Below are 115,343 nucleotides of genomic sequence, written 5' to 3'. Positions count from 1 at the left end.
TCCTGACATCGGCCTCGGCGTTTTGCCGCCCGATCTGCCGCCGGAACTGACCAACCCGAACGAGGACATCACCCTCGGCATAGACCCCATCCCCGATCCGGCACCGGACCCGGTCCTTGCGGTACCGCCGGCCCCACCCCTTGCCGAACTGCCGCCAGAGCCTGCCGAACAGGCGACCGGCATGCCCGAAGACGTGCCGGATTCGGGATTCGACACCGACGTTGGCACCCCTCCGCCACCGCCTGTTCTCGACCCGCCCCCCTCAGAGGACGAAACCGGTTCCGATGCATCGGACGATGATGACGACGAAGATTCGGACGAGGAGGAGGATAGCCTCGCCGTGGCACCATCGGCCGACGAGGATGATGAAGACGACGAAGACGAGGAGGACGACGACGAGGAGGACGACGACGAGGAGGACGACGACGAGGATGGCAGCGGTGACGGTCTGCCGGTCCAGCCCCTCGACGACCTGAACGATACCCTCGACAATGTGGTCGGCGGGGCCGGGCAACTTGTCGCCGGCGATACGTCCTATGACGACGAGGACGACGACGAGTCGGACGATGACGATGACGGTATCAGCGCGGCACCGTCCGGCGACGATGATGAAGACGACGAAGACGAGGAGGATGACGACGAGGATGGCGGCGGCGACGGCCTGCCGGTCCAGATCCTCGACGACCTGAACGATACCCTCGACAATGTGGTCGGCGGGGCCGGGCAACTCGTCGCCGGCGATACGTCCGATGACGACGAGGACGACGAGTCGGACGATGACGGTATCAGCGCGGCACCGTCCGGCGACGATGATGAAGACGACGAAGACGAAGATGACGAGGACGAGGAGGACGACGACGAGGATGGCGGCGGCGACGGCCTGCCGGTCCAGCCCCTCGACGATCTGAACGATACCCTCGACAACGTGATCGACGGAACCGGGCAACTTGTCGCCGGCGATACGTCCGATGACGACGAGGACGACGACGAGTCGGACGATGACAGCATCAGCGCGGCACCGTCCGACGACGATGATGAAGACGACGAAGACGAGGAGGATGACGACGAGGATGGCGGCGGCCACGGCCTGCCGGTCCAGCCCCTCGACGATCTGAACGATACCCTCGACAATGTGGTCGGCGGGGCCGGGCAACTCGTCGCCGGCGATACGTCCGAGGAAGATGAGGACGACGACGAGTCGGACGATGACAGCATCAGCGCGGCACCGTCCGACGACGATGATGAAGACGACGAAGACGAGGATGGCGGCGGCGACGGCCTACCGGTTCAGACACTCGACGACCTGAACGATGACATCGACAACGTGATCGACGGAACCGGTCAACTTGTCGCCGGCGATACGTCCGATGACGACGAGGACGACGACGAGGCGGACGATGACGGTATCAGCGCGGCACCGTCCGACGACGATGATGAAGACGACGATGATGAAGACGACGATGATGAAGACGACGATGGCGGCGGCGACGGCCTACCGGTTCAGACGCTCGACGACCTGAACGATGACCTCGACAACGTGATCGACGGAACCGGGCAACTTGTCGCCGGCGATACGTCTGAAAACGATGACGACGAGGACGAGGACGAGGACGAGGACGAAACCGAGAACGAAACCGCGGACGATCAGGAAATCTTCAATCTCGCCGCACCACAGCAGGTGCTTGACGGCCCGGGCGACGAAGACCCGCTGGACGGTAATGACGACGGGCCCCTGTTCGGCGACGACGATCTGCCGCAGGACAGTGCGGCCAACAGCCCGCTGACCGTCGAAAACGGTCTGAACTTTGGGGACGACACGGCCGACACAGATGACGATGACGATCCGATCGGTGATGAGGATGACGATGGGTTTGACGACGATGACGTCGGGCTCGGCGACGATAATGATGATGACGATGACGATGAGGACGGTGACGAGCCATCGATCATGGAGCAGTTGAATCTGGGCCAAACGGTGGACGACACCCAGAATCTGCTCGACAACTTCCTGCATCCGGAAGAGTCCGACGACGACGACGCGTCGGACAACGACGACGATGAGACCGAGGATGGGGACAACGACGATGATGCGTCGGCCGATGACAATGCCGCCCTGCTCGGCGGTGTTTTCAACGGGATTTTCGGCGGCAATGACGACCCGCCGGATGACGGAAACGGCGTCTATTAGGGCGGGCGGGATCGTTTCGAGGCAGCGAGTCTCATAATTGTCGCTTGCCGCGACCCACGGCGTCCGGTAACCGCAACGCATCATGCAAGTCACCGTCACCCTCGTCGCGGATCGCGACACAAATTCGCTGTCATCGGACCATATCGACGCCGCGCGCGACGCGGCGGCACGGGCCGGCGGCGTTCCGTCCAGGGAAATCCGGACATTGGCACCCGGCTGGGCTGCCGAGTTCCCCGTCGACGGGACCGACGCAGCGGCGATCGCACAGGCGCTGGACGACACCGCGGCGCTGAACGGCATCGACCGCGCGGCGCAGCCTTCCGCGGGTCGGCGCAAGAAGGTTCTGGTGGCCGATATGGATTCCACCATGATCCAGATCGAAACGCTTGATACGCTGGCCGCGGAACTCGGCATCGGCGACAGGGTCGCGGAGATCACCGCCCGCTCCATGGCCGGGGAGTTGGATTTCGTCGAAAGCCTGCGCGCCCGCGTCGCGCTGCTGAAGGGCTATCCCGCGCGAGAAGCGATGGCGATCGTGATGGACAAGGTCGTTCACACGCCGGGCGCCGAACGGGCCGTCAAAACCATGGCCGCCCATGGCGCGCATTGCGCCCTGGTGTCCGGCGGGTTCACCTTCACCACCTCCGTCGTTCATGCGGAACTGGGCTTCCAGGACCACGCCGCCAACACGCTGGACATCGCACCGGACGGCAGCTTCACCGGATTGCTGACCGGCCGTATTGTCGGCCGCCCGACCAAGCTGGAAATCCTGACCGAACTCTGCGGCAAGCAAGGGGTCGGGCTGGATGGCGGTGCGGCCATCGGCGACGGTGCCAACGATCTCGACATGCTGATGGCCGCCGGTCTGGGGATCGGATTTCACCCGAAACCCATCGTCCGATCACAGGCCCGCTTCCGGATCGAACACACCGACATGACCGCCCTCGCCTTCTATCAAGGCTACGGCCAGGAAGACTTCGCCATCTAGTGGCACAAGGCCACTCAGGATTGGCCAATCGGTTCGGATCGATTTCTAGTTTCGTCCCGTGGGTTACCGACCGAACATTTCGACGTCGGCCAAATTTCCATACGCGACGGACGATAAGGATCTCAACCAAGGCATCCGTGCGTCTAACGACACGGCCGTCTTTCGTGTTGACGACCAGCGTCAACGCCAGGTCCTACAAACGGCCCGATCCTGCCCCTATGTGGACCGAGTCCCCGCACCAAAATACGTCCGACTCTATGAGACGGGTTGGAGCACTAATGCGGGGCAGGCAATCCTTATCGGTTGTCTAAACGAGAGGATGCCTCGGTTTCACTCATTACCTTTCCAACGTTCTCAGTGGCCTTAGGGAGTTGTACTAGAGCCATCCTGATGGCTTCAAACGTTGGAACATCGTGAGAATTGAATCCGCCATATAGTACGTCTGCATGTGCTTCGAAAACCTTCTCACCATCAAACAAATCAAATGCATCGCATGAAACGCTCACACCAAAACCTCCTTTATTTGTCATGTATTGCTTTGGCGCAGTATAATAACACTCGATAAGAATATCTGAGTATTTAGTTTTAGATTTCTTTTTACCGATTGATGCGAACAATGGAGACACAACATACCCTCTGCTCACAAGAGCCTCCATCATCATTTTCGTCCGGAAATTCCTAGAAAAAAATATTCCTCCTGGTTCTGGTTGAATTTCACTTAAATAAGCCACCTTGTATTTGAAATTCGATATTTCGGTGAGAACCTTACTGTCAATATTCTCAACTCTCGGGCCGCCACATGACGCTAGAACCAATGACAAAAAAATGATCAAAGCTGGGATGGTACTAAAAAAGCTGCGGTTTTTCTGGGATCGCATATTTTTATTTCCACTGATAGATGGCCGTGAAATCATCTGACACTCAATTCATACAATACATCAAGCTTATTTTCTCTCCCTAAGATAGAAAAATGGAGCCTGCATTTAGGGTGCTTCCCCAAGGTTGTGCGGCAGGATTCGGAGATTCATCATCGCGACGGTCGCTGAACAAACCGACGCCCTTAGTGGATCATTGTGAAGACTATCGTAGACCTAAGTCGATTGCAGCGACTTACGCCCAAGGGAAATCCCAATGTCTAGTAGGCTTGCCCCTGCAATGGCCTCATGGCTACCAAAAGTTCGAAGACTCTCCTACAAGCGGATATTGAAGGGGCTGATGGGGCGATCTAAGGAACCATGCATGCTGCATCCTCCAAAAGTTTTCACCCAGTCATACCTTCACGGAACAAAGGCCGATCTGCGGCCGGGCGATCTGATCGCGGTCGGGCACCGGTCGAATTTCAGGGAAGCCGCGCTGTCATGGGTGTATTTCACGTCGACAATGGATACGGCGATCTGGGGGGCCGAACTGGCACGCGGCGACAGCCCCGGACGCATCTATGTGGTCGAAGCATTGGGTGAGGTCGAGGACGACCCCAATGTGACGGATAAGAAGTTTTCCGGAAATCCGACACGATCCTATCGCTCGCGCGAGCCCCTGCGGGTCGTCGCGGAAGTCGTGGGCTGGCATGGACATACCGACGAACAAGTCCAGCAAATGAAGGATGGTTTGGCCCGGCTTGCCGCGGAAGGCCGGGATCACATCATAGACTGAGGGCGTACCCGCCGCCCCCTCTTCACACGAAATCGGGGCCGTGGATCCAGGCGACGAGGGACAGGCGGGTGCCGGTGACGACCGGGGCGACGCGGTGGATGGTATGGGCGGCGAAGGCGATCAGGGTGCCCTGATCGCGGGGCGCCTGGAACGGGTGGCCGTCGGCGTTCAATTCCAGCTCTCCGCCCAGATAGTCGGCCGGCTCGGACAATTGCACCGACAGGGTCAGCTTGCGCCGGCCGGCAACGGCGCCCCGGCCGCGGTCGATATGCCAGTCATAGTAATGGCCCGGCCCATAGCCGGCGAGTTGCAGCCGCTCCTCGAACCCGTCCAGCACGTAGCGGAAGGTGTCGCGGTTGGCGTCACCCACCAGGCGGGCCAGACGTTGGGATACCCAGCCGAAGGCCCTGCCTTCCTCCGTCTCTCCGTCCGGCAGCCAGACCAGTCCGGACTGGCGCACTTGCGTGTCGAAGCGCCCGGCGACCAGTCCGCCTTTCCGGGCGTTCAGGGCGGCATAGGCCGACCGCAGCGCGGCGCATTCTTCCGGCGAGAACGCGTCCCGGACAATGACCCAATGACGAGGCGGCTTACCGCGCCCCGGCCCGGGCGGAAGCGGAGAAACCGTCGATATCTGGGACATTCGGAACGCAGCCTTTGCGCGACAGGAAGGAGCGGCGGCTCTATAGGCTGAATTCGGCGGTTTGAGGAGAGGGAAAATGCGGGGTGCGGCAACGCTCACAAATGCCGCATGCCCACGTGCTCAAAAGCTCGCCATTCCCGGCTCACAATTCCCAGGCATCGTCCTCCGGTTCGGGTTTCGGTTTCGCCTGGCTGTCATGCAGGGCGCGGCCCTGGCGCAGGGCGAGGTCCAGCTTGGCGCGGACCTGGCCGATCGTGATCGGCTTCAGGACATAGCCCGTCACGCCCAGTTCGCGGGCTTTGCCGACCAGGGCCGGATTGGCATGGGCGGTGACGAAGACGAAGGGGATCGCGCGGTTCAGGGCGACGCCGTCCCGCCGCACTTTGCGCAGCAGGTCGAGCCCGCTCATGTCCGGCATTTCCATATCGGCCAGGACCACGTCGAAAGGGTATGTCTCCAACAGGCGCAGCGCCTCAGCCCCGCCGGACGCCTCCCGTACGCCTGTCAGCCCTTCGCTTTTCAACATTTCGCGCAGCAGCAGCCGGGTCGGCTGGTTATCGTCCACGATCAACAGGCGGCAGGACATGTAAGGGTCCGATTTGGCCATGACGTCTCGATCATCCCATTCAACTGTCGCACCGGGCAGGCAGCGGCGCGACCGGCGCGTCCATGCCCGAAAACGCCCGCGCCCAACCGCCCATTCCGAGGATAGAGTTATCGATGCCGTTCCCTGCCCTGTCAAAGGCCCAGAGCGCCACGGCCGACTGGACCTGTTCCGCTTCATCCGGCCAGCAATCACAGCCGTTCGCCGCACCGCGCCGGTCAACGCGCTCGGCCATCCGCGTGTCGATCGGCGGCAGCCTTCAAGTATTAGAAGACGGCGGGGTCGGCATCGATCCGCTTGAGATGCTCCAGTGAGATTTCCATGTCACCTCTATTGGGGGTGTCCCAAAACTTCTTGAGGATATGCAGGAAAACCGGGCCTTCGGAGAACGTGTCGGGCGTCTGTTTCGACAACAGGCCCGCCATGTGTTGCAGTGCTTGCTCCTTGCGTCTGATCACTTCCAGATTGGTACGGTGTTCCGCCAAAAGCTGCTCTGCTTCCAACACTTTCGCTTCAAGTTTCGGATTGCCGCCCTCCCTTGCAATCTGATCCCGCGTTTCCGCAATTACGCCCGGTCCTATGCGCAGTATTTCATTCAGACGCTCTTCATATCGCCGGTATCCATCCGCAAGCGCCTCGACTTCTCTCCTGCATTGGGCCAGCAGCACATTCTGAAACCCTGCGGCATAGGCGGAAATAGCCGGTTCGTAACCGTTCACACCGCTGTTCTGCTCTCTATTCAAAAATATAAATCGATCCTGCCTGTTCAGAACGATTTCCAAACTTGGGTTTCCGCCATCCTCGTAATGAAAAATCATCGTATCCAGTTTGTACAAGCCCTCCTTCGCCAATTCGTTGTGACGCGCAACGATGTAATCTTCCAACGCGGCCAATAGCTTCCTGTTGCGGGTGTTCAGGAAGATTACTTCGGTATCGACAAACTCGGACGTCCCTTTGGCCCTGATCTCCGCGTATACCGCTTCCCGGCTTTTACTCCCCATGCTGACCCGTACTTCGGCGCTCGCCGGAACGGCCAAACCCGACATCAAGCACAAGACAACACACACCGCGCTCGCTTTAGGAAACATCCGAACCCCTTGCCATTGAACACCCGCCCCGATTGATGCGCGCCCTTGCGACACCCCAATGCAGAATGCCGACAAGTCGACGCACCAGTCAAAGCGCTCAAGGCTGGACCCCTGCGTTAGAGACGTTCGGAGGCACGCGCCCTGCGTTGGGCGACGGTCTATCGCAACCGAATATTCCCGCTTGACCTCAAGTCAACTTGAATTGGCAGGGTCGGGGTCACCGCTGTTTCCGGCGGGCCGATCGCGCCGGTCGAAGGGCCGGCGGTGGCGTTCCGGACCCAACATTTCACGGAGACCATAATGGACAGCCTGGACATCTCTACGGACATGGAGACTCGCATGGGACGGCGCCGCGCCGTCGCGTTCGCCCTTCTCGCCATCGTTCAATCGACCCTGATCTTCACCATCGCCTTGATCATGATCCCCCTGCCGATCATCGCGGAGGGCTTCGCGTTGACGGAGGCGGAGGTCCTTCTGTTGCAAGTCTCCTACGGCTTGCCCTTCAGCGGATTGCTGCTGTTCGGCGGCCGCTTGACCGACCGGTACGGCACGCGGCGCATGTTCGTCCTCGGCCTCGTCCTGTTCGGGGCGGCGTCACTCGGGGCGGCGCTGACGCCGGGCTATGCCGCGCTGACTATCCTGCGCGCCGTGCAGGGGGTTGGCGGGGCGATGGTCGCACCGGCCGCACTGGGTCTGGTGCGCGGCCTGCACCCCGATCCGGCGGGGTTCGGGCGGGCCATGGCGGTCTGGGGCGGCGTGTCCGTGCTGGGTGCCGTTTTGGGCTTCATCACGTCCGGCATGGTCGCGGAATTCGTGAACTGGCGCTGGATGTTCGCCGTGCCAATCGCCGTCTCGCTGCTCGGCCTCGCGGGCTGCGCCGGATTGCTGCCGGCCACCGGGAGAGCTGTCGCCGGCCCGGAAGCGACCCGGCCCGGCCTCGACCTGCCAGGCGCGCTGCTGGCCACATCCGGGATCGCGCTGGCGAGCTTCGGCCTGATCGCCAGCAACGATGCGGGCTGGGGCTCGATCCTGACCGTCGGACCGCTGGCCGCCGGGGCGGTCCTGCTGCTCGCCTTCGTGCTGGCGGAGCGGCGGCGGCGCGATCCGCTTCTGCCGCCGGACTTCCTGTGCAATCCCCTTCGCCTCGCCGGGCTAGGCGGGGTTCTCCTCGCCGCCGCAATCTCGGTACTGATCGAATACGCGCTCCTGGTCTATCTGCAGCAGACGCGCGGCTGGACCCCGTTCGAAACCGCCGCGTCCTTCCTGCCTTTCGCGGTCGCGTTGATCGGAACCAATTCAATCGCCGCCGCCATCGTCGGCCGGATCGGCGCCGAGAGAACCATGGCGGCCGGGTTCCTGACCGCCGCGCTGGGCCTCGCAGCCCTGGCCTTCCTGGAGCCTGGGACGGATTACCCGACCGTCCTGCTGCCCGCGCAGATCCTGGTCGCCGTCGGCATCGCACTGGTCTTCGCCGGGGCGGCGGTCCTGTCCATGGCGCATGTCCCGCCGTGGCAGATGGGTCTGGCAGGCGGCGTCATGAATACGGCGATGGAACTGGGCCCGACGGTCGGCTTCTCGCTTCTGATGGCCGTGGCGGCAACTGCCGCCGACAGCGTCGCGGGTTATGCCAGAGCCTTCGGCACCGCGGCGGCGACCTACACCCTATTCGCCCTCATCGCACTGGCAATCGCAGGTCGTCGTGGACGCGCGCCGGAGTGACCTGCCACCCGGCGCAGCGGGCGCCCCCTCCCGTCGCCTGCGGCAGTGGGAACCTCCACGGACAGCGCGTCGAGCCGGCTCCAGGAAGGTTCCTGCTTTCGCAGGAACACGGAGCGATGCTGCGTCCCGGGCAAGCGCAAACCTCCGCGCCCTCCGCGTTCAGGATAGCCCCCTCAGAACGACCGGGGCAGGCCCAGGACGTGTTCGGCGATGTAGCTGAGGATGAGATTGGTCGAAATCGGGGCGACCTGATAGAGGCGGGTTTCGCGGAATTTGCGCTCGACATCGTATTCGCAGGCGAAGCCGAAGCCGCCGTGGAACTGGATGCAGGCATTGGCGGCCTCCCAGGATGCCTTGGCGGCCAGGTATTTCGCCATGTTCGCCTCCGCCCCGCAGGGCTGTCCGGCATCGTAGAGGCGACAGGCCTGGAAGCGCATCAGATCGGCGGCGCGGACCTCGATATAGGCCTCGGCGATGGGGAACTGGACGCCCTGGTTCTGGCCGATCGGGCGGCCGAAGACCTGACGTTCCCCGACATAATCGCAGACCTTGTCGGTGAACCAGTAGCCGTCGCCAATGCATTCCGCGGCGATCAGGGTGCGTTCGGCATTCAGGCCGGTCAGGATGTATTTGAACCCCTGCCCCTCCTCGCCGATCAGGCTGTCCTCCGGCAGCTCCAGATTGTCGAAGAACAGCTCGTTGGTCTCGTGGTTCACCATGTTGGGGATCGGGCGCACATCCATGCCGCCCTTCATCGCCTCGGCAATGTCGACCAGGAAGATCGACAGGCCCTCGGATTTCTTCTTCACCTCGGCCAGCGGCGTCGTGCGGGCCAACAGGATCATCAGGTCCGAATGCTGCACCCGGCTGATCCAGACCTTCTGGCCGTTGATGACCCAGTGGTCGCCCTTGCGCACCGCATTGGTCTTGATCTTGGTCGTGTCCGTGCCGGTCGTCGGCTCCGTCACGCCCATGGATTGCAGGCGCAATTCGCCCGCCGCAATCTTCGGCAGAAAGGCCTGGCGCTGCGCCTCCGACCCGTGCCGGACCAGCGTGTTCATATTGTACATCTGGCCGTGGCAAGCCCCGGAATTGCCGCCCGCGCGGTTGATCTCCTCCATGATGACCGACGCCTCGGTCAGCCCCAGCCCGGACCCGCCATACTCCTCCGGAATCAGCGCCGCCATCCAACCGCCCTCGGTCAGCGCCTGCACGAATTCCTCCGGATAGCCCCGCTCCGCATCGATCTTGCGGTGATACTCCGCCGGAAACTCGGCACACAACGCGCGCACGGCGTCGCGGATATCCTGATATTCGTCCTGATCGGGGGTCATGGGTGGGGGGTCCTGTACGGTTGGTGAGGCACTCTACAGAAGTCTAATTGACGTACTTAATCAAACAAGGATAGCGGCAAGAATGGATAAAAATAATATACTGTGTTTTTACACATAACACAGAAACTAATTCAAAATAATTAACAGACAATCCAGGACAATCACTAGATAAGCTCACAAACGTTATATATAATACTGCGAGAATCGACAAAATCCAAAAAATTCTTCCGTGATGAAATTCTATTATTCAAAATTCTTTATCGCCGAGATACTATCTTGGATAGCATTTAGAATACCATAACTTTGTGGCACATGAATATGGCATTCAAACGTGAAAACCTTAACCTGATTGGGCCGCTCAACATCAGGAGAACCATGCCACGAGAGCTCATGCAGGCCGTTCACAAGCACTCTTCTGGCGTTGGACAAGTCGTTTGGGCGTGGAATTACTGTCATGGCGCGTTTTGCAGACTGTTTGCGGCTGTCGCTACTCCTGAGAACCTTATGGTTGGGCTCGCTGTTTGGCACACAGCACCAAGCGACAAACAGCAAAGGCAAATGTTGCTTGCGGCCGCAGGTGCGAGATTTTCCAGTAAGACAAATGAATTGAAGGCAATTAGGTGGTCCATTTCTGCCGCTGATAAATTATCCAATTATCGAAACGATCTAACGCACATGGGGACAGGTTTTAGAAATCCATTTCAGAAACCCGAAATTGTTTTGGACTACTCAAGTAACAAGCCCGCGCGTATCGAAAGGATGGAAAACGTGGAAATCGACAAACTGGTCCAACAGTGTTCCGGTGATCTAATCGCATTGGCGGGCTACGTTTCAATCGTAAACGCAGCGATTTCCTTTCCACAGATGCATAGGTTACCGAGAAGACCAAGGCTACTTCTAGTTCCCGGTGTATCGGCGAAGAAGAAACGCCGTTCTTAAGGTGACCGAAGTTTCCCATCTCTTAATTTTGAATTAGGGCGTACCCAAATGCTATCCCCTACCCCTCCCCCGCAATCTCCCCCGACCGCTTGCGGCTCTCGGATAGAGCGTCGGACCAGGGAGTGAAGGCGTCGGCGGTGTCGAGGATGTTGAGGCCGGCCTTGGTGATACCGCCTTCGGTCATCAGGTCGTCCAGCGGGGCGCGGGGGCGGCGGTCGGTCTGGGTGAGGATGGAGGCGGCGGCGGCCTGGGCCATGCGGGCGGTGAGCGCGCGGGCGGTTTCGGCGGGCAGGCCGTTGTCCTGTGCCCAGCCGGCGACCGTGTCGTAGAGCACATGCAGATGGCCGTAATAGGCGCCGAAGATGCTGGCCGTTTCGAACTGCTCGTCGCCGTCCACGGCATGGGCGGAGCCGAGCGCGGCGAAGACTGCCTCGGCCATTTCGTCGGGCGGGCAATAGGCGGTCGGGCTCTGGCGGATGCGGCTGGCGGCGATGGGCATGGAGCGGAGCGCCGTGGCGGGCGCGACCGCCGCGCGGATCGCCGGCAGCGTGATCCCGGCCGCGATGGAGACCGCCCGCTGACCTGCGCGCCAGGGCAGGCCGGTGGCGGTGTCGACGATCTGTTCGGGCTTGGTCGCCAGGAAGACGAAATCGGACCGCGTCACCAGATCTGCGTTGTCCCGGGCGATCTCATAGCCGTGCTTTTCCGCCAGACGGGCGGCGCGGGCGGCGCTGCGCGGCGACAGCAGAACGGTGAAGTCGGATCCCTCCCCGATGGCCCCTGCCAGCCCCTCCGCCAGACATTCGCCCAGATAGCCGACGCCGAGTATGCCGATTGTCGTCATGGTGCCGTCTTCTCCTTCAGTTCCTTCGCCTCGATCAGCGCCGCCAGGGGCGCGTAGAAATCCTCGACCGAGCGGCAGACGATCGCGCCCTCCGCCCCCAGTTCCGCGCCGACATCGACGGGCAGGCTGGTATTCGATGTGTCGGGCACCTGGTTCAGCTTGCCGCCGATGAAGACCGGCACGTCCAGCCCGCGTGCCGCCAGTTCGGCTTTCAGCGCCTTCAGGAAGCTGAGCGCGACACCGTTATAGGTGCTGAGGAAGATCGCATCGGCCCCGCGCGCGACCTCCGCCAGGCGGTCGGGGTCGGTGCTGACCTGCCCGTCCAGGGCAGTGACGCCGAGTTGTGCCAGCATATCGTCCAGCAGGCGCTTGCCGTATTCATGCACGTCGGTCGTCGCGGTGACGATGCGCAGATCCGACGCGGCGATGGCGCTGCGCTGGGCGTCGGGCAGGCGGGTCAGCGCCTGGGCCGCGCGTTCCGATATCTCGTCCAGGACCGGGGACGGCTCGACCGGGCGGCGGCCGTTCGGCGCGCCCGCCTCTTCCCGGCCCGGCCCGTAGAGTTCCTCCAGCCGCTTGGCGCCGATGCGGCGCAGGGACAGGAACATCTCGAACGGGTCGGCGATGTCGATCCCGGCTTCCGTCAGACCGGCCAGGACCGAGGCCTTGAACCGCCGCGCCCCGTCGACCAGCCGGTCGGCCAGCCCGTCCACCGCGTCCGTTCCGGTGAACTGTTCCACGCCCTCGGTCCGGCGGACGCTCTCGCCGCAGAAGATCTGGGCGGCGACAACTTCATCAATGTCTGGGATGCGGATTGCCTCCGTCACCGGGACCGGGTTCACGGCATGGCCCGACGGCATCAGGCGCTGGGCCTGGATATCGACACCCAGATAGGCGCCGAGCGCGGCATAGCTCGCCGCCTCGTTCTCGCCATAGGAGGTCGTGTTGCCATAGACCATGGTGCCGGGCGATTTCGAGACCCGGGCCAGCGCGCGCTGAAAGGCGAAACGGCCAAGCGGGCGCGAGAAGGTGTGGCCATAGCAATGGCTGACCCGCCCGCCGATCAGCTCGTCGACGATATAGGCCTCCAGCAGCACAGCGCCTAGCGCCGAGGCGAGATCGGTGAAACGGGCCGCGAAACCGTCATCCAGATTGGAATGGATCAGGACCGGGACCGGCTGTGCCGCGGCCAGGGCGATGGCGGCGACGGTTGCGCGGGTGGTCGCCACATCGTCGCGCCAGCCCGGCAATTCGAAGGTGAAATACTGGCCCAGATTGCCGATGGCCGTCGATCCGGCGCGCAGGGCCGCGGCGGTGTTTTCCAGCGCGGCCGGCATGCCGATGACGAAATCCCCGAAATGCGCGGCGACCGGGGCGGCATTGGCGAGGCGCGCGAAATCCTCCTCCCCCTGAAGGATCAGCCCGGTGCCCTTCGGCCGGCCGTCGCGCTGCGCCCTTGGATAGCCCATGGACCAGTCCAGGCAGATGCCGTAGCGGTCGGTGCGGTACCCGGCCTCGGCCACGCGGGCATGGATTTCGGCAGCGGCCTCGATACTGCGGTCCAGGCTGCGGAAGCCGATCTGGGCATGCTGCATGATCCGCCCGGCCTCGGCCGCGCGCTGCTTGAAGGCGGTTTCGCTCTCGACACCCTGCGCGGTCAGGAAGGCGGAGGGGCCGACCGTCACCTCTTGCGCCAGGGCCCGCCCCTCGGCCAGCACCTCGGCCCCGGACGGCAGGGTCTCCTCCGGCAGGATCGCCGCGCGGCTCAGCGCATCCGTCATGCGCTTAGTGACCAATGGTAAAGTTGTTGTTCGCTCGGTCCTGGCCGCTGATCAGATAAAGCGGGCGGATGCCATAGCCTTGGGCCGGGTGTTTCTTGCCCGTCTCCGCCCCCAGCGCGTGGTCGTAGAAGCAGGTCGCGGGCATCAGGCGGATGATGAAGGCTGGGCGCGGATGGTCGGTGCGGTTCGGCTTCGACCCGTGGATCATGTAGACGTCGTGGAAGGACACCTGCCCCGCCCGGATGATCAGCGATTCCGCCGTCGCCTCGTCATAATGCTCGGTATCGCAGACGAGGTTGATCGTCTTGTCGCCGCCCTCGACCCAGGAATGGCTATAGAGTTCATGCTTCTTGTGGGAGCCGGGGATGAAGCGCATCGGCCCGTTTTCCGGCGTCACATCCTCCAGCGGGATCCAGACGGTCAGTGTCTCCAGCGGGCGGATCGGGTAATATTCCCCATCCTGGTGCCAGGGCGTCTCCTTGCCCTTGCGCGCCGGTTTGCCGAACAGGGTCGTCCCCCACAGGATGATGTCGTCGCCGATCAGTTCTTGTGCCGTCTCGACGATCTTCGGATGGGTCGCGAATTCCAACCATTTTTCGGATCCCTTGATGCCCATTGACCCGCCATTGGTCTGATGCGGGGCCAGGATGATGTCGGATTCGACATGGCTGTTCCGGGCCAGCAGGTCGGCATATTCGCGGCGCATCTCCGCGATCAGATCCGCCGGCAATTCCCAGCGCGGGACGATCCAGCCCTTTTCCCGGTACTGCGCCCGCTCCGCCTCCGACAGATGGGGCGATGCGGCTGGTTTGGGGTGCGCGGTCATGCCTGGCTCCTAAATTGTCGACAATTCTGTCGGCAACGTTGACGGCATGGCATAGGCCTGTCAAGGATGGTGGGGAAATCGACCTGTTTCCGAGGACAAGACCCATGGCGGGAGAGAAGGCGAATGCGGTCGAACTGGCCTATGAGCAGATCCGCGACCGGGTCATCAGTTTCCGGACGAAGCCGGGCGAGCGCCTGAACGAAAGCGAACTGGCCGCCGCCCTGGCAATGAGCCGCGCGCCGATCCGCGAGGCGCTGAACCGCCTGATCGCCGACGGGTTGGTCCATTTCGAGGCCAAGCGCGGCTTCTTCTGCCGCCGCCTGAGCATCAGCGAGATGATCGATCTCTATGCCGTGCGCCGCGACCTGGAACTGGGCGCGCTGACGGCGACGCTGGAAACGGCGTCCCAGGACGCGCTGAACGATTTCGCCGCCGCCTGGCGCGCCCTGCTTGCCGCAGAGCGCCCCTCGGATCTCGACCTTCTGGTCACCCAGGACGAGGATTTCCACCTCGCGCTGGCCGCTCTGGCCGGCAATCCGGCCCGACTGGATTTCCTGCGCAACATCAACGCCCGTATCCGCTTCGTCCGCCGCCTCAACCTGGAAACCGATCAGCGGCGCGGCAGCACGCTCGACGAACACGCCCGCCTGCTGGACCACATCGCCACCCGCGACACCGCGGCCGCCCGCGCCCTTCTGGAAAAACACCTCGACCGCTCCGCCGACGAGGTCCGGCTCCAGGTCCAGACCGCGATTGCGCGAATTTACGCGGAGGATGTGGCTTAAGTTCTCAAGTCTGGATCAACTGCTTAGACCGACCAGCGGACTTTGACAGCTAACGATATCTTTACGGTTTCCCTGCACAATGACGGTGTCAACCATGCGGGAAACTTGTTCTCAATGCCTCGAGATTCAGCGGCGCCCTTTACGATATCCGGCACGGACGACCCGGCCGGATTCCATGTCGGGAACATTCGAGACTTGCGGCCGATTTGGGGCCAAAAGGTCACGCGCCTGTTCGATTACTGGAAGGATATTCGAAGCGGCAGTGGGTTTCCGTCCCGCCTGGATATCGACCCGGTTGCGATCGCGCCTACTCTGGCCAACGTCTTTCTGGGCGACATCGACCCGAATGGCCCCGAATTCGTCTATCGGCTCGCGGGCGAAGAGATCGTCACCGTTTTCAATAATTATAACGGGCGCCACGGATTCGTGGGCGTAAAACTGGGCGAGAGCCTGCCCCCGGAGAAGGCCGCGCTGATCCGGAACCGCTGGCGGCCCTTGGCGGAGAGCGGGCAAATCATCTACATGCGCGGCCTAGTCTATCTGACGCTCGACCGCTATGCGATCGGAGAACGTCTGGTCTTGCCGCTGTCCACCGGCGGAAAGGGCGTCGACGGATTCTTGGGCCTTACGGTTTGCGCCTGGCAAAGCCTTGAAAAGCTTGGGCATTCGGAAGGGCTGGACATCTACTATATCGATCCGGCGACAGTGTGATCCGCCCGACTCCCCTATGGACCGTCCCCGTCCCGTCCTTTATCTTTAGCAAATAATTCCTTTGGGACGCTGTCAGTCTATGATTTTACGAAACCAAGTAGAATGGGCGCTTCATTGCTGCTCGATCCTTGCGGGACTTCCGGAAGGGCGGTTCATTTCTACGAAAATTTTGGCAGAATTTCATGGGGTGCCGAAGGAATACTTGTCCAAGGCTCTGCAGAGCCTGTCCCAGGCAGGGCTGGTAGAGACGACCCTGGGGCCGCGCGGCGGGTACCGGCTGGCACGGCCGGCGGGGGAGATTACCTTTCTGGACATCGTCGAGGCAGTGGAGGGAAAGGAACCGACCTTCCGCTGTTCGGAGATCCGGGGCAACAATCCCTGTCTGCCCAAGGGCTATTGCAGCCCGGACAAATGCGCCATCGCGCGGATCATGTGGCAGGCGGATCAGGCCTGGCGCCAATCCCTGCGCGAAACCAGCCTTGCCGATCTGTTCGACCTGCTGGGGCGGGAGCTGGACCCCGAAATCTTCAAGGCCACGGCCGCATGGCTGATGGCGCGGACGGGCGGCGGGGATTGAAGACGGGGATTGAAGACGGGGCCGCACCGGCCGTATCCCCCAACGCATCCCCCAAATGCGTCCCTCATCGGAGGCCTGCCAGGAAGAAGTACCTGGAACAGGGCGGGTTATGCGGCGGGACCGGACCGCGCGGCCACCCCTTACTGACCCAACGGGGTGGTCAGGCGGGTCTCGTCCGTGTCGACGATGAAAACCGCCAGCAATTTGGCCGGTTCGGTGTCGCTGGCATTCTCGCTGACACGGTGGATGTCACCGGGCAGTTCGGTGAAATTCTCCCCGGCCCGGTAGGTGCGGACCGGGCCGTCATTGACCGCGCTGCGCACCGCCCCTTCCAGCACGGTGACATAGATGAAGGCGGAGGCGGCATGGGTGTGCCCGGCCGACTTGCCGCCCGGTTCGTATTCGACCAGCACGCCGCGCACCGTCTTGCCCGGCACATTGGGCAGGGCATGTTCATAGACCGGGGTCACCTTGGCCGGCTTATCCCCGGCCCATGCCGCCCCCAGCGGTCCCGCCATCAGGACCCCGACCAGCAAGGTCAGGGCCAGCATTCCGGCCAGAGCCATTCGGATCATCGTCTCTTCCTTTCGCACAGGACCGGAGGTCAGCTCAGGCCCGCCTTGTCGAGGCCCAGGAATTTGTCGGCGCTGCCCGGCACCCGCTTGAAGGCGATCGACAGGCGGTTCCAGGAATTGATCGTCAGGATCGCGAAGGTCAGGTCCGACACTTCCCTTTCGGAGAAATGCGCGCGCACCCGCTCGTAGGCCGCATCGGGAATGCCGCCCTGCGGCAGCCGGGTCACCACCTCCGTCCAGGCCAGGGCGGCGCGTTCCCGCTCGTTGAACAGCGGCGATTCCCACCAGATCGCGACGTGATGCAGGCGCAGTTCCCGCTCGCCGTCGATCTTGCCTTCCTTCACATGCATGTCGACGCAGAAGGCGCAGCCGTTGATCTGCGACGCGCGGATGTCGACCAGATGCCGAAGCTTCGGGTCCAGGTCGGTCGCCCGCGACATGTCGCTGAATTCCATCATCTGCTCAAACATCTCAGGGGAATTGACCATGTAGTTCAGTCTCTCGGTCACGTTCGTCATCCTCTATTGCGGATATTCAGTATCTATAAGGATAATAAATATCCTTAATATGGTGTTTGTAAAGCCCCTTCGAATTGGCCCCCCGTTCCAGGACGGCGGGCGCCTTGCCAAGCAGGTTCGAATGTTCCTAGGCTTTCGCTTTCAGGAACGGCCGGGCGGCCGTGTCAGGGAGGAGCGGGGATGAACGGCGTCCCGAAACTGGACCGGATCGACATCAACATTCTCGCCACGCTGCAATCCCAGGGGAACATCACAAATATCAAGCTGGCGGAGGCGGTTGGCCTGTCGCCCAGCCCCTGCCTGCAGCGGCTCAAACGGCTGGAGAAGGCGGGTTATATCGAGCGCTATCACGCGGTCCTGAATCTGAAGAAGCTGGCCGATCACGTCGTGATCTTCACCGAGATCACCCTGGCCGATCACCGCAGCCAGGATTTCCAGAAATTCGAGGCGGCGATCCGCAAGCACGACAATGTCATGGAGGCGCATCTGCTGAGCGGCGGATACGATTACCTTCTGAAATTCGTCGCCCGCAACCTGACCCAGTATCAGGAGATCATGGAGGATCTGCTGGACCGGAATCTGGGGATCGACAAATATTTCAGCTATGTCGTCATCAAGCCGGTGATGACCCGCAACGCGGTGCCGCTCCACGATCTGGTGAACCGGCCTGAGCCCTGATCCCGCGAGACCTTAGGCCGCGACGGAAGCCGCCGCCTGGCGCTGCTGCAGGCTGATCCGCCACATTTCGCGATAGTGCTTGCGGTCGTCGAAGCCGGTCGCAGCATGCATCGTGCAACGGTTGTCCCAGGTGACGATATCGCCCGGCCGCCAGGACCATTTGACGGTGAACTCCGGCCCAGTGACAAAGGGCAGCAGATTGCGATAGAGCGCCATACTGGCATCCTCCACCCCTTCCAGGTCCCACAGATCCATCTGTTCCTGGGTGATCGGCGCACCCTTGGGTACCAGCGCGCTGGTCGAACTGTTCAGGGCGTAGAGCGCGGGAATGCCGGTTTCCGGGTGGGTCAGCACGACGGGCAGACGATAGGTCGGGTTGGCCGCGCGCTGTTCCGGCGTCAGCACCGGGTATCCGGGGGTATAGAGGCTGATCTTCTTGTCATGATGCGCCTGGGAGCAGACCGCCTCCAGCCCCGCCAGCTTTTCGCGGGTTTCGGCATCCATCCGCGCATAGGCCGTGCGGGTGTCGGCAAACAGGGTCTCGCCCCCGCTGGGCGGGGCGTGGCGGCAATGCATGACCGAGCCGATGGACGGGGTCTCGCTGGTGAAATCGGTATGCCAGACCGGCCGGTGGGTCTTGGTGTCGTAGCGCATGTCGGCGTCGCTGCGCAGTTGCGGCACGTCCGATTGCTGGGCGGTCGCGCGGTTCTGGGCGTCGCGGGCATTGCCGATCCTGAGGATGGGCGTGCCCTCGACCATCATCCGCTCGCGCCCGACGGAGGTCTTGCGCTCGACCGCGCCAAAGGTCTCGGCCCAATCCAGCAAGGCGTCGGGCTGGATATCCGCCAGAGCGTCGCCGCGAACGACCAGCAGCCCGCCATGGGCACCCCACAGACGGTAGGCTTCGTCCCGGAACTGGGAATCCTTCAGATCGGCCGGGCTTACCCCGTCGATCAATGCACCGAAATCCCCGTTCAACGTCTGCGCTTGCGCCGGCATGGCCGATTTCCCTGTCTTGGCGGACCCGGCTCTTGCCGGACGTCCCACGGCGGCAAAGGGCGCGCCGTTTCCATAGGGAATCTTCCAAGGAACCGTCCGCAGCGTCCATGCGATTTTCCCGCCGTTTCGACATTAAATGCCGTAGTCCAGCCACTTTACGGCATTTAATGCTGAGAACCAAAATGGCTACGGCGATCCGGGCCCGGTCCAATCGTCCAATTCAGAGGTCCTTCAGCCCGGATTCGCAAAGTCGGAAATTGCCGATCCATAAGCAAAACGGGATAATCGAGGAAATCGATAACCGAAACGGTATTTCATGAATTTCCGCTATCTAACCCAGTTCCTGGCCGTTGTCGATTGCCGGGGCTTCACGGCGGCCGCAGAGAAGCTGCATGTCGCGCAGCCCGCGATCAGCCGGTCGATCCGCCTGCTGGAGGAAGAGTTGGGCATCACCCTTCTGGACCGCCAGAAAGGGAATGTGCGCCTGACCGCCGAGGGCGAACGCTTTGCGCGCCATGCCCGCGCAATCCTGGCGCAGACCCGCGCGGCGCAGGACGAGATCGCGGCGCTGAAGGACATCCGCAGCGGCCATGTCACCCTGGGCGCCCCGCCCATGGTCGCGGCGCATCTGTTGCCCGACCTGATCGGCGGGTTCCTGCGCACCCATCCTGGCCTGTCGCTCACGGTGACGCAGGACGGGTCGGAAGCGATCCGCGACGCGGTGACGGAGGGCCGGTTGGAGCTTGGGCTGGTCGCCGATTGGCGCTCCTTCGAAGGTCTGACAACGACGCGTCTGGGCACCTATCCGGTCGTTGCCTGCGTCGCGCAGGGTTCCCCATTGGCGGGAAAATCCGCGATCACCTGGCGGGAATTCCTGCAGCAGCCGTTGATCCTGTTCCCGCGCGGATTCTATCAACGCAGCCAAGTGGATGAGGCCGCGCGGCGGTTGGGCGTTATCCCCACTGTCGCGGCGGAGGCGGAGGCCCTGCCGCTGATCGCGAAACTGGTGCGCGACGGGCATGGGGCCGCGACCATGCTGGCCGATGCGGCACACAGCTTCGACGGCGTCCACGCACTCGCCCTACCCGCCGACGCGACCGTGCCGCTGGGCCTGTGCCGCCGCAGCGGCGGCGCGTTGAGCCATGCGGCAACGGCGCTGCACGATTATCTGACGGCCGCCTTCACCGGCGGTTAGTGTCGATCGTTTCAGCAATTCGGCTGACCGGTGACAGACCCGCCCTGTCACATCTACCCGTTGAGACGGGCCGGCACTCGCCACAGCCTTAACCACCTCGCGCGCCCTGCTCCAGGGGCCTACTACGTGATTTGAGACGACAAGCTTAGACGCGCACTCGGCAGCGTTACCCCAAAGGCAATAGATGAATGCCTTTATGGCGATGTTCCTCGTTGATAATGTTTCGATGCGGGTCGTGAACGAGGTTCGGAATGCCGTACAGATATCAGTTCGTTGATGGGAACTCGCTGCTTGTCGCACATTTCGCCGAAACCATTGCGGTTGGGGATCTCGAAGCGCTGACGGGGCTTCTTAAAGTGGATCCTCGATTTGTCCCCGAGATGGATCGGCTGCTTGTCTTCGATCAACACACCGACATGTCGGACTTGAGCCCGGTAGCACTTGCGTCGATCAAGTCGGCCATTCTTCGGCTGGAAGGGTCCGGCAGACCCGATGGCAACCGTGCCCTCAAATTCCGGTCCGCCTATGTCGTGGCAGCCGAAATGCAGGAGATCATCGCTAGGCTTTATGCGGCTACCTGGCAGGCCGATCAGTTGCATCGGCCGCAGATCCAAACTTTCTCCACGGTGACAGATGCCTTGGCATGGCTAGGTCGCGGGGACCTCAAGTTAGACTTGTCAGCCGGATCCTGTCCTTGAACTCAATGCGGCTCCGGACCAGACAGTTTACGAATTGCGCGCCCGAAGTGCATTCGGTTGCCGATTCAAACCTTCCAAACAGGGTGCCATGCGCTCTACCATAGGGGCTCCAATTCGTCAGAAGCTTTGATCGAAGCTTGGGGGAGACGAAACGATGAAAACAGGCACGGCTTGCCGCCTGCCCTCTGCATGCAGGTCGTTGCTGGCTGCCTTCGTGTCTGCATTCGTTTGGCTTCCCGGCCATGCCATCGCTGAATCCGCCAAGTGGGGCCCCTTTCCGATCTACGAATGGGAGACAGCCGACTTTGACGGGCCGCGAAAGGAAAGCACCTATACGCCGCTCGATAGCGCATCAGAGACTTGGGAGATATGCGTACTGATCCCCCATTTGAAGGATGCCTATTGGCTGGCCGTGAACTTCGGACTGGTGCAGGAGGCGGAGCGGCTAGGTGTGTCTTTGTCGATCCACTCTGCCGGCGGGTATGACCACCTGGATCGACAGATCGCGCAGGCGCAGGATTGCGTATCCCGCGACCCGGACGCGATGATCGTCAGCGCCGTCGAGGAATCCGGCCTGAACGGTGTTCTGGAAAATGCCGCCCGCAAAGGTATCCCCGTCGTCGACCTGATCAATGGAGTCACGTTCCAAGGCCTATCCGCACGATCCGCCGGGGATTACTACGACGGTGCCTTCCTGGCGGCCCGCTATCTGGTCGAACGGCATGCCAGTGAAGATCGCGACATCCTGGTGGCATGGTTTCCCGGACCCAAGCTTGCAGCCTGGGCACAGCGGGGCAACCAAGGTTTTGCGGCGGGAATCGAAGGCTCGAATGTGATGATCGTCGCTACGGAATATGGCGATACCGGCAGACAGGTTCAGGGAGACCTGATCGAACAGGTATTGGACCGCTATGGCAGTGTCGATTACATCGTCGGCACCACGGTCTCTGCGGAAGCGGCCGCCAGTATTCTTCGACAAAAGAACCTCGCGGATGTGACCGACATCCTCGCTTACTATTTCGGCCCAGGCGTGTACCGGGGTATTCGGCGGGGCACGATCCTGGCCGCTCCCAGCGACCAACAGGCAATACAAGGGCGTATCGCCGTCGATCAGGCCGTTCGTCTGTTGCAGGGCGCACCGCTACAGCGTTTCGTCGGCCCGAAAGTCCGAATGCTCGACCGGGACTCGCTACAGGATTTCGACCTGTCCTCCACCATGGCTCCGATCGGCTTCAGGCCGACTTTCGATGTGAACTGAAGGGGCTAGGTTATGGAATCAGGAAGCCTGACCGATAAAGCCGCCTCGAAGACATCCATTGCCCGTGCGCCATGGCACGAAAATGCGTGGGCACGGACCCTAATTATCGCCCTGGCGTATTTCGGAACGGGTTATATCGGCCAAGGATTGACCATACCGGGGCAAAACGCGTCCTTCCTTTGGGCGCCGGCCGGAATCGCCTTTGGAACGGCGTGCTGGTTTGGCATACGGGCTATACCGGGGATCACCCTTGGCGCCCTAATTCTCTATCTCTCGACAACGGCGCTATCTCCCAAGTTGCAGGGATTTGCCGAAACGGCGCTGGTGGTTGGGGGGCTGATCCTCGGGGCCACGATCCAGCCACTGGTAGGCGCCTATCTGGTTCGAAGGTTCGGGCAGCGGGATCCGGGACTGAACAGGCGGCACGTTGTGGCGGCTCTGCTGCTCGTACCCCCGTTCATCTGTGTCATCGGCAGTACGCTCGGCAACGCGACCCTATATGCCGCCGACTTTTTATCCGCAGATGAATTGCCCAGCGCCTGGAAGGTCTGGTGGCTCGGCGACCTTCTCGGGATCGCGGTCTTTACGCCGCTCGTCTTTGCGATTCAATCGAAGGCCCGGACGACCGCATTTGGCCTTGTGGCCGTTATCCTGCTGGGCATCGGTGGTTCCTATGCAACGGCGGTACAGATCCGGGATGACACGAAACAGAGTTGGGATGACAGCTTCTCGCGAGAGGCCGGGCGCCTGACCTCAACTTTCCTGCATTGGCTGGAACTGTCGCAAGGTCCGATAAACGCATTGGGCCTGGTCGCCGGCAGATCGGTCGAGATGCGCAAGGAAGAATTCTTCCGGGCGGTCGATGACCTCGAACAGATGCAGCAGGACTTCCTGCCATATTCGATTGCGGTGGCCATGCCGTCTGTTGACGGTGACAGGGCAGCGCTTATCGCCAGCCTGGATCGCGGCAACGCGCAATGGCCAATCCAATTCTCCACGGATGAAGCGACATTTGCGACCGGCGCCAATTTCGCCGGCGGTGATAAGGTTGACCAGGCCGCAGTATTGAGGGCCGCCTTATCGGACCCCGGGCGGTCGGTCATTGCCACGTTCCAGGCCGGACAGGATGGGGCCGGTTACAGCCTGTTCGCACATGCCGCCGCGCGTGGCGACAGTTTCGTCGTGATTCTGGGAATGATCAGCATCGATCGCATGATCGACGGACTGTTCGCGGTTCAGGTGCCCGAAGGGATCGCACTCGACCTGCGCATTCGGGGGGCGGCAACCGACCCTTCCGCCCCCGCGGCAAGCATCTCTTACGGGGCGACCGACCCGCACAAACCGACCCTGCGTACGAACACGGTTCGATCCGAGCTCGGCGGCGCGTCCCTAGAGTTTCATTGGAAGGCATCCACGCGTTACCTGGCCGGGCCGGGATCGGATCTGGCGGATGGGATCGTGATGGCCGGCGTGGTCGCTACGGCGGCGGTGTGCATATTCCTCGCCTACCTGCTCGGGCAGAATGCAAAAATCCGTCGCATGTCCAAGGTCTTCATGGAGGCCACAGACCCGATCATCATTCAGGATCTGTACGGACGGATCATCGACTTCAACCGTGAGGCCGAACAGGCCTATGGTTTGAGCCGGTCCGACATGCTCGGCCGGTCATTCACGACAATTGTCCCCGACGCATGGCGGGAGGAGGCCGAACGCATACGGCAACGATGCCTGTCCGGAGAAGAAGTGCGCAATGTGGAGGGCCTTCACGTCAATGAGGAAGGCCAGCCCGTCGATGTGCTGGTGACCATGTTCCGACTGACCGACGAGACCGGCCGGCCGGTGGCGATCGCCAGTTCCGCCAAGGACATCTCGTCGTTGAAGCAGACGCAGGCCGAACTGACGGCCGCCCGCGACGAACTGGAGGAACGGGTCGCCCATCGCACGCGGGAACTGGCGGAAACCGAGGCCCAATTGCGCCTGACCTTGGACAATATGCCGGGCGCCATCCTCCTGGCGGATTCGGATTTGCGGATCGTGCTGGCGAATGCGCGATATGGGGTGTTCTACGGTCATGACAGCGACAACCTTACCCCTGGCGCCTCGATCGAAGCCTTGCTTCGGGACGAATCCGCCCGCGGCCTGATCCCGCCACAGGACGGACGGGACCAAGAGGAAGAAATCCAGGAACGACTTGCATCCTACCGGGCCCAGGAGACGTCGGTATTCGAAAACCGATCCGTCGACGGCCGCATCATGCAGGTGACAAGGACGCCGGCGCCGGGCGGCTATACGGTGTCCGTTTTCATCGACATCACCGAGCGCCGCTTGGTTCAGGAGCGCACCCAAGCCCTATTGGAATCCGCCCCGGACGCGATGCTGGCCGTGGATCGTCTGGGACGTATCGTCCTGGCCAACAGACAAGTCCAAACCGTCTTTGGCCACAGCCCGGCGGACTTGATCGGTCAGGAAATCGAGATCCTCGTGCCGGAATCGGTCCGCGACGGTCACCGTGGATTCGTAAAGCACTTTGTCCAATCGGCGTCGGTACGTCAGATGGGGGGCGACCGCGACCTGTTCGGGCTTCGGGCGGATGGCAGCGTCTTCCCGATAGAAGTCGCACTGAGCCCCGTATCGGTCGAGGGTGAGGACACCGTCATCGTCGCCGCCATTCGCGACGTGACGGATCGTGTCGAGGCGCAGAACAGGCTTAAACTTCAAATGAAGGAACTGGCCGAGGCGCGGGAGCGTGCCGAGGCATTGCGCGAGGAGGCCTCGATCCAGAAGAGCATTCTGGACAGCGCGGTCGCCAATATGGATCAGGCGATCACCATGTTCGATGCGGACTTGCGCCTGTCGCTGTTCAACGAACGGCTGTTCGAGGTCATGGATGTCCCGCGGGCGTTAGGGAAAATCGGAACCCATATCTCAGAATTCTACCGTCATAATGCGGAACGGGGCGATTACGGGGATGTCGATATCGAGCGTGCTGTGGCGGAGCGAGTCGCCCAGGCCGCGGAGTTCGAGGCTCATGCCGCGCAGCGTGTGATGCCGGATGGCCGAACGGTGGAGATCAAGGGCAATCCGGTTGCGGCAGGCGGATTTGTCACGACATACACCGACATCACGCCCATTCTGGAAGCACAGCGAGATTCAAAGCTTCTCAAGGAAGCGATGGATACCTTCACCGACATGGTCATTCTCTACGATCGTGACGAGAGGGTCATCTTCACGAACGATCGCTATCACGAAATCTATCCGCTGAGCCCGTCCAAGGACGATATCAAGAACCACACCATGGAATCCTTGCTGCGGGTTTCGTTGGAGGCGGGGCAAATTCAGGCCCCCCTCGCTCTCTCAGATCCGGAAGCCTGGATTGCCAAAACTCTGGCAGACCGCCGGCGCGAGGAAGGCGGTTTCGGAGAGACCCAACACGCCAACGGCCGTACCTACTTCTTCCGCTACGGACGGACCACCGAGGGCGGTTTGATCCTGATGCAGAGCGACATCACCGAGCGCAAACGGATCGAAGAACAGCTTCGCACCACCATCGATAACATCCCGGCCGGCATCATCATGTGCGATGGCGAGATGAATATTCGCCTCTACAATGATCTGTTCGGCGAATTGCTGGACCTTCCTAAGGATTTGGTCGATGCGGGTCGTTCCGTAACCGGTATCTGGCGATATCAGCATCAGCGCGGCGACTACGGCGACGTCGATCTCGAAAAGCAGATCGGGAAGATGTGCGAGATCTTCGAGTCGCGCGATGTGTTCGAGTACGAACGCGATATCGCTAATGGAACGACATTGGAGATGCGCTTCTCCCCAATGTCCGACGGCGGTGGTGTCTGGATTGCGTCCGACGTCACGAAAAGAAAGGAGATTCTGCAGGCCCTGCAGGACAGCGAACAGCAACTGAACCGCATCCTCGAAGCGAGCCCGATCGCGGTCGCCGTCTCGACCGACGATAACAGCGACGATAATGGCCTGATCGAGTTCACCAACGCCCGCTTCCGATCCATGTTGGCATTCGATGGTGAGCAGCATGGGATCGCCAGAACCGCCGACTTCTTTTCGGATGAGGCACAACGGTTGGAATACGAGCGCCTGCTGGAAGCCGGTGAGGCCGTCTACGACCGCGAGACCTTGTGGACGCGCAGCGACGGCCGGGATGTCTGGACCCTGACGTCGGTCAGCCCGATCCATTTCAACGACCGCAAATCGGCGCTCGTTTGGCTCTATGACATTACCGAACGCAAGGCGATGGAAGGCGATCTGCTGATCGCCAAGGAACAGGCGGAGGCGGCCACCAAAGCCAAGGATTCCTTCCTGGCCACGATGAGCCACGAGATTCGCACGCCGATGAACGGCGTCGTCGGCATGGTGGATCTGTTGAGCCAGACGCAGTTGGACGGGGATCAGCGCCAAATGGCGTCGACCATCCGGGATTCCGCCTTCGCGCTTCTTACCATTATCAACGACATTCTCGACTTTTCGAAGATCGAAGCCGGCAAGCTGGAGATGGAGAATATCCCTGTCTCGATCAGCAATATCGTCGACGGCGTTGCGGAAACCATGGGGCCGAATGTCAGCAAGAAGAACGTTCGCTTCCATTCCTATACCGACCCGGCCATTCCGCCGCGGATTCTGGGCGATCAGGTGCGCTTGCGGCAGATCCTGTTCAATCTGCTGGGGAACGCCATCAAATTCACCGAGGACGGGGCGGTCACCATGCGCGCCGACCTGGTATCCAGGGATGGTGACAGGGCCACCGTGCGCTATTCGGTACAGGACCAGGGGATCGGCATGACCGATGCCCAGGTGCGGGAACTGTTCAAACCGTTCCAGCAGGCCGAGGCGTCGACGACCCGCCGTTTCGGCGGCACGGGCCTTGGCCTGTCCATCGTCCACCGCCTTGTCACCATGATGAAAGGCCAGGTCACCGTCGAAAGCCGACCCGGTGCGGGCAGCCGTTTCGATGTCACGCTGACCCACCAGATCGTCGCGGACGGTGCCCAGGAAATCATTCGCGACCTGGACGGCATTCGCGTGTTGAGTCTGACCGGGCAAGACGAAGTCCAGCAGCTGATTGTGAAGGACTATCTGGAGAACCATGGCGCCGAGGTCGATCTGATTTTCGATCCGCAGGTATTGGCCGATACCGCCCGCAAGGCGGCCCAGGCCGGCCGGCCTTATGACGTCGTGACTCTCGGCTTCGATATCGCCGATGACAGCAAGTTTGAGCTTCGTCAGACATTCCGGGATGACGACGAACTGAAGGCCATGCGGTTCGTTGTCGGGCGCCCGACCTACGGCATCGGCGCGTCCATCGAACTGCCGGATACGACCATCGTACCGGCGACCCCGCTGACGCAGCGCAATCTGGTGAACGCGGTTGCGGTCGCGGTCGGACGCGCGAGCCCGAACATCCGCTATGGGTCCGAAGCGCCGATCCTGGCTTCGCGTGATGTTCCGTCCGTGGAAGCGGCCGAGGCGAACCGGGAGCTCATTCTGGTCGTCGAGGACAACAAGACCAATCAGGACGTCATCCGGCGTCAGCTGCATCGCCTTGGGTATCAATGCGAAATCGCGGAGGACGGCAAACTGGGCCTCGCCGCCATCGAGACCGGACGCTACTCCCTCGTGCTCTCGGATGTGCACATGCCGAATATGGACGGGTTTGAAATGACAGCCCGTGTCCGCAAATCCGAGACCGATGACGGCACACGCCTGCCGATCGTCGCGATCACCGCGAACGCATTGCAGGGCGAGGCGGACCGCTGCCTGGCGAACGGCATGGACGATTACCTGTCGAAGCCGCTTGAAATGAAGAAGCTGCAGGAGATGCTGCGCCGCTGGCTGCCCCATGTGACGGCGCCAACGGATGCGGTGGCCCCATCGGACGAGGCCCCGGCCCCGCCGGAATCCAAGGAGGATGGCGGCGGCGATCCGGTCGACCTGACCGCGCTGGCGGACATGTTCGGCGACGATATGGAAACGATAACGGAAATCCTTAAGGACTTTGTCGAACCGGCATGGGACATTGTCGGGGAGATCGAGGCCGCAATCCAGGCGGGAGACGCGGCGGGTGTCGGTGCCGCCGGGCACAAGCTTAAATCCTCCTCACGGGCCGTGGGGGCCAACGACTTGGCGGATTTGTGCTTCGCGCTGGAGAAGGCGGGCAAGAGTGGTGACATGGAAACCATCGAAACCGAGGCACCGAAGCTTCGGCCGATGATGATGGCGGTCGCGTCCTTTATAGACGCGGTCTAGGTGAAATCTGAGGGTGGAGATAGATGGATCAGCTGAGAGCCCTGATCGTCGACGACGACAAATTCATGATCAACCTGACGACGCGGATGCTGAACAAGATCGGCATAACGACCGTTTCATCGGCACTGGGTGGGCAGTCTGGATTGGATGCGCTGGCGGATGCGGCGCCGAACGTCATTCTGCTGGATCTGAACATGCCCGGCATGGACGGGTTGGAGTTTCTGCGCCACCTGTCCGAGCGAGAGGTTGCCGCATCGGTCATTCTCGTCAGCGGCGAAGACAAGCGGGTCCTGCAGACCGCCTATCAGCTGGCGCAGGCGCATCAGTTGACGGTCCTCGGGGCGTTGCAGAAGCCGGTCAAACCGGACCCACTCCAGGCCCTGCTGGAAAAGGTGAATGCGGAGCAGGAACGCCGCAAGCGGGGCCCGATCCCCCTGGTTCCGGTCGAGGAACTGGAAGCGGGAATTCATTCCGGCTCGGTCGAGGCCCATTTTCAGCCCAAGGTCAGCGTCACGGACAAGAAGCTGGTTGGGGTTGAAACCCTTGTGCGCTGGCGCGGCGCGGACGGAAAGCTGGTCCCGCCGGTGGCGTTCATCTCCGTCGCCGAGAATAACGGCCTGATCGATGCCCTTACCGAGAAGGTCTTTCTGAAGGCCGTGTCCTGCGCCAGCGACTGGATGCTGCAGGGGTTGGATATCAAGGTCGCGGTGAATTTCTCGGTCGAATCCCTGACCCGCTTCGACCTGGTTCAATTCGTGATCGAGGCGTCGGAAGACGCCGGAGTCGACCTGAGCCGCATTGTGTTCGAGGTCACGGAATCCCGCATCATGGAAGACATCGCCGCGCCCTTGGAGGTGCTGACCCGGTTGCGCATGAAAGGGATCGGCCTGTCGATCGACGACTTCGGAACAGGGGCCTCCTCCATGCAGCAGCTCAAGCGCGCGCCCTTCACCGAACTGAAGATCGACCGCGCCTTCGTCGCGGGGGCGAACCATGACGAAGAAGCCCGCGCGATGCTGGAATCCAGTGTCGATCTCGCACGGCGACTCGGGCTCAGCACGGTCGCGGAAGGGGTCGAGACCCAGGCCGAATGGGATATCGTCGCGGAACTCGGCGTCGATGTCGTTCAGGGTTATTTCATCGCCCGCCCCATGCCCGCCGACGAATTGCTGGATTGGGCACGCGCACGGGGCGACCTGCCGCCCGGAGAGTAAGGGACGGTGTTCGACATTGTCGGAAAACTCCTGGGCCGCAAGAAGCCGGAACCGGTAAAGCCGGATCCCGCGATGGCGGCCTTTGCGCGTTCGAAACGGGTGAAGCAGGAACGGCTGGAAGATTTGAAGCCGAAGATTGCGTTGATCCTGAACCGGGAACCGCTCGACGTCATTGGTCGGGTGGTGCTGTTCGAAATCGTGCCGCCCTTGGAGGAGGGCCTGGAATCCGGACGGATCGATGCGGTTTCCCTGGCCGCCAAGGATATCCTGATCCGGCAATGCGGCAGCGCCGGATTCGTCCGCCGGGTCGGCTGGACGGACTTCTTCATGCGGTTCGGAACCCTGTTCGCGCAAGACGGCCGATTGACCTGCGAAGTGGCCTTGCAAGATCTGAGGGCCGCGCTGGACTCTTTGGGATGTGAGGACTGGTCCCTCCATCTCTCTGCGGCCTTGCCCGGCAGCGGCAAATCCGCCCGGTTCGTGCTGCTGCAGGATATGGAGGCGTTGCGCTCGGTTCTGGCCCCGCTCCTGGCCAGAGCGACATCCGACGGGGGACCAAAACACCGGGACGATGATGCGGGGACCGAGGGCGAAACGGCCTTGCCGGCTGCCTGGCGGGAAATCGCGGCGTTCGGAGAATGGCAGGACGGGCAGACGCTGACGGACTCCCAACCGCCGGCCGTCGAGAAGGCGCCCCCTGCGACCGTCCCGCGGACCCGGCCCAAATCACCGCCCCCGGTCACTGCCGCCGACAAGGTGGCGGCGGTGGAAACGGCGATCCGTCACGACCTCAAGCGTGTGGAAGCGGGCTTCGACGGGATCTGGGATCTGTCCCATAAGACGCTGTCCGGTGTTTTGGCCGTTCCGATGAAGCGCGAGCCTGAAAGCAGGGCTTCATCGGGTTTCGATTTGTTCGGGCGCGGCATCCCGCCGGAAATCCTGGCCGACCTGGACCTGAAACTGTTGGCAGAAGTCGAAGCCGCCGCTAACGCTCTGCCGACGGAACAGGCCTGCCGGATTCTCGTTCCGATCCATTATGGGGTGCTCGCGGCTCCGCATTTCAGGGACCCGGTGGTCCAAAGTTTTCGGGCCCTCGGCGAACGGCTGACCGGCCGGGTTTCGCTGATCGCGGCAATTGTTTCTCTGCCGCGCGATTTCTCCGCCCGCCGGCTGGCCGATCTGGCGGGCATGTTGAAATCCGGTTCCAGTAAGCCCTGGCTTCTGTTTGACTCGCCGTCTGTTCGCCTGACGGAATTGCCGCGAAACCTGTTCGCCGGGATCGGGTTTGACAGCGATCTGCTTCGGAATGAAGTCTTGGATCCATCGGCATTTGTTGAATTCGCAGAAGCGGTCAGGGCCCATGCGGCGCTGCCCTGGGCTCGTACGACGCTGGACAAGGCTTTGTTGCAGTCGCTGCCGGCATTCGGCATCGAAACCCTGTCCGTGCCGCAGGCGACCGGCCTGGAGGCCTGCCTTCAAAGGGGCCGAGAGGGCATGCGCGCCTTGCCGGTCCGTGATTCTTGAACCGCTCGCCCGGCCGGTTTCGTGACGAAAGGAGATTTTCGATGGAAGACCTGAAGCATCTGAAGGTCCTGGTTCTGGATGACGAACCGTTCATGAACCGCCTGATCGCCCAGACGCTGGGAACCATCGGCATCACCTCGATCCTGCAGGCAAAGGGGGTCGACGAGGCAATTGCCCTTCTGAAGGGCGAACAATCCCCGCCGGACGTTCTGTTCGTCGATCTTGAGATGCCCGGGAAGACCGGGTTCGATTTCATAAAGATGCTTCATGCCGGCACCGCCGGCGCCCCGGCCGATACCCCCGTCATCATCCTGACCGGTCGATCGGACAGCGACGGTGTCCTTCAGGCGAAGGAACTCGGCGTCACCAGCTATATGCTGAAGCCGATCTCCCGGACGACATTGGAAAATCGAATTCTCACGGCGGTTGGTCGAAAGAAGTAGCGGGCAACCAGCCGACGCTTAATCTGCCGATCCAATCGGCCCAACCTCAAACCGCCGCGCGTTTCCTCTCGACGGACTCCAGGAATCTCGGCAGGTCGATGCGGTGTCTTTCGTGGCGGCCTGCGCCGATCGTGCCGGCGGCGTCCCAGGCGGTGACGCGGAAGGCCAAATGGCGGCCGGATACGGCCTCCAAAATCACCTCCGCCGTCACCTCCATGCCGACCGGCGTCGCAGCGCAATGGCTGATATCGACATGGGTCCCGACCGTGCGCTCCCCGTCCGAAAGCAGCGGCGTCAGCGCCTCGATACAGGCCCGCTCGATCAGGCCGACCAGGAAGGCGGTGGCAAAGACCGGCGGCATGGCGGCAAAAGACTCGGCGGCCGGGAAAACCGCCGGTACCGTCAGCGCCTCCTCCACCGTCAGGGTCAGGCGATGGGTCAGTCCCGGTTGCACTTCGCAGGTCATTCCGGTCTCCTTTCGGCGCGACGATAGGAAACCGAAACTCATACCGGAAATACATTCTTTCCTAATATCGATACCGTTTTCGCTATAGTTCCCCTAGTGACGCGTCGGCGAGGATGTCCCCGGTCTCCTCCTCGACCGCCGCCGCAAGGACAACATAGCGCATGGGACCGCCCGCGCTGACGGCGTCGAAGGGCCAGCAGGTGACCAGTGCGATCAGGCGCCCGTCTTCCGAACGCGGCACCTGGATGCGGTCCTTATGCATCACGGCGGTTTCCTGAATGCGATAGCGGCGCGGGGCGGAACCGGCGGTCTGCCATTCGATCTCGTCGCCGATCGCCACATCCCGCAGCAGCGTGAAATGCGTGTCGCGGTGACCGAAGAAGGCCGGCAGGGGCGCGTGGGGGATTTGAGTTGGGCCGAAGGCCATCGCGCTGCCGCTGCCGCCGGAAAGGGCAATCCGATCCTGCCCCGTGGCGGGGAAGCGCAGCTTCGCCACCGGCACCATATCCGCCCAAGGCCAGGGGTGGAGATCGTCCCCCTGCGCCCCGTCCTGCGCCTTGGCCCAGGAATGTTCGATCAGAACCGGGGCCAGCCAGGCCTTGGCAAGGACGACGGCGGACTGACCGACCTGCCACATCCCCATCGCCGCCAGAACGCCCGCCAGGAAAATCGCGCATCGTATCCGCATCATCACACCATCCTCCGGTTTCGCCCGCCGCTCAGCCGGCGGGACAGCAGCAACAGGAACAGGGACCCGGCGATCAGGGCGACGCCGATCCGGATATCCGCTTCCCAGCCGGTCGCGCCGGCCGGTCCGGCCAGGCTGCCCATCGCCATGCCGTCAGGAAGATTGTTGGGGACCACACCTTCGCGCAGGGCCTCGCCCTCCGGCCGGCGCGGCGTGGCGTCGACAGCAACGAAACTGGTGTAACGAGTGGCCAGCCGGTGCGGGATCGCGACGTCCAGAACCGCCAGACGGCCCGTCTCCGCGTCCAGATCCCCGGCGCGCATCGTGTCCTGGATCGCCTCAACCTTGCTTTCGGCCCAAAGTTTGGCGACCCCAGCGGCCGGACGCAGGTCGGATCGGTCCAATTGGATCTGCCACGGCCCGTCCGACGTATCCCCCGCGACGGTCAAGGTGCCGTCCCATTCGGTCAACGCGACCGGGATCATCAGGGATTTCGCGCCATACAGGTCGGGCAGCCGGGTCGGATAGACTTCCGCCGTCCCCGCACCCGTCGCCAGGGTCAGATCGACCACGACCGGCTGTTCGATGCCGCGATAGAAGTCGGCCATCCGTTCCGCCGCATCGTCGTCATTCGGGATGGAGACCGTCTGTCCGCGTCCCAGTTCGGCCGCCTTGCGCATGAACCAGTCGTTGGGCGCACTGCCCAGACCGACGGTGAACAGGCGCGCCTTGCCCAGATTGGCCTCGATCATGCGGAACAGGGCGTCTTCATTCCCGACTTGCCCATCGGTAAGGAAGACGACCTGGCGCAGATAACCCGGTTCGGCCCGGTCGTTCATGGCGGCGCGCAGCGGGCCTGCCATCTCGGTCCCGCCATCGGCGGCCAGCGCGGCCACGAAGCGCAGCGCGTCGTCGACGGCCGTAAGGTTCGCCGGGCGGGTGCTGCCGAACAGGCGGCTGTAGTCGTTGTCGAATTCGATGATGTCGAACCGGTCGTCCGGCCGCAGGCCCAGGACCGCCTCGACCAGCGCCGACTTCGCCGCGCGCATCGATTCTCCATCCATCGATCCCGATGTGTCGATCAGGAAGGTGATGTCGCGCGGCCGGTCCAGCTTCTCGGAAATCCGGGCATCGGGCGGGCTGATCATGGCGAGCAGATAGTCCGTCCCGTCTCTGTTTTCGTGAAACAGCGCCGCGCCGGGCATTTCCGCCCGCTCCGTCGCCCAGCGCAGAACGATGTCGCGATCCGCCGGTTCCTCACCGAGACGCAGGCCGATCCGGTACTTCTGCTCGTCGCGCGACACGACCAGATCATGGGTCGGGCTTTCCAGGGACGCTATCTCCGCGCCGGCGTCCAACGCGACCTCCAGGGCCGTCCGGTTGGATTGCCGCGACAGATCGATCGGGAAGCCCAGCCGCGCGGCATCTTCCAATTGCTTGGCAATGGTCGCGCGCAGGGCGGGATGATCGATCGAAGACAGCTCCATATCCGGCAGATAGCGCGGCGCGGAGACCAGCGGCATGCGGAACTCGAACGCATCGCCCTCGCGATTCACCTTGGCCTGAAACTCCAGATCGACCGCGATCACCTCACCCGGCCCGATATTGGCGAGCGAGATCGTGAACAGGTTGGGCCGTTCCTCCATCAGCAGCGCCGCCGTCTGTCCGGCCTCGCGCGCCTGGTCATAGGTTCGCTGCGCCTGTTCGCGTTCCTGGATGACACCTTCGACGACACGATCGTCCACCCGAATGCGCAGCCGGTCCACCGCCGCGTCGCTGGGCAGCGGGAATTTATAGCGGCCTTCGACCCAGCTCGAACTGTCATTGCGGAACAGTTGCGTCACCGATCCGCGCGCCACGACCCCGGCAATGTCCAACCGGATGGTCTGGGCCAGGCGCGGCGCGGCGCGATAGGGACGCTGCGCCGCCTCGCCCAGGGCAGGATCCGCGGCCGCAGGGCTGCCGGCCGCCGGTCCCGCCATCGGCCGCAGAAACAACCCGTCGTCCTGAATCGCCGTGTCGGCGCGAACCGGCGCCGCCAGCGCCAGATAGACGGCCGCCAGCACGACCGCGAAGCACAAGACCGACACCGCCCGGACTAGGATCCGGTCCCGCATCGCCAGGCGATACGCCTGTGTCGGATAGCTGAAAGTCTGAACCTGCATCTGACCGTTCCTCCGTAGCTTGAGGTCATGGTGCAGGCTGCGCCCGGATCGGGGCGCGGACGGGGGCGGGCCAAGGCGCAGGCGCGGTCCTTTTGCGGCGGGATTATGGCGAAGACGGTTTGGCGACCATTCTAAAAAACACGCCATTTTTCGCCGTCTATGGCGTTGCAGCATGGCGAAGACGGGCGTAGGTTTGCCCCGTTCGCGCATCCAAATCCCTAGAAATCAGGAGCCTTGAAGACAATGGCCTTTCTTGCGGACCGTCTGAAACGGATCAAGCCCTCCCCCACCGTCGCCGTCACCGCGAAGGCGAACGAGTTGAAAGCGGCCGGCCGGGACGTCATCGGCCTGGGCGCGGGCGAACCCGATTTCGACACGCCGGAACATATCAAAAAGGCGGCCTATGACGCGATCGCGTCGGGCAAGACCAAATACGGCCCGCCCCCGGGCATTCCGCAGCTGCGCGAGGCCATCGCCCGCAAGCTGAAGCGCGACAACGGTCTGGACTATGACATCAGCCAGATCACCGTCGGCGCCGGCGGCAAGCAGACCATTTTCAACGCCATGATGGCGACCGTGAACCCGGGCGACGAAGTCCTGATCCCGGCGCCGTTCTGGGTCAGCTACACCGATATCGCCGCGCTGATGGAAGGCAATCCGATCCTGATCGACTGCCCGGAGGAAACCGGCTTCAAGCTGACGCCGGACATGCTGCGCAAAGCGATCACGCCGAAGACCAAATGGCTGATGCTGAACAGCCCGTCCAACCCGACCGGCGCCGCCTATACCGCCGCCGAGCTGAAGGCGCTGGCCGCCGTGCTGCTGGAGCCGGGCTGCGACCACGTCCATGTCATGACCGACGACATGTACGAATTCATCACCTATGACGATTTCAAATTCGCCACGATCGCGCAGGTCGAACCGAAACTGTACGACCGCACGCTGACCCTGAACGGCCTGTCCAAGGCCTATTGCATGACGGGCTGGCGTCTGGGCTATGCGGCCGGGAACAAGGATCTGATCAAGGCGATCAACATGCTGAACTCGCAGTCGACGACGTCGCCCGCGACCTTCGTGCAATGGGCGGCGATCGCGGCGCTGGATGGGGATCATTCCTTCATCGAGAAGCACAATGCCGTGTTCAAGGAGCGCCGCGACCTGGTTGTCGGCATGCTGAATCAGGCCGACGGCATCACCTGCGCCACGCCGGAAGGCGCGTTCTATGTCTATCCGTCCTGCGCGGGCGTGATCGGGCGCAAGACGCCGTCGGGCAAGGTGCTGGAAACGGACGAGGACTTCATCGCCTATCTGCTGGAAGACAAGGGCGTCGCGGCGGTGCATGGCGCGGCCTTCGGCCTGTCGCCCTATTTCCGGATCTCCTACGCCACGTCGACGGAAGCCCTGGAAGAAGCCTGTACGCGGATCCAGGCGGCCTGCGGCAATCTGAGCTGATAGGCATTCCATGCCCCTCGACGACCCGCGCATCCGCTTCACCACCGCGCTGGTCGAGGAATTGCGCGGCCGGGCGCGGGAGGACATTGCGCTCCTCCCGTTCCTGGCCCCGCTGATTCAGGGCATGCGGGACGGGTTCGACGACACCCCGGCCGACGCCCCCAACCCACCGCCGCCGACCTTTGCCGAGACGCTGCCGCAGGTCGCAGTGTCCGCGCCGCTGGCGGAATGCCTGCCCGATATGGCCCGCCTGACCAGTTGGAAGACGGTCCTCAGCGAACATCCCGATGTCGACCCGGCCCTGCAGAAAGGCATGTACGCGGCCCATGTCTATGGCGCGCTGGGCATCATGGGCTGCGAGCGCCTGCGCGGCGGGTTCTTCACCTTGGCGCCCAACATCCACTATCCGCTGCACACCCATGTCGCGGCGGAGCTGTATTTCTGCCTGTCCGGCGCATTGACCCTGCACCACGGCGTCGATGGCGACCCGTTCGAACTGACAGCCGGGGGTTATTCGATCACGCCGCGCGAACGTGCCCATTCGCTGACCACGGGCGATGCGCCGGTCCTGCTGTATTTCGCCTGGGTCGGCGATTTCACCGCACCGATCTTCTGGTGGGAGAAGGACGAAGCAGGATCCTGGTACCGGGCGCAATGGCTGCGCGGTGCGACCGGGATTTGGGAACGCGGCACGCGCGAACCCGTCGCCGAAGACCTGATCGCCGCCCAAACCTTGAACCGGGACTAGCGCGCCATGACGCCTTCGACCGATCCAGCCTCCACCGGCGCCGCCCTGGCCGAAGCCCGCCGCAGCGGCAAGAAACTGGCCGCCAAGGCCGGTCCCGCGCCTTCCACACAGGACCGGGCCTATCAGGTGCAGGACGAGATGATCGCGGCCTTGGGCCTACCGGTCGCCGGATGGAAGGTCGGCGCAACCAACCGCGAAGTTCAGGCGATGCTGAAGGTCGACGAGCCCTTCTACGGCCCGCTGTTCGATCGCTGGATCTATCCCGCGCCGAACCGGATTCCGACGCCGGACGGGTCGATGAACATTGTCGAGGTCGAATTCGCCTTCCGCATGGCCGCCGATCTGCCGCCGCGCGGTCAGGCCTATGACGCGGCCGAAATCGCCGATGCCGTTGCTGCCGTGTTTCCAGCAATCGAGATCGTCGACCGGCGTATGACCGGCGGCTTCGACGTCAACGCCAACTGGCTGATCGCCGATGGCGGCGCGAACCATGCTTTCACCTTCGGGCGTGGCCGCGCCGATTGGCGGGATTTCGATCTCGCCGCGACCCAGGTCCGTATTTCCATGGACGGTAAGGAAATGGGCACCGGCAGCGGCGCCGCCGCCCTGGGCGGGCCGCTGAACGTCCTGCACTGGCTGGCCAATGCCTTGAACAGCCGCGGCAAGGGACTGCGCGCCGGCGACTGGGTCTCCACCGGCGTCGTGGCGACGGTCTTCGAAGGCCGCCTGGGCGCCCAGATCGTCGGAGAATTCGACGGCATCGGCCGGATCGAAGCTGTTCTGGCCTGACCCCGAAATCCCTTGTGAGTTTGCACTGAAGCAGCATCACCGTGCTGCGAGGTATCGTCATGCCTCTCCGGGAAATTTTCATTCGAATGTTCATTTGAAACGAAACCGTCACGGGATCGTTGCGCGGATGAAACCGGGCGCGTGTACATCCGACCCATCGACTGGCCGAACCGCAGGGTGGCGCCATCGGGTTTCACGCGATCGGGGATGGGGATGTTCGACGCCATTACGGAGCGGCAGGCGCAAATCGCCGAACGGGTGCGTCAGCGCGGATTCCAGACCGTCACGGAACTGGCGGATCATTTCGACGTCACCACCCAGACCATCCGGCGCGACATCAATGAGTTGAGCGAGTTCGGCATCCTGAAGCGCCGCCATGGCGGGGCCGAAATCCCGGTCCCGCTGGACAATCTGGGCTTCGGTGAACGCCGCATCCTGAACCAGTCCGCCAAGGAAAGCATCGGCCGGACGGTCGCGCGCTATATCCCCAACGGGGCCAGCCTGGCCGTCAGCATCGGCACGACCCCGGAAATCGCGGTTCGCCATCTGAAGCGGCATCGCGATCTCAAGGTCTTCACGAACAGTCTGATGGCCGCGATGGGCGCCTGCGCCGCACCGGGGGCCGAGATTCATGTGCCCGGCGGACCGGTCCGCACCGGCGCCCGCGATGTGGTCGGCCGCGAGGTCGAGGAATTCTTCGACCGCTACAAGGTCGATATCGGGCTCTATGGCGTCGGGGGCGTCGACGCGGACGGCCAGTTGCTGGATTTTCATGAGGAGGAAATCCGGGTCCGCGAGGCCATCCGCCGCAATTCCCGAACGGTCTTCCTGGTTCTGGACGCCAGCAAGTTCGGCCGCCCGGCCCATGTGCGCGGCGGCAGGCTGACCGATGCCGATGTCATCTTCTGCGACCGCGCGCCGCCTGCGCCGATCCGCGCCAAGATCGCCGCCGCCGGCGGGCAGTTGATCCTGTGCGAAGAGGAGACGCTGGTATGACCGGCGTCGAGATCGAAGCCCGCGCGCTGCGCAAATCCTGGGGTGACACCCAGGCGGTGGACGGGATTTCCTTCACGGCCGAAGCTGGAAAATTCACCGTGCTTTTGGGCCCGTCCGGCTGCGGCAAATCCACGACGCTGCGCCTGATCGCCGGTCTGGAACAGGCGACGGACGGGTCGATCCGGATCGACGGCCAGGATGTGACCCAGCGCCCGCCCAACGAACGCCAGATCGCGATGGTGTTCCAGTCCTATGCCCTGTTCCCGCATCTGAATGTCGCGGAGAACATCCTGTTCGGATTGAAAGTCCGCCGTGTCCCGGCGGCACGGCGCAAGGAACGACTGGACCGGGTCGCCGCGCTGCTGGGGTTGAGCGACCTTCTGGAACGCCGCCCGGCGCAATTGTCCGGCGGGCAGCAACAGCGTGTCGCCCTGGGCCGCGCTGTCATCGCCGAAAAGCCGATCTGCCTGATGGACGAGCCGTTGTCCAATCTAGACGCCAAGTTGCGCCACGAGATGCGCGTCGAACTGCGCGCGCTGCAGCGCAAGCTGGGCCTGACCATGGTCTATGTCACCCATGATCAGGCCGAGGCGATCAGCATGGCCGACCGGATCATCGTGATGAATGGCGGCCGCATCGAACAGGTCGGGACCCCGGGCGAGATCTACGATCAGCCCGCGACGGCCTTCACCGCCCGCTTTATCGGCACCCCGCCGATGAACCTGATCGCCCTGTCCCGTGCAGGGCAGTCGCTGCGTGTGCCGGGCGCCGATCCGGTCCTGGCCGAAGCGCGGGGCGCGCTGCCGGACAATTTGCTGTTGGGAATCCGCCCAGAGGATCTGCACCTGTCCGACCGGGGCGTTCCGGTCCAGGTCGAGGCCATCGAATATCTGGGCGCAGACAATCTGGTCGATTGCCGATTGGGTTCCCAGCGCCTGACCGCCCGCCTACAGCACCGGCAGGAGGTCGCCGAAGGGCGGACGATCCGGCTGCGCTGGAGCACGGAGGCGGTGCATCTGTTCGACGGGTTGAGCGGCACGCGACTGGACGAGGCGTCCTGGCGTGCGGTCGAACCCGCGACGGAAAGCATCAACAGAATGAACGCGGCCGTGGTCGACGGTCCGTCATAGAGCGAGGCCGCCCGGGACACGTTGCGACACCGATCCCGGACGGCCCCATAGATCCTCGAGTAACCGAAGACGAAGGGAGCATAAAGCCATGTCCTTGGTACGGAAAGTCGGAGCAACCCTGGGCGCCGCCGCGCTCAGCAGTTTCCTCGCCGGCGGCGCATCCGCCGTCGATCTGCAGTTCTTCTTCCCGGTCGCCGTTGGCGGCAAGGCCGCGGAAACCATCGAAGAGCTGACCAACGAATACGCCGCCGCGAATCCGGGCGTGAACATCGACGCCGTCTATGCCGGCAGCTATCAGGATACGGTCACCAAGACCCTGACGGCCGTCCGCGGCGGCACGCCGCCGCAACTGGCCGTGATCCTGTCGGTCGACATGTTCACCCTGATCGAGGAAGACGCCATCGTCTCCTTTGACGAGGTCAGCAAGGGCGATACGGAATGGCTGAAGGCCTTCTATCCGTCCTTCATGGAAAACAGCCAGACCGGCGGCAAGACCTACGGCATCCCCTTCCAGCGCTCGACCCCGGTCCTGTACTGGAACAAGGAAGCTTTCGCCGAGGCCGGGCTGGACCCGAACACGCCGCCGGCCAATTGGGAAGAAATGGTCGAATTCGGCAAGAAACTGACCAAGAAGGACGCCAACGGCAACGTCACCCAGTGGGGCGTCCGCATCCCGTCCTCCGGCTTCCCCTACTGGCTGTTCCAAGGTTTCACGACCCAGAATGACGTGATCCTGGCCAACAGCGACGGCAACATGACCAATTTCGACGACCCGAAAGTCGTCGAAGCCCTGGACTTCATGATCGACCTGTCCAAGGAACATGGCGTCATGCAGCCGGGCATCATCGAATGGGGCGCCACGCCGAAAGCCTTCTTCGAAGGCCAGACCGCGATGATGTGGACCACGACGGGCAACCTGACCAATGTCCGCGACAACGCGCCGTTCGACTTCGGCGTCGCCATGCTGCCGGCCAACGAACGCCGCGGCGCGCCCACCGGCGGCGGCAATTTCTACATCTTCAAGGACTCCACCGACGAGCAGAAGGCCGCTTCGCTGGATTTCATCAAATGGATCTCGGCCCCGGAACAGGCCGCCCGCTGGACCATCGCGACCGGCTATGTCGCGCCGCGTCCGGACGCCTGGGAAACCGATCTGATGAAGAAATACGTCGCCGACTTCCCGGCCGCACTGGTCGCCCGTGACCAGTTGGAACATGCGGTCGCGGAACTGTCGACCTATCAGAACCAGCGGATCACGACGATCTTCAACGATGCGCTGGAAGCCGCCATTACCGGCAAATCGACGCCGGAAGAGGCGCTGAAAGAGGCTCAGATGCAGGCTGACCGGATCCTGAAGGCCTATCGCTGAGTTGTTCGGAAGGCATCGGCGGTGCGGGGTCCAAGCCCCCGGCCGCCGGTGTTTCCGGGTTGGAGAATTAGATGTCTGTTACCCGAAACCTCCCGTACTCCTGCGAAAGCAGGAGTCTTCGATCGACCGGCACCGCGCCGGACACCGCGAAGGTTCCTGCTTCCGTAGGAGCATGCATGTCCGCCACCCCGGCGAAAGCCGGGGTCCAGGGCCATAAGGCACCGACCGTGCCTGTCCCCCTGGATTCCCGCCTGCGCGGGAATGACGGGGATTGGAGTAGCCCGGCCCGCCACCAAAATCCGTGTTCCTGCGAAAGCAGGAGTCTTCGATCGACCGGCACCGCGCCGGACACCGCGAAGGCTCCTGCTTCCGTAGGAGCATGCATGTCCGCCACCCCGGAGAAAGCCGGGGTCCAGGGCCATAAGGCACCGACCGTGCCAGCCCCCCTGGATTCCCGCCTGCGCGGGAATGACGGGAGAGGAAGCAACCCATGTTAGCCCGGCGGGAATGGATTCACGGCTGGCTGTTGCTGACTCCGGCGCTGATTCTGCTGTTCGCTTTCACGCACTATCCGGCCGTCACCACGGTTTGGGACAGTTTCTTCTCGACCCCGCGTGGGCAGCGGCCGGCGACATTCGTCGGTCTGGACAATTACGAGTTCCTGCTGGCGGATTCGACCTTCTGGCAGGTTCTGTCCAATAACCTTTGGTATGCGCTGGTCACCATCCCGGTCTCCATCGCGTTGGCGTTGATCATGGCGCTCTGGGTCGACGGCAAGCTCCGCGGTCGCGGCTTCGTGCGCATGGCCTATTTCGCGCCGACTGTCCTACCCTTGATCGCGGTCGCCAATATCTGGCTGTTCTTCTACACGCCCGGCTTCGGCCTGATCGATCAGGTGCGCGGGGTGTTCGGCCTGCCGGAGGTCAACTGGCTGGGCAACCCCGATCTGGTTCTAGGGTCAGTCATCGTCGTCGCGATCTGGAAGGAAGCCGGTTTCTTCATGATCTTCTATCTGGCGGCGCTTCAGGCGATCCCGCCCAGCCTGCGCGAGGCCGCGTCGATCGAAGGCGCCGGACGCTGGACCTATTTCCGGCGCGTCACCTTCCCCTTGCTGATGCCGACCACGCTGTTCGTCTCGGTCAACGCGGTGATCAACTCTTTCCGGCTGGTCGACCATATCTTCGTCATGACCGAAGGCGGCCCGGACAATGCCAGTTCGCTGCTGCTGTTCTACATCTACGAGACCGCCTTTCAATTCTGGGACACGGCCTATGCCGCGACCTTGACCGTGGTCCTGCTGATCCTCTTGTCCGTTCTGGCCATCGGCCAGTTCTTTCTGGTCGACAGGCGGGTGCATTACCGATGACAACGCGTTTCGATTTCGACCGAGCCTTGAACACCGTCGGCGCCTGGACCTTGGCCCTGGTCTGGTTCCTGCCCTTGATCTATGCGGTTTGGACCGCGTTCCATCCCGGCGCCTATGCGACCCGCTTCGACCTGATGGCGCCACTGACGGTCGAGAATTTCGTGAATGCGTGGAATGCCGCGCCCTTCGCGCGGTATTTCCTGAATACCGTAATGCTGGTCACCTTCATCCTGATCGGCCAGTTCGTGTTGTGTACGCTGGCCGCCTATGCCTTCGCGCGCTACGAATTTCCGGGGAAATCGATCCTGTTCACGCTGGTGCTGCTGCAGCTTCTGGTGATGCCCGATATCCTGATCGTCGAAAACTACGTCACCATGCGGCGGCTCGATCTGGTCGATACGATCGCGGCGATCGGCCTGCCCTATGTCGCGTCAGGTTTCGGGATCTTCCTGCTGCGCCAGACCTTCAAGACCGTGCCGAAGGAACTGGAAGAGGCCGCGCGGGTCGAAGGCGCCGGGCCGCTGACCGTGCTGTGGAAGGTTTATGTCCCGCTGGCGAAGCCGACCTATCTGGCCTATGGCCTGGTATCGGTCAGCCACCATTGGAACAATTTCCTGTGGCCGCTGATCGTCACGAATTCGGTGGAAACGCGGCCTGTCACGGTCGGCCTGTCGGTCTTTTCAGCCGTCGATCAGGGGATCGACTGGTCGATCATCACGGCGGCGACACTGATGACGTCCGGGCCGTTGCTAATCGCCTTCCTGCTGTTCCAGCGCCAATTCGTGCAAAGCTTCATGCGCGCCGGGATCAAATAGTCACGGTGCGGCGAACAGCATGAACAACAGCAACCGGTCGATCCCTGTCTTCGTCCGCACCGGATAGAGGAAACGCAGATAGCGCACCCAGACCAGATCCGAGATATCGACATTGCCAGTGCTGGCGCGCGGCACGCGACCGGTCAAGGTGGCACCATACTCCTGCAGAATGGCATCTCGATTCTTGCCATGCAGGACTTCCCGCAGGCTGGTCTTGCGCAGGCTTCGCTTGGCGATGGTTTCGAGATTCTGACCGACGAAACGATAGATGTAATCGTCCTCACCCGCGTCGGTCTTGAATTGGTCTAGCGTTGCGATGGAAGGCATCAGGGCCGCGAAAGGCGCGATATCGAACTTGTCCCAAACCACGACGCCGTCGTCGGACATGCCGGTCACGATTTCATGAACCGGTTGGAACTCCGCCAGATCCAACGCGTTATTGAACGGAAGGGACCGGGGCGGGTTGGCACTCATCGCGTCGGCCGGCACCGCTTCCCGGCCGGACGCCAATTCTACAAGCGCTGTGAAATCCACGGAATACATGCAAACGATTATAATTCGAAACTTGGGGCGGCAAAGCGGAATTCAACCCTTTCGGTACTGGCGCCCCCCACCGAAGCCGCCTAGTCTCACCCAACATGCAAAATAGGGGAAACGATATGAGCATCCTGCGCGTTCTTCTTGCCATCTTCCTGCCGCCGATCTCCGTCCTGATGACGGACGGATTGGGCCTTCATTTCATCCTCAACATCATTCTGTGCCTGTTCGGCTGGCTGCCCGGCAGCATTCACGCGGTCTGGCGCCTGGTTCAGGAGCGATGAGCCGACTGGCCGGTCTCGAAACGCCGCGCCTGATCCTCGACAGGTCGCGCCTGGAAGCCAACATCGCGCGCATGGCCGCGGCGGTGGGTGCGCTGGGCGTCGCCCTGCGCCCGCACCTCAAGACCGCGAAATCCGCGGCGGTGGGCGAATTGGCGACGGCGGGTCGGACGCGCGGCATCACGGTGTCCACGCTGCAGGAGGCCGAGTATTTCGCGGACCACGGCTTCACCGACATCACCTATGCCGTGGGGATCGCGCCCGGCAAGTTGGACCGGGCAGCGGCGCTGATCGGCCGGGGCGTCGACCTTAAGGTCATCGCCGATACGGTGGACGCAGCCCGGGCCGTCGCCGACCACGGCGCCGCTTTCAAGCTTCTGATCGAGGTCGATTGCGGCGACCGGCGCGGCGGTGTCGCCCCGGACGGCGACACCCTGCTGGCCATGGCGGAAGCACTCGCCACGTCGAAGACGGCACGGCTCGACGGCGTCCTGACGCATGCCGGGCATTCCTATGGGGTCGCCGATCCCGACGAGATCCGACGCATCGCGGAGGAGGAACGCGTGGCGGTGGTGAAAGCCGCCGACCGTCTGCGCGCCGCCGGCCACGAAATCCGGACAGTCAGCGCCGGGTCGACACCGACCGCACTGTTCAGCCGCGACGCCACCGGGCTGACCGAATACCGCGCCGGGGTCTTCGTCTTCTTCGACCTGGACCAGCAATCGCGCGGTATTTGCCAGCGAGAGGAACTGGCGTTGAGCGTGCTGGCTACTGTCATCGGCCACAATCGCGAGGCCGGGAAGGTTCTGATCGACGCCGGTGGACTTGCCCTGTCAAAGGACCGGGGTGCCAACGCCTTCCGCCCCGAAGTCGGATACGGCGAGGTTTGCGACGCGGCTGGATCCCCGATCCCCGGCGTCTTTGTGACCTCCGTCAGTCAGGAACACGGCCATGTCGTGCTGCCGGACCCGGCCCTGTTCGATCGACTGCCGGTCGGCAGTCTGGTCCGCGTCCTGCCCAATCACGCCTGCATGACGGCGGCGGCCTATCCCGAATACACCGTGCTGGAAGACGGCGCCCCGGACGCGGTCTGGAGCCGCTGCAACGGCTGGTAAAACGCCCGCCCCTCCGCCGACATGGGCCGTTTGTGCGAGAACGCGTCGCTTATCCGGCACTCGTTTGGTGATTTCCGTGGAAAATGCCGGGTTCGTCCGGAGCAATCCGGCAGATTCGGGCTCACCGAACGGAAATCATGGGGATGGAACGGCGCATCGACATTCTGATTGCGGACAAGAACCCGCTGGTCCGGCGCGGGCTGAGCGGCCTGTGCGACGATGACGGGCGGTTCCTCTGCCGGGGCTGCTTCGATTCCGGCGAAGCGTTTCTGGACGCGTTGCTGAACGGCCCGGTGGAACTGGGCGTGATCGGCTGGCTGCTGCCCGACATGCGCGCCGACGAAGTTCTGAAAGCCGTGCGGGGTTCCGGCGCGCGCAAAAAGATCGTCGTCTATACCGGCTCCCCCCATCCCGGCATTCCGAAACGGGTCATGGCTCTGGGCGGCTTCGGCTTCTGTTCCAAAAGCGAGCCGCCGGAATTCCTGCTGGATACGTTGATCGATGTCTCCCACGGCCGGATCAGCTTCCCCTATATCGACGTCCGCGCGCTTTACAGCGACCCATTCGCCGACCTGACCCAGCGGGAACGCGAGTTGCTGAAGTCGCTGTCCCAGGGCTGGACCAATCTTCAGATCGCCCGGCGGTTCGGCATCTCCGGCAACACCGTGAAATTCCATCTGAAGAACCTCTATGAGAAGCTGGACGTCAGCAACCGCGCCATGGCCGTCGCCCTGTTCGTCGAGCGCCGCCGGGATTTCGACTGACACGCCGAATTTCGGCCCGGCCTATGTTTACCCCCCGTGCCTGTCCCCCTGGATTCCCGCCTTCGCGGGAATGACGGATATGGGCATCGTCTACTATGTCGTCATTCCCGCGAAGGCGGGAATCCAGAGCCACATGCGGGATCGCGGGTAGGGAGCACCCTACCCATCCGGCACCCTGCCGCCCCGCCCATAAGAGATCATCCGGCTATCCATCGGAATGTTCCGGCAAAACCGCTTTTGCCCGATCTTAGCTCTCAGAAGCGGATGGGAAGATCCGATACGGTTTCGCTGGACGCCAGATCGTACGGGTCGCCGGGGCCCCATCCGCTTCATTCCTTTCCGAAAGGACGAAGCCGATGCCCGATACCGTCGTCGAATTCGACAGGGACCATCCCAATCCGTTCCGCCTGTATCTGACCCAGCGTCGGACCGCTCGGCCCGAACCGGCCGATCCTTTCGCCTTCCATGACGCCATCCGGACCGTTGAGGCCGAATGCTACGGCCCGACATCGGACAAGTCCTGACCCTTTACCGCTCCGTTATCCGAGGAACAGCACCATGACCGAACCGAAACACCTCTTCATTCCCGGCCCGACAAACATTCCCGACCGGGTGCGGCGCGCCATGAATCTGGCGATGGAGGACATTCGGGCACCGGACTTCCCGGAGTTGACGAAACCGCTGTTTCGGGACCTGAAGACGCTGTTCAAGTCGGAAACGGGTGAGATCTTCCTGTTTCCGTCTTCGGGCACGGGCGCCTGGGAAGCGGCACTGACCAACACCTTATCACCCGGCGACCGCGTCATCGTCGCCAGCTTCGGCCAGTTCTCCATGCTTTGGGCCAAGATGTGCCGCGACCTGGGTTTCGAGACCGAGGAATGGGAGACGCAATGGGGCGAGGCCTTCCCGCTGGAGCGCCTGGAAGAACGCCTGGCCCAACCGGACGCGGCCGGAATCAAGGCCGTTCTGGTCTGTCAGAACGAAACCGCGACCGGCGTCGCGTCCGACGTCGCGGGTGTCCGCCGCATCCTGGATGCCGCCGGCCACCCGGCCCTGCTGATGGTCGACGGGATCAGTTCCATCGCCTGTATCGAATTCCGCATGGACGACTGGGGCGTCGACCTGGCCATCGCGGGGTCTCAGAAAGGCCTGATGCTGCCGACCGGCCTGTCCGTCGTCTGCGCCAGCCGGAAAGCCCTCGCCGCCAGTGAAACGGCGAAATGCCGCCGCAGTTATTTCGACTTCGCCTGGCATGCCGGTGCGAACAAGGACGGATACTTCCCCTACACGCCCGCAACGCAGCTGCTGCGCGGCCTGCGGGTGTCGCTGGACATCCTGGCAGAGGAAGGCATCGAGAATGTCTGGGCCCGGCATAACCGTCTGGCCGAAGGCGTCCGCCGCGCAGTCCGCGCCTGGGGGCTGGATATCTGCGCCGCCCGGCCGGAAATCGCATCGGACACGGTGACGGCGGTCGTCGTTCCGGAAGGGATCGACAGTGCCGATGTCGTCCGCACCGCCTATCACAAATACAACACCTCCTTCGGTGTCGGCTTGTCCAAGGTGGCCGGCCGGGTCTTCCGGATCGGCCATCTGGGCGCGCTGGACGAGGTGAAAATCCTGTCCGGCATCGCGGCCGCGGAAATCGCCCTGCGCGATTGCGGCGTTGGCCTGCAGGCCGGGTCCGGCGTCGGCGCGGCCATTGACTATTACCGCGAAACCGCACCCGCCGCCCTGGCCGCCGCCGCCGAATAGGCCAGCCCTGAAGGGAGACGCGTCATGGATATCCACGAGTATCAGGCCAAGGAATTGCTGTCCGAGTTCGGTGTGCCGGTGCCGCGCGGCGGCCTGGCCTACAGCCCGGAACAGGCGACCTACCGCGCGCGGGAAATCGGCGGCGAGAAATGGGTCGTGAAGGCGCAGATCCATTCCGGGGCGCGCGGCAAGGCGGGCGGCATCCGGGTTTGCGGCACCGACCGGGAAATCTGGGACGCGGCGGACGACCTGCTGGGCCGCAAACTGGTGACGCACCAGACCGGCCCGCGCGGCAAGATTGTCTATCGCCTCTATGTCGAGGAAGCGACCGCCTTCGAACAGGAAATCTATCTGGGTCTCGTCCTGGACCGGAAGTCCGAGCGCGTCATGGTCGTCGCGTCGGCCGCCGGCGGGATGGAGATCGAGGAAATATCCGCCAGTGAGCCCGATTCCATCCTGCGGGTCAGCGTCGACCCGGCGGTCGGCCTGCGCGATTTCCAGGCCCGCGAGATTGCCTTCGGCCTGGGGCTGGAACCGTCCCAAGTGGGTCAGATGACCCAGATCCTGATCGGCTGCTTCCGGGCGTTCAGCGATCTGGACGCGACCATGGTGGAGATCAACCCGCTGGTCGTCGGCCTGGACGGGCATCTGGTCGCGCTGGACGCCAAGATGACCTTCGACGACAACGCGCTGTTCCGCCTGCCGCGCATTTCCGAACTGCGCGACAAGTCGCAAGAGGACGCCCGCGAGACCTATGCCGCCGACCGGGGTCTCAGTTATGTCGGGCTGGACGGGCATATCGGCTGCATCATCAACGGTGCGGGCCTGGCCATGGCCACCATGGACATGATCCAGATCGAAGGCGGAGAGCCTGCGAACTTCCTGGATATCGGCGGCGGCGCGTCGCCGGAACGGGTGGTGAAAGCCTTCAAGGCCGTGCTGGCCGACGACAAGGTCGAGGCGCTGCTGGTCAACATTTTCGCGGGGATCAACCGCTGCGACTGGGTTGCCGAGGGCGTGGTCCAGGCCGTGCGGGAACTGGACCTCACCATCCCGCTGGTCGTCCGCCTGTCGGGCACGCATGTCGAGGAAGGCCGCCGCATCCTGGCCGAAAGCGGCCTGCAGATCCTGGTTGCCGACACATTGGCCGATGCCGCGCGCAAGGCGGTCGGTGCCTGGCGCGGCCTCAGCGCCGCCGCCTGAGGAGAGAGATCATGGCCATCCTGCTGACCGAAACCACCAAGGTCCTGGTTCAGGGCTTCACCGGACGCATCGGCACTTTCCACGCCCAGGAAATGATCGATTACGGCACCCAGGTCGTCGGCGGCGTGACCCCCGGCAAGGGCGGCGAAACCCATCTGGAGCGCCCCGTCTTCAACACCGTGCGCGGCGCGGTCGAGGAAACCGGCGCCGAGGCGTCCATCGTTTTCGTGCCGCCGCCCTTCGCGGCGGATTCCATCATGGAAGCGGCTGATGCGGGCATCCGCTATTGCGTCTGCATCACCGACGGCATCCCGGCCCAGGACATGATGCGGGTGAAGCGCTACATGCGTCGGTACCGGGCCGAAAACCGGATGATCCTGGCCGGTCCGAACTGCGCCGGGACGATCTCGCCCGGCAAGGCGATGATGGGGATCATGCCCGGCCACATCTATCAGCCGGGCCGCGTCGGCATTGTCGGCCGCTCCGGCACGCTGGGCTATGAGGCCGCCAGCCAGATGAAGGAGCTGGGCATCGGCGTCTCGACCTCCGTCGGGATCGGCGGCGACCCGATCAACGGCTCCTCCTTCAAGGACATCCTGGAACTGTTCGAGGCCGACCCCGACACCGACGCCGTGATGATGATCGGCGAGATCGGTGGCCCCCAGGAAGCCGAGGCCGCCGCCTTCGTGCGCGATCATATGACGAAGCCCGTCGTCGCGTATGTCGCCGGCCTGTCGGCCCCGAAAGGCCGCCGCATGGGCCATGCCGGCGCGATCATTTCCGCCTTCGGCGAAAGCGCCCAGGAAAAGGTCGAAATCCTGAAGGAGGCCGGCGTCACCGTCGCGCCGAACCCGGCCGCCCTGGGCCAAACCATCGCAGAAGTCCTCAGCACCTGCCGCACCGCCGCGTAGTTCAGACGTCCCTCCCTCTACCGGCAATGCAGGTGATGCCCTGCCCCCTTCCCACCGGAAGGGGGCTTTTTTTCGGCGCGCGGGTTTCCAATCCATCTGCCACAGCAACAGTCTCCCTCTCCCTCGAGGGAGAGGGCCGGGGTGAGGGGGAAGTCGTGCCGCAATCCACCATCGCAGCCCCTCACCCGACCCTTCGGGCCACCCTCTCCCCAGGGGAGAGGGGAACACGGCACGTCCGATGGGGCCTAGGGCCGCCGGTTACGATGCGGGATCGATCGGCCCCGGATGCGTTCGCGATAGAAGGAGTACATCCCGGTCCCGACGATGATCGCGCTGCCGACCAGCATCCATTCATCGGGATACTCGCCGAACAGGAAGATGCCCAGAAGGATCGCCCAGATCAGGATCGTGTAGCGGAAGGGCGCCACGAAGCTGATTTCGCCCACCCGCATGGTCATGACGCTGAACAGATAGCCGAAGACCAGGAACCCGGCGGCGGCGGCCACCGGCCAGACAGTCGCGACCTCGATCGGGCGCCATTCGGTCGTCAGGCACATCACCCCACCGATCGTGGTGATCGCGATGGACGTCGTCATGGCGACGAAGATCGACGGTACATGCGCCTTAAGACGCCGGGTCGACAGATCGCGCAACACCACGAAGGCAACGGACAGGATGGCCAACATGGAATAGCTGTTGAACCCTTCCGATCCGGGCCGGATGATCACCAGAACGCCGATGAAACCGATGGCGATGGCGGTCCAGCGCCGCCAGCCGACGGGCTCGTGCAGGAAGACCGCGGCCCCCAGGGTCACCGCCAGCGGCAGCGCCTGCAGGATGGCCGTCACATTGGCCAGTTGCATATTGAACAACGCGGTCAGGAAGCACAGCGTCGCCCCGATCTCGCCGATCATGCGCAGGATCAGGACCTTCCAGTCGTCGCGCTGGAACCGGGCGAAGATCTGGCCGCGCCAGGCGGCGATACAGGCGATGATCGCGGTCGCGATGACGCCCCGGATGAACAGCGCCTGGAACAGCGACACATCCGTCGAAGCGAGTTTCATCAACGCGTCGTTCGAGACGAAAGCGGCCATGCTGGCCGCCATGAGGGCGGCACCGCGAATGTTGTCGGATAGAACCATGCCCCCTTATCGGGCATCCGGACCGGATTTGACAGCGCGAAGTTGCCGGCGAAAGGCCTTCGCGGAAACTTCATAAATGGCCCTGTCGATCTTTGGATGCCGGACACTACATTAGAGCCATTCCGCGCGCTAACGGATCAAACTGGAATCTGGTGCCATGAAACGACAGGCGACGAAACTGTCCGTCAATCTGAACAAGGTCGCGTTGCTGCGCAATCAGCGGCATGTCGGCTATCCCGACCCGGTCGATGCCGGACGGACGATCCTGAAGGCCGGTGCGCATGGTCTGACGGTCCATCCGCGCCCCGACGAACGCCATATCCGGCGCAGCGACGTGTTCAACCTGGCCGAGATGATCCGCGAAGAAGGCTGGGCCAAGCAAGGTGTCGAGTTCAACATCGAGGGGAACCCTTTCGACGACTATCTGGCCATCGTCGACCGCGTGCGCCCGGAACAGGCGACGCTGGTGCCGGATTCGCCCGACGCCGCGACGTCGGACAATGGCTGGGACGTCTTCGCCGAGGAAGCGCGCCTGCGCCAGGTGATCGCGACCCTGAAGGGGATCGGCTGCCGGGTGTCCTTGTTCATGAACGCGACCGACGACCCCGAACCCGCGATGCACAAGGCCGCCAGTCTGGGCGCCGACCGGGTGGAGCTTTATACCGGCCCCTATGCCGATGCTTATGACACGGAAGATCGGGACGCCGAACTGCGCCGCTATGTCCGGACCGCCGAGGCGGCCGTGAAGGCGGGCCTGCTGATCAATGCCGGTCACGACCTGACGACCCGCAATCTGCCCGCCCTGGTCCACGCCCTGCCCCGCCTGGACGAGGTCTCCATCGGCCACGCCTTCACGGCGGACGCCCTGTGGATGGGCTTCGACGCGACGGTAAAGTCCTATTTGGAAGCCCTGCGCTTCGCACCGGCCAAAAGCGCAGCCGCCTGACCCCGCCGCCTCCCTGACATTGGCGGCGAGGGTCCGCCCGTTTCCGTCGTTCCCGCGAAGGCGGGAATCCAGAGCCGTCGGCACGCCCGCTGCCCCTCCCCTTGGATCCCCGCCTGCGCGGGGATGACGAGGTACAAACCACCCACCTCCGTGCTCCTGCGAAAGCAGGAGCCTTCGAAGTTAGTCTTCGGTGCCGAACCCAAGGAGGTTCCTGCTTTCGCAGGAACTCGGGCTTTAACCCTCCGGGCCACACCTCTCCCGTCATTCCCGCGGAGGCGGGAATCCAGGGCCGTCGGCACGCCCGCTGCCCCTCCCTCTGGATCCCCGCCTGCGCGGGGATGACGATGTACGTACCCCGACCATCGTGCACCTACGCACATCAGCCTTGAACAGCCCTCTCAATCGCCGCCGATGGCCTGGAGCGCGCCGATGCGCGGGCGGTAGAAGGCGGTGCGGCGGAGGCGGACGGGGTCGATGACGGAGAAGAAGACCGGCTGATATTCGTAATAGACCTCCGTCACGACCAGGGTCTCGTTGTCGCGCAACGGGATGTCCGGCGGCAGCGTCGGGACCCCGCCTTCTATGCCGATCCCCGATGCCTGCAACAGGCTGCCCGCGCCGGTCCGTTGCCAGAAGATGGTCGGGTTGCCGCCGGAATCATTGCCCGCGGCGGTCACGAAGACGCGCGACTTCGCGGCCATGGCGAACGGTTCCATGATCAGCGGCGCGGCGTTGAAGATATCGTCCATCGTCGCCTGATCGATCTCCTCGTCGCGTGTGGTCAAATCCGAGATCGCGACCGCCGTATGCTGCAGTTTCTGGTTCAGCATCAGGAAGATACCGGTCTCGACGATGCCGGTCAGCAGGATCATAAGGATCGGGATCGAGAAGGCGATCTCGATCAGGGCAGAGCCGCGCCGGTCGCGCAGGAATTGGGCGAGCCGTTCCATCAATAGGGCTCGTTTCGCACGGCGACGGCGGCGGTCAATTGCACGGCCTGCGTCGCCCAATCCATGAAGCCGGTCAGGCTTGGCGCGGTATAGCGCACGCGGTAGAGCACGATATCGCCTGACCCGCCGAGACCGGCCGTCCCCATATCGGCGTCCCAGCTGCCGTTCCCGTTGACGTCGGAATAGGTCTCGCCCTCGTCGAAACTGCCATTGCCATTGGCGTCGGCAAAGGGCTCCGGCTTGCCGATATCGGCGAATTGATCGAAGACCAGCGTGTCGATGACCAGATGCTCCGGCGGGATCCGGCCGAATGTCTGGTCTTCGATAATGCCGCGCACCTGCTCCAGCCGCGTCACGCCGGAAGCCGTCGAGCCGGTGATGCCGAAGCGCGAGGCATGCAGCACCGCGTTCTCCAGCGCGACGCTGAGAAAGATCAGATTGGCGATCTCGATCACCCCGATGACGAAGGACAGCAGCACCGGGAATCCCAGCGCCAGTTCGACGGAGGTCGTGCCCTCCCGGGATCTGAGGAAGGCCCGCATCATTGCGACAGCCTCAAATTGCTGAGTTGGCGGCCGATCGTGTCGAAAACCGTCTGCAACTCGTCATTGGACGGCGCATGAAAATAGAAGCCGGTATTGGACGCGCAGGTCCGGTACAGCGACTGGGTCGACGCATTGGGGGTCGACCCGAAGGTGATCGCGAAGATCTTGATGCCGGTCTGCTTGATCGTCGTGCACAATGCCGCGAACCGGTTGTCGATTTCCGCCCGCGCCTGATCCAGCGTCGCATAGCCGAAGACATTCAGCCGGTCATAGGCGGTGTAATCCGACCCCTGCGGCCCGCCGCCATTATGATCGTAGAACTGGTTCTGGCCGTCGGTCAGCACGACGATGACCTTGTCCATGAAGGGCTCGTCATAGGACAGCGGCAGTTCCGAGGGCGTCGCCCCGCCCCACAGCCCCTGCCAGCGCGGCGACAGGGTCCGCCAGCCCCAGACCAGCCCCAGATTGGACGTCGTGCCGCCCCGATGCCAGGGCAGCATCTCGTCGATCGCCGCGATCACCGGACCTTTGGCAGCGGTCAGGGGCGTGATCGCCGGGCCGCAGCCAAGATTGGGGCCCGTCCCGTCATTCTCGGCGCCGTTCGCCTCGTCGATATCGTAGCTGCCGCCGGACTGGATCCAGTCATTATCGCTGGCATCGGCGTAGAAATAGATCGAAAACGGATCGTCGACGGGCGGATCGTCGGTCCGGTCCCCGGTCCCGTCCCGCGCCTCGACGCAGCCTTTCCAGACCGTCGGTCCGAAATCGCCGTCATCGATCGCATCCTGCCCGTCACTGTCCAGCCAGGCGGAGCGTCCGGCCCCGACATTCACCGCCGCGGTATAGGGTATCAGCGAGACCCACAGATTCGGGTTCACCTCCTCGTCGCCATAGATGTTGTTGACCAGGGAACGGGCGGCGTCCTTCATCGCGGTGATCTTGCCGCCGGAACGCATGGAGCCGGTATTGTCCATCACCAGCGCCAGTTCCATGCCGCGCGTCTCGCGCGTGACCTCGGTCGACGCCGACACGGTGATCGCCTCGAACCCGAAGACCGACATGAAGGTCGATTCCACCTGCGCCGTCGCCGTCAGGGTCAGGACCCGGTCGTCGTCGGAAATCACGATGTTCATATCGGTGTTGCGCAGAATGCCGCCGCCCGCCGCGACATTGGCGTTGAAGAAATCGTGGCCGTCCGCGTCCATGTCTTCGACATCCAGCGCGTGGCCCGCCGCCAAACCGCCCGCGTCGACGGCGCGCTGCAATACGTCCTTGGCATAGATCAGGCGCGCGCCGTCCAGGGCCACACCGGCGAACCCGACCAGCGACAACATCATGCCCGCCGCCAGCGGCAAGGTGCCGCCGGACGTCGAATGCCAGAATGCGGCAGCCCTCCCCGAAAGCCCCGCCAAACGTCGAGAATCGCCCATTCCTTCCGCTCCTCCAGGAGCCGGAATGAAATCATGCGCATTCAGGAATGGGAATTAAAACTGCTTTAAAATCAACAATATGGGTATATTTATACGAATTTCTTCAGGCAAATGCGCCACGCATTTATGCTTCATTCGACGCAAGCGCCGCCTTTGTGAAGCGCCTGGACAGGAACAACGCAAAGATAAAGGCGCCGGCTAGAATCACGAATCCCATCAGGAAGGGCGAATCCGGCCCGAATTCGCTGAACGCCGCGGCGCCCCAAGCGGGACCGGCGACCCGGGCCAGGGATTGGGCGCTTTGCGCGTTCCCCATCGTCCCGCCCTTCATCTGGTCCGGCGCGACCTGGCTCAACAGGCTCTGCATCGCCGGATTGTGCAGGCTGATGCCCACCGCCAACAGCCCCATCGGGATCAGGATCATCCAGACATCGGACACGGCGACCACGGCCGCCATGGTCAGCATCAGCAGCCCGACCGCGATCAGGATGACCCGCCCCTCGCCCAGAACCGGGACAATCCGGCGCACGATCCCGCCCTGTACGATGACGGTCACCAGACCGGCATAGGCCAGATAGAAGCCGACCTCCCGCGCGCCCAGGCCGAATTTGACCGCCGCCCAGATCGCGAAGACTCCTTCCATCGCGGTGAAGACCAGATGGACCGTGAAATGCAGTACCAGCAGTTTGGAGATATCAGCGTTGCGCAACACATCGGTGGCGAACCGTACCGTCCGGTCCTCGGAATGGCGTTCCGGCTCACGCACGAAAAACAGGGTGATCAGCGCACAAACCACAGTGCAGACCGCCGCCGCATAGGCCGGTAGCGCATAGGCCGGATTGTCGCCGCCGACGGCCCAGGCCCCCAGAGCCGGACCGATCGTGAAGCCGATGCCGAAAGACGCGCCCAGCATGCCCATCCCCTTCGCCCGGTCCGCCGGCGCGGTGACATCGGCGACATAGGCCATCGAGGCGGCGAACCATCCGGCCATCAATCCGGCGAAGATCCGGCTGGCATAGAGTTCGGTCAGGCTGTCGACATTGGCGAGCCACAGATAGGACAGCGCGGTCGTCAGCGCAGAGGCCAGCAGAACCGGTTTGCGTCCCAACCGGTCGGACAGCCAGCCCCAGACCGGCGCGCCGAGCACAGCCGCCGCCGAGAAGGCGGAAAAGATCAGCGGCGCCACCCCCGTCTCCCCGCCATGGGAGGTGACGTGAAAGGGCAGCCCCGGCACGACCATCCCCATGCCGACGATGTTGAAGATCGTGGCCAGGATGACCGGCAGGATCGGGCGGATGGCGGACATGGTCAGAAGGCGACCTTAGGCTGGTTGGCTCGACATCGGTTTAACCGAGCGCACTGGCCGGGGAAAGGAAATACCCCGTCGGGCGGCATGGAAGGTCACCGGCGGCCGAACAGTTTCTCGATATCGGCCAGCTTCAATTCGACATAGGTCGGGCGGCCGTGATTGCATTGGCCGGAATGGGGCGTCGCCTCCATCTGGCGCAACAGGGCGTTCATTTCGTCGGTGTTCAGACGGCGGCCGGCCCGCACCGACCCATGACAGGCCATGGTGCCGCAAACCTCCTCCAGCTTCTCCTGCAGCGAGAAGGTGTTACCCAGCGCCTCCAACTCGTCCGCCAGATCGCGGATCAGGGCGCGCGCATCGACCTCGCCCAGCAGCGCCGGCGTCTCGCGGACTGCGACCGCGCCGGGCCCGAAAGCCTCGACCACAAGGCCCAGCTTTTCCAGATCGGCGGCGCGTTCCACCAGCCGCTCGGCATCCCGCTCGTCCAGTTCGACGATTTCCGGGATCAGCAATCCCTGACGCGGGACGCCACCCTTTTCCATCTCGCGCTTCATCGTTTCATAGACCAGGCGCTCATGGGCGGCATGCTGATCGACGATGACGATGCCGTCCTCGGTCTGGGCCACGATATAGGTCGCGTGCAGCTGCGCCCGCGCCGCGCCCAGCGGATACTCGGTCAGGGGCCGCTCCGCCCGCGTGACTTCCCCGGTTTCCGGATCGACATGATCGCCCGATGCTGGGCCAGGATCGTAGCTGGGCCGGGCCGCCGGGGCGAAACCGTCCGGCCGCTGCCATTCATAGGACCGTTCCGCCAATCCCGGCGCGGGCGGCGGCGGGGGACGGTAGGCATAGCCGCCGGAGAAGCTGGCTTGGCGCGTATCGGGCAGTTGCGACGGCCGGAACGCGCCCAGCGCGGCGGACGAGACGGTGGTAGACGCGCGGTGTCCGGCCTCGGCCAATGCGTGCTTGAGGGCGCTGACGATCAGGCCGCGCACGATCCCCGGCTCGCGGAAGCGGACCTCGCTTTTCGCAGGGTGGACGTTGACGTCGACGGCCCGCGCCTCGCATTCCAGAAACAGCGCCAGCAACGGATGGCGATCGCGCGCCAGGAAATCCTGATAGGCGCCGCGCACCGCGCCGATCAACTGCTTGTCGCGGACCGGGCGACCGTTGACGAACAGGAACTGCATCATCGCATTGCCGCGATTCAAGGTCGGCACGCCGGCATAGCCGGTCAGGCGGAACCCTTCGCGTTCGGCGTCGATGGCCAACGCGTTTTCCTGAAACTCGCGGCCCATGATCCCGCCCAGCCGCTTCAGGCGCAGGTCCAGCAATTCGCCTTGGGCGGCGCTGAGGCGCAGTTTCTCGCGCCCGTCATCGGTCAGGGAGAAGCCGACATTGGGATGCGCCATGGCCAGCCGGTTCAGGACGTCGGCCACCGCGCCGCTTTCCGCCCGGGCGCTGCGCAGGAATTTCAGCCGCGCCGGGGTGCTGTAGAACAGGTCTCTGACCTCAACCGTCGTGCCCGGCCCGCCGGGCGCCGGTTTCGGTTCGAAGACCCGGCCGCCCTCGATCTCGATGCGCCAAGCCTCCTCCGCGCCCTGCGGTCGGCTGGTGATCGCCATGCGGCTGACCGATCCGATCGACGGCAGCGCCTCGCCCCGGAAGCCCAGCGTGGTAATATGAAACAGATCCTCGTCCGGCAGTTTCGACGTGGCGTGCCGTTCGACCGCGATCTTCAGCTCGTCCGGCGTCATGCCGCGTCCGTCGTCGACGATGGAGATCAGCGCCCGGCCGCCATCGCGGATGGTGACGTCGATCCGCGTCGCGCCGGCATCCAGCGCGTTCTCGACCAGCTCCTTGACCGCCGAGGCGGGACGTTCGACGACCTCACCGGCCGCGATTTGGTTGACCAGGGTCTCCGGAAGGCGGCGGATAACGGGCTGGGCGATGGCGTTCACGACGCGTCTCCGCGCTCCGCCAGGTAACGGCGGATCAGGACCTTGCCGTCCTCGACCGCGGGCTGGTCGAAGGGGTCGACCCCCATCAGATCCGCCGCCAGGACGGTTTCCAGCATGAAATGCATCATCAGCGCGCCCATCGCGCCCTCGTCGATCCGCGCCAGTTCGATGCGGCGTACAGGCCGACCGCGCCGCGCCAGCGTCTCAGCCGTCGCCCGGCGCGATGCGTCCATCAGATCGCCCATCGACCGTCCGACCAGATAGGACAGGCGCGGATCCTCTGCCAAAGCAGGGTCGATCGCGGCGCCGCTCATATCGTTCGGGCCGCCCATTACGGTGAACATCTTGTCGGCCGGCCCGTCGAGCCAAAGCTGAAGCTGGCTGTGCTGGTCGACCGGGCCGGTGGCATAGACCGGCGTCGTGCCCAACCCGTTCTTGCCCAGGCTTTCCGCCCAGAGCTGACGGTACCAGCGCGCCAGGGAGCCGAGGCGGTCGGAATAGGCCAGCATCACCGTCGCCGCGATGGACCGTTCCATCTGCAGACCGACACTGACCGCGGCCCCGACTGCCGCGGGACAGGCCGCCGGATTGTCCTTGGCGGCGAAGGCCTGATCCAGGACGCGCTGCGCCCCTTCGCGGGTTTCAACGGCATCCAGCCCGGCGATCATCGTCGGCAGCATGCCGACCACGCTCAGCACCGAATAACGGCCGCCGACTTTCGGATCGTGGTCCAGGACCGGTATGCGGTAGCGGGCGCCCAGGCGCCGCAACGGGTTGTCCCCCGGCTCGGTAATCAGGGTGACGTGGCGGCGCAGATCCTCCGCGTCCAACTGCTCCATCACGACGGGCAGCAGCGACAGGAACTGCATCATCGTTTCCGTCGTGCCGCCGGATTTCGAAATCACGACGATGCCGGTTTTGCGGTAATCGAGGCGACGGATCAGGCGGTCCCAGACGAACGGGTCCACATTGGTGATGATGTGCAATTGCGGCGCACGGCGCAGGCGGTCTGCCTCACGGTCGGCCATTTCGTACAGCGCCCGCGACCCAAGCGAACTGCCGCCCGTCCCCAGGATCAGAACATCGTCGAACCGGCGCTGATAATGCTCGGCATAGGGTTCCAGCGCTTCCAGATCCGCGCGGGCCGACGGCAGGCGCAGGAACGGTATCTGGCCGCTGGCATGGGCGTCCTGCAGCCGTTCGATCGCCGGCGAAAGGCGACGCAACAGCGTTTCCAGCGTCGAGATCGTCAGCCCGCCCGCGCCAATGCGGTCGGCGCGGCAATCGTCGACGGTTTGGCGATAGCCCAGATGGGCGCACAGGTCAGGATCGGTATCCATATCGGGGAGCATAGCTGATTCCGGCATAGCCCTGTTCATAACGAAGCGCTGTGGTACAGTCCATCCCGTCGCCATGTTGCAATCCAACCCTTTGAGAAGCTTGATGGCTTGCCGCCTCCTCGCCCTGCTGGTCCTGACCCTGGCCGTGCTGGTTTTGCCGGTCGAGTCGCCGCGCGCGCAGAATTCGGAGACCCCGTTCAGCGTCCTTGCCGCCGATTGGAACGGCGATATGGATGTCATCGAGGAGTTATTGAAGGATTCCGACCTGTCCCCGGAGGCGGGCGAGGCGGTCAAGAAAACCCTGACCAAGGTGATCAACGAGGCGACCCAGGCACGCGACCGTGCCGGAGCGACGGTCAGCGAGTTGAACGCGCGCCTGGATGCCCTGGGCCCACCGCCGGAGGGGGAAAACGCCGCTCCCGAGCCGGACCCGGTGGCGACGGAACGGTCGCGGCTCAATCAATCATTGTCGGATGCAAAGTCCCAGTTTTCCCTGGCGGAACTGGCAATCACCCGGGCGACGAACCTGGTCGCCCGCGTCGGGCAGGAGCAACGGACCCGCCTGGCGGCGCATCTGCTCGAACAGGGGCCTCTGCCCTATCTGCCCAGCACCCTGGCGCCGCTGCCCGATACGGTGGGCAGCTTTGTCGCCAATATCGCCCTGACGGCCGTCGGTTGGTGGCAAGGCCTGGCCGACGAGGAGCGCAGCGGCGGCTTCCTGGGTGCAGCGGCGTTCTTTCTGATCGGCCTGGCCGCAGCCTGGTGGCTGCGCCGCTTCGTACTGCGCCGCTTCGGCCCCTATCCGGTCGAAGAACAGCCCCCTTATAGCCGGCGTCTGCTGGCGGCGGTCGCGGACGGGGTCGCGCGGGGAATTTTGCCCGCGGCCATCCTGGGCGTCATCATCTTGCGCACCCAGACCGAAGGATCGCCGTTCTTCAGCGATTTCGGGACGATCCTGGGGCTGGCCGCGCAATGCCTGATGATTTTCGTGCTGGTGACCGCCCTGCCCCATTCGGTCTTCTCGCCCGAGGATCCGAACTGGCGGCTGACCGGGTTGGAACCCGAAAAGGGTCAGCAGATCCTCAATCTCATCCGCCCGCTGGCGCTGTTGTATTGTGTCGACGAATTCGTCCTGCGCGCCGGGGACGCGGTCCCGCAATTGTCCGACGTGCTGTCGCCCGAGTTTCAATCGGTATGGACTTTCGGGCTCAGCCTCGCCCAAGGGCTGCTTGCGCTGGCACTGCTGCGTCCGTCGCTGTGGAAGACGAATGACGAGATCGCACGGGACAACAGCGACGCCCCAGAGGAAGACGATGAAGAGGAGGCCATCAAGACTGCCCGGCGACCGTTCTGGAAGGCGCTGCACGCGCTTCTGGTCCTGGTCACGCTGGTCGGCACCCTGGCCCCGGCCTTGGGGTACACCCATCTGGGCAACTATCTTCTGAACAACCTGCTGGGATCCGCGATCCTGGTGTCGATCCTCTATATCCTGCGCGGCCTGTTCCGCGAGGCGATCGGATTCGTGACCGGCAGCCCCCTGGTCCGCGACCGGCTGGCGGTCCGTCACAAGACCCGCAGTCGCCTGAAATTCGCGACGCGCTTCCTGCTGGACATCGCGATCTTCGTACTGGGCGTCAGTATCATAGCGCCGAATTGGGGCGTGTCGGAAACCGACCTGCTGCATGGTTTGCGCGTCGCGTTGAGCGGCCTTCAAATCGGCAATGTCACGATCTCCCTGACGGACATCCTGCTGGCGGTCTTCGTCTTCATCGTCGCCCTGGCGCTGATCCGCGCCCTGAAGCGCAGCCTGGCCGAAAAAATCCTGCCGGAAACGGAGATCGAAGAAAGCCTGCGCCATTCGATCACCGCCGGGATCGGCTATGTCGGCTTCGTCGTCGCCGCCGCCTTGGCCGTCGCGGTGGCTGGCGTCGACCTGACCAATATCGCGCTGATCGCCGGCGCGCTGTCCGTCGGGATCGGCTTCGGCCTTCAGAATATCGTGAACAATTTCGTCTCCGGCCTGATCCTGCTGATCGAACGGCCGATCAAGGTCGGCGACTGGGTGGTGGTTGGGTCGAACGAAGGCTTCGTGAAACAGATCAACATGCGCGCGACCGAGATCGAAACATGGCAGAAGGCAAGCGTCATCGTGCCCAACGCCGATCTACTGTCCCAAGCGCTGAAGAACTGGACCCACAAGGACAAGATCGGCCGGGTCGATGTCCCTATCGGCGTCGCGCTGGACAGCGATGTCGACCGTGTGTCCGAATTGCTGCTGGAAATCGCCAAAGCCCATCCGCGGTGCCGCCGCTATCCTGAGCCTGTCGCCCTGGTCATGAGGATCGACGACAGCCGGATCGAGATGGAAGTACGGCTGTTCACCAGCGACATCCTCTGGGTGGTCTGGATTGCCAGCGACATCCGCAAGGAAATCCTGCGCCGCTTCCCGAAGGAAGGAATCGTCATCCCCTACGCCCAGCGCGTTGTGCATTTGTTGGAAAACGGCGACCCCAACCGACAGCGTCCGGCGGAGACCGAACCGGCCGCCGAGCCGGACAACGAAGACCCGCGCTAGAGGGTCAACACGGCTTCCAGCCGGTCTTCCACATCCAACGCATGGCGGCCGTGGGATTCGTAGAAATCCTCGTAAATCAGATGATCGCGGTGGATGGTGAGCCCGCCCAGCAGATGCGTGACCGCGCCGCCTTCCCCCAGGGGCAGGGTCAGTCGCTGATACAGAATGCCGCTTACACCGTCGACCTTATAGGTGACGCGGGAGTACCAAGGGGCCGCAGACTGAACGACGCGGCCATAGGACCGCACCGCGTTCTTCAAATCGTGCGCTTCCAGCACCTGTTCCAACCGCTTGCCGGTGACGTCGTGCTTGAAGACTTCTACCATCCGCGTCCCGGCCAGTCGGAAGCGGTATCCGCCATCGGCTTCGACGATGACGATGTAGAGATAGGGCAACAGCGTCTTTGGGATTTCCAGCGGGTCGATATCGGCCCGCCGGGGCATCGCGGCACCCGCGTTCCGGGCCGCGTTCCAATAGTCGAAGAGATCGCGCATTTCCGCGCCGCTCAGACTGTTCCTGAACGCCGAAATATCCAGAGCGTCGGGATCCCGGACGCGTCTGCTGAAAAAGCGACTCACGGCTAATCGGACCCTTTATCCGTAGCGGGTCCCGGTTTGCGCAGCAGAAATTCGCGACCGACCTTGACCCGGCGCTGTCCGTCATACTCGACGATGTCGGCGGTCGCGTAGGTCTCGGACCAGCGGTCGGGCAGATAGCTTCCTGTCCCGATGACGTTGATCGGCGCATCGGCCAGCGCCATGACCTTGCATTTTTCAGGTCCGAAACCGGACGATGCGACGATCTTCACATTCAGGAACCCGGCGCGGTCCAGCGCTTCGCGCATATGCCATACGGCCGCGGCGGATACGCCCGGCCCGATCAAGTGGCGCAACTCGTTCTCGTTGCGGTATCCGCGAATGGAGCGCGGGGCATTACGATCCAGGACCGCATAGGATTCCGCGGGGTCCAGCCCTTCGCAGAACCGCCCGCCCAAAGTGTCCAGCCGCACCCCCAGCTCGCCGGCGCGGGCAAGTTCCGGGAACCGTTCGCAGACCGCCAGCGCATCGGTGACTTCCTGGCCGAAATAGTCGACCAGGACGATCAACAATTTGTCGGGATGCGCCTCGTGGAACATTTCCGCCGCACGGACCGTCGACCCGGCATAGCCGATCAACGCATGCGGCATAGTCCCCATGCCGGCGCTGCGCCCGAAGAAATGGGCCGTGGCGTCGGTCGCATTGCCGATGAAACCGATCGCACCAGATTTCCGCTTGGCCCGGTCCGATCCGACGGAAGCCGCATAGGCCATGATTTCCGACATCTCGGTCCCGGCGCAGTGACGGGCATCCATCGCCAGGAAAGATGCGCGCGGCAGTTCCTGACACATGGTGAAGGCATTGTAGGCGGCGACGCAGGGCGGCCCGATCTTCTGCAACAGCAGCGTTTCCAAATCGCACAATGTCCGGAACGAGCCGGTGACATACATGATCGGCTCACCGGCGCCGACCCAGCGGCCTTCCTCGTAATGCAGATCGATATCGACCGTACCGCCGCGCGCCTCGACCGTTTTGCGCAGCCATTCGATTGCCAGCCGCGGCGCGGACACGACAGGCCGGCGCATGAAGATGGCGTAGGTGACTTTGGAGTCGCCGAATTTCTCGACGATCTCGCGGGTGCGGTTGAAATACGCATCCGTCCAGCTCTGAACGAAGGCGTCTACTTCTGTACGCTCCGGCATGATGCCCCTGCCCCCACGACAAGGATTGAGACGTCGGAAACCCGCCGCGGGACGCTGACGCCCCGCGGCGGTCCGGATTTACTCGGCGGCTTCCGAGGGACGCATCCGCCCGGCAGCGCGGCCGGCCTTCAGTTCCTCGGCAATCAGGAAGGCGAGTTCCAGCGCCTGCGCCCCGTTGAGGCGCGGATCGCAATGGGTGTGATACCGCGCCGACAGGTCGGAATCGGAAATCGCCTGCGCGCCGCCCAGGCATTCCGTAACGTCCTGGCCGGTCATCTCGAAATGCACGCCGCCGGCATGGGTACCCTCTGCCTCATGCGCATCGAAGAACTGACGCACCTCGCTGAGGATCCGGTCGAACGGACGGGTCTTGTAACCGCTTTCCGACTTGATGACGTTGCCGTGCATCGGGTCGCAGGACCAGACAACCTTGCGGCCTTCCTGCTTCACCCGGCGCAGCAGCGCGGGCAGATGATCCTGCACCTTGTCGCTGCCCATCCGGGCGATCAGGGTCAGGCGGCCGGCCTCGTTTTTCGGATTCAGGATGTCGATCAGACGGATCAGCTCGTCCGGGTCCGTCGACGGGCCGCATTTCATGCCGATCGGGTTTTCGACACCGCGGCAGTATTCGATATGCGCGCCGTCCGGCTGCCGCGTGCGATCGCCGATCCAGATCATATGGGCCGAACAATCGTACCAGCCGCCGGTAATGCTGTCGCGGCGGGTCAGCGCCTGCTCGTACCACAGCAACAGGCCTTCATGGCTGGTGTAGAAATCGGTTTCGGCGATCTGCGGCACGCGCTCCGACGTCAGGCCACAGGCAGCCATGAAGCTGAGCGTCTCGTCCAGCCGGTCGGCCAGCGCCTGATAGCGCTCACCCTGGGCGCTGTCGGCAACGAAGTCCAGATTCCACTGATGCACCTGGTGCAGGTCGGCGAAACCGCCCTGCGCGAAGGCGCGCAGCAGGTTCAGCGTCGACGCGGCCTGATGATAGGCCCGCATCATGCGCGTCGGGTCCGGCACCCGGTCGGCATCGGTGAAGTCGATGCCGTTGACGATGTCGCCCCGGTAGCTGGGCAGTTCCTTGTCGCCCTGCTTCTCCGTCGCGGCGGAACGCGGTTTGGCGAACTGACCGGCCATACGACCGACCTTCACCACCGGACAGGCCGCCCCGAAGGTCAGGACCACAGCCATCTGCAGCAGGACCTTGAACGTGTCGCGAATGTTGTTCGCAGAGAATTCCGCGAAACTTTCGGCGCAATCGCCGCCCTGGAGCAGAAATGCACGGCCTTCCGCCACTTCGCCCAGCGAGGCTTTCAGCTTGCGCGCCTCTCCGGCAAAGACCAGCGGCGGGTTCGCGGCCAGTTCGGCCTCCACTGCCTGCAGTTTCGCCGCGTCGGGATAATCCGGCACCTGCAGGATCGGCTTTGTGCGCCAGCTCTCCGGGCTCCAGGTTCCGTGTGCCATTTTCTCTAACTCCAAAAGTTCGCTTACCGCCGGATTTCCGGCCCCGCGCCGCAACAAAACGCCGCGAGCGCCTGTTTTACGCGCTCACAGCAGGCATTTCCACCGGTTATTCGGGAAACAGAGGGATTCACAGTACCGTCGCACTTCCGCCGATTCGGGATAAGATCACGGATTGGGATTTGCGGAGACGCGACCGGATGAAACGCAGCCACCGAATTGCCATCGGCGCCGGAATCGCGGCGTTGTCGGCCTATGCCATCTGGGAGGCTCTGCAACCCGGACCGCCGCAGCCGGGCGATCAACGCTGGTGCCAGGCGATCCGCGACAAGCCGCTGTCCGACTGGACCGCAGATGACGCACGCGGCTTCGCGGAACAAACCTGCATGCGCTGGGATCTCAAGCCTCCCGGCGAAACGAACTGAGAAAGGGCGCCGAACATGAAAAGCAAACTGGTATTGGGCTCCGTCTTCCTCGCCGCCCTGTTACTGGCAGGTTGTGAGCCTGAAATCGGCAGCGAGGAATGGTGCGCCTCCATGAAGGAGCGCAATGCGGAGGATATCACGGCGAAGGAAGCCGCCGACTTCACCAAGCATTGCGTGTTCTGACGCCGCTTACTCCGCCGCCTGCGCCTGCGGTACCGGTTCGCGCATGGTGACGAATTCTTCCGCGCTGGTCGGGTGAATGCCGACCGTCGCATCGAAATCGGCCTTGGTCGCCCCGGCCTTCATCGCCACGCCGAAGCCTTGCGTGATCTCGCCCGCCTCCGGACCGACCATGTGCAGGCCGACGACCCGGTCGCTGGCGCGGTCGACGATCAGCTTCATCAGGCTGCGTTCGTCGCTGCCGGACATCGTGTGCTTCATCGGCCGGAATTCGGAACGGTAGATGTCGACCTCGCCATATTCCTTGCGGGCCTGATCCTCGGTCAGCCCCACCGTCCCGATAGGCGGCTGGCTGAACACGGCGGTCGGGATGTCGCGATAGCTCATCTTGCGCCCGCCCTTGCCATAGGTGTTATGGGCAAAGACCATGCCCTCACCGATCGCAACGGGGGTCAGCGCCACCCGGTCGATGACGTCGCCCAGCGCATAGATCGACGGGACCGACGTCTGGTAATCGTCATTGACGACGATCGCACCGGACTTGGTCAGCTTCACCCCGGCCTCTTCCAGACCGAGATTCCGGGTCTTCGGCGACCGGCCGGTGGCATAGAGGATCGTATCCGCCTCCATCACCGAACCGTCCTCCAGCGTGGCGGCCAGTGACCCGTCGGCCTTCTTCTCAACCGAGGCGATGTTCTTTTCGAACTGAAGGTCGATGCCCTTCTTGCGTACCTCGCCGGCGACGAAATGGCGGATATCCTCATCGAAACCGCGCAGGAACAACGAACCGCGGTAAAGCTGCGTCACCGACGCGCCCAGACCGTTGAAGATGCCCGCCAGTTCGACCGCGATATAGCCGCCGCCGACCACGATCACCCGCTTCGGCAGGTCGTCCAGATAGAAGAATTCGTTGGACGTGATGACATGTTCCTTGCCGGGGATATCCGGGACCGACGGCCAGCCGCCGACGGCAACCAGAATGCGTTCCGCGGTGATCCGGCGGCCGTTCACCTCGACCTCATGCGGGCCGGTCACGGTCGCGCGGCCATTGAACAGCTCCACACCGGCATTCTGCAGCAACGTGCCGTAGATGCCGTTCAGGCGCGCGATTTCTTTGTTCTTGGCGTCGATCAGCTTGGCCCAGTTATGGGCGCGCGGGCCGACCGTCCAGCCGAAGCCGGCGGCCTCGTCGAAATCTTCGTGATAATGCGAGGCGTAGACCATCAGCTTCTTGGGCACGCAGCCGACATTGACGCAGGTGCCGCCGAGATGGAGGTCCTCAGCAATCGCAACCTTGGCGCCCAGCGAGGACGACATGCGGCTGGCGCGGACCCCGCCGGACCCGGCACCGATGACAAACAGGTCGTACTCGTATTCGCTCATGTCGCAACGCGCTCCTATATGTTACTCAAGTCTTGGCCGTTGGATGGGAACATGGGGTAACGAGGACGCTGGCACAATAGGTGCGGTGCAACATCGCAGGTGCGCGCCGGCACCGGGGCACAGCGCAATTCGGTTGATCAAGTAAAGGAACCCATGGCACGTCGTTATAACAAAATGCGCGTCTGCACCAATTTGAGGGCCGGCGATATCCTGCCGTCCTGCGGCGCGCGAGGGTCCAAGGAACTGGCCAAGGCCCTGCGCACGGAATTGGAAAAGCGCGGCAATTTCATCGAAATGGAAACGGTCCATTGCCTCGGGCGCTGTCATATCGGCCCGACGGTCAAACTTCTGCCGGGCGGTCCGTTCCTTCAAGGAGCGCAGCCGGATCAAGCAGCCCGGATGATGGATCTGCTGGAAGCCGAAGATTATGACGCGGCGATCGCGGCCTTTCCCGATGAGCCGCCGCCCTGAGATGCGCCCGATGCTACGCACCGCCGCGACCGTCTTGCTTCTGATCCTCGCCCTGCCGGCGGACCCGGCCGCCGCGCAGAACCGGGCGCAGGAATTCTTGCGCCGGATTCCAGAGGCGGTCGAGCCGGAACCACACGGCAAAATCCGGACCAAGACCGATGGATCGCGGATCAATCTGCCCATCGACCCGGCCGAACTGGATAGAAACCTGTCCGACACGCTGTCGGAAGCCTGTTCCCGCCTGCGCTTCAATCAGCGTCGGCAGGGCAAATACTATGTGATCGTGGAGCGTCCGAACGCGCCGCCGGTCCGTTACGGCTATGCCCAGGGCAGCGGCCTTAACTTGTACGACCCGGAGCGGCTGAGCGGGCCGGAACAGCTCTATCTGTTCTGGCTGGACGGTACGTCCGAATGCCGGGTTTACGTTACGACGACGCCCTAGGCACAAAACGGGGCAATTATGGCCTGGCGCGCGTCGGCGCGATTTAATTGAACCGGTTTGCATCGCGGCATAACATCGCTGCTATGACTCCGCGCCCCGCACTCTGTCTCGCCGCCTTTCTGTCGGCAGCCATGATCCCTGCCGCACCGCCACCGGCGTTGTCACAAACATTTCTGGCGCAATCCGGGACGACTTCAGGCACCGGCCGCGAAGGCAAATGCGGCGCGACGGACCTGGTTATCGCCATCGATACGACCCATTCCATGGCCGCCGCCATCCGCGAGATGAAACGCGAGGCGATCCGCCTGATCGATCTGGTCCGCTTCGTCTCCGCAGGCGATTACCGGCTGGGGCTGGTCAGTTTCCGGGACAATGTGCGGGTCGAGGTGGATCTGGGCTCCGTCGCCGATCCGCAGGAAGCGCGCGACACCCTGACCTGGGCCATCCGGCGGTTGGAGGCCGAGGGCGGCAATGGCGGTCCGGAAGCCAGCGACGAGGCACTGCGCACCGCCGTGGTCGGATTGGCGGCCACCGATCGCGCGCAGGAAGGCGATTTCACCGGCCAATGGCAGGCACGCAGCCGCATTCTGGTCCTGATTACCGACAATTTGCCGGGTGGGTTCGACGATTCCTTCGACGAAGGCGTCGACGATGTGAATGCCCGTGAGATCACGACAGAGGCGCTGCGGCGCGACATCCGCATCTCATCGGTCTACATCCCGACGGCCGGGTTTCAACTGTCCCCGGATCCGCGTGTTATCGAGATCATGCGAGCCTATCCGCAACTGACCGGCGGGGTCTTTTCCGTGACCGAGGAATCCGGACGCGGCACGGCGGAGGCCATTGCCGACATCGTCGACCGCTGCGGCATGCGGCCGATTTCCTGATCTTCCGGCCAAGCCCCGTCAAACGAAAAGCCCCGCCGGCGAACCCGGCGGGGCTTTTTGAACGGATACTTCCGAAAGATCAGGCAGCCAGTTTCAGCGCCGGCTTTTCGGCGCCGAACAGCGCTTCGAACGCTTTCGGATCGTAATGCTTCAGGCACAGGGCAGCGAAATCTGACGCGCCCAGACCCAGTTGCTGGCCCAGGGCCTTGTAGAAAACGGACGGGACCGGACGGCGGCCGGCTTCGACATCGGCGATCCAGCCGACGGAGGGCAGGCCGGCCTGTTCGGCCAGTTCGGATTGGGTGATTTCGCGCGCCTGGCGCATCGCGGCGATCTTATGGCCGCCTTCGGCCCACGGGCCGCGGATATCGGTGTTGTTCATCATGATCGTTCGGTCCTTCATTTCGGTGGCGCGTGCCCTGTCCGGACCGCGCATGTGTCGTTCGATTACCGTGTTGGCACGGATGCTAGGCCGGTGTTCCCAAAAATTCGGTTAACGAAACCCGCCCGGGCGGCCGAAACCGCCATGCGAGGTTTGCAACGTCTGATTTGGAACTAGCGGCCGGGCCATTCCGTTCCCGGTGCTGTGCGACACATTATTGCAATGCACACATAACCGAACTGCAAAGTTTAGGACTCAGGCATGCAACTACCGCATGGCTGGAAAACTCGGCGAGCGTCAGACGATTTCCGGACGGTCGACGACGATGACCGTATCCCGGCCCTGCACCTGTTCCAGCAGGGTCCGGACCGTGTGTCCTTCCGGCGGAACGGGCAGGTCCGGCGCGATATCCGCCAATGGGGCCAAGACGAAGGCGCGCTCCGCGATGCGCGGATGCGGCAGGGTCAAGCGGTCGGTCACCATCTGCGTCTCGCCATGGAACAGAATGTCGATGTCGATGGCGCGGGGGCCGTTCACAATGGACGGGATGCGGCCGATCTTGGTCTCCAGCGCCTTCAGCCGGTCGAGCAGTTCGAGCGGCGGAAGGTCGGTTTCCGCCGCCAGCACCATGTTCAGAAAGGCCGGCTGATCGGTGACATACATCGGCGCCGTCTCATAGACCCGCGATAGGGCGTGCACATCCATGAAGGCGCGCAGTTCCAGGATCGCGGCGGACAAGGCTGCTTCCCGGTCGCCCAGATTGCCGCCCAGGGCTAGGTAAACGCTTTGGGTCATGCGGCACTCCGGGCGGCGCGTCCGGCGGCCAGCATCGCCTCGGTCATACGCACGGTCTTCACGTTTTCCGCAACGTCGTGGACCCGCACGATGGCCGCCCCGCGAATGACCGCCAGCGCGGTGGTGGCCAGGGTCGTCTCAAGACGATCATCCGCCGGCAGGTCCAGAACCCGGCCCATGAAGCTCTTGCGGCTGGCGCCCAGCAGAACCGGATAGCCGATCTCCCGAACCTTATCGATCGCCTCGATCAGCGCCATATTCTGGGACGGCGTCTTGCCGAAGCCGACACCCGGGTCTGTGTAGAGCCGCGCCGGATCGACGCCCGCATCGACCGCGCCGGCCATCATCCGGCGCATTTCCTCCAATGCAGTCTCCAGGAAGCTGGCGCCGTAATCCGGCGCGGTATAACTGCCGCCCAATCGCCGGTCGATATCCGCGTGGCCCGGCTTGCTGCGATTGTGCATCAGGATCGCAGGGCATCCGGCGTCGATCACGACCCGCGCCATGTCCGGGTCGGCCTGTAGGGCCCAGACATCGTTCACGATATCCGCCCCGGCCTCCAATGCCGCGGCGGCAACCTTGGCCTTATAGGTGTCGATGGAAATGGCGATATCCGGCAATTCGGCCCGGATCGCGCGGATCACCGGCGCGACGCGGGCGGTTTCCTCCGCCTCGTCGACGAAGGCCGCGCCGGGCCGCGTGCTTTCCCCGCCGATATCCAGAATATCGGCGCCCGCCGCGGCGAACCGTTGCGCCTGAGCCACAGCGGCGCCCAGGATGTCGCATTCTTTGCCTAGTCCGTCGCCGGAGAAGGAGTCTGGCGTCACATTCACGATACCCATTACGAGGCACCGCTGGGGGGTCGAGTGAAGGACGGTTCTGGACATTCTTAACCTTCCTGAAATCGGACCTTTTCTTGCCTTCCGGCCCGGTATCGGTAGTGTGCCGCTTCGAAATCGGGATTAGCCCGCCCGCACGGCTTTGCCAAGTCCGACTGGCAGAACGCGCAACGGCCGATCCGGACGAACAGTCCAGCGATGAGGGTTAGACAATGCGCGTGATCTCCGACTTGGCCCAGGCCGCCTATACGGTAACGGATCCGGTCCCGGAGTCACAGGACGTGACCTACCGCATCTCGGTGCGCGATCTGGATATCGCCTGGAGCATCGGCGTGTTCGACCATGAGCATCACCGGATGCAGCCGATCCGCATCAATCTGGATCTGGAAGCGACGCCGTTGCGAGACTGGGACGCGGACGATTACGACAATGTCCCCTGCTATGCCGAAATCGCCGAACGCATTCAGAAAATGGCCGCCGAAGGCCATGTGAAACTGGTCGAGACCCTGGCCAACCGCATCGCCGAAATGTGCCTGGAAGACGAGCGGGTTCTTTCCGCCAGCGTACGGGTCGAAAAGCCGGAAGCCCTGTCCAATGCCGCCTTCGTCGGCGTGGAAGTGACCCGGTCCCGACGCCGCTGACCATACGCCGAACGGACCGATTCGCGAAAAAGGCCGGAACCGCCGCGCGGTCACAGGGCGGACGGAAATCCGTCATCGCCCCGTAACTCCCGGATATCCACGGTCTCCAGCGCGCTTGGCCTCCGCGATATATCCGGACCTTGCACGCTTTCCGCCACAACATGTAGCTTTCAGCTGAGGAGATCGCGTCTTTGGAGACGGCGGATTCATATCTGTCGAGGCGCGGAAATCGGGGCAGGAAACCGGCGACGACGCTGCCGGGCATGGATGAAACGGGCGGACGAGAACCGTGGAACGGACTTTCTGGATACAAGGCCGGACCGGGCGCTACTGGCAGAACCTGGAAAGCCTGGACAGCGATCAGACCGCGATCGTTCGGCTCGGCGCGTTGATCAGCGAAGACCGTTATGACGAGTTGCGGCTGATCCAGGCCCAGGTCAACGCGATTACCGGCGAAACCGACTACACGAATATCGTGACGATCCGCGACGGCCAGGTCATCGATTCCCCGATGCTGCGCGCCCAACGCGATGCGGACGCGGCCACCGACGAAGACGATGCGGAGGGCCTTGAGGACGCGCCGGTCGATCCGATGCCGATGTCGGATGGCGACGACACCGTTCCGGAAGCCCACCCGCAGCTTAAATTCTGGCCGACGCCGAAGCCTGAAAACATGCAGGGCCGCTTGGGGCTCAGCGGTGAGAACCACTGGGCACCGGATGTCGAGGATCATGACGGCGCTGCCTTTGCAGAGGAAGGCGCACATCCCGCACGGATGACAAGACCGGCGCCGGAGGCCGAACAGCCCGCTGCCAAGAATCCGCAGCGTCGTAAGGCGACCTTTGTTCCGCATGTCACGGTCCATAGCGGACCGCTGGATGACGAGATCATGGCGGGCGGCTGGAAGATTCCGCGCAATCTGGACGGCAAGGACGCCCCGACGCCGGGCTCGGAACCGGAAGAGCGTGCGACCGAGGAGCGTCTGCCGGACCGGCGGACCCCGGATGCCGATCCTGCCGAGACCGTTCTTCGCGCCGGGCTGACCGCCGACCCGGGCACCCGCGATGCCGCTTCGGAACGTGGTGGGCGACGGTTCGGCCTGTCCCGTTTCGGCGCGTCCCGCCGTACCTCCGCCGCCCCGCGCCAGGAGACGCGCGGCAAGGGGCCCAATCGTGTCGCGCTGATGAGCGGTGTTTTCGCCGGGGCGCTGGCCACCGGCTTGGCCCTATCCGCCATCAACCCGGATTTTGCCGGGCGCTTCTTCGCCGGCGTGTCGGGTCAGGTCGGTGATTTCCTGCCGAAGACGAATTTGATCGACGCCATCGCCAATGGTGATTTGCAGACCGTCCGCGCACGTCTGGCGGAAGGGACGGACCCGAACATGCTGGACAGCGAAGGCAATCCGGCGCTGCTGCGCGCCGCCCGCGCCGGGAACCTGGCCGCGGTCAGCCTGCTGCTTCAGGCCGGGGCCGACCCGACCCTGCCGACCAAGGACGGCCGGTCGGTCCTGCACCGGATCGCCGCCGAAGGTCGCAGCCAGGCGCTGCAGCGCATGATCGACGCGGGCGCACCGGTCGACTTGGCCGGCGGTGTATACGGCTGCCTGACACCATTGGCCGTCGCCTCCGCCAATGGACGGGTCCGGGCTGCCTCGCTTCTCGCGGAACGCGGCGCGTCCTTCGATCCGCAGCGCGGCTGTTCGGTCGGACCGATGGAGATCGCGGCCGGGCATCCGCATGTCCTGGCGCGGCTGGAACAGGTCCGTGCCGAGCGCGACGCGCTGCTGCTGGCCAGCCGGAACGCCGGTGGCCGCCCCGCAACTCAGGGCACGCCCAAGCTGGTGACGGCGCAGATCGAACCGACCGCCCCGGCATCGGCCCCCGCACCAATTGCCGAAGCACCACCCGCCTTGGAGCCGCCGATTGTGGAAGCGCCGCCGGCGAATACCGGCGTGACCGCTGCCGCCCCGGTGGCTGAATATCGCATTCCGGAGACGCCGGTGCAGGAAACGCCTGCATCCGACGGTATGGCGCAGGCCGCGAAAGATCTGTCGGCCGCGGTCAATGAAACGCTGGAACGCGAGGCCCCGCTGCCGCCGCCGGAACAGCAACAGGTTGCCAGCATCGGGTCGGACAGCGTCTTCATGCCGCCGCCCAAGCCGGAGCCGCCGGCCGCGCCGGCCGACCCGCGCGTCTTCACCTCACGCCTGAAGGCGGCGATCGATGCCGGCAACGAAGGCACCGTCGTCGCGCTGCTGGGGTCCCCGCCTCCGGGCTTCTCGTTGGATGACGCGAAATACGCGGTCGAGGACGGGTTCGGATCGGGTGTTCGCACCGCGCTGGAGCAAGCGGCACTGAACGGCCATGCCGAAATCGTCCGGATGCTGGCCGATGACGGGGCGTCGATCCCGCCGAAACTGATCCACCGAGTGGTTCAGCATGCCGACCGGCCGGAACTGGCGAGCATGTTGGGCGTGCTGCTTGAGGAAGGCGCCGATCCGAACGGCCTGTCCGACGGGCTGACTCCGCTGATGCGTGCGTCGCTGCGTGGCGATCCGGAGACCGCCTATATGCTGATGGCCTTCGGCGCCAATCCGGGCGTCGTGTCGGCTGACGGTCGCCTGGCCTCAGACTTCGCACGGGAATCCGGCCGCGCCGATCTGGAAGAGCGTCTGGTCCTGGCGGCCAACGAACCGCAGTACCGCGACCTGATGATGGGGTTGAGTTGGTCCGACAATCTGGCCAGCGTCCGCGACCGGATCGAGGTCTGCAAGGATATCGGCGACGATTTCACGGCGTGCAAACTGCGGGTCGACACATGGCTGAAAGACGCCAAGGTCGTGGTCGCCCAGTTCGACCGCAAGGCATCGGACCGGTTGGTCGCGATCCAGATCGACAGCCACCCCATCGCGGCGGTATCCACCGCCATCGCAAGCTTCGAAACCGCGCGGCGCGCCATTCAGGACCGTGTTCCGGCCGGACATGCCGGCTTCGTGACCGCCGATTTCGAAAGCAACGACACGCTGTTCCGCGATCTGCGGCCGGAAGTGAACCAGGGCCGCTATTTCAGCTATTGGCCCGATCAGGACCGCCGCCGCCCGGTTTTCGTCCATCTGAAACTATCCGGGCTGGACGACAATCGCGGCTTCTACCGTGTCGTCATCGGCAATCCGTTCCGGGCGAGCTGACCGCTCAGCGCCAGCGCTTCAAGGCCTCCGCCGCGGCGGCGACCTCTTCCGTCGTCCCGGCGAAGGAAAAGCGCACCGTGCGGTGTCCGCGCTCGCCATCGAAATCCAGGCCCGGCGTGATGGCGACCCCGGTTTCCCTTAGGATCCGGGCGCAGAATTCCTGGCTGTCATTGGTGCGATCGCCGACATCGGCGTAAATGTAAAATGCCCCATCCGACGGCGCGAGATCGCCGAATCCGGCCTTGGGCAATTCCCGCAGCAGAAGATCGCGGTTCGCCGCATAGCGCCGCAGATTGGCCTGCAATTCGTCATGGCAGTCGAAGGCCGCGACGGCCGCGCGCTGGCTGAGCGTCGGCGGCGATATGAACAAGTTCTGCGCCAGGCATTCGACCGGGCGCGCCAGATCCTCCGGCACGACGAGCCAACCGAGACGCCATCCCGTCATCGAGAAGTACTTTGAGAAACTGTTCACCACCACGGCGCCGGGGTCCAGTTCGACCGCCGTCGTCGCCGCCATGCCATAGGTGATCCCGTGGTAGATTTCGTCCGAAATCACCCTGATGCTGTGCTGCGCGCAGAAATCCAGCAACTCGGAAAAGGCGGCGCGGTCCAGCATCGTGCCCGTCGGGTTGGACGGTGACGCGACAATCAACCCATGAATGGGCCCGTCCCGCATGGCCTGTTCCAGCAACGCCGGGGTCGGCTGAAACCGCTCTTTCGCGCCTGCGGGCATCATTACCGGGACGATATCCAGGGCATTCAGAATATGCCGGTAGCAGGGATACCCCGGCGCGGCCAAGGCGACCCTGTCGCCCGGATCAAAGGCCGCGAGGAAGCTCAAGATAAAGCCGCCGGACGACCCTGTTGTCACGACGATCCGGGACGCCGGGACGGTCACGCCATACTGGCTTCGATAATGGTCGGCGATGGCCTGCCGCAAGGCCGGAATGCCGAGGGCGACGGTATAGCCGATCCGGTCGGTGTCGAGCGCTCTATGAGCCGCTTCTATCACGCCTTTCGGCGCGGATGTGCCGGGCTGCCCTACCTCCAGGTGATAAACCGCATCGCCCGCCTGTTCACGATCGGCAGCCGCGCGCATCACTTCCATCACCATGAAAGCCGGGATGCTGCCCCGGCTTCCGACCTTCAAATCGGCCATACTCAGCTTCCGCCCTCGGAATAAGGCGACAGTCCGTTGCCACGCGGATCGTGTTCCACGCCGCAGACGGCCTCGCGCGTGCGGCCCGGCAGAATGCCCATGGGACAATGGACGGCATTGACCTTCCCCTGCCAGGTCAAACGGGCGACCGGATGCCCCTTCGCCTGAAGGGCCGCCGACAAGTCATCGCCGCCTTCGGTTTCGACCAGGACGGTGTCCGGTGAATCCACCGCAAGCAGCCGCGGCTTCTCGATCGCCAGATCCAGTTTTTCGTTCGCCAACAGCGTATCCGCCATGACCTGGATCATGCCGGCCGGCGCAAGCGGACCGCCACCGGATGCGATGGCGAACTTGAACCGCAGATTGTTGCTGTTGATCGCGATTGCGGGGCCCAGACCCAGCGGATTGCGGCCCCGTAATCCGGGTGCCGCCGCCAAAAGAATGCCCGTATCTCCAGCGATCCGCCCGGTGCCGAATGGATTATAGAGCGATAGATTGCACGACACGGACATGCCGGTCGAATCCACGACGACGAAGCCGGTGCCGGAAATCACCTCGACCAGTTGGCGGGCTTGGGGATCCAATTCCCGGCCGGGGGTCGCGCGGTTCGGATCATATCCGTTCATCAGGCTTCTCACCCTTTGGGCTGAAACCACGTCTTCCAGCGGGATCGAGGTCGTGAATCCGGGCGCGATCCAGTTTTTCCGGTCCGCACCGGCGCGTTTCATGACCTCCGCGAGGATATGCGCGCGTTCCTGCTCGGACGCGTCGGCATAGAAATCGTCCTCTACGAGAATCCGCCACATATTGGCCAGCATCGGTCCGGCCGCGGCGGGGGGCGGCGCAAAATGCATCTCGTCATCGCCAAAGGGCACGATGATGGGCAACCGCAGTTCCGGTGTGTAGGCATTCAGTTCCGCATAGGTCAGCGTGCCGCCGGCCTCTTGAACCCCTTCCACGATGCGGCGCGCCAGACGACCGGAATACACGACCCCCGCGCCACCGGCACGGATCTGCCCCAAAGTTCCGGCCAGGTCCGGCTGAACCAGCTTTTGCCCCTCGCCCAACAGCCGACCGGTCGGCGCGAAGACGGCCCGGACGCTGGGCTCGCGATAGAGCGGATCCGCAGCCCGCGCCAACTCGTTGGCGAAGGCGCGTGATACCTGGAAACCCAGACGTGCAAGCCGTTCCGCCGGGGACACGACACTGCGCCAGGGCAAACGGCCATAACGGGCATGCAGAGCTGCCATACCGCGCGGCAAAGTCGGTATCGCGGAAGGACGGCTTCCCTGAACGCCGCTGCCCGCCGGCGGGATGAAATCGACGACTTCGCTGAGCCCCAGCCGCGAATCATTGACCAGGCAGACGCCACCGCCGCCGATGCTGACCGCGGACGGATAGGTGACCGACAAAGCGAAGGAAATGGCCGCAGCCGCATCAGCCGCAGAACCCCCGGATGTCAGGATATCGCGGCCGATCAGCGCCGCGATCGGCTCGTCCACCGCGAGGCCACCGTAGAATCCTTGGATATAGCCGACATCGCCATACTGCACTTCGTCCGAACCGCCACCGCAGGCGGACAAGGCGAGCGCGCCGGAAAGGACAACCCCAACCTGTAGCGTCTTGAATGCAGGTTTGAACCGCGTGCCCGCGCGCACTACGTTAAAGGCCTGTCGGGCCGCCGCCGCGGCCATGTTCTTAACGGTTGGAGCATCGAACAAGGATGCGAACCCTCCTAAATACCTGGCGCGGGCAGCTGCAACGCATCCGCGCCGCCGCGCTCTTCAGTGTGATGTTGGCAGGCGCCCTCGGCGCTGCGGGCGGGAGTGTGCCCGGATCGACCGCCTATGCGCAAGGCCGCGATATTTCGTTTATCCGCGATACCGAGATCGAAAATACCATCCGTTACTATCTGCAGCCAATCTATGAGGCTGCGGGCGTCGACGCTTCGTCGGTTCAGATTCACCTGATCAACGACGACCGGTTGAACGCGTTCGTCGCCAATGGTCAGCGGATTTTCGTCAATACCGGACTGTTGGCGCGCGCCGACACGCCAGATCAGGTGATCGGGGTTCTGGCGCACGAATTGGGCCATATCACCGGCGGGCATCTGTCGCAGTTCAAGGAAAACATCGCAAACGCGCAGACCATGGCGATCGCCGGCATGTTGCTGGGCATGGGCGCGGCGCTGGCGACCGGCGAAGGCCAGGCTGCGGCCGCGGGGACGATGCTGGGTCAGCAGATCGGCGAACGGTCCTTCCTGCAATACACGCGGGCCAACGAACAGGCGGCGGACCAGGCCGCGGTGACTTACATGGACGATGCGGGGATTTCGTCGCGCGGCCTGATGCAGTTCATGAAGATTCTGCAGGAACAGGACCGGCTGTACAGTGCCGGGGCTAATCCCTATACCCGCACCCACCCATTGACCGAAGACCGTATCACCTTCCTGGAGAATCACGTTCAGACCTCCAAGGTCAGCAACAATGACCTGCCTTTCGAATTCGGCCTCGTCCATGGGCGGATGCGCGCCAAGCTGGCGGGTTACCTGAAGCCGCAGGATACGATCAACCGGTTCCCGCCGACCGACACGTCCCCTCCGGCGCGATACGCCCGGTCAATCGCCTATATGGAACTCTACAAGACCGACAAGGCGATCGAGGAAATCGACGCGCTTTTGGCCGAAAGCCCCGACGACCCGTTCTTCTGGGAGACCAAGGGCGACATCTACCGCAAGGCAGGAAGACTGCCTGAATCCGCCGAGGCCTATCGTAGGGCGGTGGAGATTCTGCCCTGGGCGTCTCTGATCCGGACCAATCTGGCGCAGGTCCTGCTGGAAGGCCGCAGCCCCGACGATTTGGCCGAAGCCCTGGACAATGCCAATGTCGCCGTCGGATACGAGCCCAACCTGATCCGGGCCTGGAATCTGAAGGGACAGGCGCATCAGCGCATGGGCGATGCCGGCATGGTCTATTTGACCCAGGCCGAAGTCGCACTGCGCACCGGGGAAAAGAAACAGGCGAAAACCCTGGCCGGCCGCGCTATGGAAATCCTGGAAGAAGGCTCTGCGTCCTGGCTTCAGGCACAGGACATATCCTATCGCGCCGACGGCAAGTAATCGTCCAGGCTATCGGAACGCCGGGCGTTCAACGGCAATGACGATGCCGTGAGGCGCCCCTTTCACCCTTGGCCGCGCCCGCCGCAGGCCCTATGAACCATTAAACCCTGGACCCGACATCCGACGGAGACCGCAATCGTGTTTCGCCCCATTCGCCTTGCCATGGCCGCCCTGGCCCTTTCGACCTTCTGGACCGGCGCCGCTATCGGCCAGGATGCCGTCGATCCCGCCGAACGGGCGCGCATCGAATCCATCGTGCGGGATTATCTGCTGAAGAACCCCGAAATCATACTTGAGGCAATGCAGGTGTTGGAACAGCGGGAGACCGCCGCAACCGAGCAGCGCCGTCAGGAAGCCATTGCAGGCCTGGTCCCGACCCTGACCGCCAGTCCGCTGACGCCGGTCGTCGGCGGACCCGGCGCCGATGTCACGGTCGTCGAGTTCTTCGATTATCAATGTGGCTACTGCAAGCGCCTGTTTCCGGGGCTGAACAAGATCATGGAATCGGATGACGGCGTCCGGGTCGTCTTCGTCGAATTCCCGATCCTCGGCCCGGCGTCGCTGGTCGCGTCCAAGGCAGCATTGGCGGCCCAGGAACAGGGCTTGTACATGGAATATCATACGGCGTTGATGGAATTTCAGGGCCGACTGGACGACAAGGCGATCTATGAAAAAGCTGCCGAGGTTGGCCTGGATGTCGACCGTCTGAAGGCCGATATGCAGGATCCGAAGATCGCGCAATATCTCGAAATGACCCGGGCAGTCGCGGATTCCCTGAATGTGCGCGGGACGCCCGCCATGGTCATCGGCAACCAGTTCGTCGGCGGGTTCGTTCCCGGCGAGCAACTCGAAGCCGTGATCGAACGCGTCCGGGCGGAGGGATGAGCCTGAAATACCCGGAACCCTTGGTCGAAGCCAGGCTGCTGAAGCGGTATAAGCGGTTCCTGGCCGATATCCGGTTCGGCGGCGGCGATGAGGACATCGCCCATTGCGGCAATCCTGGTTCCATGATGGGCCTGGCCGAACCGGGCAGCCCGATCTGGGTGTCGGCCAACCGCAACCCGACGGCGAAGCTGAACTGGCGCTGGGAAATCGCGACCCAGTCCATCGACGGTGTTCCGGTTTCCGTCGGCATCAATACCAATCTGGCCAACCGGGTTGTCGAAGATGCTGTCACGCGGCGCGCCATTCCGGCTCTGGGCGGCTATGACACTCTGCGGCGCGAGGTGAAATACGGCAGCCGAAATAGCCGGATCGATCTGCTGCTGACCGATCCTGAACGCAGCGATTGCTATGTCGAGGTCAAGAGCGTCACCCTGCGCCGCCCGGACGGCCCCAATCCGGAGGCCGCGGAATTCCCCGACGCCCGCACCGAACGGGGCGCCAAGCACCTGGCCGAATTGGCCGATATCGTCCGCGCCGGCGGACGAGCGGTCATGTTCTACCTTGTTCAGCGCGGCGACTGTGCCCATTTCAGTCTTGCATCCGATATCGATCCGGCCTATGCCGCCGCCTTCGCCGACGCGCGGGATGCCGGTGTCGAAGCGATATGCTATGATTGCGCCGTTACGCCCCACGGCATAGAACTGAAGTCAGCACTGCCGTTACGGATATAGGTCCGTTTCCGGCACGCCAGAAACGAGACAGTGACCGATATGCTCTACGATACCGAAGCCGGCCGCATTAAACTGCACAATGCGGAAGATTTCGACGGTATGCGCAAGGCTGGACGTCTTGCCGCGGAGACCCTGGATTTCATTACGCCGCATGTCCAACCCGGCATCAGCACCGGCGAATTGGACCGGCTGTGTCACGAGTACATCACCGACCACGGGGCGATCCCGGCGCCGCTGAACTATCGCGGCTTTCCGAAGTCGATCTGCACCAGCGTCAATCATGTCGTCTGTCACGGCATTCCCGACGACACGAAACTTCTGAAAGACGGCGATATCATCAATATCGACGTCACGGTCATCCTGGACGGGTGGCACGGCGATACCAGCCGGATGTTCCTGGTCGGCGACAAGGTACCGGTCAAAGCGCGCAATCTGTGCGAAGTGACCTATGAATGCATGATGAAGGGCATTGAAGCGGTCCGTCCGGGCATGCGGCTGGGCGAAATCGGCCACATAATCCAATCCCATGCGGAAGCCTACCGCTTCTCCGTCGTGCGCGACTTCTGCGGACACGGTCTCGGCCGCGTTTTCCACGATGCGCCCAGCGTGCTGCATTATGGCGAACCGGATACCGGCGTCGAACTGCGCGAAGGCATGTTCTTCACCATTGAGCCGATGATCAATGCCGGGCGTTATCCGGTGAAGACGCTGAACGACGGCTGGACGGCAGTGACCAAGGACCGATCACTGTCGGCACAGTTCGAACATTCGATCGGCGTCACGGCGACCGGTTTCGAAATCTTCACTGCCTCGCCCAAGGGCTGGAACTGCCCGCCCTATACCTGACGGCCCGCCGCCGGCCCGAAAAGGACGATCCCCTGTGACCGAACCTATCGAGCCGCCGGATAACGCCGACAAACCTCACTACCAGGGACATAGAAAGCGGCTCAGAACTCGCTTTCTGAACGATCTCGGCGCCAGCATGCAGGATTACGAGCTGCTGGAGCTGCTGCTATGCCAGACGATCCCGCGCAAGGACGTCAAACCGTTGGCCAAGGATCTGATCGCCCGGTTCGGCGGCATCGGGGGCGTCCTGTCGGCGGATCCCGATACGCTGATGGCGCAAAGCGGGCTGAACGAAAATTCCGTCACAGGACTGAAGGCGGTTCAGCAAGCCGCCCTGCGCTTGATCCGACGAGACCTCGACCGGGCCGACCTTCTGTCCTCCTGGCAGGCGGTCATCGATTATTGCCGTGCCCAGATGGGCCGCGAGAGCGTGGAACAGACACGGCTTCTGTTCCTCGACGGTCGCAACCGCCTGATCGCCGATGAGGTCCAGCATCGCGGCACGGTGAACCACACCCCGCTCTATCCACGCGAGGTAGTCAAACGCGCGCTGGAACTGAATGCCAGCGCGCTGATCATGGTGCACAATCATCCGTCCGGCGACCCGACCCCGTCCCGGGCCGATATCGACATGACGGTTGCCGTACGCGATGCACTGGCCCGCATCGACATTCAATTGCACGACCATATTGTCATCTCCCGCTCCGGCCATACCAGCCTGCGCGCGGAAGGACATATCTGATCGGTGCCGACCCGGCTTCCAAACAGATTGGCGTGATCGCCGCCGCGCCTTATCTTGTCCCGCCTGTATGGCTAGATTAGTGGTGAGTTCGGTGCCGGCGCGGTCGGCACGACAGAAAAACGGCGAATGAGGGAGGTCCCATGAAACTGATTGGCAAACTGGCCGCGATCGGCCTGATGACGGCATTGCCGCTGGCGGCGGCGCAGGCGGAAACCCGCGTTACCTATAAGTCGGCGAGTTCCTCGTCGTCCTATTATCAAATGGCGGTTCAGATCGCCGAGGCCATGAAGGCCGGCACAGACGGCGGCGTCATCGTGACCGTCGAAGAAAGCCAAGGCTCGGTTCAGAACGTGATGGAAACCGCGGCCCGCACCGGCAATTACGTCTTCACCACGCCGCCGGCCCTGGTTGGCCTGGCGCAGGGCGGCAAGGCGATGTTCGAAGGCAAGTCGAACCCGCGCTTCGATGAAATCCGCGCCCTGTTCCCGATCCCGTCGCTGACCATGCATTTCGTCATGAGCAGCGACAGCGGCGTTTCCGATCTGGCCGGCCTGGAAGGCAAGACTATCCTGCTGGGCAAGGGCAGCTTCGGTGCCAATGAAGGCGAAAAGTACCTGAAAATGTTCGGTCTGGAAGGCAAGGTAAACTTGGCCGACGTCGAACTGTCGAACGCCGTTCCGGCCCTGAAGAACGGGCAGATCGACGGTTTCGTCACCGCCGGTTCCTATCCGGCGCCGAACGTCATCGAAGCGGCGGCCAGCACCGGCGTCAGCGTCCTGTCGTTGAGCGACGAACAGATCGCCGAAACCAAGCGCCTGCGGATCGTCATTCCGGCCGGAACCTATGCCGGTCAGGAGGCGGACATCGTCACCACCGGTCTGCCGGTCGTGGCGTATACGACGACGGACATGGACGAGGAAACCGCCTATCTTCTGACCAAGACCTATTGGGATCAGAAGACCAAGATGGGCAGCGACGCGGCCTGGTGGAACGGCGTGTCCCAGGACATGCTGGCCAATATCACCGGCAAGATCCATCCGGGCGCGCTGAAGTTCTACAAGGAACAGGGCTTCCCGCTACAAGACTCCCATATGTAAGACCGCGTCCCGAACGGCCGGATCCCCAAAATCGGATCCGGCCGTTCGCTGTTTAGAGTCAGGATTTCGATATGAACGTTCCGGCGCGTTACATTTGGGTCGCCCTCGGCGCAGTCTCGATCGCCTTTCATTTGTGGCTGATCTTTTCGGGTCTGATCCCGAACCTGGTATCGCGCCCGCTGCATATGGCGCTGGCGCTGCCTTGGGCGATGCTATTTATCGCCCGGACACCAACCCAACGCGCCGTCGGTGCCGCTCTGGGCGGTCTGGGCATGGCGGCCTGCCTTTGGATCGTCTGGCAGCATGATGCCCTGTCCGACCAATACGGGTTCCTGGAAGGCGATTTCCAGATGGCCGTCGCCATAGTCCTGCTGGTCACCGTCCTTGAAATGGCGCGGCGTGCCATCGGCTGGCCTCTGCCGCTCGTGGCCGCACTGGCACTGCTATACGGCCTGTTCGGTCAGCATATTCCCGGCGAGTTCGGCCACCCCGGCACGCCGCTGAAAAGCTTCCTGGGCACCCTGACCATCGCGGAAGGCGGTATTTGGGGCAGCCTGACCGGGATTTCGGTCAGCATCGTCGCGATCTTCGTCATCTTCGGGGCCGTCCTGAATGCCGGCGAGGCTGGTCAGGGCTTCATGAATGTCGCGGCCGCCGTCGCGGGTCGGCTGCGCGGCGGGGCGGCGAAGGTTTCGGTCATCTCCTCCGCGCTGTTCGGCTCCATCTCCGGCTCGGCCTCGGCGAACGTCGCGTCCACCGGTGCCATCACCCTGCCGGCCATGACACGGCTGGGCTATCCGCGCTCCCTCGCCGGGGCGGTGGAGGCGGTGGCCTCGTCCGGCGGACAGATCATGCCGCCGCTGATGGGGGCCGGCGCCTTCGTGATGGTCGAACTGACCGGCACGCCCTATACCGAGATCATGGCCGCGGCGTTAATGCCCGCCCTCCTCTATTTCGCCGCCTGCTGGTTCGGAATCGACGCCTTCTCGCTGCGCCACAAATTGTCCGGGCTGGCACCGGAAGACCGGCCGCCGCTGCGTGCCGTCTTGATCACCGCCGCCTTCTTCCTGGTGCCGTTCTCGGTCCTGTTATGGGGCATGTTCGGCGTCGGCTTCACGCCGCAATACGCCGCCTGCCTCGCCATTCTGGCCGGGGCGCTGCTGCTGATCACGGATGGCCGGCTGACCCTTGATTGGGCCCGGACCCTGGGCCGGATCGAAGCCGCCTGCCTGGCCGCAGGCAAGCAGATCGCCACCATCGCATCGATCATCCTGTGCGCGTCGATCATCATCGGCGTTCTGGGCATCACCGGTCTGGGGGTGAAGATCACATCGCTGATCCTATCCGGATCCGGCGGGATGTTGTGGCCCGCCCTGCTGCTGACGGCCGTTGCCTGCCTGGTTCTGGGCATGGAAGTACCGACCACCGCCGCCTATGTCATCTGCGTATCGATCGCCGGACCCGCGCTGATCGAACTGGGGCTGTCACCGCTGCAGGCGCATCTTTTCGTCTTCTGGTTCGCGCTCTTGAGTACGATCACACCGCCCGTCTGCGGCGCGGTTTTCATCGCCGCGGGCATGGTGGAGGAAAACTGGCTGAAGGTCGCCCTGTCCGCCATGGCGCTGGGCATCGGGCTCTATCTGATCCCGCTGGGCATGATCGCCAATCCGGCCCTGATCGAACTGTCCGACGATCCGGCCGGATCGATCCTCGCCGCGATGAAACTGGCTGTCGCCCTCGCCGCCCTGTCCTTCGGATTGATCGCGCCCCTGGCGTGGCTGTGGCGCGGTCTGCTGGTCGTCAACGGGGCGGCGCTGTTGTTCATTCCGCTGCCGTGACGGCTGCTCTAGCCGATCAGCCGCGTCCGCGATAGGTCGGGACACCCTGTTCCGGCGCCCAAACGCCGTCCGGCAAGGTGCCGTGCTGCCAGAAGACGTCGATCGGGATTCCGCCGCGCGGATACCAATAGCCGCCGATGCGCAGCCAGCGCGGCGACAATTCCGCCACCAGGCGGCGACCGATACCGACCGTGCAATCTTCATGGAAGGCGCCGTGGTTGCGGAAGGAATGCATATAAAGCTTCAGCGATTTTGATTCGACGATCCACTGATCCGGCACATAGTCGATGACCAGATGGGCAAAATCCGGCTGACCCGTCACCGGACAGATCGATGTGAATTCCGGGACGGTAAACCGGGCGACGTAGTTCGTGTCGGCATGGGGATTGGGCACCCGGTCCAGAACGGCGTCTTCGGGATTGGCGGCAGTTGCGGCCGCCTGGCCCAGTTGCGACAGGCCGGTCGTATCAGTGGTCATTGCGGGCTCCTCACACACGGTCGCGCCGATTTAGGCGATGCCGCCGGGCAACGCCAGTCAGAAATCAGGATAGAATTGAGCGATCAGGCGGCTTTGGATGCCTGTGCCAGACGGCCGAACTTGGCGAGCAGATAGTCGACATTGTCGGCGCCGAATTCCTCGACGATTTCCTCATGCTCCGTCAGGACGCGTTCCAGCAGGCGGCGCATCCGGTGTTCCGGATCGTCGTCCGTGCGTTCCATCTCCGCGCTGTGAACCATGTCCAGCGCCGACCGATAGGCCGGCAGCAGCGCCGGCGGCATGCCCGCCTTCTGATACAGCGATTTCAGGCCCAACTCGCCCTCATCATGGATCAGCATCCGGGCGTTGGCGACCGGCACACCCGCCAGGGCCGCCAAAGCGTGTTCGAAAAAGCCAAGATCACCGACGCAGAGCGCGCGCAGGATGATCGACGGGGTCAGCCGGCCATTGTTGCGAAGCTGATCGACCAGCGCGGCAATATCATCGGAATTGCCCTGGCCCGCCAGGCCCAGCGTGGCCTTTTCGCGGCTTTGCAGGATCAGGTCGGTCGCCGTCTGTTCCGGCAGCTCGTGATGCTGGACCAGATAGTCCTTCAGATGATCGGCGACCCGGGCGACCAGCTTCTCGGCAATCGTCACCGGCAGGGTCGGACGATGGACCAGCGGATCCTGAACCTGCGGGGAATCACCATAGGTCTCGACCACGCGGTTCAGGGTCTTTTCGCTGATCTCGGCGCCGGAATTGGAAACCAGCGTCACAACGGCATCCTCGTCGCCGTGTTCGACGATGGCGTCGGAAACCTTCGTCGAAACGGTGGGTCGGCCCGCGACCGCCTTGGTTCGCGCGCCCCCTTGATTCCGAACGATCTCCAGCAGGTCGGCGTCGCTCAGTGCCTCGGAGAATTGGATCATCGGCAGCGCGACCTCGTCCGACAGATCGTTCGCCAAGGATTTGGCGACGCTGCTTTCGATGTCCGGCGCGTCTTTCAGATGTTTCGAAAGCGCCGCGCGGACCCGTTCCTCCGCGTCCTTCACCATGATCCGGAAGATGTCTTCGGCGATCCGGCGTTCGGAATCGCTCAGCGCGCCAGATCCGAACTGCGCGGCGATCTTATCCGCCGCGAGAGCACGGTTGTCGGTCGACGGATCCGTCAACAGTTTCTGGACATCGGATGCGGTCAGTTTATCGGCCATGTCTGCGACTTTCTCAAAACACCACATTACGGCGAGTATGCTGCAGCGGCGCAAATACACCAATACAATACGCCTCTAGCCGTTTGACGCCAAGAGGCCCGGCCTCGCGCCGATAGTGAGACGATTCCTTGACTATGCGGCAAGGACGCCGAATGTCATTAAAAAGGTACGCAAAACTGAATGAAACCGCAAATCGACGGAACGGACCATGTCGGGGATTTTTCTCAAAACCGCCGCATTTCTTTGCCTCGCGATCGCCTTCGGGGGCGCTGCGGCGGCGCAGGACGGGGTAATCGATGCACCGACGGCGCTGCGGCTACAATCCGAGGGGTCGATCGCCATCATCGATATCAGACGCCCGGCGGAATGGCGTGAAACCGGCGTTCCAGCGGGCGCCCGCGCGATTACCATGCATCACCCGGACGGCGCGTCAGGCTTTCTGGCATCGGTATTGAGCAGCGTCGACGGCGACAAATCGGCCCCGATCGCCCTCATCTGCGCGTCTGGCGTGCGGTCGACTTGGGCCAGCACCTTCCTGGCACGCAACGGCTTCACCCAGGTCTACAACATCAAGGAAGGCGTGATGGGGCGCGGTAAGCAACCGGGTTGGATCGCCCGCGGCAATCCAATGGACCCGCCGCCTGCGCAGTGATCACGCCGCCCCTCTACTCTGCGGGTTTCAGCTTCGATTCCGTCGGTTCATCGGCCACATCCTTACGCCCGCCACCTTCCAGTATTCTCAGGAACAGGGACAAGAGCGGCGGTATAATCGCCAGGGTCAGGACGGCCGACAGCGACAGGCCGCCGACCACCACGGACCCCAATCCACGATAGATCTCGGAACCCGCGCCCGGCAGGACGACCAGCGGCGTCATACCGAACACACTGGTCAGGGTCGACATGAAAATCGGCCGGATACGGTTTCGCGTCGCCTCGACAATCGCGTCTTCCGGCGCCATCCCCTCGTCACGCAAATGATAGAGGGTCTGGTGCACGATCAGGATCGCGTTGTTCACGACGATGCCGATCAGAATGACAAAGCCCAACAGGGTCAGCATGTCCATCGGCTGGCTGATATAGAGATTCAGGACGGTCAAGCCGCCGACACCGCCCGCCATCGCCAGCGGTACCGACAGGACGATGATCAACGGATAAAAGAAGCTTTCGAACAGAACCGCCATCACCAGATAGACGATGACCAGCGCCAGAAGCAGGTCGAACTGCATGACCTCCCAGGTCTGCTCCAGCTTGTCCGCCGTGCCCGAAAGACCGATATCCACCCCGACCGGCAGACCCTGCGCCGTCAGAGGGTCGATTACCTCCGTCTGCAGCTTCTGCAAGGCAATCCCCAAAGGCATGTCGTCCTGCGGACGCAATTGCAGCGTCACCGTACGCACCCTTTCGGTGTGACGAATCTGCGTCGGCCCGGACGTCACAAGGATTTCCGCCAGAGAGCTTGTCGGCAGGATGGTGCCCGACCGCGTCACAACCGGCAGGCTTGCAACGCCTTGGGTCGCGGTAATGCCGCGCGCATCGCCGCTGAGCGTCAGGTCCATCAGCTTGCCGCCGACCGTGATCTCGGCAACCCGCAGACCATCGTTGAACGCATCAACGGTCTGGCCCAGTTCGGTCGCAGTGACCCCATTGTCCGACAAGCGTATCGGATCCGGCAGGACCCGCACTTCCGGTTCCCCCAGTTCCAGCCCGGGAATAGGTCGAACCTGGTTGCCGCGATCGAAGGGGAAAATTTGCGACACCATGCCCATGGCGCGTTGCGCAACCCCCATGACCTCTGGCAGTTCCGGGCCGCGAATGTCGATATCAATCGACCGCGACCCACCGACGCCGCGCCCGAAGATCGACGGCTGCGTGAAGAAGCCGAAGGTCCCAGGCTCCGTGAAGACCGGACGCTGAAGATAGGGCATCAGATCGGCGACGCGCGGTGCCTGTTCCTGGGTCGTGCTGGCGCCGATGAAGGTGCGCGAATTCAGGGCGACGAAGAAGAAGTTATTCATCGGCGGCGGATCGCTTTCCGCGACCTCCGCGGCAGCTTCCGTCTTTGCCTGTTCCGACACCCAGAGCGGACGGACGGCGGTTTCGACCCGGCCGGCCATCTCTCGCATCGTGTCCAGATTGTAACCCGGCGGCGGGAAGACCATGCCGAAGATGAAGTTCTGGTTGCCTTCCGGCAGATATTCCAGGTCCGGAAGCATTTTATAGGTGGCGAAAGCGGTGCCCCCGGTCATCCCGACGACCAGCAACGCGGCCAGCAGGCGGCTGCGCACGACCGCACGGGTAAGGGTCATGACGACCGACAGGAAGGCGCGTCCGAAATGATCGATACCCGGCAGTTTGAGCGGCGGGTTGTTCGGATCGCTGATCCCGGATTTCAGAAGGCCTTTCGACAGGGCGGGAATAACCGTGACCGACACCAGAAGCGACAGCATCACGGAAACCGAGATCGCGACGGCGATATCGCGGAACAGCTGACCCACCTCCAGATCCATGACCAGGATCGGAATGAACACCATCACCGTGGTCAGCGCGGATACCAGAATCGCGCCCCAGACCTGCTTTGCGCCGAGATAGGCGGCCTCCGCCACCGGCTTCCCTTCCTGGCGGTGGCGATAGATATTCTCCAGCACGACGATCGCCGCATCGACGACCATGCCGACGGCAAAGGCGATTCCCGCCAGACTGACCACGTTTAGCGACCGGCCCAGCGCCGCCATGGCGACGAAGGACGCGATTACCGAGACCGGAATCGCCAGCGCGACCACCAGGGTTGCACGAATGGACCGCAGGAAGATCAGAAGCAGGACGACAGCCAGAAGGCCACCATAGAAGATGTTACCCGTGACCAGGTCGATCGCCGAGTTGATATAGACCGTTTCGTCATAGAGCTGCTCGAGGCGCAGACCGTTGGCGGCCAATATCCCGTCGTTCAGCTCCTGTACCGCGGCGCGGATGCCGACCATCGTCTCGATGACATTGGCACCGACTTCGCGCGTCGTATTCAAGGCGATGGCCTGAATGCCGTTCGAGCGGATATAGGCGACGGAGTCCTTGTAGCCGAACTCGACCTCGGCGATGTCGCCGACCGTCACCCGGGCGACGCGGCCGGTCGATTCGTCCGTAAAGGTACGCAAGACCACCTGTTTCACACGGTCGACATTGCTGAACTCATTGTCGGTCCGCACGACATAGCGGCGCTTGCCCTCGTCGACATCCCCGCCGGTGATCGACGCGTTGGCAGCACGCAGCGTGTTCACCACATCCGAGACGGTCAGATTAAATTCCGCCATGCGGACCGGGTCGACGATGACCTGCATCTCTTCCGCGCCGCCGCCATAGACGTTGGAACCGCCGACGCCCGGCACGCGCTCCAGCCGCGCCTTGACATAATCTTCCGCGAAATCGCCGAAGGTATGCATCGGCCGTTCATTGCCGTCGGCCCGCAGCAGGCGGAACCAGGCGATCGCATTGTCCTCGGACCCGGCGGTATCCAGGGTCGGCTCGTCCGCCTCGGGCGGATAGCTGGACACCCGGTCCAGGCGGTTGGACACCAACAGCAGCGCCCGGGACATGTCCGTCCCGATCGCGAATTCCAGTTCGATCTCGGCCTGCCCATGTTCGGCAGTGCCGGTCATTTTCTCCAGGCCTTCCAGCCCGTAGAGCACGTCTTCCTGTTCGTTCAGGATTTCGCGTTCGATTTCGGCCGGCGCGGCGCCGAACCAATTCGTCGTCACCGTGATGACCGGCTTGTTCACGTCCGGCGCGAGCTGAATCGGAATGGTGGTCAGCGCGACATAGCCAAACATCACCGCCATCAGCACCGCGGCAACGACCGCGGTCGGACGGGAAATGGCGACCTTGATCAAATCCATGATGTCCCCCGATTCCCGGCCTTAGCCCGAGGTACCGCTGCGGGCTTCCGCGCCCGCTTCGTCCGCACCCGGCCAGATAACCGCCTGTCCTGGATGCAGCCGCTCATTGCCGCGCGTCACGACCAGATCGCCCGGCTGTAAGCCGTCCAGAACGACGAAGCGCGTTCCCACGGCCTCACCCAATTGTACCGGGCGCGGCGCAACCGTCCTGTCCTCGTTGACGACGAAAACGGAATTCTGGTCACCGCGCGGCATGATGGCGTCCTTGTGGACAGTTACGACGTCGCGCGCCTCGCCGACCGGCAGGTCGACGGTGACGCTCTGGCCGGCGGCCGGCGACATCGTCGTATTGTCATCGAAATCCGGGATGAAACGCACGATACGGGTTCGGGTCAGGGCATTTTCCTCCGGCACCACCGCACGGACGACGCCGCCATAGCTGATCCCATCCCCGAAATGCAGCCGAACTTCGCGGCCCATCTGCAGACCGCCGATCCGCGATGCGGGGACATCCGCCTCGACCTCCAGATAACGGTCATTGATCAGCGTGATCGCCGGATCGCCGACATTCATATAGGCGCCGCGCACCGTATGCCGTTCCAGGACGACGCCGTCGAACGGCGCGCGCACGATCCCCAGATCGACATCCAACTGCGCTTCCGCCAGCAGTGCGCGGGCGCGGGCCACCTCGGCATTCGCCTCGCCGACCTGGGCGCGGCGCACGGCGACTTCGAAGGACTTGTCTTCGCGCTGCGCCGACGAGAAGGCGGCCGAGCCCTTCAGCTTGTCCAGCCGCGCCAGTTCCTGTTCCGCCAATTGCTGTTGCGAACGCGCGGTCGCGACGGCGGCAAGAGCCGCGTCGACCGCTTCCTTGGCAACATCGCGGGACCGTTCCAGCCGGTCCATCGCCTGGGTGATCAGGATATCGCCTTCATGCACCCGGTCGCCGACCGACACATGCACCTCCAGCACCGGACCGCGCGCCAGGGCAGCCACCGTTCCGCGTTGAATCGCGACCAGACGCCCCAGAACAGGTACGGTCTGAGACAACGGTTCCTCAACCACCGCATCGACCGCAACCGGTGCGGCCTGGTTCTGGGCCATCGCGGGCACGCCGCCAACGCTCATGCCGGTCCACACCGCCGCAACCATCGCCAGTGCGCGCGGTCCCCAGTTTCCATCTACCCCGAACATAGATCCACCCAAATGTCTTAGCGCGGAAAAGCCCGCGCTGCCGAAATCAACACGCCTATACAGCCTTTCAGTGTGGCCTGGCGAGCAAAAAGAGAACATTTAGTGCATAATTCATGTACTCTAGCGCATCAGCGCCCGCACATGAGCGGCGGCCGACCGGCCCAGCGCGTCCAGGTCATAGCCCCCTTCAAGCGCCGAAACCACCCGGCCTTCCGCCGACCGTTCCGCGATCCCAACCAGCTCGTCCGTCACCCATTCGAAATCCGCCTCGTCCAGGTTTTCCTGGGCCAGCGGATCGTCACGGTGGGCATCGAACCCGGCGGAAATGATCAATAGTTCCGGCCCGAAATCCGCCAGCTTGGGCAGGACGACATCGCGATAGGCGGCGCGAAATTCTTCCGATCCCGCATAGGGCGGCAACGGCACATTCACGATATTCTGCGCCACGCCCGTCTCCGACGCCCGACCGGTGCCTGGATAGAGCGGCATCTGATGCGTCGAGCCATAGAAGAACATCGGCTCGTTCTCGAACATCGCCTGGGTGCCATTGCCGTGATGCACGTCGAAATCGATCACCGCCACCCGGTGCAGGTGATAGACGTCCCGGGCATGGGCCGCGCCGATCGCGACATTGTTGAACAGGCAGAACCCCATGGTCCGGTCCGGCTCGGCATGATGTCCGGGCGGCCGCACGGCGCAGAAGGCGCGCTTCGCCTCGCCCTTCATCACCGCATCGACCGCCGCGACCACACCACCCGCCGCGCGCAAGGCTGCCTCGCGCGATCCGGCGCTGACCGCCGTGTCGGCATCGATCTGCACCCGCCCTTCCGTCGGGAAGGCCGCGAACAAGCCGTCGACATAATCCGCCGGATGCATCAGCAAAAGGCGGTCCCGATCTGTCTCAGGCGCTTCGCGGCGCTCCAGCTCCGCGAAATCCGGCCCTTCCAGCGCCGACAGAACCGCCGCCAGGCGCGCGGGCTGTTCCGGGTGCCCGGCGCCCATGTCGTGGCCGGCGCAGGCGGGATGGGTGAAAAGCAAGGTGCGCATCGCTACAATTTCCCTAGAAACATGCCGGTAGATCGTTCCGGTCGCGGCGAAGAGTGGAACCGGATCCATCCATTTGCAACCATCCTCGCCTACGCCCCTTATCCCGGTCCTCCAAATCCCGTTCCTCCAAGCGCCGGTTGCACGGCGGGGCCGGTGCGCCCTACACTCCCTCTTCGAAGGGACACCCATCAGCGACAGGATTGGCATGACCGACGCGACCTCCCCGGATATCGGCGCGCTTTCGTTCGAAGAGGCGATGAGCGAGTTGGAATCGATCGTCCGGAAACTCGAATCCGGCGAGATCAAGCTTGAGGAAAGCATCGACGCTTACGAGCGCGGCTCCAAACTGAAGGAGCATTGCCAGAGCAAGCTGCAAAACGCCAAGGCGCGGATCGACAAGATTTCGATCGGGCCGGACGGGTCCGCCCGCGCCGAACCGGCCGATATGGACTGAGTATCGGCTGCGACGAACTTCGCGCCGGGAAGCCGGCGCGTCCATCGACCCTTTTTGTTAAGGACGAAACGGAATGACCGATCTCGCGCGGGCCATGGCGGCCCTGGCCGCCGGCCTGGAAGATGTCCTGGACCGGCTGCTGCCGAAGGACGAAGCCCCGGAGCGGGAACTTCTGGACGCCATGCGCTATGCCACGCTGGATGGCGGCAAGCGGATCCGCCCCTTCCTGACCGCGCAGAGCGCGGGCCTTTTCGGTGTATCCAACAATTCCGCCCTGCGCACCGGCGCGGCGCTGGAAATGGTCCATTGCTATTCGCTGGTCCATGACGATCTTCCGGCGATGGATGACGACGCCCTGCGCCGGGGGAAGCCGACCGTCCACAAGCGGTATGACGAGGCGACGGCGATCCTGGCCGGCGATGCGCTGCTGACCCGCGCCTTCGAGGTTCTGGCGTCGGATTCGACCCACTCCAACCCGGCGGTCCGCGTCGAACTGGTCAAAGAACTGGCGAAGGCGGCGGGCGCGCATGGCATGGTCGGCGGTCAGATGATCGACCTGAAAGCGGCCGATGGCGCCCTGGATATCGGCGCCATAACCCGGTTACAGCGCCTGAAGACCGGGCGGCTGATCGACTTCGCCTGCCAGGCCGGGGCGATCCTGGGCCGCGCGCCCCTGGCCGCGCGTGAGGCGCTGCGCGGCTACACCCACGATCTCGGCCTCGCCTTCCAGATCGCCGACGATTTGCTGGATGTCGAAGGCGATGCGGAAACCATGGGCAAGGCCGTGGGCAAGGACGCGGACAAGGGAAAGGCGACCTTCGTGTCGATCCTGGGCGTCGAGCGTGCCCGCGACCAGGCCAACCGTCTGGCCGACCAGGCGGCACATCACCTGAAGCCTTTCGGCGACAAGGCCGACCTGCTGCGCGACCTGGCGCGGTTCGTAGTGGAGCGGAAACACTAAAGGCAATGAAGGCTGTAAACCCAAAGCATCAAGGCGAACCGTTTCCGAACGTCCCGCTTATTTGCCAAACAGTCGCTTGGTGCTCATGGAAACTACCTCCCAAGTTTAGACCCGCCTTGGACAAAGACGTTTTCAGTGAGCCGTTCACACCAAAATCGTCCTCGTAAGTTACACTTAGTGTGAAGTCCTTCAGTCCGAATTTCATTCGGCCCTTGGCAATTGTTTGCCATGTCGGCTCGTGCTGAAACCAGATCAGATCATCCGGAGCCATCGGTGCGTCTGTACCGGACAAAGTCGCTTTGTAGAGCATTTCGACTTTTTTGGCTTTCTGGCCTTTCGCCTCGGCTTCGACGGAAGCGGCAGAACCACCCAAAGGCGCACTAATCAGAGAAGAAAACTCCCTACCCCACCCTTTCACGCATTGCACAGAAATCTCTGTCGCCCCAAGGGCCATCAACAATTCCAATGACTCGCAGAACTTCTGCTCAAACATAATTCTGTGGAAATCCGCCATTGGAAAATAGACATTCGGGAGAGAAGGGTGTCCAACGTAAACGATACCGTCCCTCGGGTGGCCGGGCGGAAATCGGAGACTGACCGACTCCTTACGACCAACCGGTAGTACGCGAACGCCGTTCTCGTTAGCTCTTGCCCAGGCGCGGATCGCTTCGCGCGTTACTTCAGCAGCCAACCGTGTGAACGGTATCGGCACCGCATCCAGCACTGCGGTCTCCGCAAGTCGGCGCCAATCCACACCATCTTTTTTCTTGGTGTTCTCGACGTTCTGAACTTCGTCAGTGTATTCAGCCAGCTTGTCCTCTGTGACGACGATCAGTTGTCTATCACTGTAGTGTCTGTCGAGGAGTGCCTCATGTGCCGTCATAACCCTCACCCTTAGCCATATCCGAGATAGTTGTCTTAAAACACAATCTAAAATTCTAGATAAACTCAAACTTTACATTCAACAAAAATCTATGGTTGAAGAGACTTGAATTCGCGGCTGGTAATTTGTGCGGCAATCAAGAGTACAGATCGTCGCCGGTTCAAATGTGATTGAGAGTGAAGACTACGGTGCCCCATGAGCACCGCCGTCTTGCCGCGCCGGATTTGGCTGGAAAACGCCGCTATTACGGGCTAGGTGTTTGCTGGATTGTGACAATTGCTACTAGGCAAGGCAGCGATACAGTGACCGACGCCACGCCCCTTCTCGACCAAATCACCGTTCCGGCCGATCTGCGGAAACTGGATTCCAGCCAGTTACGTCAGGTGGCGGACGAATTGCGCAGCGCGACGATCCGCGCGGTGTCCCAGACCGGCGGCCATCTGGGCGCGGGGCTGGGCGTGGTCGAACTGACCGTGGCCCTGCACTATGTCTACAACACGCCCGCCGACCGGCTGATCTGGGATGTCGGGCATCAATGCTATCCGCATAAAATCCTGACCGGGCGGCGCGAGCGCATCAACACGCTGCGCCAGGGCGGCGGGTTGAGCGGCTTCACCAAGCGGGCGGAAAGCGAATACGACCCGTTCGGCGCAGCGCATTCCTCGACCTCCATTTCGGCCGGGCTGGGCATGGCCGTGGCGCGCGATCTGAAGGGCGGCGACAATCATGTCGTCGCGGTGATTGGCGATGGCGCCATGTCGGCCGGCATGGCCTATGAGGCGATGAACAATGCCGGGGCGACCAATTCGCGCCTGACCGTGATCCTGAACGACAACGACATGTCCATCGCCCCGCCCGTCGGCGCGATGAGCGCCTATCTGTCGCGGCTGCTGTCGTCGAAATCCTATCTGAGCCTGCGCGAGATCGGGAAGCACATCGCCGAACGCTTCCCGCGCCAGTTCGAACGCGCCGTCGAGAAGGCGGAGGAATTCGCCCGCGGCTTTGTGACGGGTGGCACGCTGTTCGAGGAAATGGGCTTCTATTATGTCGGTCCGATCGACGGTCATAATCTGGAGCATCTGCTGCCGGTTCTGAAGAATGTGCGCGGCGCGCGCGATGCCGGCCCCGTGCTGATCCATGTCGTCACTCAGAAAGGCAAGGGCTACGGCCCGGCTGAGAATTCCGCCGACAAGTATCACGGGGTCGCCAAGTTCGACGTTGTGACCGGCGCCCAGCACAAGCCGAAGCCCAATGCCCCCGCCTATCAGAACGTCTTTGGCGAGGTTCTGTCGAAGCTGGCGGAAACAGACGACAAGATCGTCGCCATCACTGCGGCCATGCCGTCGGGTACGGGCGTGAACCTGTTCGAAAAGGCACATCCCGAACGCACCTTTGACGTCGGAATCGCCGAGCAGCATGCGGTGACCTTCGCAGCCGGGCTGGCGTCGGAAGGCTATCGTCCTTTCGCGGCGATCTATTCGACTTTCCTGCAGCGCGGCTATGATCAGGTCGTCCATGACGTCGCGATTCAGAAGCTGCCGGTTCGCTTTGCGATCGACCGCGCGGGCTATGTCGGTGCCGACGGTCAGACCCATTGCGGGGCGTTCGATCTGGCCTATCTGTGCTGCCTGCCGGATTTCGTGGTCATGGCGCCGTCTGACGAGGCGGAACTGGCCCATATGGTCGCCACGGCCGTCGGGATCGACGACCGACCATCCGCCATCCGCTATCCGCGCGGCGAAGGCACCGGCGTCGAAATGCCGGAAACACCGAAGGCGCTGGAGATCGGCAAGGGCCGCATCCTGCGCGAGGGCAAGACCGTCGCCATTCTGTCACTGGGCACACGACTGCAGGACGCGCTGTCCGCCGCCGACGATCTTGCGGTGCGTGGCTTTTCAGCCACCGTCGCCGATGCGCGCTTCGCCAAGCCCATCGACACCGCTTTGGTGCGGCGCTTGGCGGAAACCCATGACGTTCTGATCACGGTCGAGGAAGGCTCCATCGGCGGCTTCTCGGCGCAGGTACTGGATTTCCTGACCCGGAACGACCTGTTGCAGGGCCTGAAACTGCGCACGCTCTATATGCCGGATGCCTTCCTGGATCAGGAAAAGCCCGCGGTCCAGGTTGCCCAGGCAGGACTGGATTCGGCGGGTATCGTCGCCGCCGCCCTGTCGGCGCTGGGGGCCGATCGGACCGACGGTGCCGAAAAGCCCGCCCGCGCCTGACGGGACGCCGACCGGCATTCCGATCGTTCCGGGACCGGCATTCGCCCGATGCGTGAACCGCGACCGTCTCGGATAGACCGGCCCATGCCCCGTTTCGTGTTTCTGATCCTAGGTTTTTTCTTTACCGGGCTTGGCCTCGTCGGGGCCTTCGTTCCCTTGCTGCCGACCGTTCCTTTCCTGCTGCTGGCCTTATGGTGCTTTGCCAGATCGTCCCAGCGATTTCACGATTGGCTGTATAACCATCCGCGCTGGGGACCGCCGCTGCGGCAATGGAATCAATACGGCGTCATTCCGCTCAGGGCCAAGATCGCGTCCTGTTCGATGATGACGCTCAGCATGGCCATCATGCTGTGGACGACCGACCTTCACCCGCTGGGTTATATCGGGATCGGATCGTTCCTTTTGTGCGTCGGTATCTGGATTGCGACACGGCCGGGTCGCGTTCCCGCCGTCGCGGAAGAGCAAGCTTCCCCTCCTCAGTGAAATGGGTCATAAGCCCCGGCATGACCCAGACCCAACGTCATGCGGACGCGCCGGCCATCGGCCGGTGGGCGGAGACCGGCGCGACTCTGTCGCTCGCCGGACCAATGATCATGACCATGGTCGCCGTCATCGCGATGGAGACGGTGGACACGCTGATGATCGGCCGCTTGGGCGAGGAAGCCCTGGCGTCGGCGGCACTGGCGCTGAACGCTTGGTTCATCTTTCTGCTGTTCGGTATCGGCGTGTTGGGTGCGGTGTCATCCTTGGCGTCCCAGTCCGTTGCGATCGGCGACGACCGCGGCGTCCGGCGCAGCGCCCGCCAGGGCCTATGGGCCGGACTGATGATGGGCACCCCCTTCGCCATCATTCTCGGCTTCGCGGAACCGATCCTGATGGCGCTGGGCCAGGAACCGGCGATCGCGGCCGGGGCCCAGGACTATCTGAACTGGATGGGCGCAGCGCTGATCGTCGTCTTCCTGAACGTGCCGCTGCGCCTGACCATGGCATCCTATGGCGTGACGATCCCGGCCATGCTGATCGTCTGGTCCGGCGTGCCGCTGAACGCGCTGTTGAATTGGGTGTTCATGTTCGGCGGGCTGGGCGGTCCGGAAATGGGTCTGGCCGGTGCGGGGCTTTCGACGTTTCTGGTCGATGTCTACATTTTCCTCTGCGCCGCGGTCTATGTGTTACGCGCACCGCTGTTCGCGCGCCTGAATCTGTTTGCGAATTTCTGGCGCCCGGACTGGCAGCGCTTCCGGCAGTTGATGGCCATCGGCCTGCCGGCCGGCGGCACCTCGGTCCTGGAGCACGGCCTGTTCGCCGCAACCGCGATCATGATGGGCTGGGTCGGCGTCACGCAATTGGCCGCCCATCAGGTGGCGATCCAGATCATGTCGATCACCTTCATGCTGCCCTTCGGCCTGTCGCAGGCGGCGACGATCCGCGTTGGGCTGGCCGCCGGAGCGCGCGATCTGGCCGCCGTCCGGCTGCGCGGGCGGACCATCTATTACCTGTCGGCGGTTTCCATGGTCGGCGCGGCGATCCTGTTCTGGACGTCGGGCGAGTTCCTGGTCGGCCTGTTCCTGGCGGCGGACGATCCCAACCGTGCCGAGATCGTCGAGTACGGCACAATGTTCCTGGCCATCGCGGCCCTGTTCCAGCTCGTCGACGGGACACAGATCACGGGCGGCGGAATTCTGCGCGGCCTGAACGACACGATGATCCCGATGCTGATGGCCATTGTCGGCTATTGGGTTCTGGGTGTCCCCGCCGCCTATGTCATGGCCTTCGAATTCGGTCTCGGCGGCGCCGGGATCTGGTACGGCGTCGCGCTGGGCCTGACGGCCTGTGCCATCGGCGCGGTCTGGCGGTTCCACTATGTGACCGGGGGCCCGGACCGGGCGTTCCGGCGTCTGGCGAAGACCGACGCCGGATAAGTCTAGGCGATCAGTCGCGGCAAATCCGAGATCGATTCCAGCACGACCGCTGCCCCGGCGGCGGTCAATTCCGCCCTGTCCGACGTCCCGGTCAGCACGCCGATCCCCGCCGCGCCGGCATTGGCCGCCATTTCCATGTCGTGACGATTGTCGCCGACGACCCAGACCTCCGCCGGGGAGATGTCGGCCGCCGCACAGAACCCATGGACCATGCCCGCTTCGGGTTTGCGCCCATGGCCGCTGTCGAAACCGACCGCAAAGACGAAACGGTCCATGACATCGAACGGCGCCATGGATTGCCGCAGACCGTTCTTGCTGTCGGCGGTGGCGATGCCCAGCGCCAGGCCCAGACCGGATAGCACATCCATCAAACCGGCCAGAGCGCAGACCGCCGTCGGTTCCATGTAGCGCGGAAATGCCTCGTCCAGATAAGCGACGATTTGGTCGATCGGCTGGTCTTCCGGCAGCATCGGCCGCCAGAGCTGTGCGATATCGTCCAGATCGCCTGCCGCCAGCGCCGATCCGGACAGGATGCGATCAGCCGCCGCGTCCCAGCCCCCGGCAACCAACAGGCGTGCCGCCAGATCGTCGTCGCCCCGGGCCAGATCCCGCGCAACGGCCCGGTTCGCCGGCATCCAGGTGGCGTGATAGTCGAGCAGCGTGCCGTCCTTATCGAACAGAATGCCGCGCGGCTTGGGCAGGGTCATGATGGATCAGCCGGCCAGCAGACTGTTCTTCTGAAGCCGAATCCCGCTGAGCGACAATTGGTCGGTCAGTTCCTTTTTCAGGAAGCCAAGCGATTTGTCGTCGGGCGCTTCGCAGCGCGCGACCAAGGCCGGTTGCGTATTGGAGGCGCGCAGCAGCCACCAACCGCCGGTGCTGGACACCCGCACGCCGTCGATATCGTCCATATCCGCCCCGGCATCGCGCAGGCGCGTCTGAACCTCCTCGATCACGTCGAACTTGCGCTTGTCGTCGACATCGATCCGGATTTCCGGCGTGTTCACCATCTTGGGCAATTCGTCCAGCAGGTCCGACGCCTTCTTGCCGCTTTCGGCGACCATGGCCAGGAAACGCACGGCGGTATAAAGCGCGTCGTCATAGCCATAGTACTTGTCGGCGAAGAAGATATGGCCGCTCATCTCACCGGCCAGCGGGGCGTTGTGCTCAAACATCTTCGTCTTGATGATCGAATGACCGGTCGGGCACATGACGGGCTTGCCGCCCAGGCGCTCGATCTCGTCGAACAGGACCTGGCTGGCCTTCACATCGGCCAGAATCGCGGAACCGGGCATCCGGCGCAGCACGTCGCGCGCCAGCAGCGCCAGCAACTGGTCGCCCCAGATGACGCGGCCCTTGTCGTCGACCACGCCGATCCGGTCGCCGTCTCCGTCGAAGGCGAGGCCGACATCCAGCTTTTCGGTCAGGACCAGGTCTTTCAACTGCGCCAGATTGGATTCGACCGTCGGATCCGGATGGTGGGCGGGGAAAGTCCCGTCCACCGTCTCGTTGATCAGAAGATGTTCGCCCGGCAGCCGGTGCGCGAGGCGCAGAACAATCGGGCAGGCCGCGCCATTGCCGGGATCCCAGCCGACCCGCAACCCCTTCTTGGTCGGATAGTCGAGCGACAGACGCGACGCATAGGCACCCAGAGCATCGGTTTCCACCGTGCCGCCGGACGCGCGGGCCCAGACCCCGCGCGACGCCAGATCCCTCAGACGGCGGATCTCGCTGCCATAGAACGGCATGCCGTTCAGTACCATCTTGAACCCGTTATATTCCGGCGGATTGTGCGAACCGGTGACCATGATCCCCAGCGACGCCTTCAGCATCTTGGCGGCGAAGTAGAGACAGGGCGTCGGCACCAGCCCGATCCGCAGGACATACAGCCCGCAAGAGGCCAGACCCCGGCAAAGCTCCTCCTCCAGCATCGGAGAACTCATCCGGCCGTCATAGCCGACGACCGCGATCCGGCCGCTGCCGGCAACGGCGATCGTGCCCATGGTGCGCCCCAAGGCGAGCGCATCCGACGCCGTCAGCGTATTGCCGACGATTCCGCGAATGTCATATTCGCGCAGAATGCTCGGGTCGAAACGATGGCCCGCAGCCGACATTGTCTAACACCCCTTCAAACCCTACCCAGTGGCCAAAACCCGGCCGACGCTGGCATAGGTGAACCCCCGTGCCGCCATGTCATCGGGATCGAACAGATTCCGCAAGTCAATCATCACCGGACGCGCCAGAGTTTTTAGAACTCGGTCCAGGTCCAGTGTGCGGTAAGCCGTCCATTCGGTGACGATTACGGCCGCATCCGCGCCGTTCATGGCTTCATATGCATTATCGGCCCATTCGACCCCGGAGAGAAGGGATTTCGCGGATTCCATCCCCTTGGGATCGTGGACCACCACTTTCGCACCCTGTTCCTGCAGCCCCGCGACAATGTCGATGGACGGGCTTTCGCGCATATCGTCGGTCTCGGCCTTGAAGGTCAGGCCCAGCACAGCAATGGTTTTGCCGTCGATGCTGTCGCCCATCGCACGCGCCACGCGCTCCGCCATCGACCGTTTACGATGATCGTTCGATTCCACAACAGCCTCGACAATCCGGCTCGGCGCGCCATGACGCCGCGCGGTCGCGACCAGTTCCAGCGTATCCTTCGGAAAGCACGACCCGCCATAACCGGGGCCGGGCATCAGGAATTTCGGCCCGATCCGCGTATCCATGCCGATGCCGCGCGACACTTCATGGACATTCGCGCCGGTGCGCTCGCAGACATCCGCGATCTCGTTGATGAAGGCGATCTTGGTCGCCAGGAAGGCGTTGGCCGCGTATTTGATCAGCTCCGCCGATTCCGGATCGGTGACCAGCAGCGGGACCCCACGGTCGGTCAGCGGCTTATAGACGCCTTCCATCACATTGCGCGCCTTTTCGCTGCGCACGCCGACGACAACCCGGTCCGGCTCCAGGAAATCGTCGACCGCCGCCCCTTCCCGCAGGAATTCGGGGTTCGAGACGACTTCGTACTCATCCGGATTGCGGATACGCGCGATGATCTCCGAGACCTCACGGGCGGTCCCGACCGGGACCGTGGACTTATCCACGATGACCGTGAATCCCGTCATCGCGGTCGCGATCGCCTCGGCTGCGGCATGGACATAGCGCATGTCGGCATGGCCGTCTTCCGGGCGCGGCGGCGTGCCGACCGCTACAAAGGCCGCGTCCGCGCCGGGTACCGCCTCGGAGACTTCCGTCGTGAAGGACAGACGGCCCGCCTCGACATTGCGCTTCACCAGCTCTTCCAGACCCGGTTCGTAGATCGGAATGATCCCGGCTTCCAGCTTGCGGATCTTTTCCGGGTCGATGTCGACGCAGGTCACGGTGTGGCCCAGATCGGCGAAACAGGCGCCGGAAACGAGCCCGACATATCCGGTGCCGATCATTGCGATACGCATCATTGTCTTCCTACCTCTCCCCGCCTCGGCGGTTCGATATCGGCGGCTCAGCGAAAGCGCGCCAGGGTCTCACGGGTGGCCTCGGCCAAATCCGGCCGCGCCAAGGAATAGGCGATATTCGCGGCCAGCCAACCGGTCTTGGTGCCGCAGTCGAAGCGTTCGCCTTCGAAGCGCAGGCCGTGGAACGGCTGACGGCCGATCAGTTTCGCCATCGCGTCGGTCAGTTGGATCTCGCCGCCCGCGCCCTTCTCGTGGCGCGCCAGATGCTCGAAAACCTCGCCATCCAGAACATAGCGGCCGATGATCGACAGGGTCGACGGCGCGTCCTTCGGATCCGGCTTCTCGACCAGACCGTCGATCCGCGCCAGGCGTTCGGCCGCGTTGGGCGTATCCAGGATGCCATAACGATTGGTCTGCTCGCGCGGCACGTCCTCGACCGCGACGACATTGCCGCCTGTCTCCGCATGGGCGTCGATCAGCTGCTTGATGCAGGGCGTTTCGGACAGGACCAGATCGTCCGGGGAAATGATCGCGAAGGGTTCGTCGCCGATCATGTCGCGCGCGCACCAGATCGCATGGCCCAGCCCCAGCGCCGCCGTCTGACGGACATATTTGATGCTGCCGGGATCGGGCAGGAAATCCAGGATCTGGCCCAGCTCTGCGGTCTTGCCGCGCGCTTCCAGCGTCGCCTTCAACTCGAAGGCCAGATCGAAGTGATCCTCCATCGCCTGTTTGCCGCGCCCGGTGACGAAGATGAACTCCTCAATCCCGGCGGCGGCGGCTTCTTCGAAGGCGTATTGGATCAGCGGCTTGTCGACCAGGGTCAACATTTCCTTCGGGATCGCCTTGGTGGCAGGAAGGAAACGGGTACCGAGACCGGCGACCGGGAAGACGGCCTTTCTGACGGGTGCGGGCATGACTTTCTCCCGAAGGCGGCAGGAACGCCGGGAACGGCGGAACCGGGGGTCCGCAGCGTATTGCCATACGCCGCCCGGTCTGGGCAAGCGTCCCGGCATTCCGCGGCCCCGGTGTCACCGAAAGGTCACGTAAGCTGCCGGCCCGGGGCGCAGATGGTAAGACATTTCGCCCATTCATTGATCATACCTATGAAAACCAATTCAATATCGGCCATTGTTATGTCTTGTTTGGGAACGGGTAGACGCGGGCGCGGACTCCGCCTAGGAGACAGGAATCGCGCCATCGGGAAATCAGGGGTTCAGGCATGTTGGACATCATTTGGACCATTGCGCCGATCTTCCTGCTGATCGTCCTGGGCAATTTACTGCGCCGGAACGGCATTCCGTCGGTGGAATTCTGGAACCTGAAAAGCAAAAACTTGCTGTCAGGCGCAGAAAACTTGGCCTTTCATCGGGGCGGTACTTCGCTAGGACAACACTAGGACAATTTCGGGCCGGACCGTTGTTCTATCTGTGGTCCTGGCCGGGGCAATGGTGGTCGGTCGGTAAATACCCTTCGAATCGAAACGAAGGGAACCCACAATGGCCGGACGCAAAAAGCTACAAATCTCCCCCGAGGTACACGGCAAACTAAAGGCCCTGACCTCCACCTATCTGGAACAGGAAATCCAGGCGCTTGAGGCGCTGTTCGATCAGCCGCCGCCCGACCCCTGGGATGGCGACTATCTGAAGAAGTCGAAGTTCCGAGATTCGGCAATCGCTCAGGCTCTGACGAAGATCAAGCAGCATGCCGCATTCGCGTCCGGTGCGTTCCATCCCGCCGGGAACAACGACCAGGACGATGTGGACGGTTTGCAGGCGATCATGGATAAGGTCAATGAGAGGCTAACCCGCGATGGCCAAGACGGTTAGCTTCCGAGAATTCCTGGAGGTATTCAACGTCGTCGAAGACTTGGATACGCCCCAGGTTCACGCCGATATCGCGGATTGGCTGGAAACGACCCAGGACGATCCGCGCCGAACTCTGATGGCTTTCCGACACTGCGGGAAGTCGCACTTGGTTTGCCTATACGTGGCGTGGCGACTGTACGTCGATCCGAATCTTACAATCTTGGTAATTTCCGCCAAGCAAAAGCTGGCGACCCGAAATGCGCAGATGATGCGCAAGGTAATCGAAACCCATCCGCTCACGAAATCGCTGGTCCCCGCCGGGGATGCGCAATGGCAGACCACCAGCTTTACGGTGAACCGTCCGAAGACCCTGCTGAACCCCAGCGTGAACACCACTTCGATGGATTCCGACTTCATCGGGATGCACGCGGATTTGATTATCGGTGACGATATCGAGACCAAGGATAGCGTTGCGACCGAGGACAAGCGCCTGTCGCTGCGCGAGAAGCTGTATGAGTTCCCGAACCTAGCGGACCACCACCTATTCGTCGGTACCCCGCACCACGCGGATTCGATCTATTCGGAACAGATCAAGCGCGGGTACAACGTGGTTCAATTCCCGATCTATCGCGAAGACGAAGACGGGAACCGTACCTACCTTTGGCCGGAGAAGTTCGGCGAGAGGAAGACCGCCGCGCTCCAATCCGACATGAGCACCGCGCACTTCGAATCCCAAATGCTCCTGATTCCGCGTTCGGTATCGGACAGCCTGATCATGGTCGAGATGATCAGGGACTATGATGAGGAAATCGAGTTCAACACCATCGAACGCGCCAACGATCTACCGCCGCTGCACTACGCGATGTTGATGGACCAGAAAGTGGTCGATCTGGTCGGGTACGTCGATCAGGCCAGCGGGAAGGCCGGTCGCGACCGTGCGGTTCTATCCGTCGTCGCCCGAGACCAGGAGGATCGCACCTTCGTGGTTCGCGTCGTGGAGTTGCCGCCGATTGACGAACTAACCGGGTTCGAACCCCAAGCCTTGGCGATCATCGAAACCCTGAAGGAAGTCGAGTGCAACCGCGTGGTGGTCGAAACCGGCCAGCTTTCCGTCATGGAATCGGAAATCCGCAAGGCCGGGAACAAGCTGAAGTACCGCGTCCATATCCAGACGTATGCCCGCCGCATCAATAAAGTGACCTTCATCGCCGAGATTCTGGAACCCATCGTCAAGGGTGGTCGCCTGTACCTGCACCGTCAGGCCCGCGACGAATCCCACTTCATGGAAGAGATCACCGACTTCCCGCATGGGAAATCGGACGACTGTATCGACGCCACGGCGGGCGCTATTTTCCACCTAACGAAGGTGCCGACCCGCTGGCTACCGCAGTCCCGAATGATCGACGGTATCCACCGTGGGAACCGCAGCAGTACGCTAGTCCGTTCCGGGTCCAGTCGTCGCCAGACTATCGACGCGCTCAGGAAGAAATTCGTCCAGACCCGCCGTTAGGCCGCGTTGCGGTCCGGGGCACGATGCGGGTTCGCGGCGTCTCTCCACTTCGCACTACCGACCTGCTCATCCAGCATATCGTACGCATCGTTGATCCAGACCATTTCGTCCCTTTTGTTCGTGAAGAATGAATCGGCGCTCAAAGGGCGCAGTTTTCCGCGACAGTTGGCGGCGATCCATTCGACGGCATTCGTGATCGCGTATCCCTGGACGGCGAAATCCAGTTGGATACCCATCCCGAATAGCGACCGAAGTTGGCACGGCGCGCATTCAAAGGTCGGGTCCGGGAGTTCGAAATTCTCGACACCCCGGTTGACCAAGCGGACCTTGGCGGGTCCGTCGATGCGGTCCAGGTATCCGTCGAAGTACCATCGCAGATCGCCGGGTCCGCGTACCGCCGGACCTTCGTCGGCATGTGCGAAGCCATTCTTCAGGTTGATCCATCCGTCGCGCAATCCGACTCGGCCCGTGTGGTTCCCGGCACGGAACCTGGAACCCAATCGGGCCACGGCTTCGTTCACGGCTGACCCGGCGATTTGGTGTAGGTCGGTGCCGTGGGGCGGATGGCGTTTGCCAGTAGCTAGAATTTTCATCATTCGAAGTCTTCCTTTCTTGCCTTATAGGGTTCCGGCTTGGCCTTGCTTTCGCGGAACTCGAAAAACTCATCCAGTTCCATGTCTTCGGTCGCCAGCATGGCGTAGGAACGGATGTGGTTGTTGTTGATCTTGAACCCCGAACGATCCGGGTTATCGACCAGGGCGCGGAAGTGCCATCGCAGAAACCCGATGATATCGGACGCCGAATAGCGAGTGCGGCCTTCCGCCTGTAGCGTCCTGACGCACTCCTGGAACTCCGCATAGACCGCCGGGTTCGCACGGTGGAATTCGAAGAAGGCGCGTTCGATTTCCGATGCGGGACGATTCGCGTCCAGACGCCCGCGTAGCGTCTCGGGGATATCCCCCCTGGCGGTGCGTGCTCGTTCCCTCAGCGCCTTGATGAACCTTCCGACATTCTCCTTTTCGTACTGTTGCTGTTGCATTGGTTTTCCCCCCATTTTTGCAAACTAAGCTTTTTCAACCTTCCTTTCTGTAACCATCTCAGCCACTTACCCCCTAGCCGAGTAACATAGTAGAACCACCCCACTTAACACCTCACTCCATAACCCCACTTCAGCCCCACCATACCGGCACCACGAATCATCTCCGTGAACTCCACCGTGTTAATCATTGCCGTTACCGGGCAGTCACACTGTTTGAAGTCCGGGAGTATCTTCCTTGAGTACATCCAGAAGCGTTCCAGGTTCTCCTGCACCGAACGATCCGCGCGAAGCGCCTGAACACGGACACTTCCACCGCCACGTACTGACCACTTACGGAGTAGTTCACGGAAGGCGCGTTCAGGCATATCCCCGAGTTGGACCAAGCCATGCATGTGAAACATCACCCCCTGGGTACCGGCTTCCGGCAGGATCAACCCGCACTTCCTATTGGTTTTCTCCGACACCGTTTCCGGGGCGAATTCAAACGCGACCATCACCCTGGTGTTTCCGGTATCCCGGCGCTTATCCAGTTCATTCTTCAGATGCTTTTTGGTGGCGCTCAGCGTGTGCTGCACCATCCTTTGTGGCGTACCGGGTCCGAATACCGCTACGTTCACCGTGAACGCCCTGAGACCCGAATCCGGACCGTGCAGCAGCGGCTGGACTTCCTTCCTGGCCTTCTCCTGCCACTTTCCGCGACACACCTCACAGTACGGGCTTCCGCAGCGGTTCCCCGGCACACACTGACCCAGGAGTTCACCGACCTGATAGGCCGCGCTGGTCCAGTCCGCCTTCAGCAGCGCCGAAGACAGGCGGCGTGTGTACTTCTCCGCCTTGGCCGTCTGGACAGGCGAGTCCAGCGACCACGCACGGCGGGCCTGACGGTATTGCAGATTGAGTAGTAGTTTGCTTGTCATCTTTGCGTTCCTCACTGCGGGGCACGCTTGCCAATCCCCGCTGGAACCTACTTACCGCGTGTTGCGGAAAAGCCTGTCCCACGGGGTAATCTGGCGGGAAATCGACTTCCCGCAAGGTACCGGCAAGAAGAAACCCCGGACGGGAACGAATCGTCCGGGGTTTCAGATCGAGTAGGGTGTTGGCTCACCCAGGGCAGGGAAAATGACAGAAACCCCGCCCGGTTCTATTTACATATCCTCGCCGGTTTTGCCGTCAAGGTATCGGCGTCCGGAATCATCCCGGACTATCCATTCCATTTATCAGAAACAAAAACAGGCCCGGAACCGCTTGGGAACCGGGCCTGTCATTGGAACCGCATCACCGTGAAATGATGCTGATCCGTCTGTAGCACGACCCCGGTCCCGACGTAAACGGCGCTGATTCCCCGGCAGGTAAATACTTGCGGAGGAAGCGCCGAATGACACTCAGCATCTACGACCTAGTAACCCGCGCCGGTTTCCTGCTCGGTATCGAAGAACCGATCCAGAGTTTCAACGACGATACCCGCGAGAGTATCGTCTTCGGGAACCTTTGGGAGCATGTCCTTCAGAACCTGCTGACCGGCGGCGATTGGGCCTTCGCGACCAAGACGGCGGAACTCAGCCGTTTGTCGGACGAACCCGCCGACCCGAACTGGCAGTACCAATTCCAGCTTCCCCACGACTACCTAGCCGCCCGATCCGCGATGGACGAAGGCGGAAGCCGCATCGTCTACACCATTGAGGGTGACCGTGTTCTGGCCGATTCCAGCCGCGCCTTCCTCAAGTACATCTTCCAACCCGAGGTGACGGTCCTACCCGCGTATTTCGTCACGCTGTACGTCGCCGCCCTGGCCTATGCCGCCGCCGAACCGCTTGTCGGGGTCGGTACCGTCAGTGAACGCATGAAGCGCGACCTGGACATGGCGATGCGCGAAGCCCGCATCCGCGACGGCAAGAACGAACCCAGCCGCAGTGTCATCACACCCAGCCGCTTCCTGAAGGCCCGTTGGACGGAGGGTTCCGCCCATGCCCGTCGTTAACGTTGCCCAGCATTCCTTCGGTCAGGGCGAACTCGGACCGAACCTGCTGTACCGCCCGGACGAACCGACCTATCGCGCCGGGGCGCAGACTGTCGAAAACTATCTGGTCCTACCCACGGGCGGATTGTGGAAGCGTCCCGGTTTCAAGTATCTGGCCGATCTGGACGGCTATACCCGACTGATCAACTTCTCGTTCTCTGACGAACAGGAGTACGTCATCGCGTTGGGCGCGGGCGTCATCAAGATTTTCCGTGACGGTGCCGAGGTGTATTCGGCGAGTTCCCAGGCGTGGACCACCACGTCGATTGTCCAGCACCTTCGCTATACCCAGTCTTTCGATACCCTGTTGCTGTTCCACCCAGACGTGGTGCCGCAGAAGGTGGTCCGTGGTGGATCGCATACTAGCTGGTCGATTTCGGATTGGACCGTCGAACAGTACCCGATGAACCGCTATTCCGATGCCGGAACCATCACGATTACCCCTTCGGCGACTACGGGGTCCGTGACGTTGACCGCATCTTCCGCCCTGTTCACCGACGACTGGCATTCCAAGCAGCTTCGAATCAACTCGGGATATGCGACGGTGCAGGCCAGCGGATTGACCGGCACCCCGTCCACGACCTGCACCGCTACGGTCACCACTACCCTATCTGGTACCGGGGCGGACGCGGCATGGGAGGAACAATCGTGGTCGGCCCATCGCGGCTATCCACGATCCGGTACCTTCCACCAGAACCGCTTGGTCATCGGCGGGTCGAAGTCGCTACCTCAAACGATCTGGGGAAGCCGTACCACGGAGTTTTTCAACTTCGACGCCACCGACCCGGACGACGATTCCTATGGGTTCAACTTCGAGATCGGATCGGACAAGGCGAACGTCATCCGTGCGGTGTTCTCGCTTCGCGGACTTCAGATTTTCACGTCCAGCCGCGAGTTCGTCGAAAGGTCCAGCCCGATCACGCCCAGTTCGGTGAACTTCCAGGCGCAAACCTCTTACGGCATGAACCAGAACGGGGTTACCCCGATCATTCTGGATGACTTCACGGTGTTCATCGAGTCCACCGGAAAACAGCTTCGTTCGTTCCGCTACGACTTCGGTACCGATGCGTTCAGCGCCGACAACCTGACCCTGAAGGCCCACCACATTCTTTCCGATCCGGTCGATATGGTTCTGCTGCGTTCGTTCGCGGATACCCAGGCGAACTACATCATCGCGGTCAACGACGACGGGGAACTGGCCGTACTCGCCATCCACGGATCGGAATCCGTGCTGGGATGGTCCCGCTTCACCACGCCGGGCGGCGACTTCAAGTCCGTCACCGTCGTGGACGATACCCTTTACGCCATCGTTGACCGCGACGGATCGTACTTTTTGGAGTGCATGGAGGACGTGACCGACGCCACCACCGGGAAGCGCGTCTACGTCGATCACTGGGTCAAGGATACCGGATCGGCAAGCGCGACCTGGACCGTGGGGGAGTTCCTGTCGGATACCGTCGATGTGGTCGGTGACGGCTATTCCTTCCTGAACATCGCGACGGACGGAAGCGGTAACCTGGACCTGGGCACCGAGGTCGAGACCATCTACACCGGCTATGCCTACACCGCGACCATGGAGACCATGCCGATGGTAGTGGCCTTGCCGAACGGCCTGACCAAGGGCGAACGCATCCGCAAGCTGAAGTCGGCGATCCGAGTCCGCAACACCGCCGATCTGACCGTGGATAACAAGATCGTGCCGACCCGCCGATTGGGCACGTCGCTTCTGGACGAGGATACCCCGACCGTCGCGAAGACCATCGTCGTGCGTCTGGCCGGTATTGGGTTCGACCCGACCGTTACGATCAAATCGACCGAACCCCAGCCCCAAACCCTGCTGGGTCTCAATACCGAATTGAAGGTCGGGAACTGATGGACCTACGTTTCGAACTCCTGACCGAACAGACCCTGGATTATCTGTGGCGGAACTTCCGCGACATTGACCGTCGCGAGTGCGAAGCCGTGGGGATCACCGAGGACAATTACCGCTATTACTATCTGGAAATGGCACCGGAACCCTGGATCGTCGCGCTGGTCGATGGCGTTCCGGTCTGCATGATGGGGTGTTGGCCGATCAAACATTGCGTCTGGTTCTGTTTGTTAGGAACAGAACAGATGGATCGCTATTGGGTTCGACTGACCCGCAACGCACGTTCATTCATCAAGAACAGACTGGACGACTATCTCGGTTGCCGAGGGATGGTTGTCATTCTGGAAGAGGCAACCCAGGCCCGAAGGTGGCTCGAATACTTGGGGTTCGAACAGACCGGGCAACCCTTCTGGTCCGGTGTGGGGGTTAAACACCTGCTGTACGAATTCAGGAGGTAAATATCAGGGAACCCCGGAGGGAAACCCTGCATGTGCAACCCCGCTCTAATCATCGTCGGTATCATCGGTGCGGCCATGGCCGCGTCGAAAGGCAAGGCGCAAGAGAAGCAGCTTGAAACCCAAGCGGAGATCGCCCGCAACAACGCGACGGCGGTTCGTACGGAAGGCGCGCTGAAGCAGTCCGATACCCGCCGCCGTATCCAGATCGCAATGGGCCGTCAGCTTGCCGCATATGGCGCGGCTGGTCTGTCCAGCATCTCGGGCACCCCGACTGACGCCCTGGCCGGTTCCCAGGCCCGTGGCGCTGAGGATTTGTTCAATATTAATTTGGCCCACGAACGCCAAGCCTACAACTTCGACGCCCAGGCCGCGAACCTTCAGGGTCAGGCGAACGCCGCCTTCCGCATGGCGATGATGGAATGGGCCGCGTCCTTCGCGACCAGCGCCATCGGGGGAATGGCCGGAGGTGCCGGGGGTGCCGCCGGGGCGTCCCAAATGAACGCCGGAACCTACGGCAACTACAACTTCGTTCCCCAGACCAGCACCAATCCGTACGGCGGGTATACCCCCAGTGCGAGCACGAGGTAATCAATATGCCACGCATCCAGGGATATCAGCGCCAGACAACGGCGAGTGTACCGACAACTTCCGCCCAGGGTATCGGCATGCCGACCGGCGTTCCGGCGTTTTATGACACACTTATTGACGCGACCTTGAACATTGCGGATCGCGAGTCGCAAAGGATCGCGGAGAAACGCGGCGTTGAAGACCAGCGTGCAGCGGGTACCGGAGAGGCCGTCGATGCCGGGTTCCTCGGTACGTTCACAAATGCCGGTGCCGCATACAATCGTGGTGCCCAACGCCAGTACACGGTTTCCAAACAGTTGGAGTACCAGCGTGAGTCCACGGCGCTGATTCAGCAGTACGGTTCCGACCCGGAACGTCTTCGCACGGCCCTGGATGGGTTGCGTGAACGCTGGATGCAGGGGGTACCGGACGCGCTTCAGACCAACTTCGGTCAGTACGCGGAGGAAGTCACCCTGAAGGCGGAAAGCGCCGCCTATCAGCAGCAGCAGCGCGAACAGAATGAGGCCCGCGCCGTCCAGTTCCAGACCGATACGGAACTACTTCGCACCCAGACTTGGGATGCCATTACCAACGGCATGGAACAGGAGGTAATCGAGGATCGAATCGTCGCCCACGAACAGATGATCGTTGCGGCGGAAGAAATGGGGTTCCTAGATCAGGCCGGGGCGCTACAGATGCGTACCGACTTCGCGAAGTTTCTGACCAAGGCCCAGACAGTTGCCGATTACAACGCGGCGGGTTCCATCCAGGACAAGCGCGCCTTCCTGGACGCGCTGATCGCGGGTAATCAGTTCCCCGGACGCATGCGCGTTCGCAATGAGGATGGATCGTTCAGTACCGAACGCACGACCACGGTCCAGACCGAATCCGGGAAGTGGGTCAACATCCCGACCATGTTTGGCGGTCAGCAGGTGGACGAAGCCGAAGCCCATCGCATCATGGCGGAGAACGGTTATGTGGACCCGGAAACGGGGCGCACCATCGAAGAGTTCGACACCGTTGACGATGCGGTTGCCGCCGCCGAAGCGCGTTCCGATGGGCTGGCACAGTCCAGCCTTGGCCAGTTGAACCTGGATGAACGCGGCCAACTCGCCAAGTTCCTGGAAAAGCAGTTCACCGCCGAAGTTAAGGCTCAGCAGGAAGCGGTTGCGGCTGAGGTCGGGGAACTGGAAGACGGTATGGCGCTGATGCGTTCCGGTACCGGCTTGGACCAGAATTTCGACACGATCTACGCGAACCTTCGTGAACGCGGGGTATCGGAGACGGATATCCTGGACCTGAAGCGTCAGGTGGAAGACGCCCGCGACTTCGGCGCGGAATGGTCCGTCATCAATGAAGCCGACTTGCCCGCCGCCCGCGCGAAGGTCGAAAGCCTGACCGCTGAGGCCCGCGCCATTGAGGATCAGTTGAACGCCGGGTCCATTGGGACCGGCGACGCCCGCGACCGTCTGGTGGAAATCCAGGATTTGCAGGGTGCGTATATCAGCCGCGTGAAGTCGGAGGATTCGAACCTTCGCACTACCCTGAAGCCGATCACCGACGAACTCGACACTTTGCTGGAACTGAAACTGTCCGGGGAAGCCTTGTCGATGGACCCGGAACCGTGGCTGAAACAGTTGGCGGATGCCGGTGCCCCGCCCCAGATCGTCGCCCGATACCGCGAGTTGTTCGCGGATACCCAGGTTGCCGGTGAACGTATCGGACAGGCCGGTGCGACCGAGGATGTCGATAAGCTGCGCGGGTTGCGCATCGATAACGAAGTGGATCGCGCCGAACTGATCGGTCAGATGGAAACCGGACAGCTAGCGCCGTCCGAGTATGCGGCCCGACTTGGCCTGCTAGATACCGCCGGGGCGTCGATCAACGCCAACTTAAAGGCGGCGGTTGAGCGCGAAGAAGCCGAGACCAAGGCCAAGATGGAACCCATTGTGGACGAACTGAACGCCCTTCTGGACCTGAAGGTAGCGGGTGAAGCCGTTGGGTACGAACCGGACCAGCTACTGTCCGATCTGAAGGAAGCCGGTGCGTCGGACGAACTGATCGCGGAGTATCGCAAGCTGTTCGCGGAGGTTCAGCCGACCGGGGAAGCCATTCGCGACGTGACCGATGCCGAGGGGGAATCCGCTGCGGAACTCGAAGGCATGCGCCTGGGGGTATCGGCGGAACGTGCGGCACTCGCTGCGGAATTGGAAGCCGGTGACATTACCCCGGTCGAGTACAAGCGCCGTCTTGGCCTGTTGGGTCAGGTCGAAGGCACCGTTCTGTCCGCGTTGAAGGCCCAGACCAAGGCCG

105 protein-coding genes (2 of these 105 cut by a window edge) are annotated in these 115,343 nt (G+C 63.0%); 60 read left to right on the top strand and 45 right to left on the bottom strand.

All coding sequences use genetic code 11. The features are described from left to right. Together ACO06O_RS04740 and serB are read left to right on the top strand one after the other, a co-directional pair. A protein-coding gene (locus tag ACO06O_RS04740; protein WP_421876832.1) for a FecR family protein crosses the window boundary here: on the top strand, positions 1-2,188 show its 3' portion. The gene continues 1,298 nt to the left of window position 1, outside the view; only the last 2,188 of its 3,486 coding nucleotides appear in the window; its start codon lies beyond the left edge, outside the window; the stop codon is at positions 2,186-2,188. An 82-nt stretch (positions 2,189-2,270) separates the two neighbouring features. Continuing rightward, on the top strand, positions 2,271-3,176 hold the full coding sequence (serB, locus tag ACO06O_RS04735; RefSeq protein WP_421876830.1) for a phosphoserine phosphatase SerB: 906 nt from the start codon (positions 2,271-2,273) through the stop codon (positions 3,174-3,176). A gap of 296 nt (positions 3,177-3,472) precedes the next feature. Here the strand turns inward: serB and ACO06O_RS04730 are convergent, their stop codons facing one another. Continuing rightward, on the bottom strand, positions 3,473-4,054 hold the full coding sequence (locus tag ACO06O_RS04730) for a hypothetical protein (RefSeq protein ID WP_421876827.1): 582 nt from the start codon (positions 4,052-4,054) through the stop codon (positions 3,473-3,475). 361 nt (positions 4,055-4,415) lie between these two features. Between ACO06O_RS04730 and arr the strand changes: the two genes are divergently transcribed. Then, complete coding sequence (gene arr / locus ACO06O_RS04725; RefSeq protein WP_421876824.1) at positions 4,416-4,829, top strand: NAD(+)--rifampin ADP-ribosyltransferase; 414 nt, start codon at positions 4,416-4,418, stop codon at positions 4,827-4,829. 22 nt (positions 4,830-4,851) lie between these two features. On the opposite strand, the gene ACO06O_RS04720 is transcribed toward arr, so the two are convergent. From ACO06O_RS04720 to ACO06O_RS04705, 4 genes are all read right to left on the bottom strand, one after another. Further along, complete coding sequence (locus ACO06O_RS04720; protein ID WP_421876822.1) at positions 4,852-5,469, bottom strand: 2OG-Fe(II) oxygenase; 618 nt, start codon at positions 5,467-5,469, stop codon at positions 4,852-4,854. A gap of 142 nt (positions 5,470-5,611) precedes the next feature. Continuing rightward, positions 5,612-6,076: a response regulator gene (locus ACO06O_RS04715; RefSeq protein WP_421876820.1), complete on the bottom strand. Its 465-nt coding sequence runs from the start codon at positions 6,074-6,076 to the stop codon at positions 5,612-5,614. A gap of 19 nt (positions 6,077-6,095) precedes the next feature. Then, positions 6,096-6,308, bottom strand: coding sequence for a hypothetical protein (locus tag ACO06O_RS04710; RefSeq protein ID WP_421876817.1), 213 nt, complete (start codon positions 6,306-6,308; stop codon positions 6,096-6,098). A gap of 31 nt (positions 6,309-6,339) precedes the next feature. Then, positions 6,340-7,161, bottom strand: a complete 822-nt coding sequence (locus ACO06O_RS04705) for a hypothetical protein (RefSeq protein ID WP_421876815.1) — start codon at positions 7,159-7,161, stop codon at positions 6,340-6,342. A gap of 300 nt (positions 7,162-7,461) precedes the next feature. Here ACO06O_RS04705 and ACO06O_RS04700 point away from each other — a divergent pair, with 300 nt between their 5' ends. Beyond that, a complete protein-coding gene (locus ACO06O_RS04700; protein ID WP_421876813.1) occupies positions 7,462-8,880 on the top strand; it encodes an MFS transporter in 1,419 nt (472 codons plus the stop codon). A 173-nt stretch (positions 8,881-9,053) separates the two neighbouring features. Here the strand turns inward: ACO06O_RS04700 and ACO06O_RS04695 are convergent, their stop codons facing one another. The 4 genes from ACO06O_RS04695 to ACO06O_RS04680 all read right to left on the bottom strand — a co-directional run bounded on the left by ACO06O_RS04695 (position 9,054) and on the right by ACO06O_RS04680 (position 14,604). Next, positions 9,054-10,214, bottom strand: a complete 1,161-nt coding sequence (locus ACO06O_RS04695) for an acyl-CoA dehydrogenase family protein (protein WP_421876811.1) — start codon at positions 10,212-10,214, stop codon at positions 9,054-9,056. A 997-nt stretch (positions 10,215-11,211) separates the two neighbouring features. Then, positions 11,212-11,997 carry an NAD(P)-binding domain-containing protein gene (locus ACO06O_RS04690; RefSeq protein WP_421876809.1) on the bottom strand — a complete coding sequence of 262 codons (786 nt, stop codon included), beginning with the start codon at positions 11,995-11,997 and terminating at the stop codon, positions 11,212-11,214. Continuing rightward, complete coding sequence (locus ACO06O_RS04685) at positions 11,994-13,778, bottom strand: hypothetical protein (protein ID WP_421876807.1); 1,785 nt, start codon at positions 13,776-13,778, stop codon at positions 11,994-11,996. Before ACO06O_RS04685 ends, ACO06O_RS04690 begins: the two co-directional genes overlap by 4 nt. 4 nt (positions 13,779-13,782) lie before the next feature. Next, a complete protein-coding gene (locus tag ACO06O_RS04680; RefSeq protein ID WP_421876805.1) occupies positions 13,783-14,604 on the bottom strand; it encodes a phytanoyl-CoA dioxygenase family protein in 822 nt (273 codons plus the stop codon). Positions 14,605-14,708: 104 nt separating this feature from the next. On the opposite strand from ACO06O_RS04680, the gene ACO06O_RS04675 reads away from it, so the two are divergent. From ACO06O_RS04675 to ACO06O_RS04665, 3 genes are all read left to right on the top strand, one after another. Further along, entirely contained in the window at positions 14,709-15,389 is a 681-nt protein-coding gene (locus ACO06O_RS04675) for a GntR family transcriptional regulator (protein WP_421876803.1), read from the top strand. Positions 15,390-15,503: 114 nt separating this feature from the next. Then, on the top strand, positions 15,504-16,100 hold the full coding sequence (locus tag ACO06O_RS04670) for a PAS domain-containing protein (protein ID WP_421876801.1): 597 nt from the start codon (positions 15,504-15,506) through the stop codon (positions 16,098-16,100). 79 nt (positions 16,101-16,179) lie between these two features. Continuing rightward, positions 16,180-16,677, top strand: coding sequence for an RrF2 family transcriptional regulator (locus ACO06O_RS04665; RefSeq protein WP_421876799.1), 498 nt, complete (start codon positions 16,180-16,182; stop codon positions 16,675-16,677). Positions 16,678-16,817: 140 nt separating this feature from the next. On the opposite strand, the gene ACO06O_RS04660 is transcribed toward ACO06O_RS04665, so the two are convergent. Together ACO06O_RS04660 and ACO06O_RS04655 are read right to left on the bottom strand one after the other, a co-directional pair. Beyond that, positions 16,818-17,252: a cupin domain-containing protein gene (locus ACO06O_RS04660; RefSeq protein WP_421876797.1), complete on the bottom strand. Its 435-nt coding sequence runs from the start codon at positions 17,250-17,252 to the stop codon at positions 16,818-16,820. A gap of 29 nt (positions 17,253-17,281) precedes the next feature. Continuing rightward, on the bottom strand, positions 17,282-17,761 hold the full coding sequence (locus tag ACO06O_RS04655) for a carboxymuconolactone decarboxylase family protein (protein ID WP_421876795.1): 480 nt from the start codon (positions 17,759-17,761) through the stop codon (positions 17,282-17,284). Positions 17,762-17,950: 189 nt separating this feature from the next. Here ACO06O_RS04655 and ACO06O_RS04650 point away from each other — a divergent pair, with 189 nt between their 5' ends. Then, positions 17,951-18,448, top strand: a complete 498-nt coding sequence (locus ACO06O_RS04650; protein WP_420418017.1) for an Lrp/AsnC family transcriptional regulator — start codon at positions 17,951-17,953, stop codon at positions 18,446-18,448. Positions 18,449-18,460: 12 nt separating this feature from the next. On the opposite strand, the gene ACO06O_RS04645 is transcribed toward ACO06O_RS04650, so the two are convergent. Further along, positions 18,461-19,447: a TauD/TfdA dioxygenase family protein gene (locus tag ACO06O_RS04645; protein ID WP_421876793.1), complete on the bottom strand. Its 987-nt coding sequence runs from the start codon at positions 19,445-19,447 to the stop codon at positions 18,461-18,463. Positions 19,448-19,763: 316 nt separating this feature from the next. On the opposite strand from ACO06O_RS04645, the gene ACO06O_RS04640 reads away from it, so the two are divergent. From ACO06O_RS04640 to ACO06O_RS04610, 7 genes are all read left to right on the top strand, one after another. Beyond that, positions 19,764-20,642, top strand: coding sequence for a LysR family transcriptional regulator (locus ACO06O_RS04640; protein WP_421876790.1), 879 nt, complete (start codon positions 19,764-19,766; stop codon positions 20,640-20,642). 251 nt (positions 20,643-20,893) lie between these two features. Continuing rightward, a complete protein-coding gene (locus tag ACO06O_RS04635; RefSeq protein WP_421876787.1) occupies positions 20,894-21,340 on the top strand; it encodes a hypothetical protein in 447 nt (148 codons plus the stop codon). A gap of 214 nt (positions 21,341-21,554) precedes the next feature. Beyond that, positions 21,555-22,598, top strand: coding sequence for a TMAO reductase system periplasmic protein TorT (gene torT, locus ACO06O_RS04630; RefSeq protein ID WP_421876784.1), 1,044 nt, complete (start codon positions 21,555-21,557; stop codon positions 22,596-22,598). Between the two features lie 12 nt (positions 22,599-22,610). Beyond that, positions 22,611-28,871, top strand: coding sequence for a PAS-domain containing protein (locus ACO06O_RS04625; protein ID WP_421876780.1), 6,261 nt, complete (start codon positions 22,611-22,613; stop codon positions 28,869-28,871). Between the two features lie 23 nt (positions 28,872-28,894). Then, entirely contained in the window at positions 28,895-30,085 is a 1,191-nt protein-coding gene (locus tag ACO06O_RS04620; protein WP_421876777.1) for an EAL domain-containing response regulator, read from the top strand. Between the two features lie 6 nt (positions 30,086-30,091). Continuing rightward, positions 30,092-31,609 (top strand): hypothetical protein, encoded by a 1,518-nt coding sequence (locus ACO06O_RS04615; protein ID WP_421876774.1) that lies wholly within the window; start codon positions 30,092-30,094, stop codon positions 31,607-31,609. Between the two features lie 41 nt (positions 31,610-31,650). After that, positions 31,651-32,052: a response regulator gene (locus ACO06O_RS04610; RefSeq protein WP_421876770.1), complete on the top strand. Its 402-nt coding sequence runs from the start codon at positions 31,651-31,653 to the stop codon at positions 32,050-32,052. 46 nt (positions 32,053-32,098) lie between these two features. Here ACO06O_RS04610 and ACO06O_RS04605 read toward each other — a convergent pair whose 3' ends face one another. From ACO06O_RS04605 to ACO06O_RS04595, 3 genes are all read right to left on the bottom strand, one after another. Then, positions 32,099-32,518, bottom strand: coding sequence for a thioesterase family protein (locus ACO06O_RS04605; protein ID WP_421876767.1), 420 nt, complete (start codon positions 32,516-32,518; stop codon positions 32,099-32,101). Positions 32,519-32,600: 82 nt separating this feature from the next. Next, positions 32,601-33,209, bottom strand: coding sequence for a class GN sortase (locus tag ACO06O_RS04600; protein ID WP_421876764.1), 609 nt, complete (start codon positions 33,207-33,209; stop codon positions 32,601-32,603). Continuing rightward, positions 33,209-35,371 carry a marine proteobacterial sortase target protein gene (locus ACO06O_RS04595; protein ID WP_421876761.1) on the bottom strand — a complete coding sequence of 721 codons (2,163 nt, stop codon included), beginning with the start codon at positions 35,369-35,371 and terminating at the stop codon, positions 33,209-33,211. Before ACO06O_RS04595 ends, ACO06O_RS04600 begins: the two co-directional genes overlap by 1 nt. A 243-nt stretch (positions 35,372-35,614) precedes the next feature. On the opposite strand from ACO06O_RS04595, the gene ACO06O_RS04590 reads away from it, so the two are divergent. From ACO06O_RS04590 to ACO06O_RS04555, 8 genes are all read left to right on the top strand, one after another. Further along, on the top strand, positions 35,615-36,823 hold the full coding sequence (locus ACO06O_RS04590) for a pyridoxal phosphate-dependent aminotransferase (protein WP_421876758.1): 1,209 nt from the start codon (positions 35,615-35,617) through the stop codon (positions 36,821-36,823). Positions 36,824-36,833: 10 nt separating this feature from the next. Then, positions 36,834-37,571, top strand: a complete 738-nt coding sequence (locus ACO06O_RS04585; RefSeq protein WP_421876755.1) for a dimethylsulfonioproprionate lyase family protein — start codon at positions 36,834-36,836, stop codon at positions 37,569-37,571. A 6-nt stretch (positions 37,572-37,577) separates the two neighbouring features. Then, positions 37,578-38,360 (top strand): 2-keto-4-pentenoate hydratase, encoded by a 783-nt coding sequence (locus tag ACO06O_RS04580; RefSeq protein ID WP_421876752.1) that lies wholly within the window; start codon positions 37,578-37,580, stop codon positions 38,358-38,360. A gap of 213 nt (positions 38,361-38,573) precedes the next feature. Further along, positions 38,574-39,356, top strand: coding sequence for a DeoR/GlpR family DNA-binding transcription regulator (locus ACO06O_RS04575; RefSeq protein ID WP_421876749.1), 783 nt, complete (start codon positions 38,574-38,576; stop codon positions 39,354-39,356). Next, complete coding sequence (locus ACO06O_RS04570) at positions 39,353-40,486, top strand: ABC transporter ATP-binding protein (protein WP_421876747.1); 1,134 nt, start codon at positions 39,353-39,355, stop codon at positions 40,484-40,486. Before ACO06O_RS04575 ends, ACO06O_RS04570 begins: the two co-directional genes overlap by 4 nt. Before the next feature lie 88 nt (positions 40,487-40,574). Further along, a complete protein-coding gene (locus ACO06O_RS04565) occupies positions 40,575-41,855 on the top strand; it encodes an ABC transporter substrate-binding protein (RefSeq protein ID WP_421876744.1) in 1,281 nt (426 codons plus the stop codon). Positions 41,856-42,345: 490 nt separating this feature from the next. Further along, positions 42,346-43,221, top strand: coding sequence for a carbohydrate ABC transporter permease (locus tag ACO06O_RS04560; protein ID WP_421876742.1), 876 nt, complete (start codon positions 42,346-42,348; stop codon positions 43,219-43,221). Then, a complete protein-coding gene (locus ACO06O_RS04555; RefSeq protein ID WP_421876740.1) occupies positions 43,218-44,036 on the top strand; it encodes a carbohydrate ABC transporter permease in 819 nt (272 codons plus the stop codon). Before ACO06O_RS04560 ends, ACO06O_RS04555 begins: the two co-directional genes overlap by 4 nt. Here the strand turns inward: ACO06O_RS04555 and ACO06O_RS04550 are convergent, their stop codons facing one another. Beyond that, positions 44,037-44,570: a hypothetical protein gene (locus ACO06O_RS04550; RefSeq protein ID WP_421876738.1), complete on the bottom strand. Its 534-nt coding sequence runs from the start codon at positions 44,568-44,570 to the stop codon at positions 44,037-44,039. Between the two features lie 125 nt (positions 44,571-44,695). Between ACO06O_RS04550 and ACO06O_RS04545 the strand changes: the two genes are divergently transcribed. The 7 genes from ACO06O_RS04545 (at position 44,696) to sucD (ending at position 50,599) form a co-directional block, all read left to right on the top strand. Then, positions 44,696-44,857 carry a YqaE/Pmp3 family membrane protein gene (locus ACO06O_RS04545; RefSeq protein ID WP_420417611.1) on the top strand — a complete coding sequence of 54 codons (162 nt, stop codon included), beginning with the start codon at positions 44,696-44,698 and terminating at the stop codon, positions 44,855-44,857. Continuing rightward, positions 44,854-45,969: an alanine racemase gene (locus tag ACO06O_RS04540; protein WP_421876736.1), complete on the top strand. Its 1,116-nt coding sequence runs from the start codon at positions 44,854-44,856 to the stop codon at positions 45,967-45,969. The genes ACO06O_RS04545 and ACO06O_RS04540 overlap by 4 nt, the downstream gene beginning before the upstream one ends. A 143-nt stretch (positions 45,970-46,112) precedes the next feature. Then, positions 46,113-46,733 (top strand): LuxR C-terminal-related transcriptional regulator, encoded by a 621-nt coding sequence (locus ACO06O_RS04535; protein WP_421876733.1) that lies wholly within the window; start codon positions 46,113-46,115, stop codon positions 46,731-46,733. 356 nt (positions 46,734-47,089) lie between these two features. After that, positions 47,090-47,257, top strand: a complete 168-nt coding sequence (locus ACO06O_RS04530) for a hypothetical protein (protein WP_421876731.1) — start codon at positions 47,090-47,092, stop codon at positions 47,255-47,257. Positions 47,258-47,291: 34 nt separating this feature from the next. Next, entirely contained in the window at positions 47,292-48,485 is a 1,194-nt protein-coding gene (locus ACO06O_RS04525; RefSeq protein WP_421876729.1) for an aminotransferase class V-fold PLP-dependent enzyme, read from the top strand. A gap of 24 nt (positions 48,486-48,509) precedes the next feature. Continuing rightward, complete coding sequence (locus ACO06O_RS04520) at positions 48,510-49,688, top strand: malate--CoA ligase subunit beta (RefSeq protein ID WP_421876727.1); 1,179 nt, start codon at positions 48,510-48,512, stop codon at positions 49,686-49,688. An 11-nt stretch (positions 49,689-49,699) separates the two neighbouring features. Beyond that, complete coding sequence (gene sucD, locus ACO06O_RS04515) at positions 49,700-50,599, top strand: succinate--CoA ligase subunit alpha (protein ID WP_421876725.1); 900 nt, start codon at positions 49,700-49,702, stop codon at positions 50,597-50,599. A gap of 245 nt (positions 50,600-50,844) precedes the next feature. On the opposite strand, the gene ACO06O_RS04510 is transcribed toward sucD, so the two are convergent. Continuing rightward, positions 50,845-51,741, bottom strand: coding sequence for a DMT family transporter (locus ACO06O_RS04510; protein ID WP_420417618.1), 897 nt, complete (start codon positions 51,739-51,741; stop codon positions 50,845-50,847). A 157-nt stretch (positions 51,742-51,898) separates the two neighbouring features. Between ACO06O_RS04510 and ACO06O_RS04505 the strand changes: the two genes are divergently transcribed. Beyond that, complete coding sequence (locus ACO06O_RS04505; RefSeq protein ID WP_421876723.1) at positions 51,899-52,687, top strand: pyridoxine 5'-phosphate synthase; 789 nt, start codon at positions 51,899-51,901, stop codon at positions 52,685-52,687. Between the two features lie 398 nt (positions 52,688-53,085). Here the strand turns inward: ACO06O_RS04505 and ACO06O_RS04500 are convergent, their stop codons facing one another. The 6 genes from ACO06O_RS04500 to ACO06O_RS04475 form a co-directional block, all read right to left on the bottom strand. Continuing rightward, entirely contained in the window at positions 53,086-53,637 is a 552-nt protein-coding gene (locus tag ACO06O_RS04500) for a TadE/TadG family type IV pilus assembly protein (protein ID WP_421876721.1), read from the bottom strand. Continuing rightward, a complete protein-coding gene (locus ACO06O_RS04495) occupies positions 53,637-54,182 on the bottom strand; it encodes a TadE/TadG family type IV pilus assembly protein (protein ID WP_421876719.1) in 546 nt (181 codons plus the stop codon). Before ACO06O_RS04495 ends, ACO06O_RS04500 begins: the two co-directional genes overlap by 1 nt. After that, positions 54,179-55,612: a TadE/TadG family type IV pilus assembly protein gene (locus ACO06O_RS04490; RefSeq protein ID WP_421876717.1), complete on the bottom strand. Its 1,434-nt coding sequence runs from the start codon at positions 55,610-55,612 to the stop codon at positions 54,179-54,181. Before ACO06O_RS04490 ends, ACO06O_RS04495 begins: the two co-directional genes overlap by 4 nt. Positions 55,613-55,736: 124 nt before the next feature. Continuing rightward, positions 55,737-56,918 (bottom strand): MFS transporter, encoded by a 1,182-nt coding sequence (locus tag ACO06O_RS04485; protein WP_421876715.1) that lies wholly within the window; start codon positions 56,916-56,918, stop codon positions 55,737-55,739. A 95-nt stretch (positions 56,919-57,013) separates the two neighbouring features. After that, a complete protein-coding gene (gene mutL / locus ACO06O_RS04480) occupies positions 57,014-58,882 on the bottom strand; it encodes a DNA mismatch repair endonuclease MutL (RefSeq protein WP_421876713.1) in 1,869 nt (622 codons plus the stop codon). Beyond that, on the bottom strand, positions 58,879-60,234 hold the full coding sequence (locus ACO06O_RS04475) for a glucose-6-phosphate isomerase (protein WP_421876711.1): 1,356 nt from the start codon (positions 60,232-60,234) through the stop codon (positions 58,879-58,881). Before ACO06O_RS04475 ends, mutL begins: the two co-directional genes overlap by 4 nt. A gap of 91 nt (positions 60,235-60,325) precedes the next feature. On the opposite strand from ACO06O_RS04475, the gene ACO06O_RS04470 reads away from it, so the two are divergent. Beyond that, a complete protein-coding gene (locus ACO06O_RS04470) occupies positions 60,326-62,797 on the top strand; it encodes a mechanosensitive ion channel family protein (RefSeq protein WP_421876709.1) in 2,472 nt (823 codons plus the stop codon). On the opposite strand, the gene ACO06O_RS04465 is transcribed toward ACO06O_RS04470, so the two are convergent. The 3 genes from ACO06O_RS04465 to ACO06O_RS04455 form a co-directional block, all read right to left on the bottom strand. Further along, positions 62,794-63,375, bottom strand: coding sequence for a PAS domain-containing protein (locus tag ACO06O_RS04465; RefSeq protein ID WP_421876707.1), 582 nt, complete (start codon positions 63,373-63,375; stop codon positions 62,794-62,796). The genes ACO06O_RS04470 and ACO06O_RS04465 overlap by 4 nt on opposite strands. A gap of 2 nt (positions 63,376-63,377) precedes the next feature. Continuing rightward, positions 63,378-64,535: a nicotinate phosphoribosyltransferase gene (locus tag ACO06O_RS04460; RefSeq protein ID WP_420417628.1), complete on the bottom strand. Its 1,158-nt coding sequence runs from the start codon at positions 64,533-64,535 to the stop codon at positions 63,378-63,380. A gap of 78 nt (positions 64,536-64,613) precedes the next feature. After that, positions 64,614-66,002 (bottom strand): class II 3-deoxy-7-phosphoheptulonate synthase, encoded by a 1,389-nt coding sequence (locus tag ACO06O_RS04455; RefSeq protein WP_421876705.1) that lies wholly within the window; start codon positions 66,000-66,002, stop codon positions 64,614-64,616. A 197-nt stretch (positions 66,003-66,199) separates the two neighbouring features. Here ACO06O_RS04455 and ACO06O_RS04450 point away from each other — a divergent pair, with 197 nt between their 5' ends. Then, the gene (locus ACO06O_RS04450) at positions 66,200-66,424 is read left to right on the top strand and encodes a DUF3012 domain-containing protein (protein WP_421876703.1); all 225 of its coding nucleotides are present in this window, start codon (positions 66,200-66,202) and stop codon (positions 66,422-66,424) included. 15 nt (positions 66,425-66,439) lie between these two features. Then, a complete protein-coding gene (locus tag ACO06O_RS04445) occupies positions 66,440-66,607 on the top strand; it encodes a DUF3012 domain-containing protein (RefSeq protein WP_421876701.1) in 168 nt (55 codons plus the stop codon). Between the two features lie 6 nt (positions 66,608-66,613). Here the strand turns inward: ACO06O_RS04445 and gorA are convergent, their stop codons facing one another. After that, positions 66,614-67,987, bottom strand: a complete 1,374-nt coding sequence (gene gorA / locus ACO06O_RS04440) for a glutathione-disulfide reductase (protein WP_421876699.1) — start codon at positions 67,985-67,987, stop codon at positions 66,614-66,616. 153 nt (positions 67,988-68,140) lie between these two features. Here gorA and ACO06O_RS04435 point away from each other — a divergent pair, with 153 nt between their 5' ends. The 3 genes from ACO06O_RS04435 (at position 68,141) to ACO06O_RS04425 (ending at position 69,787) form a co-directional block, all read left to right on the top strand. Continuing rightward, a complete protein-coding gene (locus ACO06O_RS04435) occupies positions 68,141-68,458 on the top strand; it encodes a hypothetical protein (RefSeq protein WP_420417633.1) in 318 nt (105 codons plus the stop codon). Between the two features lie 10 nt (positions 68,459-68,468). After that, positions 68,469-68,900: a hypothetical protein gene (locus ACO06O_RS04430; protein ID WP_421876697.1), complete on the top strand. Its 432-nt coding sequence runs from the start codon at positions 68,469-68,471 to the stop codon at positions 68,898-68,900. Positions 68,901-68,983: 83 nt separating this feature from the next. Then, entirely contained in the window at positions 68,984-69,787 is an 804-nt protein-coding gene (locus ACO06O_RS04425) for a vWA domain-containing protein (protein WP_421876695.1), read from the top strand. A 79-nt stretch (positions 69,788-69,866) separates the two neighbouring features. Here the strand turns inward: ACO06O_RS04425 and ACO06O_RS04420 are convergent, their stop codons facing one another. The 3 genes from ACO06O_RS04420 to folP all read right to left on the bottom strand — a co-directional run bounded on the left by ACO06O_RS04420 (position 69,867) and on the right by folP (position 71,806). Next, positions 69,867-70,172, bottom strand: coding sequence for a helix-turn-helix domain-containing protein (locus ACO06O_RS04420; RefSeq protein WP_421876692.1), 306 nt, complete (start codon positions 70,170-70,172; stop codon positions 69,867-69,869). Between the two features lie 294 nt (positions 70,173-70,466). Then, positions 70,467-70,964, bottom strand: coding sequence for a 2-amino-4-hydroxy-6-hydroxymethyldihydropteridine diphosphokinase (gene folK, locus ACO06O_RS04415; RefSeq protein WP_421876690.1), 498 nt, complete (start codon positions 70,962-70,964; stop codon positions 70,467-70,469). Then, positions 70,961-71,806: a dihydropteroate synthase gene (gene folP / locus ACO06O_RS04410; RefSeq protein WP_421876688.1), complete on the bottom strand. Its 846-nt coding sequence runs from the start codon at positions 71,804-71,806 to the stop codon at positions 70,961-70,963. The genes folK and folP overlap by 4 nt, the downstream gene beginning before the upstream one ends. A gap of 209 nt (positions 71,807-72,015) precedes the next feature. Between folP and folB the strand changes: the two genes are divergently transcribed. Both folB and ACO06O_RS04400 read left to right on the top strand, forming a co-directional pair. Continuing rightward, positions 72,016-72,444 (top strand): dihydroneopterin aldolase, encoded by a 429-nt coding sequence (folB, locus tag ACO06O_RS04405; protein ID WP_421876686.1) that lies wholly within the window; start codon positions 72,016-72,018, stop codon positions 72,442-72,444. Between the two features lie 289 nt (positions 72,445-72,733). Further along, positions 72,734-75,631: an ankyrin repeat domain-containing protein gene (locus ACO06O_RS04400; RefSeq protein ID WP_421876684.1), complete on the top strand. Its 2,898-nt coding sequence runs from the start codon at positions 72,734-72,736 to the stop codon at positions 75,629-75,631. A gap of 4 nt (positions 75,632-75,635) precedes the next feature. Here the strand turns inward: ACO06O_RS04400 and ACO06O_RS04395 are convergent, their stop codons facing one another. Together ACO06O_RS04395 and ACO06O_RS04390 are read right to left on the bottom strand one after the other, a co-directional pair. Beyond that, positions 75,636-76,790: a pyridoxal phosphate-dependent aminotransferase gene (locus tag ACO06O_RS04395; protein WP_421876682.1), complete on the bottom strand. Its 1,155-nt coding sequence runs from the start codon at positions 76,788-76,790 to the stop codon at positions 75,636-75,638. 2 nt (positions 76,791-76,792) lie between these two features. After that, on the bottom strand, positions 76,793-78,511 hold the full coding sequence (locus ACO06O_RS04390; RefSeq protein ID WP_421876680.1) for a gamma-glutamyltransferase: 1,719 nt from the start codon (positions 78,509-78,511) through the stop codon (positions 76,793-76,795). A gap of 2 nt (positions 78,512-78,513) precedes the next feature. Between ACO06O_RS04390 and ACO06O_RS04385 the strand changes: the two genes are divergently transcribed. The 7 genes from ACO06O_RS04385 to ACO06O_RS04355 all read left to right on the top strand — a co-directional run bounded on the left by ACO06O_RS04385 (position 78,514) and on the right by ACO06O_RS04355 (position 86,047). Continuing rightward, positions 78,514-79,908, top strand: coding sequence for a M48 family metalloprotease (locus ACO06O_RS04385; protein ID WP_421876677.1), 1,395 nt, complete (start codon positions 78,514-78,516; stop codon positions 79,906-79,908). 138 nt (positions 79,909-80,046) lie between these two features. Further along, complete coding sequence (locus ACO06O_RS04380) at positions 80,047-80,793, top strand: DsbA family protein (RefSeq protein WP_421876675.1); 747 nt, start codon at positions 80,047-80,049, stop codon at positions 80,791-80,793. Next, entirely contained in the window at positions 80,790-81,524 is a 735-nt protein-coding gene (sfsA, locus tag ACO06O_RS04375) for a DNA/RNA nuclease SfsA (protein ID WP_421876673.1), read from the top strand. The genes ACO06O_RS04380 and sfsA overlap by 4 nt, the downstream gene beginning before the upstream one ends. A gap of 39 nt (positions 81,525-81,563) precedes the next feature. Continuing rightward, complete coding sequence (map, locus tag ACO06O_RS04370) at positions 81,564-82,370, top strand: type I methionyl aminopeptidase (protein ID WP_421878131.1); 807 nt, start codon at positions 81,564-81,566, stop codon at positions 82,368-82,370. 34 nt (positions 82,371-82,404) lie between these two features. Further along, positions 82,405-83,112 (top strand): RadC family protein, encoded by a 708-nt coding sequence (radC, locus tag ACO06O_RS04365; protein ID WP_421876671.1) that lies wholly within the window; start codon positions 82,405-82,407, stop codon positions 83,110-83,112. A gap of 140 nt (positions 83,113-83,252) precedes the next feature. Then, on the top strand, positions 83,253-84,209 hold the full coding sequence (locus tag ACO06O_RS04360; protein ID WP_421876669.1) for a TAXI family TRAP transporter solute-binding subunit: 957 nt from the start codon (positions 83,253-83,255) through the stop codon (positions 84,207-84,209). A gap of 71 nt (positions 84,210-84,280) precedes the next feature. Then, positions 84,281-86,047, top strand: a complete 1,767-nt coding sequence (locus tag ACO06O_RS04355) for a TRAP transporter permease (RefSeq protein WP_421876667.1) — start codon at positions 84,281-84,283, stop codon at positions 86,045-86,047. Between the two features lie 16 nt (positions 86,048-86,063). Here ACO06O_RS04355 and queF read toward each other — a convergent pair whose 3' ends face one another. Further along, on the bottom strand, positions 86,064-86,525 hold the full coding sequence (gene queF / locus ACO06O_RS04350) for a preQ(1) synthase (RefSeq protein ID WP_421876665.1): 462 nt from the start codon (positions 86,523-86,525) through the stop codon (positions 86,064-86,066). Between the two features lie 83 nt (positions 86,526-86,608). After that, positions 86,609-87,739, bottom strand: coding sequence for a DUF2336 domain-containing protein (locus ACO06O_RS04345; protein WP_421876663.1), 1,131 nt, complete (start codon positions 87,737-87,739; stop codon positions 86,609-86,611). A gap of 208 nt (positions 87,740-87,947) precedes the next feature. On the opposite strand from ACO06O_RS04345, the gene ACO06O_RS04340 reads away from it, so the two are divergent. Continuing rightward, entirely contained in the window at positions 87,948-88,391 is a 444-nt protein-coding gene (locus ACO06O_RS04340) for a rhodanese-like domain-containing protein (RefSeq protein WP_421876661.1), read from the top strand. A gap of 13 nt (positions 88,392-88,404) precedes the next feature. Here ACO06O_RS04340 and ACO06O_RS04335 read toward each other — a convergent pair whose 3' ends face one another. The 3 genes from ACO06O_RS04335 to ACO06O_RS04325 all read right to left on the bottom strand — a co-directional run bounded on the left by ACO06O_RS04335 (position 88,405) and on the right by ACO06O_RS04325 (position 93,867). Further along, the gene (locus tag ACO06O_RS04335; protein ID WP_421876659.1) at positions 88,405-91,626 is read right to left on the bottom strand and encodes an efflux RND transporter permease subunit; all 3,222 of its coding nucleotides are present in this window, start codon (positions 91,624-91,626) and stop codon (positions 88,405-88,407) included. A gap of 21 nt (positions 91,627-91,647) precedes the next feature. Further along, positions 91,648-92,820, bottom strand: a complete 1,173-nt coding sequence (locus ACO06O_RS04330; protein ID WP_421876657.1) for an efflux RND transporter periplasmic adaptor subunit — start codon at positions 92,818-92,820, stop codon at positions 91,648-91,650. Between the two features lie 120 nt (positions 92,821-92,940). Then, on the bottom strand, positions 92,941-93,867 hold the full coding sequence (locus tag ACO06O_RS04325; RefSeq protein ID WP_421876655.1) for a histone deacetylase family protein: 927 nt from the start codon (positions 93,865-93,867) through the stop codon (positions 92,941-92,943). A gap of 205 nt (positions 93,868-94,072) precedes the next feature. On the opposite strand from ACO06O_RS04325, the gene ACO06O_RS04320 reads away from it, so the two are divergent. Both ACO06O_RS04320 and ACO06O_RS04315 read left to right on the top strand, forming a co-directional pair. Beyond that, complete coding sequence (locus tag ACO06O_RS04320) at positions 94,073-94,321, top strand: exodeoxyribonuclease VII small subunit (protein WP_421876653.1); 249 nt, start codon at positions 94,073-94,075, stop codon at positions 94,319-94,321. A 73-nt stretch (positions 94,322-94,394) separates the two neighbouring features. After that, positions 94,395-95,282 (top strand): polyprenyl synthetase family protein, encoded by an 888-nt coding sequence (locus ACO06O_RS04315; protein ID WP_421876651.1) that lies wholly within the window; start codon positions 94,395-94,397, stop codon positions 95,280-95,282. Positions 95,283-95,310: 28 nt separating this feature from the next. On the opposite strand, the gene ACO06O_RS04310 is transcribed toward ACO06O_RS04315, so the two are convergent. After that, positions 95,311-96,165 (bottom strand): hypothetical protein, encoded by an 855-nt coding sequence (locus ACO06O_RS04310; protein WP_421876648.1) that lies wholly within the window; start codon positions 96,163-96,165, stop codon positions 95,311-95,313. Between the two features lie 302 nt (positions 96,166-96,467). Between ACO06O_RS04310 and dxs the strand changes: the two genes are divergently transcribed. From dxs to ACO06O_RS04295, 3 genes are all read left to right on the top strand, one after another. Then, positions 96,468-98,390, top strand: coding sequence for a 1-deoxy-D-xylulose-5-phosphate synthase (gene dxs, locus ACO06O_RS04305; protein ID WP_421876646.1), 1,923 nt, complete (start codon positions 96,468-96,470; stop codon positions 98,388-98,390). 84 nt (positions 98,391-98,474) lie between these two features. Next, on the top strand, positions 98,475-98,873 hold the full coding sequence (locus tag ACO06O_RS04300) for a YbaN family protein (protein ID WP_421876643.1): 399 nt from the start codon (positions 98,475-98,477) through the stop codon (positions 98,871-98,873). 20 nt (positions 98,874-98,893) lie between these two features. Next, positions 98,894-100,309 carry an MATE family efflux transporter gene (locus tag ACO06O_RS04295; protein WP_421876641.1) on the top strand — a complete coding sequence of 472 codons (1,416 nt, stop codon included), beginning with the start codon at positions 98,894-98,896 and terminating at the stop codon, positions 100,307-100,309. A gap of 2 nt (positions 100,310-100,311) precedes the next feature. Here the strand turns inward: ACO06O_RS04295 and ACO06O_RS04290 are convergent, their stop codons facing one another. Genes ACO06O_RS04290 through galU form a run of 4 tightly spaced genes read right to left on the bottom strand, consistent with a single transcriptional unit; the run spans position 100,312 to position 104,678 of the window. Next, on the bottom strand, positions 100,312-101,016 hold the full coding sequence (locus ACO06O_RS04290) for an HAD family hydrolase (RefSeq protein ID WP_421876639.1): 705 nt from the start codon (positions 101,014-101,016) through the stop codon (positions 100,312-100,314). Positions 101,017-101,022: 6 nt separating this feature from the next. Then, positions 101,023-102,423 (bottom strand): phosphoglucomutase/phosphomannomutase PgmG, encoded by a 1,401-nt coding sequence (gene pgmG / locus ACO06O_RS04285; RefSeq protein ID WP_421876637.1) that lies wholly within the window; start codon positions 102,421-102,423, stop codon positions 101,023-101,025. A gap of 21 nt (positions 102,424-102,444) precedes the next feature. Then, positions 102,445-103,761: a UDP-glucose dehydrogenase family protein gene (locus ACO06O_RS04280; RefSeq protein ID WP_421878129.1), complete on the bottom strand. Its 1,317-nt coding sequence runs from the start codon at positions 103,759-103,761 to the stop codon at positions 102,445-102,447. Positions 103,762-103,808: 47 nt separating this feature from the next. After that, positions 103,809-104,678, bottom strand: coding sequence for a UTP--glucose-1-phosphate uridylyltransferase GalU (gene galU, locus ACO06O_RS04275; protein ID WP_421876635.1), 870 nt, complete (start codon positions 104,676-104,678; stop codon positions 103,809-103,811). 305 nt (positions 104,679-104,983) lie between these two features. On the opposite strand from galU, the gene ACO06O_RS04270 reads away from it, so the two are divergent. From ACO06O_RS04270 to terL, 3 genes are all read left to right on the top strand, one after another. Next, positions 104,984-105,160, top strand: a complete 177-nt coding sequence (locus tag ACO06O_RS04270; protein ID WP_421876633.1) for a hypothetical protein — start codon at positions 104,984-104,986, stop codon at positions 105,158-105,160. Between the two features lie 100 nt (positions 105,161-105,260). Then, the gene (locus ACO06O_RS04265; protein ID WP_421876631.1) at positions 105,261-105,590 is read left to right on the top strand and encodes a hypothetical protein; all 330 of its coding nucleotides are present in this window, start codon (positions 105,261-105,263) and stop codon (positions 105,588-105,590) included. Further along, positions 105,574-107,079, top strand: a complete 1,506-nt coding sequence (gene terL / locus ACO06O_RS04260; protein WP_421876629.1) for a phage terminase large subunit — start codon at positions 105,574-105,576, stop codon at positions 107,077-107,079. The genes ACO06O_RS04265 and terL overlap by 17 nt, the downstream gene beginning before the upstream one ends. Here the strand turns inward: terL and ACO06O_RS04255 are convergent. The 3 genes from ACO06O_RS04255 to ACO06O_RS04245 all read right to left on the bottom strand — a co-directional run bounded on the left by ACO06O_RS04255 (position 107,076) and on the right by ACO06O_RS04245 (position 109,035). Further along, positions 107,076-107,675, bottom strand: a complete 600-nt coding sequence (locus ACO06O_RS04255; RefSeq protein WP_421876627.1) for a hypothetical protein — start codon at positions 107,673-107,675, stop codon at positions 107,076-107,078. The two genes, terL and ACO06O_RS04255, sit on opposite strands and share 4 nt — an antisense overlap. Continuing rightward, positions 107,672-108,118: a hypothetical protein gene (locus ACO06O_RS04250; RefSeq protein WP_421876625.1), complete on the bottom strand. Its 447-nt coding sequence runs from the start codon at positions 108,116-108,118 to the stop codon at positions 107,672-107,674. Before ACO06O_RS04250 ends, ACO06O_RS04255 begins: the two co-directional genes overlap by 4 nt. A gap of 104 nt (positions 108,119-108,222) precedes the next feature. Further along, complete coding sequence (locus ACO06O_RS04245; RefSeq protein WP_421876623.1) at positions 108,223-109,035, bottom strand: hypothetical protein; 813 nt, start codon at positions 109,033-109,035, stop codon at positions 108,223-108,225. 458 nt (positions 109,036-109,493) lie between these two features. Between ACO06O_RS04245 and ACO06O_RS04240 the strand changes: the two genes are divergently transcribed. The 5 genes in view from ACO06O_RS04240 to ACO06O_RS04220 are tightly spaced (at most 30 nt apart) and all read left to right on the top strand, a layout consistent with a single transcriptional unit that may run on beyond the window. Then, the gene (locus ACO06O_RS04240; RefSeq protein WP_421876621.1) at positions 109,494-110,096 is read left to right on the top strand and encodes a hypothetical protein; all 603 of its coding nucleotides are present in this window, start codon (positions 109,494-109,496) and stop codon (positions 110,094-110,096) included. Next, entirely contained in the window at positions 110,083-112,008 is a 1,926-nt protein-coding gene (locus ACO06O_RS04235; RefSeq protein WP_421876618.1) for a hypothetical protein, read from the top strand. The genes ACO06O_RS04240 and ACO06O_RS04235 overlap by 14 nt, the downstream gene beginning before the upstream one ends. Next, positions 112,008-112,463, top strand: coding sequence for a hypothetical protein (locus ACO06O_RS04230; protein ID WP_421876616.1), 456 nt, complete (start codon positions 112,008-112,010; stop codon positions 112,461-112,463). Before ACO06O_RS04235 ends, ACO06O_RS04230 begins: the two co-directional genes overlap by 1 nt. A gap of 30 nt (positions 112,464-112,493) precedes the next feature. Next, a complete protein-coding gene (locus ACO06O_RS04225; RefSeq protein ID WP_421876614.1) occupies positions 112,494-113,051 on the top strand; it encodes a hypothetical protein in 558 nt (185 codons plus the stop codon). A gap of 5 nt (positions 113,052-113,056) precedes the next feature. Continuing rightward, a protein-coding gene (locus ACO06O_RS04220) for a hypothetical protein (protein ID WP_421876612.1) crosses the window boundary here: on the top strand, positions 113,057-115,343 show its 5' portion. It continues 1,709 nt past the right edge of the window; the window shows 2,287 of its 3,996 coding nt (coding positions 1-2,287); the start codon lies at positions 113,057-113,059; the stop codon falls past the right edge of the window.

Origin of the sequence: Pacificispira sp. (genome assembly GCF_965228185.1) — a bacterium.
Taxonomy (GTDB): Bacteria; Pseudomonadota; Alphaproteobacteria; order UBA8366; family Aestuariispiraceae; genus Pacificispira.
Note: the sequence above shows the minus strand (reverse complement) of the source record. Positions and strands in the feature narration are given on the sequence as shown.

Excerpts from the sequence above, each read along its gene's own strand:
- serB (WP_421876830.1), top strand. The coding sequence starts at position 2,271 with ATGCAAGTCACCGTCACCCTCGTCGCGGATCGCGACACAAATTCGCTG.
- ACO06O_RS04730 (WP_421876827.1), bottom strand. The coding sequence starts at position 4,054 with ATGCGATCCCAGAAAAACCGCAGCTTTTTTAGTACCATCCCAGCTTTG.
- arr (WP_421876824.1), top strand. The coding sequence starts at position 4,416 with ATGCTGCATCCTCCAAAAGTTTTCACCCAGTCATACCTTCACGGAACA.
- ACO06O_RS04720 (WP_421876822.1), bottom strand. The coding sequence starts at position 5,469 with ATGTCCCAGATATCGACGGTTTCTCCGCTTCCGCCCGGGCCGGGGCGC.
- ACO06O_RS04715 (WP_421876820.1), bottom strand. The coding sequence starts at position 6,076 with ATGGCCAAATCGGACCCTTACATGTCCTGCCGCCTGTTGATCGTGGAC.
- ACO06O_RS04710 (WP_421876817.1), bottom strand. The coding sequence starts at position 6,308 with ATGGCCGAGCGCGTTGACCGGCGCGGTGCGGCGAACGGCTGTGATTGC.
- ACO06O_RS04705 (WP_421876815.1), bottom strand. The coding sequence starts at position 7,161 with ATGTTTCCTAAAGCGAGCGCGGTGTGTGTTGTCTTGTGCTTGATGTCG.
- ACO06O_RS04700 (WP_421876813.1), top strand. The coding sequence starts at position 7,462 with ATGGACAGCCTGGACATCTCTACGGACATGGAGACTCGCATGGGACGG.
- ACO06O_RS04695 (WP_421876811.1), bottom strand. The coding sequence starts at position 10,214 with ATGACCCCCGATCAGGACGAATATCAGGATATCCGCGACGCCGTGCGC.
- ACO06O_RS04690 (WP_421876809.1), bottom strand. The coding sequence starts at position 11,997 with ATGACGACAATCGGCATACTCGGCGTCGGCTATCTGGGCGAATGTCTG.
- ACO06O_RS04685 (WP_421876807.1), bottom strand. The coding sequence starts at position 13,778 with ATGACGGATGCGCTGAGCCGCGCGGCGATCCTGCCGGAGGAGACCCTG.
- ACO06O_RS04680 (WP_421876805.1), bottom strand. The coding sequence starts at position 14,604 with ATGACCGCGCACCCCAAACCAGCCGCATCGCCCCATCTGTCGGAGGCG.
- ACO06O_RS04675 (WP_421876803.1), top strand. The coding sequence starts at position 14,709 with ATGGCGGGAGAGAAGGCGAATGCGGTCGAACTGGCCTATGAGCAGATC.
- ACO06O_RS04670 (WP_421876801.1), top strand. The coding sequence starts at position 15,504 with ATGCCTCGAGATTCAGCGGCGCCCTTTACGATATCCGGCACGGACGAC.
- ACO06O_RS04665 (WP_421876799.1), top strand. The coding sequence starts at position 16,180 with ATGATTTTACGAAACCAAGTAGAATGGGCGCTTCATTGCTGCTCGATC.
- ACO06O_RS04660 (WP_421876797.1), bottom strand. The coding sequence starts at position 17,252 with ATGATCCGAATGGCTCTGGCCGGAATGCTGGCCCTGACCTTGCTGGTC.
- ACO06O_RS04650 (WP_420418017.1), top strand. The coding sequence starts at position 17,951 with ATGAACGGCGTCCCGAAACTGGACCGGATCGACATCAACATTCTCGCC.
- ACO06O_RS04645 (WP_421876793.1), bottom strand. The coding sequence starts at position 19,447 with ATGCCGGCGCAAGCGCAGACGTTGAACGGGGATTTCGGTGCATTGATC.
- ACO06O_RS04640 (WP_421876790.1), top strand. The coding sequence starts at position 19,764 with ATGAATTTCCGCTATCTAACCCAGTTCCTGGCCGTTGTCGATTGCCGG.
- ACO06O_RS04635 (WP_421876787.1), top strand. The coding sequence starts at position 20,894 with ATGCCGTACAGATATCAGTTCGTTGATGGGAACTCGCTGCTTGTCGCA.
- ACO06O_RS04625 (WP_421876780.1), top strand. The coding sequence starts at position 22,611 with ATGGAATCAGGAAGCCTGACCGATAAAGCCGCCTCGAAGACATCCATT.
- ACO06O_RS04620 (WP_421876777.1), top strand. The coding sequence starts at position 28,895 with ATGGATCAGCTGAGAGCCCTGATCGTCGACGACGACAAATTCATGATC.
- ACO06O_RS04610 (WP_421876770.1), top strand. The coding sequence starts at position 31,651 with ATGGAAGACCTGAAGCATCTGAAGGTCCTGGTTCTGGATGACGAACCG.
- ACO06O_RS04605 (WP_421876767.1), bottom strand. The coding sequence starts at position 32,518 with ATGACCTGCGAAGTGCAACCGGGACTGACCCATCGCCTGACCCTGACG.
- ACO06O_RS04600 (WP_421876764.1), bottom strand. The coding sequence starts at position 33,209 with ATGATGCGGATACGATGCGCGATTTTCCTGGCGGGCGTTCTGGCGGCG.
- ACO06O_RS04595 (WP_421876761.1), bottom strand. The coding sequence starts at position 35,371 with ATGCAGGTTCAGACTTTCAGCTATCCGACACAGGCGTATCGCCTGGCG.
- ACO06O_RS04590 (WP_421876758.1), top strand. The coding sequence starts at position 35,615 with ATGGCCTTTCTTGCGGACCGTCTGAAACGGATCAAGCCCTCCCCCACC.
- ACO06O_RS04585 (WP_421876755.1), top strand. The coding sequence starts at position 36,834 with ATGCCCCTCGACGACCCGCGCATCCGCTTCACCACCGCGCTGGTCGAG.
- ACO06O_RS04580 (WP_421876752.1), top strand. The coding sequence starts at position 37,578 with ATGACGCCTTCGACCGATCCAGCCTCCACCGGCGCCGCCCTGGCCGAA.
- ACO06O_RS04575 (WP_421876749.1), top strand. The coding sequence starts at position 38,574 with ATGTTCGACGCCATTACGGAGCGGCAGGCGCAAATCGCCGAACGGGTG.
- ACO06O_RS04570 (WP_421876747.1), top strand. The coding sequence starts at position 39,353 with ATGACCGGCGTCGAGATCGAAGCCCGCGCGCTGCGCAAATCCTGGGGT.
- ACO06O_RS04565 (WP_421876744.1), top strand. The coding sequence starts at position 40,575 with ATGTCCTTGGTACGGAAAGTCGGAGCAACCCTGGGCGCCGCCGCGCTC.
- ACO06O_RS04560 (WP_421876742.1), top strand. The coding sequence starts at position 42,346 with ATGTTAGCCCGGCGGGAATGGATTCACGGCTGGCTGTTGCTGACTCCG.
- ACO06O_RS04555 (WP_421876740.1), top strand. The coding sequence starts at position 43,218 with ATGACAACGCGTTTCGATTTCGACCGAGCCTTGAACACCGTCGGCGCC.
- ACO06O_RS04545 (WP_420417611.1), top strand. The coding sequence starts at position 44,696 with ATGAGCATCCTGCGCGTTCTTCTTGCCATCTTCCTGCCGCCGATCTCC.
- ACO06O_RS04540 (WP_421876736.1), top strand. The coding sequence starts at position 44,854 with ATGAGCCGACTGGCCGGTCTCGAAACGCCGCGCCTGATCCTCGACAGG.
- ACO06O_RS04535 (WP_421876733.1), top strand. The coding sequence starts at position 46,113 with ATGGAACGGCGCATCGACATTCTGATTGCGGACAAGAACCCGCTGGTC.
- ACO06O_RS04530 (WP_421876731.1), top strand. The coding sequence starts at position 47,090 with ATGCCCGATACCGTCGTCGAATTCGACAGGGACCATCCCAATCCGTTC.
- ACO06O_RS04525 (WP_421876729.1), top strand. The coding sequence starts at position 47,292 with ATGACCGAACCGAAACACCTCTTCATTCCCGGCCCGACAAACATTCCC.
- ACO06O_RS04520 (WP_421876727.1), top strand. The coding sequence starts at position 48,510 with ATGGATATCCACGAGTATCAGGCCAAGGAATTGCTGTCCGAGTTCGGT.
- sucD (WP_421876725.1), top strand. The coding sequence starts at position 49,700 with ATGGCCATCCTGCTGACCGAAACCACCAAGGTCCTGGTTCAGGGCTTC.
- ACO06O_RS04510 (WP_420417618.1), bottom strand. The coding sequence starts at position 51,741 with ATGGTTCTATCCGACAACATTCGCGGTGCCGCCCTCATGGCGGCCAGC.
- ACO06O_RS04505 (WP_421876723.1), top strand. The coding sequence starts at position 51,899 with ATGAAACGACAGGCGACGAAACTGTCCGTCAATCTGAACAAGGTCGCG.
- ACO06O_RS04500 (WP_421876721.1), bottom strand. The coding sequence starts at position 53,637 with ATGGAACGGCTCGCCCAATTCCTGCGCGACCGGCGCGGCTCTGCCCTG.
- ACO06O_RS04495 (WP_421876719.1), bottom strand. The coding sequence starts at position 54,182 with ATGATGCGGGCCTTCCTCAGATCCCGGGAGGGCACGACCTCCGTCGAA.
- ACO06O_RS04490 (WP_421876717.1), bottom strand. The coding sequence starts at position 55,612 with ATGGGCGATTCTCGACGTTTGGCGGGGCTTTCGGGGAGGGCTGCCGCA.
- ACO06O_RS04485 (WP_421876715.1), bottom strand. The coding sequence starts at position 56,918 with ATGTCCGCCATCCGCCCGATCCTGCCGGTCATCCTGGCCACGATCTTC.
- ACO06O_RS04475 (WP_421876711.1), bottom strand. The coding sequence starts at position 60,234 with ATGCTCCCCGATATGGATACCGATCCTGACCTGTGCGCCCATCTGGGC.
- ACO06O_RS04470 (WP_421876709.1), top strand. The coding sequence starts at position 60,326 with ATGGCTTGCCGCCTCCTCGCCCTGCTGGTCCTGACCCTGGCCGTGCTG.
- ACO06O_RS04460 (WP_420417628.1), bottom strand. The coding sequence starts at position 64,535 with ATGCCGGAGCGTACAGAAGTAGACGCCTTCGTTCAGAGCTGGACGGAT.
- ACO06O_RS04455 (WP_421876705.1), bottom strand. The coding sequence starts at position 66,002 with ATGGCACACGGAACCTGGAGCCCGGAGAGCTGGCGCACAAAGCCGATC.
- ACO06O_RS04450 (WP_421876703.1), top strand. The coding sequence starts at position 66,200 with ATGAAACGCAGCCACCGAATTGCCATCGGCGCCGGAATCGCGGCGTTG.
- ACO06O_RS04445 (WP_421876701.1), top strand. The coding sequence starts at position 66,440 with ATGAAAAGCAAACTGGTATTGGGCTCCGTCTTCCTCGCCGCCCTGTTA.
- gorA (WP_421876699.1), bottom strand. The coding sequence starts at position 67,987 with ATGAGCGAATACGAGTACGACCTGTTTGTCATCGGTGCCGGGTCCGGC.
- ACO06O_RS04435 (WP_420417633.1), top strand. The coding sequence starts at position 68,141 with ATGGCACGTCGTTATAACAAAATGCGCGTCTGCACCAATTTGAGGGCC.
- ACO06O_RS04430 (WP_421876697.1), top strand. The coding sequence starts at position 68,469 with ATGCTACGCACCGCCGCGACCGTCTTGCTTCTGATCCTCGCCCTGCCG.
- ACO06O_RS04425 (WP_421876695.1), top strand. The coding sequence starts at position 68,984 with ATGACTCCGCGCCCCGCACTCTGTCTCGCCGCCTTTCTGTCGGCAGCC.
- ACO06O_RS04420 (WP_421876692.1), bottom strand. The coding sequence starts at position 70,172 with ATGATGAACAACACCGATATCCGCGGCCCGTGGGCCGAAGGCGGCCAT.
- folK (WP_421876690.1), bottom strand. The coding sequence starts at position 70,964 with ATGACCCAAAGCGTTTACCTAGCCCTGGGCGGCAATCTGGGCGACCGG.
- folP (WP_421876688.1), bottom strand. The coding sequence starts at position 71,806 with ATGGGTATCGTGAATGTGACGCCAGACTCCTTCTCCGGCGACGGACTA.
- folB (WP_421876686.1), top strand. The coding sequence starts at position 72,016 with ATGCGCGTGATCTCCGACTTGGCCCAGGCCGCCTATACGGTAACGGAT.
- ACO06O_RS04395 (WP_421876682.1), bottom strand. The coding sequence starts at position 76,790 with ATGGCCGATTTGAAGGTCGGAAGCCGGGGCAGCATCCCGGCTTTCATG.
- ACO06O_RS04385 (WP_421876677.1), top strand. The coding sequence starts at position 78,514 with ATGCGAACCCTCCTAAATACCTGGCGCGGGCAGCTGCAACGCATCCGC.
- sfsA (WP_421876673.1), top strand. The coding sequence starts at position 80,790 with ATGAGCCTGAAATACCCGGAACCCTTGGTCGAAGCCAGGCTGCTGAAG.
- map (WP_421878131.1), top strand. The coding sequence starts at position 81,564 with ATGCTCTACGATACCGAAGCCGGCCGCATTAAACTGCACAATGCGGAA.
- ACO06O_RS04360 (WP_421876669.1), top strand. The coding sequence starts at position 83,253 with ATGAAACTGATTGGCAAACTGGCCGCGATCGGCCTGATGACGGCATTG.
- ACO06O_RS04355 (WP_421876667.1), top strand. The coding sequence starts at position 84,281 with ATGAACGTTCCGGCGCGTTACATTTGGGTCGCCCTCGGCGCAGTCTCG.
- queF (WP_421876665.1), bottom strand. The coding sequence starts at position 86,525 with ATGACCACTGATACGACCGGCCTGTCGCAACTGGGCCAGGCGGCCGCA.
- ACO06O_RS04345 (WP_421876663.1), bottom strand. The coding sequence starts at position 87,739 with ATGGCCGATAAACTGACCGCATCCGATGTCCAGAAACTGTTGACGGAT.
- ACO06O_RS04340 (WP_421876661.1), top strand. The coding sequence starts at position 87,948 with ATGTCGGGGATTTTTCTCAAAACCGCCGCATTTCTTTGCCTCGCGATC.
- ACO06O_RS04335 (WP_421876659.1), bottom strand. The coding sequence starts at position 91,626 with ATGGATTTGATCAAGGTCGCCATTTCCCGTCCGACCGCGGTCGTTGCC.
- ACO06O_RS04330 (WP_421876657.1), bottom strand. The coding sequence starts at position 92,820 with ATGTTCGGGGTAGATGGAAACTGGGGACCGCGCGCACTGGCGATGGTT.
- ACO06O_RS04325 (WP_421876655.1), bottom strand. The coding sequence starts at position 93,867 with ATGCGCACCTTGCTTTTCACCCATCCCGCCTGCGCCGGCCACGACATG.
- ACO06O_RS04320 (WP_421876653.1), top strand. The coding sequence starts at position 94,073 with ATGACCGACGCGACCTCCCCGGATATCGGCGCGCTTTCGTTCGAAGAG.
- ACO06O_RS04315 (WP_421876651.1), top strand. The coding sequence starts at position 94,395 with ATGACCGATCTCGCGCGGGCCATGGCGGCCCTGGCCGCCGGCCTGGAA.
- ACO06O_RS04310 (WP_421876648.1), bottom strand. The coding sequence starts at position 96,165 with ATGACGGCACATGAGGCACTCCTCGACAGACACTACAGTGATAGACAA.
- ACO06O_RS04300 (WP_421876643.1), top strand. The coding sequence starts at position 98,475 with ATGCCCCGTTTCGTGTTTCTGATCCTAGGTTTTTTCTTTACCGGGCTT.
- ACO06O_RS04295 (WP_421876641.1), top strand. The coding sequence starts at position 98,894 with ATGACCCAGACCCAACGTCATGCGGACGCGCCGGCCATCGGCCGGTGG.
- ACO06O_RS04290 (WP_421876639.1), bottom strand. The coding sequence starts at position 101,016 with ATGACCCTGCCCAAGCCGCGCGGCATTCTGTTCGATAAGGACGGCACG.
- pgmG (WP_421876637.1), bottom strand. The coding sequence starts at position 102,423 with ATGTCGGCTGCGGGCCATCGTTTCGACCCGAGCATTCTGCGCGAATAT.
- ACO06O_RS04280 (WP_421878129.1), bottom strand. The coding sequence starts at position 103,761 with ATGCGTATCGCAATGATCGGCACCGGATATGTCGGGCTCGTTTCCGGC.
- galU (WP_421876635.1), bottom strand. The coding sequence starts at position 104,678 with ATGCCCGCACCCGTCAGAAAGGCCGTCTTCCCGGTCGCCGGTCTCGGT.
- ACO06O_RS04270 (WP_421876633.1), top strand. The coding sequence starts at position 104,984 with ATGTTGGACATCATTTGGACCATTGCGCCGATCTTCCTGCTGATCGTC.
- ACO06O_RS04265 (WP_421876631.1), top strand. The coding sequence starts at position 105,261 with ATGGCCGGACGCAAAAAGCTACAAATCTCCCCCGAGGTACACGGCAAA.
- terL (WP_421876629.1), top strand. The coding sequence starts at position 105,574 with ATGGCCAAGACGGTTAGCTTCCGAGAATTCCTGGAGGTATTCAACGTC.
- ACO06O_RS04255 (WP_421876627.1), bottom strand. The coding sequence starts at position 107,675 with ATGATGAAAATTCTAGCTACTGGCAAACGCCATCCGCCCCACGGCACC.
- ACO06O_RS04250 (WP_421876625.1), bottom strand. The coding sequence starts at position 108,118 with ATGCAACAGCAACAGTACGAAAAGGAGAATGTCGGAAGGTTCATCAAG.
- ACO06O_RS04245 (WP_421876623.1), bottom strand. The coding sequence starts at position 109,035 with ATGACAAGCAAACTACTACTCAATCTGCAATACCGTCAGGCCCGCCGT.
- ACO06O_RS04240 (WP_421876621.1), top strand. The coding sequence starts at position 109,494 with ATGACACTCAGCATCTACGACCTAGTAACCCGCGCCGGTTTCCTGCTC.
- ACO06O_RS04235 (WP_421876618.1), top strand. The coding sequence starts at position 110,083 with ATGCCCGTCGTTAACGTTGCCCAGCATTCCTTCGGTCAGGGCGAACTC.
- ACO06O_RS04230 (WP_421876616.1), top strand. The coding sequence starts at position 112,008 with ATGGACCTACGTTTCGAACTCCTGACCGAACAGACCCTGGATTATCTG.
- ACO06O_RS04225 (WP_421876614.1), top strand. The coding sequence starts at position 112,494 with ATGTGCAACCCCGCTCTAATCATCGTCGGTATCATCGGTGCGGCCATG.